The following is a 115,343-nucleotide window of genomic DNA, read 5'->3' as shown; positions in this document are numbered from 1 at the left end:
GCCGTGGCCCGTGACGGCGCGCTGGATGTTCCCGCGCGTGCCCAGGTCGAACACGATGATGGGCAGCTTGTTGTCCATGCACAGCGAGATGGCCGTGGAGTCCATCACGTTGAGGTTCTGCTTGAGGACGTCCATGTACGTGAGCGTCCGGTAGCGCTTCGCGGACGGGTCCTTCTTCGGGTCCGCGTTGTAGACGCCGTCCACCTTGGTGGCCTTGAGGATGACCTGCGCGTTGATCTCCATCGCGCGCAGCGACGCGGCCGTGTCGGTGGTGAAGTACGGGTTGCCCGTGCCCGCGGCGAAGATGACGACGCGGCCCTTCTCCAGGTGCCGCACGGCGCGCCGGCGGATGTACGGCTCGGCGATCTGCTCCATCTTGATGGCGGACTGCACGCGCGTCTTCAGCCCCTGCTTCTCCAGCGCGTCCTGCAGCGCCATGGAGTTGATGCAGGTGGCGAGCATGCCCATGTAGTCCGCGCTCGCGCGGTCCATGCCCTCCGTCGCGCCCGCCACGCCGCGGAAGATGTTGCCGCCGCCGATGACGATCGCGATCTCCAGGCCCGTCCTGGACAGCTCCGCGACCTCCTCCGCGATGCGCGTGAGGGTGGGCGGGTGGATGCCGTACTTCCCCTCGCCCATCAGGGCTTCGCCCGACAGTTTGAGGAGGATGCGCTTGTAGGGAGAGGTGGATTCGGACATACGCGTCCGCTTCTATCCCCCGCCCCGCGCCCAAGCAACGACGGAAGTCGTGACGCGCGCCGCACCGTCCGGTGCCGGGCGGACGGACGCGCGGGACGCGGGTCACGGAATACCAAGGGCCGCGTTCCCGGCGCCCCTCCCGCGAGGGAGAGAGCCCCAGGCGCGCGGCCCCAGGGTGAGGCGGAAGGGACGGAGGCGCTACGCCTGGCCCAGCGTCTTGGCGACCTCGGCGGCCAGGTCGTCCTTCTTCTTCTCGATGCCCTCACCCACCTCGAAGCGGGCGAAGCGGCGCACGGAGACCTTCTCGCCAATCTTGGCGGCGCGCTCGTTGATCATCTCGCCGACCTTCTTCTTGTCGTCCTTCACCCAGAGCTGGTCCACCAGGCAGACGCCCTCGTAGTACTTCTCCATCTTGCCCACGAGGATCTTCTCCAGCATCGCCTCGGGCTTGCCCTGCTGCTTGAGCAGCTCGCGCTGGATCTCCTTCTCCTTCTCCATCGCCTCGGAGGGGACCTCCTCACGGCGGACGTACTTGGGGCTGGCCGCGGCGATCTGCATGGCCACGTCCTTCACCAGCTCCTGGAAGTCCGGGTTGCGGGCGACGAAGTCCGTCTCGCAGTTGACCTCTACCAGCACGCCGATGCGGCCGCCGTGGACGTAGGTGCCGACGATGCCCTCGGCGGCGACGCGGCCTTCCTTGCCCGCGGCCTTGGCGATGCCCTTCTTGCGCAGCCACTCCTCGGCCTTCTCGAAGTCGCCACCGGACTCGGCCAGCGCCTTCTTGCAGTCCATCATGCCGGCGTTGGTGCGCTCGCGGAGGTCCTTCACCATCTGGGCGGTGATTTCAGCCATGTCGTGCCTCTTTCTTCGTCTGCTCCGAGCCTGGCGACGTGCACCGGGGGCGGAGGCCTGAGTTCAAGGGGAAAACCGCTGGAACAAAAACGGAGGCGGCCGGACAGCGGGCCTTGAGAGGTGCCGCCCGGCCGACTCCGGAAGCTGCGTGAGGAAGCGATGAGGCGCTGGCGGTTACTCCGCCGGCGTGGCCTCGCCGCCCTCGGGCGCCTGCTCGGTGGAGGTGGCCGCGCTGCCCTTCATCTCCACGACGGGGCCGCGGCGGTCGCCGCCACGGTCACCACCGCCCCGGCGGTCGTCGCGGCGGTCGCCGCGATCGCCACGGCGCGGGCCCCGGCGGTCATCGCGGCGGTCGCCGCGGTCATCACGACCCTCGCGCTCCTCCTGCTCGTCGCGCTCGGCGGCGCCGGACGCGCGGTAGCGCGCCGCACCCTCAAGGCACGCGTCCGCGATCTTCGACGTGAAGAGCTTGATGGAGCGGATGGCGTCGTCGTTGCCCGGGATGACGAAGTCGATGCCGTCCGGATCGCAGTTGGTGTCCACCAGGCCAATCACCGGGATGCCCAGGCGGGTGGCCTCGTGGATGGCGATGTGCTCCTTCTTCGGGTCGATGACGAAGACGCAGCGGGGCAGCTTCGCCATGTTCTTCACGCCGCCCAGGTTCTTCTCCAGCTTCTCGCGCTCGCGCTCGAGCTGGGCGACCTCCTTCTTGGGCAGCACCTCGAAGGTGCCGTCCTCGGCCATCTTCTCCAGGGTCTTGAGGCGGTCGATGCCCTGCTTGATGGTCTTGAAGTTCGTCAGCGTGCCGCCCAGCCAGCGGCTGGTGACGAAGAACTGACCGGCGCGGCCGGCCTCCTCGTGGATGACGTCCTGGGCCTGCTTCTTGGTGCCGACGAAGAGCACGGACCCGCCGCGCGCCGTGATGTCCGCCACGAAGCGGAAGGCCGCGCGGGCCATGGTCACGGTCTTCTGCAGGTCGATGATGTAGATGCCGTTGCGGGCGCCGAAGATGTAGGGCTTCATCTTCGGGTTCCAGCGCTTGGTCTGGTGCCCGAAGTGGACGCCCGCCTCCAGGAGCTGGCGCATCGTGATGCCGCTGGCGGCGGCCATCGCCTGGGCCTGGGTCTGCGTATCCTGCTGGATATCCATGGTGCGTGTACCTTCCGGTTGTTCCGCCACGCGCGTTGAGACAGCTGCCAGTCCTGGCCCCTCCACCGTGGAGGGGCACCGGAGACCGGTGACACGCGTGTGAGTAGTGGGTGCTTCCGACTGCCCCGGGCGGTGAGGCCCGGCCCCTCTCTATAACGGGGCGCGGCGTCCTTAGCAGAACGCTCCGGAGGGGCGCAAGCTTCGGCACACCCGCTGTCCGCCCGCGCGCGTCCCGGGGCCGCCCCCCTCCCCTCCAGGAAGGCGACCGGCGCGGCCCCCGCTCCCCTGGGACGGGGAGGGCGACCGCGCCGGAGGGCGCTTCCATCAGGGCTTCAAGGGCCTACGGGTTGGCCTCGTTGGCGCCGTGGCACTTCTTGTACTTGCGGCCGCTGCCGCAGGGGCAGGGGTCGTTGCGGCCCACCGCGCGGGGAGCGGCGGCGGCCTCGCGCTGGGCGACCGGGGTGGCGGTGGCCTCCTCGAGCTTCCCCTCGGCGTCCGCGCGGCCCTCGACGGCCTTCTTCTGCTGCTGGGCCAGCTGGCGCTGGATGCGGGCGGTCTCCTCCGCGGCGTTGGAGGCGGAGCGGGCCTGCACGCGCATCATCTGGCTGACGAACTGCGTCTTGATGGCGTCCAGCATCTGCATGAAGCCCGTGTAGCCTTCCTTCTTGTACTCCTGCTTCGGGTCCTTCTGGCCGTAGCCGCGCAGGCCGATGCCCTGGCGCAGGTGGTCCATGGCCAGCAGGTGGTCCTTCCACAGCTGGTCGATGGTGGCCAGGTACCGGTACTGCAGGAAGCGCATGAAGTCTTCGCCGAACTCCTGCTCGCGGGCGGTGAAGACCTTCTCCGCCGCGGTGTAGATCTGCTCCTGGAGCTCGTCGCGGTTGCCGATGCCCTCGAAGGACATCTCCAGGTTGAGCGACTCCTTCACGGAGTTGGACAGCGAGGCGATGTCCCAGGTGTCGGAGCTGCGCGTGGGGGCGTAGGTGTCCGTCAGGGACACGACGACGTCCTCCACCGCGTCCAGCACCATCTCCCGGAAGTCCGCCCAGGAGATGACGCGCTCGGAGCGCGTCTTCACGCGCGTCTTGAGGTCCTCCTCGTACTCCACGAGGGGGATGCCCGCGCCCGACGCGAGCACCTGGCGGCGCAGCTTGTAGATGGTGCGCCGCTGCTGGTTCATCACGTCGTCGTACTCGAGCAGGTTCTTGCGGATGTCGAAGTTGTGGCCCTCGACCCGCTTCTGCGCGCTCTCGATGGCGCGGGAGAGCCACACGTGCTCGATGACCTCGCCCTCCTCCATGCCCAGGCGCTCCATCAGCATCTGGATGCGCTCGGACCCGAAGATGCGCATCAGGTCGTCTTCCAGGGACAGGAAGAAGCGGCTGGCGCCCGGGTCACCCTGGCGGCCGGCGCGGCCACGCAGCTGGTTGTCCACGCGGCGGGACTCGTGGCGCTCGGTGCCGATGATGAAGAGGCCGCCGGCGGCCATGACCTCTTCACGCTCGCGCCGGGTGAGCTCCTCGTTGTTCGCCTTGGTCTCCGCGAAGCGCTTCTCGTAGTCCGCCAGCGCCGCCTGGTAGGCGGTGAGGTCCAGCGGCTGGCCGTCCACCGCCTCCGGCGGCTCCGGCGGCGGCCCCATCTGGCTCTTGGTCATGACCTCCGCGTTGCCGCCCAGGAGGATGTCCGTGCCGCGGCCGGCCATGTTGGTGGAGATGGTGACCGCGCCCTTGCGGCCCGCCTGCGCCACGATGTCCGCCTCGCGCTGGTGCGCCTTGGCGTTGAGGACGCTGTGGGCCACGCCGCGCTTCTTGAGGAAGTTGGACACCACCTCGCTCTTGGCGATGGACACCGTGCCCACGAGCACCGGCTGGCCGGCCTTGTGCAACTCCTCGATCTGCGCGGCGACGGCCTCGAACTTCTCGCGCTCCGTCTTGTAGACCACGTCCTGCTCGTCGCGGCGCTGCGCGGGGCGGTTCGTGGGGATGACGCGCACGTCCAGGTTGTAGATCTTCGCGAACTCTTCGGCCTCCGTGTCCGCGGTGCCCGTCATGCCGGACAGCTTGGAGTACATGCGGAAGTAGTTCTGGAACGAGACCGTGGCGAGCGTCTGGTTCTCGTTCTCGATCTTCACGCCCTCCTTGGCCTCGATGGCCTGGTGGAGGCCGTCGGACCAGCGGCGGCCCGGCATGAGGCGGCCGGTGAACTCGTCGACGATCTGCACCTCGCCGTCCTTCACCACGTAGTCCTTGTCGCGCTTGTAGAGCGTGTGCGCGCGCAGGGCCTGCTCGACGTGGTGGAGGGTCTCGATCTCGCCCGGGTCGTAGAGGTTGCCGACGTTGAGGCGCTTCTGGAGCTTGTCGATGCCGTCGTCGGTGAGGGCCACCGAGCGGTGCTTCTCGTCCAGGGTGTAGTCCTGGTCCGGCACGAGGCCCGGGATGACCTGGTCCACCCGGTAGTACTTGTCGGTGCTGTCCTCGGTGGGGCCGGAGATGATGAGCGGCGTGCGGGCCTCGTCGATGAGGATGGAGTCCACCTCGTCGACGATGGCGTAGTTGAGCTCGCGCTGGACGTAGTCCTGCAGACGGAACTTCATGTTGTCGCGCAGGTAGTCGAAGCCGAACTCGTTGTTCTGCCCGTACGTGATGTCCGAGCGGTACGCCTCCTGGCGCTGCTTGTCGGACAGCTCGTGGAGCACGCAGCCCGTCGTCATGCCCAGGAACTTGTAGACCCGGCCCATCCACTCGGCGTCGCGGCGGGCCAGGTAGTCGTTCACGGTGACGACGTGCACGCCGCGGCCGGACAGGGCGTTGAGGTAGGTGGGCAGCGTCGCGGTGAGGGTCTTGCCTTCACCGGTGCGCATCTCCGCGATGCAGCCCTCGTGCAGGAACATGCCGCCGATGAGCTGCACGTCGTAGTGGCGCTGGCCGATGACCCGGCGCGCCGCTTCACGGGTGAGGGCGAAGGCCTCGAAGAGCAGCTCGTCGAGCGGCCGGCCGTTCGCGATCTCCTGCTTCATCCGGGCGGTTTCGCGCGCGAAGTCCTCGTCCTGGAGGGCCTTCATCTTGCCCTCCAGTTCGTTGATGCGGGCGACCTTCACGCGGGCTTTCTTGAGCTCGCGCTCATTCTTCGTCCCGATGAGCTTCTTTAGCGTCCATTCAATCATGTTGGCTCTCTCGCCGGAGGATCCTCGAAGGAGCGCGGCGAGTGAAGGGAATTCCCAGGAGATGTAAGGGAGAACCAGACGGAAACCACGCGCGCCCCCCGAAACTTCCTCTCGGCTGGCCGCCCGGCGCGCGGTGGCCCAGAGTAAAGCGGAACCGAGTCCACGCAATGTCCCCTAAGCAGAATCACCGTCCCCGCGCCGCGAAGACTTCCTCCGGGCGCTCCTCCCAGGGCCCTCGACGGCCAGGCACTCCCTCCCGGCCCGGCAAGGCCGCGCGCCCCGGGCCTCCCTCCGGCGGCAGGCCCGGCATCAAGCCCGGCCCCCGCGCGGGCGGCAAGCCCGGCCCCCGTCCAGGTGGCAAGCCCACTTCCACACCCCGTGCCGGTGGGCCCGGACGCGCCGCCCCGGCGCCCACCGCCTCGCCCGCGCCGCGCATCCCACCTCGGGCGCGGGTGCCGTCCATGCCCGCACAGACGCTGGCGGCCCAGCCGGGCCGGTGGCTGTGGACGTGCCGGGAGGGCTTCGAGCCACACCTCTTCGAGGAGCTGGCCTGGGCGGACGCGGGCCCGCGCCTGCTGGGGCCCGCCCTGGTGGAGTCCGAGCGCCGGCCGGACGTGCCCCCCGCCTTTGGCCGGGCGGCGGAGAAGGTCATCGCCACGTGGGCGCCCGCGGGTGGGGCGCAGGTGCCGGTGGAGGCCCTCGTGGGCGCGCTGGCGGAGCTGCCCTCGCGCGTGCCCTGGCTCCTGCGCGCCTACACACCGGACAGCGCGAAGGGCAACACGCAGGCGGGCCGCGCGGAGGCGCTGGAGGCGGCGGTGCGGACCGCGCTCCCCCAGGGGCGCACCCTGGAGGACGACCACCGGGCGAAGGAGACGGGGGCCCTGCTGGTGGGCCTGTGCGTCGCGCCGGACGGGGTGCTGATGCTGACCGCGGTGAGCGCCCGCGAGGCCCTGTCGCTCGCGCCGGGCGGGCGGCGGCGGATGAAGCGCGCGGGCGAGTCTCCCTCCCGCGCGGCCATGAAGCTGGAGGAGGCGCTGGACGGGCTGGCGCACGAGCCCGGGCGCGGCGACGTCTGCGTGGACCTGGGCGCGGCGCCGGGCGGCTGGACGCAGCGGCTGGTGGCGCGCGGGGCGCGGGTGGTGGCGGTGGACCCCGCGAAGCTGATGCCGGAGCTGGCGAGGAGCCCGCGCGTCCAGCACGTGCAGGAGAGCGCCTTCGCCTACGCCCCGGAGGAGCCCGCGGACTGGCTCTTCTGCGACATGGCGTGGCGGCCCCTGGAGGTGGCGCAGCTCCTGGCCAAGTGGGGCCGGCGCCGCTGGGCCCGCAACCTGGTGGCCAACATCAAGCTGCCCATGAAGGACAAGAACCCGCTGCTCCTGCGGGTGCGCCAGACGCTCGTGGAGGACGGGGGCTGGGAGGGCCTCACCGTCCGCCAGCTCTACCATGACCGGGACGAGGTGACGGTGACGGCGCACCGCATGCGCTGAAGGAGCGGCCAAGGGGGGCGCCGGGAGCCGCTTTCCTGCGCCCGGGGCCGGTCCGCGCTACACACGCGGACACGATGCCCTACTCGCTCGACGACGCCACCGCCACCGCCCTCGTCGCCCTCCATCCCCGGGCCGCGCGCCCGGGGCATGCCCAGGAGGCGCCGCAGGCCGCCGCCCAGGAGCTCATCGCCGCCGAGCAGCGACGGCGAGGCCAACCGGACGCCACCGGCGCCATGCACGTGCTGGCGCTCACCCAGGGCGCGCTCCTCAAGGAGGAGTTCGACCTGTCCACGCACGCGCACCACGACGGCTGGCGCGTGGGCGCGGTGATGGTGGACGTGAAGGAGATGATCCACTTCAACGCGCGCTTCGGCTTCCCCGCCGGGGACGCCCTGCTCAAGGCCACCGTGGCGTCGCTGGCCGCGCAGTACCCGGGCGCGCGCATCGTGCGCTTCCAGCCGGACGGCTTCGCGGTGCTGCTCCTGCCCACGTCCCAGCTCACCGTGCGCGAGGACAGCGCCGGGACGACGCGCGCGAGGCTGGCGGAGGACCTGCGCCCCGCGCTGCCTCCGGGCGCGGCCGACACCGACGTGCCGGGCTTCACCGTGGCGCTGCTGGAGCTGACGGTGCACCAGCCGTCGCACTGGCAGGTGCTGGGGCCGCTCCTGTGGGCGGAGGTGGAGCGGGCCTACATCATGGAGCGGACCGGGCGGACGCGCGGCCTGCAGCGGCGGCGCCTGCGCCTGGATGCGTTCCTCCCGGAGCCGGAAGGAGCCTGAGCGCGGCCCGACTCCGAGCCGGCGCTACTCTTCGAGGATGAACTTGCGCGGGTTCTGCGGCACGCCGTTCACGCGCACCTCGTAGTGCAGGTGCGGGCCGGTGGAGCGGCCGGTGTTGCCCACGTTCGCGATGGGCGAGCCGCGCTTCACGCGGTCCCCAGCCTTCACGAGGATCTTGGACAGGTGGCCGTAGCGCGTCTTGATGCCGTAGCCGTGGTCGATGACGAGCACATTGCCGTACCCGCCCTCCAGCCCCGCGAACACCACCGTGCCGTCCGACGGCGCGGTGACCTCCTTGCCGTGCGGCGCCGCGATGTCCAGGCCCGCGTGCGTCACGCGGTCCGCCGTGTACGGGTCCAGGCGCTGGCCGAAGTCGCTGGTCACCCAGCCGCGCGCCGGCCACACCGACGGCGTGGAGGCGAGCAGCGACTTCTGGTCCTGGAAGTAGGCCTGCAGGTCCTGGAGGCTCAGCTCCTGACGGGTCGCCTCCGCGGAGAGCCGATCCAGGCGGCTCAGCATCATCTTCGGCGTGTCCGTGGTGGTCAGCTGGGTGAACTGCGTGTCCGAGGTGGGCACCGCGGTGCCGGTCTCCGGCTCCGTGGGGCCCATGGCCAGGTTGCGCTGCGGATCCGACAGCAGCGTCACCGCGCGCAGCTTCTGGTCGAAGCGCTCCACGCGGTCCAGCGTTGAACCGATGTGCTCGATGCGCTCCCGCACCGACTTCAGCTGCGTGCGCAGCGTGAGGTTCTCCTCACGCAGGATGCGGTTCTCCGACGCGTCCGCCGCCACCTGGAGGTAGTGGATGCTCGCACCGACGCCCAGGCCCGCCACCAGCATCAGCCCCATGCCCACCTGCATCAACCAGGAGCGCTGGATGGTGTAGCGCTTCACCGGAGCGTCGTGGTCCGGGATGACCATCAGGGTGAAGGACTTTTTGGCCACGGACCACTCCTGGGGAAACTCTTTCGCAACGTGGGACTTCCGGCGCCAGAAGCTAAGTCGCTCCCCGCGCTCGCAACACCTCCCCCGCCCGCCGCCCCACCCTCACCGTCACCCACTGGTGATTCCAGTGGGCGGAAAGGTTTGGGCAGCTATCATCCGCATTTGAAGAGTGTCAAGGTCAACAGACTCCAGGGCACGCCCCAGCGCGCCTCGGAGTCCGGGGGCCCTACCCGCCCTGCATGCGCACGACGATGACGCTGATGTTGTCGTCGCCGCCGCGCTCGTTGGCCAGGTCGATGAGGTGCTTGGGCACGTCATCCAGGTTGGGGTGGCGCGCGACGGCGTCGTGGATCTCCCGGTCCTCGAGCATGTTCGCGAGGCCGTCCGAGCAGAGCAGGAACACGTCACCGGGCTCCGACACGAGCCCCATCACGTCCACCTGGACCTCCTCCTCGAAGCCCACGGAGCGGGTGATGATGTTCTTGTACCGGGAGTGCTTGGCCTCTTCCGGGGTGATCATCCCGGCCTTGATCTGCTCGTTGACCAGCGAGTGGTCCTCGGAGATCTGCTGGATGAGGTCCCCGCGGATGAGGTACGCGCGGCTGTCGCCCACGTGGGCGAAGAAGGCGTGCTCGTCGCGGACCACCAGGGAGATGACCGTCGTGCCCATGCCGGACAGGCGCGCGTCATCCTGGGCGGTGAGGTAGATGGCCTGACAGGCCTTCTCCACCGCGCTCCGGAGCGCTTCCGGGATGGGGGATTCCTGGAGGTTGGGAACACTGACGAAGGGGTTGTCCCTCCCTTCGCGCGCGCGCCGCAGCTCCTTGTCGATGGTCTCGACGGCGATGCGCGACGCGGTACCACCCCCCGCGTGCCCACCCATGCCGTCCGCCACGACGTAGAGCTGGAGCTCATCGTCAATGAGGAAGCTGTCCTCGTTGTGATTGCGCTTGCGCCCGACGTCCGTCAGGCCAGCGGAGATGACTTTATGGCGGGGGGCCGCGGTCTGCCCTGCGGTGCTGGACACGCGCCGGATGCTATGTGAGCCCATAAGTGGGGGCAAGGACGCGCTCGAAAACTCGCGGTGCGTCATAACCCCTCCCCCTGGGTCCCCCCCACCTTCCGGGCGGCCGGCTCAGGCCGTCCGGCGCAGCCGACCCCGGGGGCTATTGCCTTCCGGGCCGGATTCGCGGCGGGCGCGGGGGGTGGCCCGGTGGGCCGAGCGCACCAGCGCCTCCGCGGCGCCCAGCGCCTCCCGGGTGACCTCCACGCCCGACATCATGCGCGCCAGCTCCTGGGTGCGCTCCGCTCCGGCGGCGAGCGGCAGCACCTGGGACACGGTGCGCTCGCCCTTCACGCGCTTGCGGATGAGCAGGTGCGCGTCCGCGTAGGCCGCCACCTGGGGCAGGTGCGTGATGCACAGCACCTGGCGGTGGGTGCTGACCTCGCGAATCATCCGGCCCACCACGTCCGCGATGGCGCCGCTGACGCCCGCGTCCGCTTCGTCCAGGATGTAGCAGCCGCACGCGTCACTGTCCGCCAGTGCACGCTTGAGCGCGAGCAGCAGGCGGCTCGCCTCACCGCCCGAGGCCACCTTGGCCAGGGGCCGCGCCGGCTCACCCGGGTTGGCGCTGAAGAAGAACTCCACCTCATCCAGGCCGTCCGGACGCAGCGTCTCCCCGGCGGTGACGCGGACCTCGAAGGCGGCCTTGCCCATGGCCAGCCCCCCCAGGCCGTCGCGCACCTGCTGGGAGAAGGCGCCGGCGGACGTCCTTCGCGCGCGGGACAGCGCCAGCGCCGCCTTGCGCGCCCGCTCCTCCACGCGGCGGCGCTCCTGGTTCAGCTCCTCCAGGATTTCGCGCCGGTTCTCCAGCGTGCCCAGCTCCGTCTCCAGCTCGCCGCGCTTCTTGAGGACGCCCTCCAGCGTCGTGCCGTGCTTGCGGCACAGCCGCTTGAGCGCGTCCAGCCGCTCCTCCACCTCGCCCAGCCGCCCGGGGTCGGACTCCAGCCCCTCCACATAGCGGTTGAGCCGGCGCGCGGCCTCCTCCAGCTCCGACAGCGCCGTGCTGAGCGACTGCGCCACCGGCGCGAGCGTCGCGTCGAACTTGACGCCCTCGTGCACGAGCCCCAGCGCGCGCCCCACGATCTCGACCGCGGACGGCGCCTCGCCCGACACCAGCAGCTCGGCCTCCGCGCCCTGACGCTTGAGCTTCTGCGCGCTGCCCAGCCGCCGGCGCTCCGCGTCCAGCTTCACGTCCTCGCCGGCCTCCGGCTCCAGGCGCGTGATTTCGTCCAGTTGGAAGCGCAGGAACTCCGCGCGCTCGCGCACCTTGGCGTCGTCCCCGCCCAGGGCGTCCATGCGGGCGTCCACTTCGCGCAGGTTCGCCCACTCGCGGCCGTAGGCGGCCAGCGCTTCGTCCAGGCCGCCGTACTTGTCCAGGAGCACCCGGTGCAGGCCCGGGTCGAAGAGGCTGACGTGCTCATGCTGGCCGGCGATGTCCACCACACCCCGGGTGAGCTTCCCCAGCACGCCCAGCGTCACCAGCGCGCCGTTGACGTAGACCTTGCCGCGCCCGCTCCGCCCGAGCACGCGGCGCACGAGCACCTCCTCCCCCAGGTCCGGGAGGCCCAGCTCCTCCAGGCGCGCGGCCAGCACCGGCGTCCGGGCGAACACGCCCTCCACCGCCGCGTCCTCGCAGCCCGCACGGATGACGTCCGCATCCGCCCTGCCCCCGAGCAGCAGGCCCAGCGCGTCCACCAGGATGGACTTGCCGGCCCCCGTCTCACCCGTGAGGACGGTGAGGCCCGCGCCGAACGCGACCTCCACCTCCTCAATCACCGCTACGTTCGAAATCCGAAGACCCAGCAGCACGCGCGCCCTCCGCGGCCCGTACGACGGCCCCAACACCTGAACACCCTAGCAGGTCTCGCTGACACTGCACAGATGTTCTGTTCGAGCGCACGGTGGGAGGGCGGGTGGGAGGGCGTGGCCTGTTGGCGCCACAACCTTCCCCCATTCCCGGGTCGCGTCAGATCTCGGTGAACAGCTCCTGGATGTCCTGCTCGGTGAGGGTGCGGCCCATGTCGTCCCCGTCCGCCCCCAGCACGCCGGCGGCGAGGTCGCGCTTGCGGCGCTGGAGGCTGAGGATCTTCTCCTCCACCGTGCCGCGCGTGATGAGCTTGTAGCTGATGACCGCGCGCGTCTGGCCGATGCGGTGCGTGCGGTCCGTGGCCTGGTCCTCGACGGCGGGGTTCCACCACGGGTCGAAGTGGATGACGTAGTCCGCGGCGGTGAGGTTCAGGCCGGTGCCGCCCGCCTTGAGGCTGATGAAGAAGAGCGGCGGGCCGTCAGGGCGGTTGTACTCGTCCACCTTGCCCATGCGGTCCTTGGTGCGGCCGTCCAGGTAGAGGTAGCGCAGGCCGCGCTTCTCCGCCTCCTGCTTCAGCAGCTCCAGCATCTCCGTGAACTGGCTGAAGACGAGGGCGCGGTGGCCCTCCGACACCAGGTCGTCCACCAGCTGCATGAAGCGCTCGAGCTTCGCGCTGGACGGCAGCAGCGTGCCGGGCGGCATCTTGAGCAGGCGCGGATCGCAGCACACCTGACGCAGGCGCATCAGCGCCGCGAGGATGGACACGCGGCTGCGCTTGAAGCCCACCTTCTCGATGGACTCGTTCACCTTGCGGCGGCTCTCCTCCAGCACCTCGCGGTAGAGCGCGGCCTGGCCGGGCTCCATCTCGCACCACGCGACGCTCTCCGTCTTCGGCGGCAGGTCCTTGGCCACCTCCGTCTTGAGGCGGCGCATGATGAAGGGCTGGATGCGGCGGCGCAGGCGGTCCTTGGCGGACGCGTCGTTGGCCACCTGGATGGGCTGCTCGTAGCGGTCGCTGAAGCCCTCCGCGCTGCCCAGGAAGCCGGGCATGAGGAAGTCGAAGATGCTCCAGAGCTCCGACAGCCGGTTCTCCAGCGGCGTGCCGGTGAGCGCGAGGCGCGTCTCGCTGGGCAGCGACTTGCACGCCTGCGCGGTGGCGCTGTCCGCGTTCTTGATGTTCTGCGCCTCGTCCAGGATGACGTAGCGGAAGCCCACCTGGGACAGCTGCTCCAGGTCGCGGCGCACCAGCGCGTACGACGTGAGCACCAGGTCCATGTCCTTCAGGTCCTCGGCGCGCTCGCGGCGGTCCTGCCCGTGCCACACCATGGCCTTGAGGCCCGGCGTGAAGCGCTCCGCCTCGCGCTCCCAGTTGGCGAGCACGCTCGTGGGCGCGACCACCAGCGACGGCTTGCGGCCCTCGTCGTTGGCCACCTTCTGCATCAGGCTCAGGGACTGGATGGTCTTCCCCAGGCCCATGTCGTCCGCGAGGATGCCGGACAGCCCGTGGCGCCGCAGGAACCAGAGCCAGGACAGGCCCGCCTCCTGGTAGTGGCGCAGCGTGGCCTGGAGGCCCTCGGGCACGGCCACCTTCGGCACGCCGGAGGACTCGCGCAGGGAGAGCATGGCCTGACGGGCCTTGGCCTCCACCTCGGTGAACTCGCCCAGGTCCGCGAGCAGGTCCAGGGCCACCGCCTGGTGCAGCGGCAGCCGCGTGCGCGTGCGGCCCGGCATGGCGCCGGCCTCCTCCAGGAGGTCCGCCACGCGCTTGATCTCCGCGACGTCGGCCTCCGCGAAGGAGCCGTCCTTCAGCGGCACGAACTTGCGGCCCGAGTCCAGCCACATGCGCACGGCGCCCAGGTCCACGGCCTGGTCGTCGGTGATGAACTCGGCGTCCAGGTCGAACCACTGCACGCCGCTCATGCCCACGCGGATGCGCGGCTTGAGCTTCGGGCGCAGCCGCACCTTGGGCGCCTGCACGCCGTAGCGCTCCCACTCCGGCGGGAGGCTGGCCAGCCCGCGCGCCCAGAACTCCAGGGCCACGTCGCCGGACGCGTCGAACGCCTGCGCGCCCTGATCGTAGCGAAGGCCCAGGTCGAGCAGCAGCTTGCCCGCGGCGCGCTCCACCTCGTCGCGGCGGCGGTACAGCTTGCGCGCGTCGTCGCCCACGCCGCTGGCGTAGCCCAGGTGCGTGGCCGTGGGGGACACCGCCACCGTCGTCTGGCCGTAGCGCGCGGCCAGCTGCACCTTCACGCGCTCGGCGGCGCCCTCCAGGGTGAGGACGAAGCGCGGCTCCACGCCCTCGTCGACCTCGATGTCGTCCGCCTTCAGCGACATGCGGAAGCGCGGCAGGTGCGCGGCGAAGAACGTCAGCACCCGGTCCAGCTGTCCGGACGGGAAGGACATGGACGGTTCCAGCAGCCACTTGCGCAGGAGGCGCGGCGGGAAGTCCGGCTCCACCGCGTGGAGGTTCTGCGCCTGGATGGCGTAGGTGCGCCGCCCCGCCAGCACGATGACGTCCTTGAGCGGGTAGCCCACGCCGTCCGGGAACAGCAGCTCGATCTGCGCGGTGGCGCCGTCCGGACGCGACTCCAGGTGGATCTGCGGCCGCACGGGCTGGTCCATGTAGACGAGCGGCGTGCCCCGGTAGATGACCCGGCGCTGGCGGAGCAGCTCCAGCACCTCGCAGAGGTCCTCGTCGGAGAGGACGATGCGCGAGTCGTAGCGGTGCTCGTGGCGCGACAGCACCATGAAGATGCGCTCGTCCGCGGGCGCGATGCGGCTGCCCGTCTGGAGCAGGCGCTTCACGTGCACGGGGCCCTTGGTCTGCGCGTCCTGACGGCGCACGTCCACGACCCAGTGGCGGCCGTTGGCGCCGCCCGCGCCGGTGTTGGCGGGGGTGAGCCGGTAGAGGAACTCGTAGTCGGGCAGCGACGACAGGCCCAGCCAGCTCTCCACCTTGGCGAGCGCGGGCAGGCTGACGCCGTCCGGTCCCGACGCGCCGGCGGGGACCTCCACCGCGTCGTCCGGAGCGGCGTCCTCCGGTTCGGGCGGCGGAGGAGGCGGCGGCGCGGCCTTCTGCGGCGGGGGCAGCGGCCGGAAGCGGGCCGCGTAGATGAGCGCCACGGCGACCACGTGCTCGCAATGCGGGCCGGTGGTGTTCCACACCGGGCAGGTGCAGGAGGAAACGACTTTTCCCTCTCCCGGAATCAGGGCCACGTCGTAGCGCTCGCCGGACGGACCCGCGACCTGCGCGCGGATGCGTTCGGGTTCACGCGTGAGGCCGAAGACGCGGCGGCCTTCGGCCACCTCGCGGCCTTTCTTGAACGTGGCGGGCTGGACCTCGGCCTTGAGGGCGCGGAGCCAGAGTCCGTCCTGGGGGGAGAGAGGGTCTCGGGTGTCAGCGGTGGTTTGCACGGCTTGCAAGGCCCCAGACTCCTGGTCGGGGGGAACCGCCTCGCTTAACACAGTGAGGGGCTCCCCGCGCGCGGGAAAAAATACGGCGTCCGCCAGCCGATGCGGCCGGGCGGCGCGAAGCTGTGAGATCATCAACGTCCGCCATGCCCGGCTCCCGTCCCCGTCCGCCCACTCCCCGGCCGTCGCCCCAGGGACTCTCCGTCCGGGGGCCCGCCCGGCCGGCTGTCATCCGGGCCGGGTACCCTGGGGCCCGGGCCCACCCCCAGCGCCGTCCACCGGGCTGAAAACCCCGCCGCCCCCTTCGGAGCCCCACCCCATGTCCCTCGACCCCACGCTCGTCTCCGACCTTCAGGCCACCCTGCGAGATGTGCCGGACTTCCCCAAGCCCGGCATCGTCTTCAAGGACATCACCCCGATGCTGGCCAACCCACGCCTCTACGGCCGGGTGATCAACGCCATGGCCGCTCCCTTCCGGGGCCAGCACATCACCAAGGTGGTGGGCGTGGAGTCCCGCGGCTTCCTCCTGGGCGCGCCCATCGCGCTGGCGCTGGAGGCCGGCTTCGTCCCCGCGCGCAAGCCCGGCAAGCTCCCCCACAAGCGCATCGTGGAGCGCTATTCGCTGGAGTACGGCGCGGACGGCGTGGAGATGCACGAGGACGCCATCCTCAAGGACGAGCGCGTCCTGGTGGTGGATGACGTGCTCGCCACCGGCGGCACCGCCGACGCCACGGCGCGGCTCATCGGCCGGCTGGGTGGGCAGATCGTCGGCTTCAGCTTCCTCATCACGCTCGACTTCCTCGAGGGCGCGAAGCGGCTGGGGCCGGACAAGGTGACCTCCCTCCTCCGCTTCTAGCGCCCCCCGCCCGGCGTCACCGGCCCCACGTCCGGTTGACGTCCGCGCGGGCCCTGTTTATAAGTTGTTCATACAACCTATAAACAAAGCCACGCCATGCCCCGTCCCTCCAACACCGAAGCGCGCCGCGAACAGATTGTCGCCGGGCTGCTCAAGGCCATGGCCGAGCGCGGCTACGAGGGCGCGTCGGTGGCGGAGATCGCCCGCGCGGCGGGCCTGAGCGCGGGGCTGGTGCACTACCACTTCGAGGACAAGCAGGAGATCCTCCTGACGCTGGTGCGCTCGCTGGCGGCGCGCGCCCGGCAGCGCTTCAGCGCGCGGGTGGCGAAGCTCGCGGCGGGCGACGCTCGCGGGCGGGTGGAGGCGTTCGTGGACGCGTTCCTCGCCACCGGGCCGGACGCGGACGTGGCGGCGGTGGCGGGCTGGGTCACCATCAGCGCGGAGGCCATCCGGCAGCCCGAGGTGCGCGTCGCCTACGAGGAGGTGGTGCGCGCGGACCTGGAGCAGTTGGAGGCGCTGGTCGCGGCGGTGGTGGGCAAGCGCCGCGCGCGGCCGCTGGCCGTGGGCCTGTTCGCCGCCATCCAGGGCTACTTCGTGCTCTCCGCGAGCGCGCCCGGCCTGGTGCCTCCGGGCTCCGCGGCGGGCACCGTGAAGCGCATGGCGGCGGGGCTGCTGGACGCGGCGACTTCTTCTCACCCGGCCCCTTGAGGGCCGGGAGGCTTCGTGAGGTGTCGTGATGACCATCGCCATCTACGCAGGCAGCTTCGACCCCGTCACCGCGGGCCACCTGTCGGTGGTGCGACAGGCGGCGCGCCTCTTCAGCCACGTGGTGGTGGTGGTCGCGGTCAACCCGAGCAAGCGCACGCTGCTCACCGCGGAGGAGCGCGTGGCGCTCCTCCGGGAGGCCGTGGCGAAGCACCCCAACGTCTCCGTCACCGCCACCGAAGGGCTCATCGTGGAGCTGGCGCGGGAGATTGGTGCGAGCGTCCTGTTACGCGGCGTGCGCGGCGCCACCGACGCGCAGTTCGAGACGGAGCTGGCGCAGATGAACCGCGCGCTCGCGCCCGAGCTGTCCACCCTCTTCCTTCCCGCGGAGGCGCACCTCGCCGAGGTGTCCAGCAGCGCCCTCAAGGAGCGCCTCACGCGCGGCGAGGACGTGTCCGCCTACTGCCCTCCCGCCGTCGCCGAAATAGTAAAGAGCCGACTCACCTCAACGCAGCGCGGCGCCCACGCATGCCACAGGGGTACCCCCACACCCAGCTAGTCGACCACCAACCCCTCCCATATTCTAAGCACACCTCGCAACCACCAAAACCACCATGACCAAAATCATAACATTCTACAACAACAAGGGCGGGGTATCAAAAACCACAACCCTCTTCAACTTAGCCGTATACCTAACACAAAAAGACAACAAAAGAATACTGATCGCAGACTGCGATCCTCAATGCAATGCAACAGAGCTTTTCTTTGCCTCAAACGAAAGCGCCCAAGACCCCGACAGCGAACTCCCAGGAACATCCATATACGAAGCCTTGCGCCCTAGATTCTCGGGCGAAGTCAGACAAATCGATCCAAAAACAATCACCCTAACCGAATCCTCACTATACAAAAACCTCTGGCTCCTCAAAGGAGACCTTGAATTCTCTCTGGCCGAAAACTATCTCGCTCGCGCAGCGATAGAGGCAATCACCGAAGACATTCACCAGAAGAACACCTACGTCGCCGTATACCAACTACTGCACGGCCTTGGAGACACCCACAGTTTTGATTATATCCTTTGCGACGTTGGACCAAGCACCGGCGCCATAACCAGGGCGGTCGTACTCGCATGTGATGGATATTTCCTGCCACTCACTCCAGATCGTTTTTGCAACCAAGCCGTCCGAGTGCTTGGAAGAGTATTAAATGAATGGATCAGAAAACACTCTGACATCTCCAAGGCATTTTCCCCCTACAAGCTAAAATCTTTCCCCGGAAAACCAAGACTCCTCGGCGCAGTGATGCAGAATTTCAAAATCCACAGCGCCGCAAAGGCAAAAGAATCATACATTAAATGGCAAGACCAGATAAAAGAAACAATCGAGTCGACACTACTGGCCGAATCCAACGTGCCCGTTAGCGAGACTCTTTCACCCAAGCAACCATTCGTGGCAAATATCCGCGATGTAGGAACGCTTGCCCCCGTAGCTCAGATGTTTGGGCGGGCGATCTTTGACGTACGTCGCCAAGATACATCCGAAGCATCCACGACAGGTGAGCCTTACGGTGGTGTTGTCTGGCAAGGCTGGCAAAAACGCATGAAGGAATATCAGAAAGAAATCAAGCACATGGCAGAGGCCCTGCCATGACAAGCGAAACAACATACGTCCACGCCGCACTGCTTGATGTTCTTGGCTATCGGCACCGTCTCTCTCAAGACCGGCAATCCGGGAGTCTCGATTTCAAGGACGCGCTGCAGCGCGCAATGACTGTCCTTAGCAATTTCAACGAAGCGGAATTTAGTTACCAGGCCATATCTGACACGATCATCGTAACATGCGCACGGCGCGACGGTTTTGTCGAACTCCTCAAAGTGCTAAAAAAAGTCGTACTCGGATTTCTTGCTGAGGGACTATTCGTCAGAGGTGGAGTCACCTACTCCCCGCACTTCAAGAGTTCGCACGTCACATACAGTCATGCGTTAGCGGTGGCGCACGAACTGGAGAGCAAGACGGCCATCTACCCAAGAGTCGTCATCGATCACAACATTCTCGAGATGTTCAAGGTCGCCAATGAGACGAAGAGTATAACAGACGCCGAACTAATCTGCGAACGCAATGGAGTTCACTTCCTAAACATCATCGACCCTGACAACTGGGCACAGGCATACAAGTGGGCCCGTGAGATGTTTGCCCGAGAAAAAACATTTCTCCTCCGGAAGGAGCAGGAATTTCTCAAGCACTCCTGGTTTGAAGAGTACCTCTTCAATTCCCCACACCGAAAGCCCGACGTTGAACGCTATATCCCCACGATGACTCTATTGCGTCCTGACCCTCCCCTGCCTTCAGCGCGACCACCTACCACGGAGCCAGTAGCCGCAATGCAAGAGTTCGCCCAGAGAGCCGGAGGACTACGTCCATCCACGCCATTGCCCTCTCGAAAAACCAAGGCAAATTCCCGTAACAAAAAGCGCAAACAGTTACCTTAGCTATTCGTCCGAGAAGGCTGCCCACAAACAAGTAATCAAACTCACAGGCCGCGAAAGCGGTGGGGCAGATTCAATCAATTCCATGAGCCTGTCCTTCATTCCCCTGGGCGTCGGTGATGCCTTCTCCGCGCTCCACTACTCGTCGTGCCTGGCGGTGGAGGCGGAGGAGCAGGTGCTGCTCATCGACTGTCCGCACCCCATCCGCAAGATGATGCGCGAGGCGTCCGGGTCCTCCGGCGCGCACCTGGACGTGGATCGCGTCAGCGCCGTGGCCCTCACGCACCTGCACGCGGACCACGCCTCCGGCCTGGAGGGCCTGGCGTACTTCTCCTTCTTCGTGCTCCAGCGGAAGATGGAGCTGCTCGCGCACCCGAGCGTCACGCGCCGCCTCTGGGAGGGCCACCTCGCCGCGGGCATGGAGTGCCTCATCGAGCAGCACGGCGCCGGGCCGAATCACAAGCGCTTCGAGGACTACTTCACGCACACGCCGCTGTCCCTGGAGAAGGCGGTGCGCCACGGCCCGTTCGAGGTCGAGTGCCGCTTCACCTACCACCACGTGCCCACGACCGCGTTCCGCATCCGCGCCGGGGGCCGGTGCCTGGGCTACAGCGCGGACACCGCGTTCGACGAGGGCCTCATCGCGTGGCTGTCCGAGGCGGACCTGGTCATCCACGAGACGAACCACGGCGTGCACACGCCCTACGAGAAGCTGGCGGCGCTGCCGGAGGCCACTCGCGCGAAGATGCGCCTCATCCACTATCCGGACCTGTTCGACACGAGCGGCAGCGTGATCGAGCCGCTGGTGCAGGGCCGGCGCTACACCGTCTGAAGGGGGAGCGCACGGCGGGCCGGCTGCCCTTCATCCTCCAGGAAGACGGGCTTGCGCGTCGCGACATGTGTAACCGTCCGGCCAACGACGTGCGGTGAGGGATTGCCGGCGTAGCAGGGCCCGGCGGACGCTTCCGGGCATGGCGAAGCAGGTGGAGAAGCCGGAGTGGACGCGGATTGCAGAAGCGTTCGAGGCGAGCGGGCAGACGCAGCGGGAGTTCGCGTTGGCGCAGGGCGTGCGGCTGAGCACGTTGCAGTCGTGGGTGTACCGGCATCGGCGGAGTGCGCCGTCTGGGGCGGAAGCCGTGCGACTGTTGCCGGTGCAGGTGGCGCCGACGCCTGCTTCGATGGAGTCCGTGCTGGAGGTGGTGGCCGCGGGTGGAGCGCGGGTGCGATTCGCCGTGGGCACGGACGTGGCGTACGTGGCCCGGCTCGTCGCGGCGCTGGGGCGGTAGGCCGTGTTCGCCCTGCCTGCGTCGGTGCGCGTGGTGCTGGCGGTGGAGCCGGTGGACATGCGCAAGTCGATTGACGGGCTGAGGGCGCTGGTGCGCACGGCCTGGGGCGAGGACGTCTACGCGGGGCACCTCTTCGCCTTCGTCTCGCGCAAAGGCGACCGCATCAAGGTGCTGACGTGGAGCCGGGGTGGCTTCGTGCTGCTGTACAAGCGGCTGGAGACGGGCCGCTTCCGGCTGCCGCCGGTGGACGCGGGTGCGCAGGCGGTGACGCTGGACGCCATGCAGTTGGCGATGCTGCTGGACGGCATCGACGTGGCCCAGGTGAGGCGCCAGCCCGCCTGGACGCCTCCCGGGCGCACGGGCACCTGACGCACCCGGTCCGGGACGCCGAGCGGCGGTGGCGTGTTGAGGCAGGGTGCCCCGTGAGCTGCCTCAGAATCACTTCTGCCCCTGGCGCGAGGAGGCGGAGGAACTCAAGGAGCGCCTGACGTCGCTGGAGGCGAAGATGGCGACGCTGGAGCGCCACGTCTTCGGCAAGAGGACGGAGAAGCTGCCGACGGTGGCGACGGAGCTGCGCAAGGACGCGGACTCGACGGCGGCCCGGGCCGAGGCCGCGAAAGAGAAGCGGCGCGAGCGGGCCGCCCGCAAGGCCGAGGAGGCTCCGGCGCGCGAGCTTCACCACGCGGTGCCGGCCGAGGAGCGCCACTGCCCGGCGTGCGGCAGCGAGGACTTGAAGCCCCTGGGCCAGGGCCGCACCTCGGTGGTGTACGAGTACATGCCGGCCCGCTTCGAGAAGCAGGTGCACGTGCAGGAAGTCCTCGCGTGCGCGTGCGGCCGGGGCGTCGTCACCGCTCCGCCTCCAGCCCGGGTGGTGGACCGGGGCGAGTACGGCCCCGCCTTCCTTTCCCACGTGGTGACGTCGAAGTGCGCGGACGCCATGCCCCTGCACCGGCTGGCCCAGCGGATGGAGCGCGGTGGGGTGCCCATGAGCCGCAGCACGCTGACGGACCTCTTCCACCAGGCCGCCTCGGTGCTGCTGCCTCTGTCCCAGCACCTCTTGCAATGCATTGCGTCCGCGGACGTGGTGTGGGCCGACGAGACGCCGCTGCGCGTGCTGGACGTGAAGAAGACGAGGCTGGGCTACCTCTGGACTTTCCTCACCCAGAATGAGGCGGGGCAGTGGCTCATCGGCTACCGCTTCAGCATGGGCCGGGCCAGCAAGACGCCCAGGGAAGTCCTGGGCGGCACCACGGGGGCCCTCGTGGTGGACGCGTACACCGGCTACAACGCGGTGACGCTGCCCACGGGGCGAGTGCGCGTCGGGTGCTGGGCCCACGTGCGCAGACGCTTCTTCGACGCGCTGGCCACCGCCCCCGAGGCGCGTGAGGCGCTGGACTTCATCCTCGAGCTCTACCGCGTGGAATCCCAGGCACGAGGCGCGAAGGTGGTGCGCACCGCAGCCCACCGCGAGCTGCGCCAGCAGCACAGCGCCCCCGTCCTCGCGCGACTGCGCGTCTGGCTCGAAACGCAGGCACCGCGCCAACTCCCCAAGAGTCCGCTGGGCCAGGCCATTTCCTACGCGCTGAAGCAGTGGGTGGCCCTCACGCGCTTCGTGGAGAATGAGCGGCTTCCCCTCGACAACAACCGCTCGGAAGCGGCGCTGCGGAAAGCGGCACTGGGCCGCAAAAACTTTCTCTTCGTCGGCCACGAGGCGGCGGGCGAAAACCTCGCGGGCCTCTACGCCCTCGTCGCCACCTGCGAGGCCAATGGCGTCAACCCCGAGGCCTACCTGGCCGACGTCCTGCTCCGCGTCCAGACGCATCCCCACTCGCGCATCGGTGAGCTGCTACCCCACGAGTGGATGCGCCGACGCACCGCCGACCCGCCCGATTCGCCCCTCCAGCCCAGTCCCTGAACTCCTCGCTCCTCGCGGCGCTCGCCGAGCACGGTCCGCGTCTGTCATCAAGCCTCCCGGCACGACGTCCACCGGACGGTTACCGACATGTCCGGTCCGCTCGCCTTCATGCGCCGAGTGCGCTAGGCCGGGACGATGGGTGTTGTGTTTCCCCCCGTTCCCCTCCGCAAGAGAACGACTGTCCGATGATGAAGAAGACCGTGAGCGCCTGGGCGGCGCTGCTGCCGCTCGCGCTGGTGCTGGCCACCCGTTCCGCCGGGGCCGCCGAGCCGACGCCTCCCGCCGACACCGTCCGCCTCACGATCCTCCACCTCAACGACGTCTACCAATTCCAGCCCACCGCCCGGAACCGGGGCGGGCTGTCGCGCGTGGCCACGATCAAGCAGCAGGCGCTGAAGGAGTCGCCGCACGTCCTCACGCTGCTGGCGGGCGACACGATCTCCCCGTCGGTGGAGTCCTCCGCGGAGGTGGAGGGCGAGGCGCTCAAGGGCAGGCAGATGATCGACGCGTGGAACGCGCTCGGACTGGACTACTCCACGGTGGGCAACCACGAGTTCGACTTCGGGGACGACGTGCTGCGCGCGCGCATCCAGCAGTCGCGCTTCCCGTGGCTGGGCGCCAACGTGCTGAGCGTGAAGTCGGGGCAGGTGTTCGAGGGGCTCAAGGCCTGGGACATCCGCGACGTGGGCGGCGTGAAGGTGGGCATCTTCGGCGTGGTGCTGCCGGAGACGCAGAGCTCGTCCAAGCCGGGCAAGGACACGCGCATCACGCCGTACTGCGAGGCGGCGCAGCGCTCCGTGGACGCGCTGCGGGCCGCGGGCGCGCAGTTCGTGATGGGGCTGACGCACCTGTCGGTGGAGCAGGACCGGGAGCTGGCGAAGTGCGTGCGCGTGGACCTCATCATCGGCGGGCACGACCACGACCGCGTGCAGGAGACCGTCGCGGGCACGCCCATCTTCAAGCTGGACGAGGACGCCATCGACCTGGGCCGCGTCACGCTGGACCTGGACGCGAAGACGGGCGCGGTGAAGAAGCTCGCGTGGAAGGTGCTCCCCATCACCGCCAGGACGCCGGCCGACCCGGCGTTCGATGCGCAGATGAAGCCCTACGCGCCGCTGCTGGCCACGCTGGCGGAGCGCATCGGCCGCTCGCCGGTGGCGCTGGATGCGCGCAGCGCGCAGAACCGGGTGGCCGAGACGAACCTGGGCTCGTTCCTGGCGGATGCGTTCCGCGCGGCGACGGGCGCGGACGTGGCGCTCGTGAACGGGGGCGCCATCCGCGCGGACCGGGTGCTGCCCGCGGGGACGATGACCCGGCGCGAGCTGTACTCGCTCATGCCCTACCGCAACGAGCTGGTCGTCCTAGAGGTGACGGGGGCCACACTGCGCGCGGCGCTGGAGAACGGCGTCAGCCAGAGCAGCGTGGACAGCAAGCCGCCCGGTCGCTTCCCGCAGGTGTCCGGCCTGCGCTTCACCTTCGACCTGCGCAAGGCGCCGGGCGCGCGGGTGACAAAGGTGGAGGTGAACGGCAAGCCGCTGGACGACGCGGCGACGTACCGGCTGGCCACCTTCAGCTTCGTGGCGCAGGGCAACGACGGATACACGATGCTCAAGGACCTCCCCGTGCTGCCCGCGAGCAAGGATGCCCCGTCGCCATGGGACGCGCTCGTCACCGCGTTCCGCACCGGCAGGCCCGCGCCCCGCGCGAAGCCCCAGGGCCGCATCACGATCCTCGGCGTGCCTCCGGGCGGGCTGCGCGCGCCGCCGTCGATGAAGTAGCGCACGCACGCCACCACCAACGCGCGGTCCAGCCTCGCAGCCGACGATGAAGTCGCGCGCTCGGAACTATCGTCAGGGCGCGGTCCAGCCCCGCAGCCGGTAGACGACCCGCCCCGCCAGCTCCCGGAGCATGTCCGTGCTCTGGGCGAGCGCCCCCGCTCGCGGCTGCCAGCTCATCTTCGCCGCCGGCAGCGTCGAGGAGCGGAAGTCCACCGCGAGCGTGTCCGCCTTCAGCCCCACCGCCGCGAAGCAGCCGGCCGCGCGGGGCAGGTGCGCGGCGCTCGTCACCAGGAGCAGCGACCTCCAGCCGTGCGCGCGCACCAGCGGCTCCGACTCCAGCGCGTTCTCGCGGGTGTTGCGGCTGCGCCCCTCCTTCACGATGCGCTCGGGCGCGATGCCCCAGTGCTCCAGCTGCGCGGCCAGCACGTCCGCCTCCACCACCGCCTCCGGCCGCGCGTCCAGGTTGCCGGCCGTGATCAGCACCTGCCGCGCCCGGCCGTCGTGCAGCAACTCGAAGGTGCGCATCATCCGCTCCGGCGCGGCGTTGTACTCCGGCTGCCCCGAGCGCTCCGTGGCCGCCGCGTCCAGCCCTCCGCCCAGCAGGATGACCGCGTCGTAGACCGTGTCCGGCCGGTACGTGCTCACCGCGTCCGCTTCCGTCATGCGCGTCAGCAGCGCTCCCGTCGGCTCGATGGAGAACGCGTACAGCACGCCCACCGCCGCCAGCTGCGACGCCACCGCCAGGCGCCTCCACCGGCGCAGCACCACGCCCCCCACGCCCAGGAGCAGCGCCCAGGTGAGCGGCGACAGCAACAGGTCCAACACCTTCGACAGGAAGAGGAACATCGCCGTCCGCCCGGACTACCGCGCCGTCTTCGCGTGGAGGTACTTGCGCGCTTCCGCGGCCGCGAGGCCCTTCGGCCGCAGCTCCAGGTAGCGCTGATACCCCTCACGGGCCATGGCGGCGCGGTCCGTCAGCACGCCCACCCGCCCCAGGCCCAGGTGGCACTCCGCCGCGGACTCCTTCAGCTCCAGGCACTTCCAGAACTTCTCCCCGGCCTGCATCGCGCTGCCCGCCGCGAGCAGCTCCTGCCCCAGCGTATAGACCGCGCCCGCGTCGGGGGACCTCGCCATCCAGTCCGAGGCCTCGCGCGCCTCGCCCCGGGCCATCGTCAACGGGCTCCGCTTGCGCACCGGCGCCTCCGGCGGTGACTCCTTGTCCTTCACCCGCGCGTCCACCACCGGCTCCGGCGGAGGAGGCGGCGGCAGCAGCCGCTCCAGCGTCACCTGCACGCGCTCCGGCACGGCGGCCCGCGACACGGTGGTCGCCCACGGCTGGTAGCCCACGAACCGCAGCTCCAGCCGGTGCGAGCCCTCGCCCGGGGCGACGTTCAGCACCGCCGGCGTCATCCCGACCGGGTCGCCGTCCCAGCGCACCTCCGCGCCCGGAGGCACGGAGACCACCTGGAGCTTGCGAGAGGGCGGCTCCGACAGGTCCGGCATCACCGCCCGCCCCACGAAGAAGACCACCGCCACCGTGACGATGGCCGCCCAGACCCAGCCGGGCACCCCGGCGCCCAGGTCCGCCGAGGGGCCTCCGCCCACCAGCGCCCCGGGCACGTACTCCCCCGGGAACGCCTCGGCGTGCGCGCGGTGCACCGCCGACGCCCGCTCCGGCTCGTCCGACACCAGCGGCCCGCCCTCCCCCGTCCACACCGTCACCTGGCGCAGGAAGGACTCCGGAATCCGGGGCGGCTGGCCCGCGAGCTTCAGCTCCTCCTCGAACAGCCAGCCCATCAGGTGGCGCAGCGTGGACGCGGGGAACAGCGGCGCCCGGTACGCGAGCCACTCCGCCAGCGCGCGCTGGAAGTCCTCCGCGCTCGTGAAGCGGTCGTCCCGCCGCAGCGCCAACGCCCGGGACACCACCGCGCCCAGCGAGGGATCCAGGTCCGGGACATACGTGTGCGGAGGCGTCAGGTCGCCCGTGGCGATGCGCTCCATCACCGCCGCCTGCTCTCCCTCCGCGGGCCTGCGGCCGGTGAGCAGCTCGAAGAGCACCACGCCCGCCGTATACACGTCCGAGCGCGCGTCCAGCGCCTCCGCCCGCGTCTGCTCCGGGGACAGGTAGAGGAACTTGCCGCGCACCACGCCCGCTTCCGTGTCCGGCCGCCCGGACAGCTGCGCCTTCGCGATGCCGAAGTCGGTGAGCTTCACCTCGCCCTCGTAGCTGACGAGGACGTTGTCCGGGGACACGTCGCGGTGCACCAGCCCCAGCGGGCGGCCCTGCTCGTCGCGGCGCGTGTGCGCGTGGTGCAGGCCCTTGCAGACCTCGATCGTCAGCTGCACGGCCAGCGGCGCCGGCAGGTGCGCCATCCCCTTGAGCTTCAGGCGCTTGAGCACCTTGGACAGCGGCTGCCCGTCCACCCACTCCATGGCCAGGAAGTACTCGCCCTCCTCCTGCCCGAAGTCGAAGACCTGGACGATGTTGCCGTGGGACAGCCCCATGGAGATGCGCGCTTCGTTGAGGAACATCTGCACGAAGGCGGGGTCCTGCGCGTACGGGTCCCTCACGCGCTTGATGACCACGGAGCGGGACACCCCCTCCGCCACCGTGTAGCGCGCGCGGTGCACCACGGCCATGCCGCCCGCGCCCAGGCGCTCCTGCAGCTCGTACTTGCCGAAACGCGTCGTGTGCCCACCCGTCGTCACGGGCTGGACGCTACCCCAGCGCTCCCCCCGGAGGGGAGCCCTCCCCCCGGCCCCGGGCGCTCAGCGCTCGCCCCAGTGCAGCTTCTGACGGAGGATGGTGAAGAAGGCCACGCGGGGGTTGCGCACCAGGCCCACGCGGTTGGGCGAGCGCACCACTTCAATGCAGTCCCCGCCCTGGAGCGAGTGGCCCGTCTGTCCGTCCAGCGTGAGGTACGTGTCCGCCGTCTCGCTCTTCAGCGTGACGCGGATGGTGCGGTCCGCCGGCACCACGATGGCCCGCTGGGTCAGCGCGTGCGAGCAGATGGGCGACAGGATGGTGCAGTCCACCGACGGGTGCACGATGGGGCCGCCCGCGGACAGCGAGTACGCCGTGGAGCCCGTGGGCGTGGCCAGGATGACGCCGTCCGACTTGTACGTGGTGATGGGCACCCCGTCGATGGACGTCTCGTGGTCCGCGATGCGCGCGAGCGCGCCCTTGTTGATGACCACGTCGTTGAGGATCTCATCCTCGATGAGGATCTTGCCGCCGCGCAGGAGCCGGCAGGAGAGCTTCATCCGCGAGTCCACCTGGAAGTTCCCCGCCAACACGTCGTCCAGCCGGCTGAAGAGCTCCTCCACGGGCACCTCCGTCATGAAGCCCAGGCTGCCCAGGTTGACGCCGATGATGGGCACGGCGCGCCCGCCCAGCAGGCGCGCCGCATAGATGAGCGTGCCGTCCCCGCCCAGCACCACCACCAGGTCCGCGCGCGCCGCCAGCTCGCGGTCCTCGACGCGCGGCCAGTCGAGCGCGTGCGCCAGGGCGCGGTCCGCCAGCACCGTCAGGTTCGGGTGGCGCTGCCGGATTTCCGCCGCCAGGGCCACGGCCTGCGGGATGTCTCGCTTCGCGACGATGACCAGGGTCTGCACGCCCCCCGGGTTCTAGTCCAGCCGGCCAACCGTCCTCCCCAGGAAAATGCCGCACCTGCCCGGCGCCGGACATCACAAGGGAGCGCGACGGGGCGCCCGGGACGCTAGGTTTGGAGGTCCCATGGACCTCTTCGACCACGCCAGCCAGAAGGAACAGGCCGTCCTGGCGCCGCTCGCCGAGCGCATGCGCCCCACCTCGCTCAGCGAGTACCTGGGCCAGGAGCACCTCACCGGCGAGGGCCGCTTCCTGCGCCGCGCCCTGGAGAGCGACCAGGTGCCCAGCCTCATCCTCTGGGGCCCGCCGGGCACCGGCAAGACGACGCTCGCCCAGCTCATCGCGCGCTCCACCGGCGCCGCCTTCGAGACCATGTCCGCCGTGCTCGCGGGCGTGAAGGACATCCGCGAGACGGTGGCCCGCGCGCAGGACCGCTGGAAGCTGAACCGCCAGCGCACGCTGCTCTTCATCGACGAGATCCACCGCTTCAACAAGTCGCAGCAGGACGCGCTCCTGCCCCACGTGGAGAAGGGCACCGTCACGCTGATTGGCGCCACCACGGAGAACCCGTCGTTCGAGGTGAACGCCGCGCTCCTGTCGCGCTGCCGCGTCGTCACCCTGCGCGGGCTGGAGCAGGAGGAGCTCATCGCCGTCATGCGCCACGCCGTGGCGGACCCGCGCGGCCTGGGCGGCAAGGTGGCCGTGGACGACGCGGCGCTGGAGTTCATCGCGGACGCGGCGGGCGGGGACGCGCGCAAGGCCCTCACCGCGCTGGAGGCCGCGGCCGCGTACGGCGGCAAGGCGGTGGACCGCAAGGTGGCGGAGGAGGCGCTCCAGCAGAAGCTGCTGCTCTACGACAAGGGCGGCGAGGAGCACTACAACGTCGTCAGCGCGTTCATCAAGTCCATGCGCGGCAGCGACGTGGACGCCGCGCTGTACTGGATGACGCGCATGCTGGAGGCGGGCGAGGACCCCGTCTTCATCTTCCGCCGCATGGTCATCTTCGCGTCCGAGGACGTGGGCAACGCGGATCCGCGCGCGCTGGGCGTAGCGGTGGACGCGCTGAGGGCCTTCCAGCTCATGGGCCTGCCGGAGGGCACCCTGCCCCTCACCCAGGCGGTGACGTACCTGGCGCTCGCGCCCAAGTCGAACGCCGTCATCGCCGCGTACGCCGCCGTGCGCGAGGCCGTGACGAAGGAGGGCGCGCTGCCGGTGCCCCTGCACCTGCGCAACGCGCCCACGAAGCTGATGAAGTCGCTGGGCTACGGCGGCGGGTACAAGTACCCGCACAACTTCGAGGGCAACTACGTCCCGGAGGACTACCTGCCGGAGGCCCTGCGCTCGCGCTGCTTCTACACCCCGACGCGCAACGGCTTCGAGGCGGAGCTGTCCGAGCGCTACGAGGCCATCCAGCAGCAGCTCGCCGCGCGGCGCGGCGAGCGAGAGCCCGGGGAGGACGGCTGAGCCGCCCCCCCTCGGGCCCGCGTCAGGACACGGCTTCGAGCGCGGGCACGCCCGGGCCGCTGTCCACCTCCGGGCCCTTGGGCTGGCGCGGCTTCATGCTGCGGCCGGCGACCTCGTACTGCTTGAGCAGGCGGCGGAAGTTGGAGCGGTCCACGCCGGCCGCGCGCGCCGCGCTGGACACGTTGTGGTTGTTCTTCTCCAGGAGCGCGGAGAGGTAGCGGCGCTCGAAGGCGCGCATGGCCAGGCGCTTGGCCTGGGCGTACGGCAGGTGCGCCAGGCTGAACACCTCCACGGCGGAGTCGGCCTGGGGCGCGGCCTGGAAGCCGGGCGGCAGGTCCTCCACGTCGATGGCGTCGTTGGCCGTCAGCACCACCGCGCGCTCGATGACGTTCTCCAGCTCGCGCACGTTGCCCGTCCACCGGTTGCAGGTGAGCGCCTCCATGGCGCGCGGGCTGATGCCGGTGACCTTCTTGTCCGCCTTGGCGGCGTAGACCTTGAGGAAGTGGTGCGCGAGCAGCGGCACGTCCTCCGGGCGGTCGCGCAGGGGCGGCAGGTCGATGGTGATGACGTTGAGGCGGTAGAAGAGGTCCTCGCGGAACTTGCCCTGCTCCTTCGCGCGGGAAAGGTCCACGTGCGTGGCGGCGATGACGCGCACGTCCACCTTCACGGGCTCGTTGGCGCCCACGCGCTTCACCTCGCCCTCCTGGAGGACGCGGAGCAGGCGCACCTGGGTGGCCGGGGGCACGTCGCCGATCTCGTCCAGGAAGATGGTGCCGCCGTCGGCCGCCTCGAAGAGGCCCTTCTTGTTGCCGGTGGCGCCGGTGAAGCTGCCCTTCACGTGGCCGAAGAGCTCGCTCTCCAGCAGCGTCTCCGTCAGCGCGGAGCAGTTGACGGCCACGAAGGGCTTGTCGCGGCGCGCGCTGCGGTAGTGGATGGCGCGCGCGACCAGCTCCTTGCCCGTGCCGCTCTCGCCCTGGATGAGCACCGTGGCGGTGGAGTGGCTGACCGTCTCCACCAGCTTGAACACGGCGCGCATCTGCGCGGACTGGCCGATGAGGTCCTCGAACTGGCTGCGCGCGGTGAGCGCCTCCTCCAGCGCGCGGGTGCGGTCCTTCAGCGCCTTGCGCTCGGCGGCCTTGGCCACCGTGAGGCTCACCTCGTCGATGTTCTCGAAGGGCTTGGTGAGGTAGTCGTACGCGCCCGCCTTCACCGCCTCCACCGCCGTCTCCACGGTGGCGAAGGCCGTCATCATGATGACCTCCACGTCCGGGCGGTCCGCCTTGATGGCGCGCAGCAGGTCCATGCCGGACAGGTGCGGCATCTTGATGTCGAGCACCACCACGTCGATGGACGGGTCCTTCGCCGCCGCGAGCCCCTCCACCGCGTCGTCGATGGCCACCACCGGGTGGCCTTCCCGCTGGAGGATCTGGGTGACGGCCTTGAGGACGACGGAGTCGTCATCCACGACGAGGACCTTGGCGCGCTTGACTTGGTTCACGGCAACCTCTCGAGCTGCAGGGGAATAGGCAGGTAGACGGTGAAGCGGGAGCCCTGGCCCACGTGGGTGTCCACATGGAAGGTGCCCCCGTGGTCCTGGACGATGCGATAGGCGATGGACAGCCCCAGGCCGGTGCCCTCGCCGGGTGGCTTGGTGGTGAAGGACGGCTCGAAGATGCGCGGCAGGTGACGCTCTTCGATGCCCGAGCCGGTGTCCGCCACCGCGAAGAAGGTCCGGTCGCCCTCGCGCCCCGTCTCCAGGGTCAGGCGCCCTTCGGCGCCGGGCAGCGCCTGGAGGCCGTTCTGCAGCAGGTTGAGCACCACCTGCGCGAGCGTGCCGGGGTCGCCGTACACCTTGGGCAGCCCGTCCTTCAGGCCCAGCGTCAGCTCCACCTTGGGCATGGACTTGAGCTGCGCGCGGAAGAGCACCGCGGCGTCCTCCACGCACTTGGACAGGTCAAAGAGGCGGCGGTCCTCCACGCGGCTGTGCCGGCTGAACTTCAGCAGGCTCTCCACGATGCGCTTGCAGCGCAGCGCGCTCTCTTCAATCAGCTTCAGCGACTCCAGGTCGCTGTCGCTGCGGCCCGCGTCGCGGGACATCAACTGCGCGAAGGCGAGGATGCCGCCCAGCGGGTTGTTGATCTCATGCGCCACGCCGCCCGCGAGCTGGCCCACCGCGGCCATCTTCTCCGTCTCGATGAGCCGGCGCGTCATCGCCTGCTCCTCCGTGACGTCGCGGTAGGTGCACACCGCGCGGTCGTCGCCCGCGAACGGGTAGGCCGCCACCACGTAGCTGCGCCCGCCCTGCTGCACCTCGCCGCGCGCGCCCTTGCCCGTCTCCATGGCGGAGGGCAGCGGGCAGCCCTGGCACGGCGTGTCCCGGCCGAAGAGGTACTGGTGGCACGGGACGTCCGAGGGCACCTCCTCGATGGAGCGGCGGGCCACCTGCGCGTAGGCCACGTTGGCCCGGCGCACCGCGAAGTCCCGCGTGCGCACCACCGCGAGCGGCGTCTCCATGCAGTCGAAGGACAGCTCCCACTCGCGCTTGGCGGTGGACAGCAGGCGCGTGCGCAGCGCGACGCGCTCCTCCAGGTCCGCGTTGAGGTGCTTGAGCTCCGCGTTCTGTTCCTGGGTGACGCGGTAGAGCCGGTCGTTCTCCGCGTGGAGCGCGTACTGCTCGAAGGCGCTCTTCACCGTGAGCACCAGGTGGCTGTCGTTCCAGGGCTTGGAGATGAAGCGGAAGATCTCGGAGCGGTTGATGGCCTCCTCGATGGCCTGCTGGTCCGCCTGCCCCGTCAGCATGATGCGCTGGGCGCGCGGCTCCTGGAGCTTCACCTGGGTGAGGAACTCCACCCCGTTCATCCCCGGCATGCGGAAGTCGGAGATGACGACCTCCGGGTGGAAGCGCTCCAGCGTGCGCAGGCCGGCCTCCGCGTCCGTCGCCGTCTCGATGTCCCACTCCCCCCGCCGCAGCACCCGCCGGATGGACTTGAGGATGTTCTCCTCGTCGTCCACGAGCAGCAGCCGGCCGCGGGCGACCGGGTCCTGCGCCTGCGCTTGAGCTCCCAGGGTTCCCATGGACTTTCTGGAGTCCGACATTTGCAATGGCCTTGCCAAACCGGAGATTTGGATAAACCCCGGCAATCACGTCCTTTTTCAGGGACATGACAAAAAGGGGCAAGGTCATTCTAGACCCACCGCACCCAACGGGGTCAAATGAGACCCCGGGTGTTTGACCCCGGGGTCAGCCGGCCCGGGAGGGCGGCGCGGCGAACAGGGGGGCGGGAGGGTGGAGGCAGATGCGGTCGCGGCCCTCGCGCTTGGCGCGGTAGAGGGCCTCGTCGGCGGTGAGCAGCAGCTGCTCGGGGGTGAGGATGGCGCGGTGGGGGAAGCTGGAGACGCCCAGGGACGCGGTGACGCGCAGGGCGCCCTCCGGGCCCGCGTGCAGCTCGTTGATGCCCTTGCGGATTCGCTCCGCGACGGTGAGGGCGCCGGGCAGGTGGGTGCAGGGCAGGAGGATGGCGAACTCCTCGCCGCCGTAGCGCGCCACCAGGTCCGTCTCGCGCACGCTGTGCTGGAGGGAGGCGGCCACCTCTCGCAGGACGCGGTCCCCGGCGCCGTGGCCGTGGGCGTCGTTGATGTTCTTGAAGTGGTCCAGGTCCACCAGGATGAGCGACAGGCTCTCGTCGTAGCGCTGCGAGCGGCGGAACTCCTCGCGCAGCCGCTCCTGGAAGTAGCGGTGGTTGTGCACCTGCGTCAGCCCGTCCGTCACCGCCAGGCGCCGCAGCTCCTCCACCTGGGAGTGAAGCGCCCTCAACCGGGAGTGCGCCTCCAGGCTCCGGTAGAGCCGCAACCGCAGCTCCTCCTCGTCCCATGGGGTCAAAATCACCTCAGCCCCCCGGCGCAAGGCGGCGAGCCGCAGGGCGCGGTCCTCCGCGGGCGCCAGGACCACCACGGCGGGTCGGGGCGCGGGGTGCGGTGGGGTGAGGGGCTCCAGCAGCCCCAGGGCCTGGCGCTCCTCGGGGCCGCCGGAGCAGAGCAGGACGCCGTCCACCTCCTGGGTCAGGCCCAGCGCCTCCTGACCGGAGCGCGCCACGCGCAGGGCGAAGTCCTCGGGGCCGAGCGTGCGCACCAACTGCGGCAGCAGCGCTTGCGAATCATCCACGACCAGGAGCGTGTAGGGCTGGGATTTCACCGTGTCCCCGTAAAATGATGACTACGCGGTACTATAAGGGTTTACCGCGAGAAGGGCCATGGGGTTTGCCACCGGGTGGGGGGTCTGCTAGCGAGCGCGCGTTTCCTTCCTGACGGAACGGCGAACCATGACGACCGCGGCCCAGTCCCCAAGCATCAGCCTCTTCTTCCCCGCCTGGAACGAGGAGGACTACGTGGAGCGCGCCGTGAGCCGCGCCCTGGAGGTCCTGCCCAGGCTCACCGACGACTTCGAGATCATCATCGTCAACGACGCCTCCACGGACCGGACCCAGGAGGTCTGCGACGCGCTGGCCGCGAAGGTGCCTCAGCTGCGGGTCATCACGCACCCGGTGAACCTGAAGCTGGGCGGGGCGATGCGCACGGGGCTGGCGGCGAGCACGAAGGACCTGGTGCTGTACTCGGACATCGACCTGCCGTGGGACATGCGGGAGCTGGAGCGGGCGCTGCACCTGATGGACTACCTGGAGGCGGACATGATCTGCGCCTTCCGGTTCGACCGCACGAGCGAGGGCGCCAAGCGCATCGTGTACTCGTTCGTCTACAACCTGCTCATCCGGGCGCTGTTCGACATCCAGATCAAGGACGTGAACTTCAGCTTCAAGCTGATGCGCCGCCAGGTGCTGGAGTCGATGGAGCTCAAGAGCCAGGGCTCGTTCATCGACGCGGAGCTGGTGGTGAAGGCCATCCGCAAGGGCTTCCGGGTGTTCCAGATGGGCGTGGACTACTTCCCGCGCACGCGCGGCGTCTCCACGCTGGCGTCGCCGTCCGTCATCGTGAAGATGGTGAAGGAGCTGGTGGCGCTGTACCCGGAGACGCGCTCGCCGCCGCCGCCGAGCAAGCCGGTGCGCCTGCCGCCGTCGGTGCAGCCGCTGCGGGCGGTGTCGAGCTCTGCGGGGCGCGGGTAGGACAGCATGGCGGCGCGCACGCGGCTCATCGTCAACGCGGACGACCTGGGGCTGCACCCGTCGCTGGACGCGGGCATCCTCAGGGCGCACCGCGAGGGCATCGTGACCAGCGCGACGCTGCTGGCCATGGGCCCGTCGGCGGCGGAGGCCGTGGGCCGGGCGAAGGCGCAGGGGCTGGCGGTGGGCGTGCACCTGGCGCTGTCCACGCGGCTTCCCTGCGCGGCGCCCCCGGACGCCGTGCGGACGGTGGCGCCGGGCGGGCGGCTGCGCGGCGGCTGGGCGGAGTTCGCGAAGGCGTGGCTGACGGGGCGCGTGCGGCAGGAGGAGCTGGAGCGGGAGCTGTCCGCGCAGCTCGCCCGCGCGCGGGAGCTGGGCGCGGAGGTGGATCACCTGGACGGCCACCAGCACCTGCACCTGCTGCCGGGCGTGCGGTCGGTGGTGGAGGGCCTCGCGGCGCGCGAGGGCCTGCCCCTGCGGTGGCCGGATGCGCTGCCTCGCGCGGCGTGGCTGCGGGCGCCCGGGCCCGCGCTGAAGACGACGGTGCTGGCGGTGCTCGCGCGGACGGCGCCCCGGGCGCGGCCGGGGGTGCGGCGGGTCAGCGCCGGAGGTGTGTTCGAGGCGGGCCGGCTGGATGAGCCGGCGTTGCTCTCGGTGCTGGACGCGCTGCCGGCGGGGGACTTCGAGCTGGGGTGCCACCCCGGGGAAGGCAAGCCGCACGTGCCGGAGGACCCGGCGTGGACCTATGGCTGGGAGGCGGAGCTGGCGGCGCTCACCAGCCCCCGGGTAAAGGCGCGGCTCGGGGAGCGGGGCATCTCGCTCGTGAGCTACGGCGGGCTTCAGCGGGCCTCGGCGTCGTAGAGCAGGTGCGGCGTGGTGTAGCCCTCGCCCAGGCCCACCACCTCGCGCACCTCGAAGCCCGCGTCACGGAGCAGCCGGACCCCGTCCACGCGCGGCTTGAGGACCATGCCGCCGCTGGCCTTGGTGCGGCCCAGCAGCGACACCATCACCCACTCCTGCGCGAGCGCCTTCGCGTGCTTCCAGGAGCGGTCGCCCTCCACCTCCTTCAGGAGGAAGCGGCCTCCGGGCTTGAGCAGGCCGCGCACGGCCTGGAGGAACCCGGGCCACCTCTCCTCGGGCAGCAGGTACAGCACGTCGCAGACCACCACCGCGTCGAGCGTGCTCGGCCGCGTCCTCGCGAGCGCGTCCACGGAGCCCACGTCGAGCGTCACGTTGGGCAGCCCGGACAGGGCCTGTCTGGCCCAGTGCACCTTGCGCTCGTCCAGGTCCACGCCCAGCACCTGCCGCTCCGGCACCGCGAGCGCCAGCACCGCGGACAGGAGGCCGTGCCCGCAGCCGATGTCCGCCACCGTCCCGGAGGGCAGACGCGACGCCACCGCGAGCAGCGGGGCCGAGGACGCCCGCGCGTGCACGTGGAAGCGCTCGCCCGCGGGCAGGTGCGCGTAGCGCTCCAGCGCCTGCGCCATGAGGCCGCTCATGCCGAGGCCTCCGCGCCCTGCTCCGCCGCGAGCGCCCGCGCCCTTCGCGCGGTCATGACACGTACTCCGCCGCGCCGAACGCCACCGTCAGCGCCAGCATCACGCAGGCGCTCGCGGCGAGCACGCCCCACTTCAAGCGCGGACGCTCCCGCAGCAGCAGCGCCAGCGTGAGGAACAGCGGGAAGGCGGCCAGGAGGTAGCGCCCCATGCCCATGAAGTCCTTGCTGGACAGGGCCGGCAAGCCCACGATGGCCAGCGCATACACGCCATAGCCCCACCCCAGCCGCTTCGCCGTGGGCCAGATGAGCGCGAGGGCCCCCAGCGTGACGGCCGCGTGTCCCACCAGCCGGAGGCCGTCCGACAGCGTCATGTCCCGGCTGAAGCCCTGGAGCCAGCGCAGCTTCGCCCACGTGCGCCAGCCCGGCTTCTGGTCCCACCCCGCCGAGGACTGCACCTTCACGAACGCGAACGGCTCACCGAACGCCTTCCACTGGTAGAGCACGTACAGCACGAAGCCCGCCGCCGCGAGCACCGGCAGCAGGTCCAGCAGGCTCCACTTCAGGCCGCGCTCGCGCTTCCACTCCAGCCGCCGCGCGAGCAGCCCCACCACCAGCGCGGGCGCCACCGGCCGCGCCGCCGTGGCCACCGCCGCGAGCAGCACCGCCCACCCCAGCCGCCCCCGCTCCAGCAGCAGGAACGCCCCGATGATGAGCAGGAGGAACAGCGCGTCCGAGTACATGGCCCCGTAGAGGAAGAACGCGAACGGATAGAACGCCAGCAGCAGCCCCGCGCTCCGCGCCGCCTCTTCATCCGCCCGCGTGCGCGCCCACAGCGTGAAGACGTACAGCGCGCCCAGGCCGCACAGCATGGTGACGAGCACGCCCGCGAGGAACGTGTCCAGGTGCATGAGGCCCAGGCCCCGCAGCACCAGCGGGTACAGCGGGAAGAACGCCACCGGGCTCTGCTGGCCGGGCGTGTAGCTGTAGCCCTCCGTCGCGATGCGCGCGTACCAGCCGGCGTCGAAGCGCGCCCAGCCCAACAGGACGGGGGCGCCCGGCCACGTCAGCCGCGCAGGGCTGTAGCCCTGCGGGAACGCGAGCGCGGACGCCGTCACCAGCGCGGTGCACACCGCCAGGGCGGCGAGCCCGGCGAGCAATACGACACGAGGAGCGGAGCGGACCATGCGGGCCATGCCCTTGGTCCAGAACCGCCCCTCGCGTCAAGTCAGGCCCGGAAGCGGGGAGGAGCCCGTGGGAGGCCCCCTCCCCCGCCCCGGTGCGTCATGCGCTCAGGCCTCGTAGAAGCCCTTGCCGGCGCGGACCTTCTCCACCAGCAGCGGCGCGGGCGTGAAGCGCTCGCCGTACTTGTCCTGGTAGTGCTCCAGCTTGCGCAGCAGGTGGGCCGGGCCCACGGCGTCCGCGTACCGGAACGGGCCGCCCAGGAACGGCGGGAAGCCCAGGCCGAAGATGGCGCCCACGTCGCCGTCGCGGGGGCTGCGCAGGATGCCCTCGCCCAGGCAGCGGATGGCCTCGTTCACCATCTGCAGCGCCACGCGCTCGGCCATCTCCGCGGGGTCCAGGGACTTGCGGTCCTTGCCGTGCGGCAGGAGCAGGTAGACGTTGGGGTCCACCTCCTTCTTCTTCCCGCCCTCGTACAGGTAGAAGCCCTTGTTCGTCTTGCGGCCCAGGCGGCCGTCGGACACCACGCCCTCCAGCGCCTTGGGCGCCGCCATGCGCTTGCCGAACGCGGCCTCCATGATGGGCCCCACCTTCTGGGCCACGTCGATGCCCACCTCGTCCAGCAGGGTGATGGGCCCCACGGGGAAGCCGAAGTCCACCAGCGCCTTGTCCAGCTGGACGATGTCCGCGCCCTCCGCCAGCAGGTACGCGGCCTCGTTCATGTACGGCGCGAGGATGCGCGACGTGTAGAAGCCCGGCCCGTCGTTGACGACGATGACCGTCTTGCCCTGCTTCTTGCCCACGTCCACGCAGGTCGCCGTCACCCACTCGGCCGTGCCCGGGTGCGTGATGATCTCCAGGAGCGGCATCTTGTGGACCGGGCTGAAGTAATGCATGCCAATCACCTGCGAGGGGCGCTTGCTGCCCTTCGCCAGCTCGCCAATGGGCAGGCTGGAGGTGTTGGACGCGAAGATGGTGTTCTCGCCGGTGACGGCCTCCACCTCCGCGATGACCTGGTGCTTGAGCTTCAGGTCCTCGAAGACGGCCTCGATGACCAGGTCCACCGACTTGAAGCCGCTGTAGTCCGTGCCCGCGGTGATGTTGGCCAGCTTCGCGTTCGACTCGCGCGGCGTGAGCGAGCGGCGCTTCACGCGCTCATCCAGCACCGTCTGCACCTGCCGGAGCGCGCGGCCCGCGCCCGCGTCGTCCCGGTCCTTCACGCGCACGGGCACGCCCTGGAGCACGCCGGCCACGTAGGCGATGCCGCCGCCCATGAGCCCGCCGCCCAGCACGCCCACCTTCTTCACCTCGCGCGGCTTCAGGTTGGGGTTGGAGGTGCCGTTCTCTTTCTTCAGCGCCGTGGTGGCGAAGAAGATCTCGACGAGGCGCCGCGACACGTCCGTGAACACCAGCTCGCCAAAGGCCCTGGCCTCCGCCTCCAGGCCCGCCTTGCGGCCGGACTCCAGGCCCACGCGGATGACCTGCAGCGCCTTCTCCTGCGCGGGGTACTTGCCGCGCGTCTTCTTGAGGAGCTGCTTCTTCGCCTGGTCGAACATCACCTTGCGGCCGAGCGGGTTGTCCTCCAGCGCCGCCTCCTTCCAGAGGTCCTTGCTGATGAGCCCCTGGAAGATGCCGGCCAGGCCCTTCTTCTTGCCGCTCCGGGCCACGGCCTTGAAGCCCTGGTGCGGGCGCTCCACCTTGAGCGTGCCCGCCGCCAGCTCCGCCGCGCGCTTGAGCGCGAGGTCCTTGAGCATGGGCACGGGCACCACTTCATCCACGAGGCCCAGCTTCTTCGCCTTGGACGGCTTGACGTTCTTGCCGGTGAGGATGAGGTCCAGCGCCGCCTCCGCGCCAATCAGCGCGGGCAGCCGCTGCGTGCCGCCGGCGCCGGGGATGAGGCCCAGCTGCGTCTCCGGCAGGCCCACCACGGACTTGGGGCTGTCCGTGACGATGCGGTAGTGGCACGCGAGCGCCCACTCCAGGCCGCCGCCCAGGCACGCGCCGTGGATGGCCGCGACCACCGGCTTGGAGTAGGCCTCCAGCCGGTCGAACTCCGCGTGCGCGTTGCGGCTGAGGGCCTCCACCTCCGCCGGGGTCTTCAGCGTCTGGAGGAAGTCGATGTTCGCGCCGGCGACGAAGTTGTCCTTCTTGCCGGAGATGAACACCACCGCCCGCACCTCCGGGTCCCGCTCCGCCTGCAGGAGCAGGTCCGAGAAGGCGGCGCCCACGTCCGGGGACAGCGTGTTCACCGGCGCGCCCGGCTGGTCCACGGTGATGACCGCGACGCCGTCCGCGACGTCGTAGCTCAAGCCCTGCTTCGCTTCGACTGCCTCTTGCTTGGTCGCCATCACGCACGCTCCAGGATGACCGCGGCGCCCAGGCCGCCCGCGGCGCAGACGGTGCACAGCACCGTGTTCTTGTTCCGACGCTTCAGCTCGTTCAGGGCCTGCGTGATGATGCGCGCGCCCGTGGCACCGAACGGGTGCCCGATGGAGATGGAGCCGCCCGTCACGTTCAGCCGCGAGCGGTCCACCTCACCGACCGGCGCGTTGAAGCCCGCCTTCTTCGCGAACTCCTTGGACGCGAGCGCCTGGAGGTTGCTCGCCACCTGCGCGGCGAACGCCTCGTGCATCTCCACCAGGTCGATGTCCGCGAGCTTCATCCCCGCGCGCTTGAGCGCCACGGGCGCCGCGTACGCCGGGCCCTGGAGCAGTTGGTCTCCCGGGTCCGTGGCCGCGAACGCGTGCGAGCGCAAGAAGCCCAGCGGCTCGTAGCCCAGCGCCTTCGCCTTCTCCTCGCTCATGAGCAGCAGCGCCGCGGCGCCGTCCGTCAGCGGGGACGCGTTGCCGGCGGTGACGCTGCCATAGCGGCGGTCGAACACGGGCTTCAGCTTGGAGAGCGCCTCCAGGCTGGTGTCCTCGCGCACGATGTTGTCCTTGGTGGCGACCTGCTCGTACTTCGGCGGCACGGTGACGTGCATCACCTCGCCGTCGAAGAGGCCCTCCTTCCACGCGCGGGCCGCGTTCTGGTGCGAGTTGAACGCGATGAGGTCCTGCTCCTCGCGGGTGATGCCGTTCTCCTTGGCCATCTTCTCCGCGCTCTCGCCCATCGTCTCGCCGGTGGAGTACTCGGCGATGGCGGGGGGCACGGGGATGAGGTCCTTGGCCTTGAGCCTCTGGAAGGGCTTGAGCTTGTCCGGCAGGCTCTTGCCCTTGGACGACGCGGCCAGCGCGTGCGCCAGCGGGCGGCTGGTGAAGATGGGCGCGTCGGACAGGGACTCGGTGCCGCCGGCGATGACGACGTCCGCGTCGCCCAGCGCGATGGCGTTGGCGCCCGCCACCATGGACTGGATGGACGTGGCGCAGGCGCGCGCCACCGTGAAGGCGTCAATGCGCTTGGGCAGGCCCGCCGCCAGCACCACCTCGCGCGCGATGGACGGCGCGGTCAGCGTGGGGATGACCTGTCCGAACACGACCTGGTTGATTTCGTTGGGGTCCAGGTCGCTGCGCTGGACCAGCTCCTGGACCACCATCCGGCCCAGGTCCAGCGCCGTCAGGTTCGCGAAGACGGTGCCCGCCTTCGCGAACGGCGTCCGCAGCCCCCGGACGATGGCCACCCGCCGGTGGCCGTTGCGCTTCTCGCTTGCCATGTGTGCCTCACCCTCTGTGAAACGAGTGAGGCGCTTCTAACGGCGGGCAATGCACCGCGTCAACGTCGGATTGATTCTTGAGTCAACTGCTCATCAGCCGGCGGGGTGGGCGCCCGTTCAGCCGAGCGTGCCCTGGCGGAGGGCGGCGCCGTGCTTGTGGACGGCCTCCACGAGGAACTTCGCGGCGTCCGGGTCGGTGGGCGGGAGGATGCCGTGGCCCAGGTTGAAGATGTGCCCGGTGGGTCCGGCGCGGCGGAGGATGTCCTGCACGCGGCCGTCCAGTTCCTCGCGGGGGAGGAAGAGGTGGAGCGGATCCAGGTTGCCCTGGGTGGCGACGTCCGGCCCGAGGATGCGGCGGCCCTCGTCCACGGGGCAGCGCCAGTCCAGGCCGATGACGTCCGCGCCGGTGCGCTTCAGGAGCGGCAGGTGCGGGGTCATGTTGACGCCGAAGAGGATGACGGGGACGCCGGTGGCCTTGAGCTCCGTCACCATGCGGGTGAGGTACGGGAGGCTGAAGCGCTCGAAGTCCCAGGGGGACAGCTCGCCGCCCCAGGAGTCGAAGATCTGGACAATCCTGGCGCCGGCCTCCACCTGCATCTTGAGGTACGGGATGAGGGTGTCGGTGAGCTTCTGGAAGAGGCGGTGGGCGACCTCGGGCTGCTCGAAGAGCAGGCGCTTGATCTGGATGTAGCTCTTGGAGCCGCCGCCCTCGACCATGTACGCGGCGAGGGTGAAGGGCGCGCCCGCGAAGCCGATGACGGGCACGGAGTCATTCAGGGCCTTGCGCGTGCGGCGGATGGCCTCGGCGACGAAGCCGGTGCCTTCCACGGGGTCGGGGACGCCGAGCTTGTCGATGTCCGCGGGCGTGCGCAGCGGGTTGGGGAAGTGGGGGCCCTTGTCGCCCAGCTCCAGGTGGATGCCCATGGCCTCCACGGGGATGAGGATGTCGGAGAAGATGATGGCCGCGTCCACGCCCAGGCGGGTGATGGGCTGGACGGTGACTTCCGCGGCCAGATCCGGGTTCTTGCAGAGGTCCAGGAACGCGATGTTGCCGCGGATGGCTCGGTACTCTGGCAGGTAGCGGCCCGCCTGACGCATCAGCCACACGGGGGTGGTGTCGGTGGGCTGGCGGCGCGCCGCGCGCAGGAGTCGGTCGTTCACGTCGTCACCTTCGGGCGAGAGGGAGGCAGGGGCTTCACGGCCTGCGGTGTACCCCATCTTCATCACCCGGATGAACCGCTACCTTCAGAGCCTGCTCGCGCTCGCATGCGTGGCCCGGGCGGCGGGGCGGACGGCGGCTCCGGTCCGGGAGCCGTGGCCGCAGCCTGGGGAGCTGGTCCGCGGGGAGCGGGTGGCGAAGCCGATGGCGGGCCCGTTGTCGCCCTCCTCGTTCAGCCTCCGAGCGTTCGCGCCAGGTACGGCGCGGTGCGGCTCTCCTTCACCTTCGCCACCTGCTCCGGCGTGCCCTGCGCCACCACGCGGCCCCCGGCGTTGCCCGCGCCGGGCCCCACGTCGATGACGTGGTCGCTGGCGGCGATGACGCGCAGGTCGTGCTCCACGACGATGACCGTGTTGCCGGCGTCCACCAGCCCGTCCAGCTGCGCCATCAGCTTGTCCACGTCCGCCGGGTGCAGGCCGGTGGTGGGCTCGTCCAGCACGTAGAGCGTGTCGCCGTGCTGCGTGCGCTGGAGCTCCGTGGCCAGCTTGATGCGCTGCGCTTCGCCGCCGGACAGCTCCGTCGCGGGCTGCCCCAGCCGCAGGTACCCAAGGCCCACGTCGCGCAGCACCTTGAGCGCGCGGTGGAGCGGCGGCTCGTCCTGGAAGAAGTCGAAGGCGCCGTCCACCGTCATCCCCAGCACGTCCGCGACGTTCTTCTCGCGGTAGCGCACCTCCAGCGTCTTCGCGTTGTAGCGGGTGCCGTGGCACGTGGGGCACGGCGCGTACACGCTGGGCAGGAAGAGCAGCTCCACGCTCACGAAGCCCTCGCCCTCGCACGTGTCGCAGCGGCCTCCCGCCGTGTTGAAGGAGAAGCGCCCCGCGCCGTACTTGCGCGACCTCGACAGCGGCGTCGCCGCGAACAGCTTGCGCACGTGGTCGAACAGGCCCGTGTACGTCGCCAGGTTGGAGCGCGGCGTGCGGCCGATGGGCTTCTGGTCCACCGTCACCAGCCGGCGGATGGCCTCCATCCCCTCCTGGATATGGCCCTCGCTCGCCATCACCGGCTCGCGGTCCAGCGGCTCGCCCTCCTCCTCATCCGGCGCCAGCGCCTGGCCCAGCCTCCCGGCCACCAGCTCCACCAGCGCCTGGCTCACGAGGCTGGACTTGCCGGAGCCGGACACGCCCGTCACCGTGGTGAAGACGCCCAGCGGGAAGTCCACGTCCAGGCCGCGCAGGTTGTTGCGCTTCACGCCCTCCAGGCGCAGCCGCCCCGTGGGCCTGCGAGGCGTGCGGCGGTGCACGCGCGCCTCCTCGAAGAGGTAGCGCCGCGTCCGGGACGCCTCCACCTTCGCCAGCCCCTCCGGCACTCCGCTGTAGAGCACGCGCCCGCCGTGCTCACCGGCGGCGGGGCCCACGTCGACGATCCAGTCCGCGTGGCGGATGACGTCCACCTCGTGCTCCACCACGAACAGCGAGTTGCCCGCCTCCTTCAGCCGGTCCAGCGCCGTGAGCAGCGACTCCGTGTCCGCGGGGTGCAGGCCGGCGGACGGCTCATCCATCACGTACACGACGCCGAAGAGGTTGGAGCGCACCTGCGTGGCCAGCCGCAGCCGCTGCAGCTCTCCCGGCGACAGCGTGGGCGTGCTGCGCTCCAGCGACAGGTAGCCCAGGCCCAGGTCCATCAGCACCTGGATGCGCGCGAGCAGGTCCTGGGTGATGCGCTGGGCGACGATGAGCTTCTCCGGGTGCTCGCGGGCCATGCCCTCCGCGTCCCTCCCCTTCCCTTCCGCCGTGGGCCGGATGAGCGCCGCGACCTGCTCCAGCGGCAGGCGGGACAGGTCGCCGATGTCGAGCCCGGCGAACTTCACCGACAGCGACTCGCGCTTCAGGCGCTTGCCCTCGCACAGCGAGCAGTCGCTGGCGACCATGTACCGGGCGACGCGCTTCTTCATCATCGCGCTCTGGGTCGTCGCGAAGGTGGACATCACGTAGCGCTTCGCGCCCGTGAAGGTGCCCATGTAGCTGGGCGGCTCCTTGCGGGCCATGGCCCGCTTGACCTCTGCGGACGAGAAGCCCGCGTAGACGGGGACGGTGGGCTGCTCGTCCGTGAAGAGGATCCACTGGCGGTCCTTCTTCGGCAGGTCGCGCCAGGGCTTGTCGATGTCGTACCCGAGCGTCACCAGGATGTCGCGCAGGTTCTGGCCATGCCACGCGGGCGGCCACGCGGCGACGGCGCGCTCGCGGATGCTCAAGGAGTCATCCGGCACCATGGAGCGCTCGGTCACCTCGAACACGCGGCCGATGCCGTGGCACTTCGGGCACGCGCCCGCGGGCGTGTTCGGGGAGAAGGCGTCCGAGTCCAGCCGCTCCAGCTTCGGCGGGTACGCGCCCGCGCGCGAGTACAGCATGCGCACGGAGTTCGACAGCGTCGTCACGCTGCCCACCGACGAGCGCGACGTCGGCGCGCCCCGGTGCTGCTGGAGCGCCACCGCCGGGGGCAGCCCTTCGATGGCGTCCACCTCCGGCACGCCCACCTGATCGATCAGCCGCCGGGCATACGGGGCCACGGACTCGAAGTAGCGCCGCTGCGCCTCCGCGTAGAGCGTCCCGAAGGCGAGCGACGACTTGCCGGAGCCGGACACGCCGGTGAAGACCACCAGCGCGTCACGCGGGATGTCCACGTCCACGTGCTTCAGGTTGTGTTCCCGGGCACCCCGGACGCGGACGAAGCCGGAGGGGGCGGGGGTCTTTCGGGTGCGGGGTGCTTTCGGAGTGGCCATGCCAGGGCGCAACCTGCCTACCCGCGCGGGCGCGGTCATCCACGAAGCGCGCCGTCCCGTCAGAATCCCGATGCGGCTCGCGCAACCACCGTCTGGCGGAGGACACGAGGCCGGTGGCTCCGCTGTCGCCCGGCACCTTGGGGCGATCCAGTCCAGGCACCGCCGGCACCACGCACCGCCCGAGAAGAATGAGGAGCAGTGTCGAGCCCCCGTCATTATAGAAGCTGCCGGTGAAGGCCTCCGTGACGCCCGGCGAAGGTGAGACGAAGACGTCCTGTCCCCCGTTACCGCGCGCGACGCGCCCCGTGCCTTCCGAGACGTCGTGCGCCAGCGCAGCGCCCCCCGGCGCTGGACGCTCGCATCCTCGAAGGATTCCACGGCCCAGCCATCGTCGAGCCGGTCCGGGGGCGAGCTTGGCCCCGTGGGCGACCGCTTTCCTCTGTACACCCTGAGGCCTCCCCACGGCAGCACCCTCCGCTGGAGCATCGCCGCACGTGGCATCGCGCCGGCCCTGGACGCGCGGCAGCCCATGTCATGTGGAGACGCCATCGCGGCCTAGCGATTCTTCGCGGCCTGTTCGCGCATGCGCGCTTCCCGCTCGCGCAGCTCGGGCGTGAACTCGGCGCCAAAGTCGTCGTCTTCGTAGACCTGTCGCAGCTCCAGCTCCACGTTGCCGCCCGCGTCGGAGGAGGGCCAGCGCTTGAGCCACTCCAGGGCCTCCTCGCGCGACTTCACCTGGATGAGGGTGAAGCCCGCGATGAGCTCCTTCGTCTCCGTGAAGGGGCCGTCGATGATGGTGGGCTTGCCGTTCGTGAACTTCACGCGCGCGCCCTTGCTGCTGGGATGAAGGCCCTCCCCCTGGAGCATCACGCCCGCCTTCACCATCTCCTCGTTGTAGGCGCCCATGGCGGCGAGCAGCTTCTCGTCGGGGAGGACGCCCGCCTCGGTGTCCTTGTCCGCCCTGCGGATGATCATGAATCGCACGGTCGTGTCTCCTGCCGCGCGCCATCGGGCCGCGGGGGTGTTCTTCGTCCTGCTTTCAGGATGGCAACGAATAGGGCTGGGGAAAATCGACACGGCCTTTTTATTTTCCCGCCGCGTCCTTCAAGTCCTCGCAATCACGGGCCTTTCCATTTCCCGGCCGCGAGTGTGAGAGTGCCCCCATGCGCGCCGGAGCGACCGCCACCGGGACGAAGAGGCCCTTTCCGGCCAGCGGCCTCCTGCACCCCGGGGTGCTCATGGCCGTGGTCCTGCTCGTGCTGAACGACCACGTGTTCAAGGCGCGCTGGCCGTCGTGGTGGACGGGGAAGCTCTCCGACGTCGCCGGGCTCGCCATGTTCCCCGTGGTCCTCCAGGCGCTGTGGGAGCAGGCGTTCCAGCGACGCGCGCGGGACTTCCGCCCATCGTTCCCGGTGCTCGCGGGGGCGGTCGTGCTGACGGGCTTGTGCTTCGCCTCGACGAAGCTTTCACACGACGCCGGGGATGCGTGGCGGTGGGCACTGGGCGGACTGCAGTGGCCCTTCTTCGCGCTGCGTGCGTTGCTCGCGGGTGCGCGCATCCCCGGGGTGCGGCCCACGGTGCACACGGTGGACATCACGGATCTGCTCACGCTGCCTGCGCTGTGTATTCCCTTGTGGCTGGGATGGCGGCGCGCTCGCGCGGCACTCGAGCAGGACGCGCGGATTCCCGCGCATGAGGAGTCTTCGCTCCCTCATTGATTGCTGTGAGCTGCGCGGTGAGTGTTTCACGTCGCTTCGCGGGACGTGTCAGACCCCCAATTACAGTCAGCCCCCGCCACGCATTGAACCGGCAGGGGCCATCATGTCCGCGCGTTCGTCTCAATCCCATACATCCACGCCTTCAAACATCCTGGAGCAGGTGCGGCAGTGCGCCGCGGCCGTCACCCGCTATCCGCTGGACATCCTGACGGAGCATGCGCAGCTCGAGGATGAGCTGGGCATCGACTCCGTGAAGCTCGCGGAGATCGCCGCGGTCATCGCCCGCGAGTTCCACCTGCCGCCGGACCGGATGCCGCGCAGCGGGAAGGCTCGCACGCTCGGCGCCATCGCCGAGGCGGTCTCGGAGGCGCTGCACACGGAGCCCGCGCCGTCACTTCACGTGGCCTCCGTCGGCGCCGTCGTGGAGGCGGAGGGCGGCACCGGTGCTCCGGTCACGCAGGAGCTGCTGCCGCGCGTGCGCGCCGTGTTCGCGCGCGTGACGCGCTATCCGGAGGAGCTGCTCACGCCGCACGCGGACCTGGAGGACGAGCTGGGCATCGACTCCGTGAAGCAGGCGGAGGTGCTGGCCGTGCTGACGAAGGAGCTGGGACTGGGCGAGGCGCCGAAGCCCTCGCAGCGCCTGCGCACGATGGCCGCCATCGCCGACGCGGCCCGCGCGCTGCTGCCGGCCCCGCCGCCCGTCGCGGACGAGGGGGCTCGTGCGCCCGCGCGGTCGGCGCCCGCGCCGGTCGCGTCGCGCAGGGGGCTGCCGTTCGAGGGGAAGGTCGCGCTCGTCACGGGTTCGGGCAAGGGCATCGGCCGGGTCATCGCGACGCGGCTGGCGCGGGCGGGGGCGACGGTGATCGTCAACTCGTTCCACTCGCGCGAGGGCGGCGAGAAGACGGCGCGGGACATCGTGGACGCGGGTGGCAGGGCGGTCCACCTGTGGGGCTCCGTGGCGCAGGAGGAGCACCTGGAGCGGATGTTCGCGATGATCCGCGAGCAGTTGGGCGGGCTGGACCTGCTCGTGTGCAACGCGTCCAACGGGCTCATCGGTCCGTTCGACCGCATCGCGCCCCGGGACTGGGACAAGGCGTTCCGCACCTGCATCACCGGCACCTACGAGTGCGCGATGCGCGCGCGCCCGCTGATGGCCGCGCGTGGAGGCGGGAGCATCGTCACCATGTCCACGTCCATGTCGCAGCGGTACATGCACGACCTGGGCTGCCAGGGCGTGGTGAAGGCGAGCGTGGAGTCCCTCACGCGCTACCTGGCCGCGGAGCTGGCGCCGGATGGCATCCGCACCAACTGCGTGGCCGCGGGGCCCGTGCACGGGGAGCTGCTGGGGATGTTCCCGGATGCCGCGGGGCGCGTCGCGCGCTGGGAGTCCGCGACGCCGGGCGGGCGGCTGTGCACCGCGGACGACGTCGCGGACGTGACCGAGCTGCTGCTGGGGCCCAAGACCCAGCGCGTGAATGGCGCCATCTGGGTGGTGGACGCCGGCCTCTCCGGGACCGTGGACGGCCTGCTGCCGGCCGCTCGCGCGTCCTGACCTCTCGCCTTCTGGAGCCACCACCATGGACTTCTTCGCTGTCCCGTACGACATCCACTTCGACGACACGATGGCCTACGGGAGCCATCACTTCCTCACCAACTTCAAGTTCCAGTGCGCGGGCCGCGAGCACCTGCTCTTCAGCCCGCACGCCTTCGAGACACCCGAGTTCCGGCGCGACTTCGAGCAGGTGCTCCTGCTCACCTACGAGGGCTATTCGCGCAACCTCGCCCCCGCCGCGCTGGGGGACCGGCTGGTGGTGCTGACCTCGCTGGAGGCGCGGGGCGAGGTGTCCCTGCGCTTCTGCTTCCGCACGTTGAAGCGCGACGGCACGCCGGTGGCGTGCGGCTATCAGACCGTGCTCTGCGCGGACCGGCAGGGAGCGCTGCGTGCATTCCCGGAGTCCTTCCAGCGCAGCTTCGAGGCGCTGGCGGCGCTCCATGAGCCAGCGGGCCCGAAGACCTTCCGCGACCTCAGCTTGCAGGGAGGCGCTGGCGTCCAGGCGCTGTTCCCAGAGGCCGTGCGCGGGCTCGCGCGGACCCTGCTGGCGGACACCGCGCCGCGCGGTGTCTCGCGAACGGTGCACCTGCCGGATCCGGCGCCCGTGAAGTCCCCCCAAGAGGCGTCGGCCTCGACGCCGGGGCTCGGCGCGCCTGGCAGCGGAGCCACGTCGAGCGGCCTGCCGCGGACGATGCCTCCTCCCGGGCCGGTGGCCGAGGGGAGCCCCAACATGCCCCAGGCCTCCGCGTCGGAGCCTTACTCGCCTCCTGGAAAGGCTGCTCCAGGCGGTGCCTCAAGGACGAAGCACCTGTCGGATCCGACATCCGAGGAGTCTCTGAATGACGCTCCGGCCTCCACGCCAGCGCTTCAGTTGCCCACGGGCGCCACGGCGTTCCTGTTCGCCGGACAGGGCACGTTCGAGCCTGCTCTCTTCCTCAAACTGAAGGCGCTCCAGCCGGAGCTGCGCGCTGAGCTGGTGTCGGTCTCGGAGGCCTGCCGCACCCAGGGCATCGACGTGGGTCCGCTGCTCGCGGCGGAGGAGGTGAAGCAGGTGCACCGTGCGCTGGACGCGGCGCCGCTGTTGGATCAGCTCGGCATCTTCCTGTCCGGGGTGCTGGGGGCGCGGTGGCTGGAGCGGCAGGGCACGCGGCCGGACGTGTTCGTGGGACATAGCTTCGGGGAGATCGCGGCGATGACCGCGGCCGGAGCCCTGGACCTGCGCGCGGGCGCGGAGGTGGTGTGCCACCGAATCCGGGCGCTCCAGACGGTACCGGATGACCTGGGCACGCTCGCGGCGGTCGCCCTCTCGGCTCCGGAGACGGTCCGAGCCATGAAGGAGGGTGGAGCCCGGAGCCTGGAGGTCGCGGGTCGCAATCATCCGCGGCAGACCGTGGTCGCGGGACCACGTGAGGAGTTGGAGCGGCTGCGCGCGTTCCTGGAGCGGCAGGGCAAGGGCCTCACCTTCATCTCCAGCCGCTACCCCTTCCATCACCCATGCCTGGCGCCCGCGGTCGCCGCGTTCCGCGAGAGCCTCGCGGAACTGGCGGTGCAGCCAGTTCGTGGGCCCATCTATTCGCCCATCGAGCGGCGGGTGTACGCCGGTGGCCGGACGGAGCTGGCGGGAGCGCTCGCGTCCCACCTGGTGCGTCCCTTCGACTTCCCGGGCGCGATCGAGACGCTGGTGGGCGCGGGCTGTACTCGGTTCGTGGACTGCGGCACGGGCGGACGGCTGACGCGGATCGTCCAGCGCATCCTGCCGACGGACACGTCCATCACGCTGACGTCCGTGGACCGGGCGCTGCCCTCGAATCCTCCTGTCGTTCGAGACGCAACGCCAGGGGCCCCGGCGGTCGCGGTGGTGTCCCTGGGCTGCATGCTTCCGGGCGGCGCGAAGGATCCGGAGACGTACTGGCGGAACATCCAGCGCGGCATCAGCGGCATCGCCGATACGGGCCTGAGCCATCCGGACCAGGTCGTGGACTTCGTGGGCCCGGCGGTGACTCCAGACCGTACGTACACGCTGCTCACCGGGCGGGTCCTGGACAGCGACCTCGTCCCTCCGCCGGGAATCGCGCCGGCTCGGTTCCGCCGGTATGGCCGCGAGCAGCAGTTGCTGGCGATCGCGCTCTCACAGGCGATGGAATCCCTGCGGTCCACCGCACCGCGCGCGCCGGGACGCATCCAGTGCCTGCTTGGCTCCACCGCGGATGGCTCGCCCGAGTACGACGACGCGCTGTGCCTGGAAGCCGGTGAAGCGCTCCTGAGCGCGCGGGGAGACACCGATCGGGAGTTCTCCGCGCTGATGCGCGAAGCCCTGGGTGTCAGCGCCGCGTCCTCCGAACTTGCTCCGCATCCCACCCTTCAAGCCGTGGTGACGGACGTGGTGGGCCCGGCGGTGTCCACGGTGCTGCTCGATGCGGCGTGTGCTTCCTCGCTGTACGCCATCGCGCTGGGGATGAAGGCCCTGGAGCGTGGTGACGCCGACCTGGTGCTCGCGGGCGGAGTGTTCTCGCCGGGTCCAGGAAACAGCTGCCTGTTCTCCCAGTTCAAGGGGCTCTCCGCGACGGGGAGCCGGCCGTTCGACGAGCGCGCGGATGGCGTCATCTTCGGCGAGGGCGCGGGAATCGTCGGCCTCATGCGCCTGGAGGATGCCGTCTCCGAGGGGCTGAAGGTCCACGCGGTCATCCGTGGCGCGGGGATCTCCAGCGATGGGCGCAGCAGCTCCGCCAACGTCCCGCGAGCGGACGGACAGGTGGCCGCGATGGAGGCGTGCTACGCGGCGGCGGGCGTTGAGCCCGCGTCCATCCAGTACATCGAGGCGCACGGGACGGCCACGCCCGCCGGCGACACCACCGAGTTGCAGTCGATTGGCCGCGTCTTCGGCGGCAAGCGGAAGGGCCTTCAGCTCGCCAGCGTGAAGGCGCTGATCGGCCACGTCGGGTGGGCCGCGGGGGCGGCTTCGGTCATCAAGCTGTGCAAGGCGCTGGAGCACCGGAGCTTCCCGCCGCAGTCCCACTTCGACCGTCCGGGCGCGGGGCTTCGAGCGCTCGGGCCGGACTTCGAGGTGAGCACGCGGGAGCAGCCGTGGCCGGAGAACGGAGACCAGCCACGCCGCGCGGCCACGAACGGCTTCGGCTTCGGCGGCACGAACGCGCACCTGGTGCTGGAGGAGTACCGGGGAGGCCCGCTCGCGCCACGCGCCAGGGCCGCTCCGTCGACGGAGGGAGCGCTGGTGGTGGTGGCCGCGGAGGGGATGTTCCCGGAGGCGCGTTTCGAGGCCAAGGGATTGCGGCTGCCCGCATCCGTGCGGCTGTTGCCGGACATCACCGAGGACATGGACCTCACGCAGCACCTGGGTCTCATCGTCGCGAGTGACCTCGTGAAGAAGCTCGGGGCCTTTGATTCGCTGCGGATGGGGACGGCCATCGTCCTGGGGCTGGAGGGGAAGACACGCCGGGGCGTGGAGGCCACGCAGCGCGTGCTGGCGGACTCCACGCGGCGCAGGCTGCGAGAGCACCTCCAGCGCACGCCGGACTCCGCGCGGCTCCTGCCGCTGGTGGATCGCCTCCACGCGGCGGTGGGCGTGCTGCGGCCCACGGGGCCCTACACGCTCCAGGGAATGATGCCCAACGTCACGCCAGGGCGGGTGGCGGGGGTACTCGACACCAAGGGTCCGAACTTCGTGGTGGATGCGGGGGCCAGCACCCTGGCCGCGTCGCTGCGGGCCTCGACGGCCCTGCTGGAGAGCGGCTTCGAGTTGGTGCTCGTGGGCAGCGCCCACGTGCGGCGCCCCGGTGACGGTCCCACTGCATCCGCGCCCGAAGAGGGCATGACGATGCTTGCGGTGACCACGGTCGCGAAGGCGGAAGCGCACGGTTTGAAGCCGCTGTGCCACCTGTGGATGGCCGGAGAGGCCGGCGCAGGACCGGGCATCACGTTGCCGCCACACTCGGCGGAGGAAGCCCAGGACGTGCTCAGTGCGGTACGGGCCGCGGCGGAGGGACGGTCCTCCACGCTGCGCTTCCATCCGGATGCCGCGACCGGCGCACGGCTGGTGCTCCAGGTGCGACCTGGACGCAGCGCGCAGTCCGAAGCCTCGGAAGGACAGTCGATGGCGGCAAGGCCCCCGTCCGGCGCGAGCCGCGACCTGGAGCCGTCCGCCGGCCTCTCGGACATGACGCCTGCCCTCAGTGCTGAGAAGCGAGAACCCCGAGGGGACGCCCCACCGACGGGGCACCGCACGAACCTGTCCGACAGTTGGACAGGTTTGGACGACCAGTTCGGGTCCTCCCGCACTGACGCCTGCGCACTGCTGCGCCCCTCCGACCCCACCCCATCACCAGCGAGGGGTGAGACACATCCGCCTCAGCCAGGCTCTGGAAACCTGTCCGACAGCCAGACAGGTCTGGAGAGTCGGGCCGGCCCTTCGGGCGCCAACGAGCGAACACTGACACACGCCTTCGGCCCGGCAGCGTCCCTACCGATGGACAGGACGCGTCCGCCCCCTCGGAGCAGCGGAAACCTGTCGGACAGCCGGACGGGTTGGGAGAACCAGGGCACGGAGGGCCGCCCGCTCCAGCCAGCTCAAGAAAACGTGTCCGACAGTCGGACTGGTTTGGACCTCAGCCAGCCGGCGGAAAGCCCTCAGCCGCCAGGCCACGGGAACTTGTCCGACAGTCGACCCGGTTTGGCTTCTTCCGCCCGGAAGGCACAGTCACCACACCCGAGCAGCAGAAACCTGTCCGACAGTCGGCCCGGTTTGAACCGGACCGGGCCGGAGGGAAGCCCGCTCCAACCGAGCCGAGAGGACCTGTCCGACAGTCGGACCGACTTGAACCGGGCCGGACGAGAGGAATTCTGGCTTCAGTCGAACCACGGAAACCTGTCGGACCGTCGGATTGGTTTGGATCACGCGGGGCTGAAGGGGCTCCCGCTCCAGCCGAGCCGCGAGAACCTGTCCGACAGTCGGACAGGCTTGGACCACGCCGCGCCGGAGGGAAGCCCGCCTCTGCCGGGCCACGGAAACCTGTCGGACCGTCGGACTGGTTTGGGCCACTCAGGGCCGGAGGGGGTGCTGCTCCATCCAAACCACGGGAACTTGTCCGACAGTGGGACTGGTTTGGGCCTCTCCGCACCGGAGGAGAGCCCGCCCAAGCCGAGCCACGGGAACTTGTCCGACAGTCGGACAGGCTTGGAGCATGCCGCGCCGGAGGGGAGACCATTTCCGCCGGGCATTGGAAACCTGTCCGACAGCCGGACTGGTTTGGGCTTCTCAGGGCCGGAGGAGGTGCTGCTCCAGCCAGGCCACGGGAACTTGTCCGACAGTCGGACCGGTTTGGCGAACCGGGTCGGCCGGGAGGCTGCCGGCTTGGAGGTCCGTGGGGCTGGCGCTTCGTTTGCACCCGGAGCCATCGCGACGACTCCCTTGCATTCCGAATCAGCGGCGTCCGCGACGACCGATGCCGTGCAGACACGCGTGGGCGCGGCTCGCATGGGGGATGTCCGTCCGCCGCCGATCTCCTCCGCTCCCCCCCCGGAGACCGCCGACGGCTTCGACCACTCGGCTCCCATCCGCTACCACGCACCGGTGCTCGTTGAACGTCCGGCGGTGGCGACAGGTGCTTCGCGACTTCGTGGCCGGCGGGTGCTGTTCATTGCCCAGGACGAGTCCGTGGCCCGTGAGCTTGCGACCCAGGCACCTGATGTCTGCGGCCCTGAGTTCCGCATCCTCCACGCGGGCAGCTCCGACACGGGAGCGCGGATCCACGGCATCGACCTCACTCGGGAGGAGACCGCGGAGGCCGGCCTGGAAGCGCTCCACTTCGAGCCACAGGTCATCGTCGCGGTCTGCCGGATGTCCTCCCAGGAGACCGAGTCGTCGGTCATCGCGGACACGGCCTTGCGTCACGAGGCGCTGGAGCTGCTCTTCCTGGCCGCTCGCCGCGCCTATGAGCGACTGTCCGCCGGCACGGTGTCGCTGGCGAGCCTGTGCATTGGCGGCGTCGGTGCCCATCGGAGACTGCACCCCGTCACCGGCCTCTTCGCGGGCCTGCTCAAGTCCCTGGGCCGCGAGGTCCCCGCTCGTGGCATCCGCGCCATCGCCACGAGCCCCCTGTCACTCAGCGCGGCGCTCGACCACGTCGGGTCCGAGCTGAGCGCCGGCGATGACTCCGCGCCCGTCGAGGTCTGCTTCGACGGGGCCGTCCGCTGCGTCCGGCTGCTCCAGCCCACGGACCTCCCGGCACGACCCGCCGTCACGCTCGACTCCCGTTCGGTGGTCCTGCTCACGGGCGGTGGACGCGGCGTGACGGCCGTCCTCGCCGGAGCGCTGCTCAAGCGCTACGGCTGCAAGGTCATCCTCCTGGGACGCAGCGACCCGACAGATGCGCCCGAGCGCGTGCTCCAGGCACGCGACGAGGAGCTGGGCGCCGTGGAGCGCGAGTTCTATGCCTCCGAGCTCGCCCGCGACAGCGCCATGCGGATGCCCGCGCTGCGTGCTCGCTTCGAACGCCACCTGGCCGTGCGGGAGCTGCGGGCCACGCTCGACGGACTCACGCGGCTCCCCGGCCAGATGACCTACCGCGCCGCGGACGTCACCCGCCCCGAGGACGTGGACCGCGTGGTGGAGGAGCTGAGCCGCGAGCACGGCCGGCTCGACCTGGTGATCCACGGCGCGGGCACGCAGGTCTCCAAGAAGCTCCAGCGCCGCCGCCTCACGGAGCTGCGAAGCACGCTGGACACCAAGCTGCTGGGGCTGCGCAACCTCCGCGAGTCCTGCGCGCGCCGCCTCCCGGCCCCCGTGCCCTTCCACGTCCTCACCTCCGCGTTCAGCTACATCGGCAATGACGGACAGGCGGACTACGGCGCGGCGAATGAAGCGCTGGACCGGCTCTGTGCCTGGGTCAGCGACGCGCGCCAGGACGTGCAGTGGTGCAGCGTGGGCTGGCTCGCCTGGGACGGCATCGGCATGACGCGCGGCTCGGAGTACCGCGTCCTTGGCGCCAGTCGCCGGCTGCGCGGCATCCGCGCCGAGGAGGGTGAGGCGCTGTTCCTCCAGTTGGTGGAAGGCCAGCCCATCCACCCCATCAACGTCCAGCTCACCGAGAGCGAGCGCGCCTTCTATGGCCTGGAGGTGCTCAGCCCGGCCCCGCGTCCCACGCGCAGCGACCGCACCGAGGACTCGGCCAGCGTCCCCGCCCAGGAGGCGCTCGCCCGGCCCCCGCCCACCCCGGAGCCACCGCGTCCCACGCGCAAGCACCTCACCGTGGACGCGGCGAGCGTCCCCTGCCTGGAGGACCACCTCGTCCGAGGCACGCCCACCCTGCCCGGCGCCTGGGCCCTGGACCTGATGTTCCAGGCCGCCCTGGACGACGCGCGCCCCGAGCTGCGCACCGTCACCATCGAGGACGTGCGCTTCTCCCGCTTCATCCGCGTGAAGCCCGGAGGCCAGCAGCCCCTGCGCGCCGAGTGCACGCCGCTCACCGACGCCCCGGGCCAGCACAGCGTGCAGGTGAAGCTCACCGGCGACGTCGTCCATGCCTCCGGCGTCGTGCTGGAGCGCGACCTCGTCTACGCCGAGGCCCGCTTCACGCTGACGGCGGAGCCCCCCAGGGCCTCGCCGCGACTGGAGGCGGCCCGCGCTTCGGGCCACGGCGTGGCCGCGCATGATCCGCACTGCACCTCGGGCTCGCCCATCGAGCTGCGCCGGATGTTCGACTGCCTGGAGGAGATCCGCCTGGAGCAGGACGCCCGCTTCGCGAGGCTCGGGCTGCCGGAGACACCTCGGGAGGCGGGCCACGGTGTGCCGGCGCTCGTGCTGGACGCGGCCCTGCGCCTGAGCGCGATGCACGTGGAGGGCGTGTCCAATGACGTGTTCGCGCCCGTGGGCGTCCAGCGGGCCACGTTCGACCGGGACCTGGTCGCGCACGGCGCCAGCGCCCCACGCCGCCTCACTTTGAAGGCGCTCGCCCCCCGCGTGGAGGGAGCGTTGCTCCAGTGCGGCACCGCGGCGGCGCATGACGAGACCGGCCGCCTGCGGATGCTCGTCGAAGGCGGCGTCGCCCGCCCCATGGCTTGAACCCCCTTCACGTCAAGGCAACCGCCATGACTGACTCCTCTTCGTCCCTTCCCCTCTCCCCGGATGACGCCAGACGGCTCCGCTCGGAGCTGCGCCGCGTGCTGCCCCCGGAGGCCTTCGAACGACAACCCCTGCGCGGCATCGTCGCGCTCTGCCTCGTGCCGGTGGAGGCGGCGCTCCTCTGGGTGCTGGGCACGTGGACGCTGCCCTCCTGGGCGTGCCTCCTCATCGCCATCGCGCTGGGCCAGCTCATCACCGCCGTGGGGCTCGCCGCGCATGAGGCCCTGCACCACTCGGTGTTCCACAGCCGGCGGTGGGAGACCCTGCTGGGCTGGGTGGGCTTCGCGCCCTTCCTGGTGACGCCGGGCAACTGGCGGGCCTGGCACGTCCAGGCCCACCACGGCGCCGCCAACGTCCTCCTGCGAGACCCGGACATCCTCCCTCGCAGGGCGGACTGGCACACCCAGGGGTTCGCGAAGCTGTTCCACGCCATGTCCCCCGGCTCCGGACACTGGCTGAGCTTCATCAGCTTCAGCGTCTTCTTCACCGCGCAGGGCCAGGCCTTCCTCTGGCACCACTGCCGGCTGCCCGCGTTCCAGCACGTGCACCTCCACCGCGTGCGGGAGCGCGCGCTCACGCTGCTCGTCACCGCGGGCTGGGTGGCGCTCGGGTGGGCCCTGGGCCCCCGGGCCGCGCTCTACGGACTGGTGCTCCCGCTGCTCATCGGGAACGTCACGTTGATGATCTACATCGCCACCAACCACTGGATGCAGCCCGCGTCCGAGGAGACGGACAACCCCTTCGTGAACACCGCCAGCGTGGAGACCCACCCGCTGATGAACTGGCTCCACTTCAACTTCAGCTACCACCAGGAGCACCACATCTTCCCGGCGCAGAGCCCGAAGTACGCCCCGCTCCTGCGCAAGCACCTGCGCGAGCTGAGCCCCCGAGCGTCCATCGTCTATCCCCACCTGCACGCCCTGCGCACGCTGTACCGGCGCCCGGCGCTCTACTCCGCGGATGGTCAGACGCTGATGGGCCGGGACGGCACACCGGCGCTCAGCACCTCGGAGCTGCGCCACCGGCTCGAGTCCCCTTGAGCCGTCAGGTGCGCGACACTGCCCCACGGACGGACGCCCGTGGGGCAGGCGGGCGACAGGGACTGCGCCCACAGGGGGGACTCCCCTGGATGGGAACCTTCCCCACCCTTCTGCCAACGGAGGAGAAGGATGCGCACGGAGTCGGTGACAGGCGGACCCCGGGGGGATGCCCCCTCAAGGGCGGAGTCCCTCCACGCGGCGAAGGTGGAGGCCATCGCCCGGCAGCTGCGGCGACGGAAGGGAAGCGGCCCCGCGTCCTTCAAGAAGAAGTCCCCGCCCCACAGCGTGCCCAAGCGGTTCGATGCCCGGCGGCGCGACGAGAAGGTGGACCTGGGGGACCTGGATCAACTCCTCGACATCGACACCGTGGGGCTGACCTGCACGGCGGAGCCCGCCGTCACCTTCGACGCAGTGGTGCGCGCGACGCTGCCGCACGGGCTCATCCCGTACATCGTCCCCGAGCACAAGACCATCACGCTCGGGGGCGCCATCGCGGGGTGCTCCATCGAGTCCATGTCCTTCCGCCAGGGCGGCTTCCACGACACCTGCTTGGAGTACGAGGTCATCACCGCCAGGGGCGACGTGCTGCGCTGCTCACCGCGCGAGGACCCGCTCCTCTTCCAGATGATGCACGGCTCGTTCGGGACGCTGGGCATCCTGTCGAAGGTCCAGTTCAAGCTCGTCCGCTGCGCGCCCTACGTCCGGGTGACGAACGAGACGCACACCTCCCTGGAGTCCTTCCAGCAGGCCATCTGGCACCACTTCCAGGACCCGGGCGCGGACTACCTGGACGGGCAGATCTTCTCTCCCACGAAGCACGTGCTGTGCGTGGGCCACTTCGTGGACCGGGCACCCTACGTCCACCGCTACGACTGGCTCACGGCGTACTGCGAGAGCATCCCGCGCCGGAGCGAGGACTACCTCACGACGTACGACTACCTCTTCCGCTACAACCGCGGCGTCACGCACGCCAGACCGAGGAACCTGCTGGCGCGGGCGCTGTTCGGAAAGCTCATCCACTCCGACAGCGTGCTGCGGACGGCCAACCGCTTCACCCAGCTGCTGCCGAAGAAGGACCCGCCGGTCATCGTGGACGTGTTCGTCCCCTTCTCGCGCGCGGCGGACTTCATGGACTGGTACCACCGCGAGCTGCGCCACTATCCCCTGTGGTGCGTGCCCTTCCGCCGGACGCGCGACTACGAATGGCTGACGCCCCGGTGGTGGTCCGGCATGAAGGACCCGCTGTTCCTGGACCTCGCGGTGTACGGCATGAAGCAGCCGCCGGGCCGCAACGTCTACAAGGAGCTCGAGGACGAGCTCCAGCGCGTCAACGGCACCAAGACGCTCATCTCCTACAACTACTACGACGAGGAGACCTTCTGGAGCGTCTGGAACAAGGAGACCTACCAGGCCGTGAAGCGGCGCACGGACCCGGACAACCTCTTCCGGGACCTGTACGTGAAGACGTGCAAGGCGGCGCTCGGCCTCTAGTCAGCGCGGGCCGGCCAGGCTTCAGCCGATCTCCGTGCGCAGGCTCAGCGGGCCGGCGGGGACGCCGACGTCGTGGAGGGCGGGGTCGTCCTTCTCCGTCTGCCAGGCGTTCGCCTCCGTCACGGTCTTGCCGGTCGCCTCGTTGGTGATGGACATCTTGCCGTTGTGGCCCGCCGGGGCGATCTGGCTGGTGTCGAAGCCGCTCCAGCCCGTGCCGGAGTTGGCGAACGTGGCCTCGCCCCACGTCTGACCGGAGTTCGCGCCGGGCTTCGCCGAGCCGTCCTTGGACGCGCACCACGCCACGCTGCTGTTGCTGTCGAACGCCACCACCTGCGACTGGCCGGGCTGGAGCGTGAACGTCTTGGGCGTGCTCTTGTCGAAGTTCTGCCCGTCGTTCGGGTTGCCGTTCTCACCCGTCTTGTTCCAGAGCGTGATGGTCTGCGGCTCGTTGGTCTTGTTGGTGAAGGTGTTCGTGTACTTGAACTGGCCCTTCTGGCTCTCGTCGATGAGCTGCATGTTGCTGTTGTAGGGCGAGCCGACGTTGTTCTTCGCGAGCCACGGCGCGTTCGCGGGCGCGGGCTCGGTGGAGCCGGCGGACGGCGGGCCGAAGCCAGGGCCCGCGTCACTGTTGTACGTGGGGTGCGCCGGCGCCGCCGCGCTGGAGGCCGCAGCCGCGCCCTGGGCCGAGGGAGCCGCCGACGCGGACGCCGCCGGAGCCGCCGACGCGGGAGCCTCGAAGGTGGAGGCCGAAGAAGCGGGAGCCGCCTGCTGCGCCGGGGCCGCGCCGCCCACCGCGGAGGCGGCACCCTCGGCGCCCTGGCCCAGGCCCGCGGGCGACTGCGCCTGGAGGACCTGCGCCAGCTGCGTGAGCTGGCTCACGAGCTGCGACAGCTGCTTCTCGAAGTCCCCGGAGGCGCCGCCCAGCCTGCTCGGGCCCGCCTCGAAGGAGTCGGTCATGAGCATCCGGCGCAGGTCGTTCCGGGGCGGCTGTGCCTGGGAACCCACCACACCCTGAGCCGGAGCGTTGGCCGGCTTGAGCTGGGAGATGCTCGAGGAAGGCTGGAAGGAAGACGCGCGGTTCAGGGAGGAGATGGACATGCCGGGACCCAAGAGCACGGCGCGTGCCAGCCCCCCAGCCCCGCCGCTCACGCCCCCAGGCGCCGTGAATTCAGCCACTTGGGCCGCCCATGCCCGTGCCCCTGCCCCTCCCCACGGCGGCCCGGTGCGATGACGGCAATCACCAGCTGATGACCCGAGTCACCAGGCCCGAGGGGGCGCGCCCGGAGGCCGTCCTCCCAGGGGAGCACGCGGTCCCGGTCCCCCTCGCCATTGCCAGGGACCTTCACCGCGTCGCGGACCTGGGGCCCGGTGAGGGGCTCGAGCGGCGGGGCGCTGGCGGGAGACACGGACGGCTGCTTCTCCATGGCTCGCGCTCAATTCCATGCTCCTCCACGGCGAAGTACTGGGTGTCCGGCCTACCCTGCCTCGCAGTGGAGCGGTGCCTCCAGCGCTCGCGCGGAGACGGGTATATGAAGAAGGACCCCATCGCCCACCTGTTCGCGGACACCCGCGTCCTGCGAATCTTCGCCGGCGCGAACGAGGCCCTGAAGGAGCTCGTCGCCCGGTCTCTGTAGCCCCTCCCTTCTCACAAGGAGGCTCCCCGTGAGCCAGGAAGCATTCATCTTCGACGCCGTCCGTACCCCTCGCGGCAAGGGCAAGAAGGGCGCCCTGCACGGCACCAAGCCGGTGTCGCTGCTCGTCGGCCTGGTGGACGCGCTCAAGCGGCGCCACCCGAACCTGGACCCGAAGCGCATCGACGACGTGGTGCTGGGCGTCGTGTCCCCCGTCGGGGATCAGGGCGCGGACATCGCGCGCACGCTGGTGCTGGCCGCGGGCCTGCCGGAGACCACCGGCGGCGTGCAGCTCAACCGCTTCTGCGCCTCCGGCCTGACGGCGGTGAACCTGGCCGCGCAGCAGGTGCGCTCCGGCTGGGAGCACCTGGTCCTCGCGGGCGGCGTGGAGAGCATGTCCCGCGTCCCCATGGGCTCCGACGGCGGCGCGTGGGCCCTGGACCCCGCCACCAACTACGACACCTCCTTCGTGCCCCAGGGCATCTCCGCGGACCTCATCGCGACCATGGAGGGCTTCACCCGCGAGGACGTGGACCGCTACGCCGTGCGCTCGCAGGAGCGCGCCGCCCACGCGTGGAAGAACGGCTACTTCCAGAAGTCCGTCGTCCCCGTGGTGGACCAGAACGGCCTCACCATCCTGGACCGCGACGAGCACATGCGCCCCGACTCCACCGTGGCCTCGCTGGGCCAGCTGAACGCGTCCTTCACCACCATGGGCGAGATGGGCGGCTTCGACGCGGTGGCGCTCCAGAAGTACCACGCGGTGGAGCGCATCCACCACGTCCACACGCCGGGCAACTCCTCCGGCATCGTGGACGGCGCGGCGCTCGTGCTGGTGGGCTCGGAGCAGGTGGGCAAGGCGCTGGGCCTCACGCCGCGCGCGCGCATCGCCGCCGTGGCCACCTCCGGCGCGGAGCCCACCATCATGCTGACCGGCCCGCTGCCGGCCACCCGCAAGCTGCTGGACATCGCCGGGCTGTCGGCGAAGGACATCGACCTCTTCGAGCTCAACGAGGCCTTCGCCTCCGTGGTCCTCAAGTACCAGAAGGACCTGGACATCCCGGACGAGAAGCTCAACGTCAACGGCGGCGCCATCGCCATGGGGCACCCGCTGGGCGCCACCGGCGCCATGATCCTTGGAACCGTGGTGGACGAGCTGGAGCGCCGCAAGGCGCGCCGCGCGGTCGTCACCCTGTGCGTCGGCGGCGGGATGGGCGTGGCCACCCTCGTCGAGCGCGTCTGAACCCTCCCCTCCTCCCAAACACTCTCGAGCGAACCCCATGAGCGAACAGAACACCCTGCGCTGGGAACAGGACGCGGACGGCATCGTCGTCTTGACGATGGACGACCCCAACCAGTCCGCCAACACCATGAACGCCGCCTACGTGAAGTCCATGCGCGCGGCGGTGGACCGGCTGGTGAAGGAGAAGGCCAGCATCACCGGCGTGGTCATCACCTCCGCGAAGAAGACCTTCTTCGCGGGCGGCGACCTGAACGACCTGCGCCGCGTGAAGAAGGACGAGGCGAGGCAGGTCTTCGACCTGGCCCAGGAGATCAAGGCGCAGCTGCGCACGCTGGAGACGTTCGGCAAGCCCGTGGTCGCGGCCATCAACGGCGCGGCGCTGGGCGGCGGGCTGGAGATCGCCCTCGCGTGTCACCGCCGCATCCTGGCGGACGTGAAGGGCGCGCAGGTGGGCCTGCCCGAGGTGACGCTGGGCCTGCTGCCCGGCGGCGGCGGCGTGGTGCGCACGGTGCGCATGCTGGGCATCACGGACGCGCTGATGAAGGTGCTGCTCCAGGGCCAGCGCTACCGCCCGCAGGAGGCGAAGGAGCTGGGGCTGGTGCATGAGGTGGTGCCTTCCGTGGACGCGCTCCTGCCCGCGGCCAAGGCGTGGGTGAAGGCCAACCCGAACGCGCAGCAGCCGTGGGACCAGAAGGGCTACAAGATCCCCGGCGGCACGCCGTCCAATCCGTCGTTCGCGGCGAACCTGCCCGCCTTCCCCGCCAACCTGCGCAAGCAGCTCAAGGGCGCGAACATGCCCGCGCCGCGCGCCATCATGGCGGTGGCGGTGGAGGGCACGCAGGTGGACGTGGACACGGCGTTCACCATCGAGTCGCGCTACTTCACCGAGCTGGTCGTCGGGCAGGTCGCGAAGAACATGATGCAGGCGTTCTTCTTCGACATGCAGCACATCAACTCCGGCGGCGGCCGCCCCAAGGGCTTCCCGCAGCACACCGCGAAGAAGGTGGGCGTGCTGGGCGCGGGCATGATGGGCGCGGGCATCGCCTACGTGTGCGCCAAGGCCGGCATCGACGTGGTGCTCAAGGACGTGAGCCTCGCGGCGGCGGAGAAGGGCAAGGGCTACTCCGTCAAGCTGGTGGAGAAGGCCGTCGCCAAGGGCTCCGTCACGAAGGAGAAGGGCGACGCGCTGCTTTCGCGCATCACCCCGGCGGAGGACCCGGCCGCGCTCGCGGGCTGCGACCTGGTCATCGAGGCCGTGTTCGAGGACGTGAAGCTCAAGCACAAGGTGTTCCAGGAGATCCAGGGCGTGGTGGCCCCGGACGCGGTGCTCGCGTCCAACACCTCCACCCTGCCCATCACCCTGCTCGCGGAGGGCGTGCAGCGGCCGCCGGACTTCGTCGGCATGCACTTCTTCTCCCCCGTGGACAAGATGCCGCTCCTGGAGCTCATCGCCGGCAAGCAGACGAGTGACGCGACGCTGGCGAAGGCCATCGACATCGCGGTGCAGATTGGCAAGACGCCCATCGTCGTCAACGACAGCCGGGGCTTCTTCACCAGCCGCGTGATTGGCACCTTCCTCAACGAGGCCATCGCCATGGTGGGCGAGGGCATCGCGCCCGCGTCCATCGAGCAGGCGGGGCTCCAGGCGGGCTACCCCGCCGCCCCGCTCCAGCTGGTGGACGAGTTGACGCTGACGCTGCCCCGGAAGATCCGCCAGGAGACGAAGGCGGCCGTGGAGGCCGCGGGCCAGCCGTGGACGGAGCACGGCAGCTACGCGGTGGTGGACGCGCTCATCGACCAGCACGGTCGCAAGGGCCGCTCCACGGGCGGCGGGTTCTACGACTACGTGGACGGCAAGCGCACGAACCTGTGGCCTGGGCTCGCGCAGCACTACACCAGGCCCGGGTACACCATCCCGTTCGAGGACATGAAGGAGCGCATGCTCTTCGCGGAGGCCATCGACACGGTGCGCTGCTTCGACGAGGGCGTGCTGCGCTCGACCGCGGACGCGAACGTGGGCTCCATCCTGGGCATCGGCTTCCCGCCGTGGACGGGCGGCGTCGTGCAGTACATCAACGGCTACGAGGGCCCCACCGGGACGGGCCCGCGAGCCTTCGTCGTCCGCGCGCGCCAGCTGGCGGAGCGCTACGGGAAGCACTTCCTGCCTCCGGCGTCGCTCGTCGCCAAGGCGGAGCGGGGAGAGCTGCTCGAGTAGCCCCACGGCGCACATGGGGAGCCGCCCCATGAGGCTCCAGCGGGAGCATGACGTGAAGAGACAGGTCGCAGGACAACGCGCCTGTTTCGGACTCCGCGTCACGCTCCCGCTGCGATGCCAGCAAGAGCAGCCGCGAGCGCTCGAAGCGGCGGCACGCCAGATGAAGAGGCCATCCTGGTCGCCCGCGTGGCGACCTCGCGATGAGCCCGGAGGAGGCCTCCCTCCGGGTGGGTGGCTTCCACATCACCCGGAATCCGGGGGCGCCTCGCATCGAATCAGAGCACGTTGGCCTTCGCCTGGGTCTTGGCGAAGACCTCGCGCAGGCGGGTGGCGACCTTGGGCATCACGTCCTCGAAGGCGAACTCAGCGGACTGCCGCAGCGACTCCTGCCCCCCGGCCGTCCCCCCCCAGCCACGCGGTGGCGGCCTTGCTCTGCCGGGACTCGCCCTCGAACAGGTCGCTCATCCTCCGGGCCCCCCAATCCCTGTCAGGAAAGACCCGGCGGCCTGACAAAATGCGTCTGGTCGCGGCTCCAGGCGGAGGCGCACGTCCGCAGGGCGCGATTCCAGCGCCTCGTCAGGCCAGCCATGGAAGCAAGCCGCTGACGGCCCGGGCTGCCCGCCTCCGCCATCCGAGCCTGGGAGCGTTGGGGCCCCTGGAGGACGGGACAGCCGGGAGGCTGGAGACCCTCGGTCCCCATGCACACCCATTGGGAATGCTGGCCTTTCGACCGTGGGGCTTCGCGTGGCTGTCGTTGTCCATCACCTCGCCGGTGCTGGCGGCCGAGCCCACGGCGTGGGGCGAAGGGATGATGGTGAAGGTCCATCCCGACGGCACCTCCGCCGGCACGACCACCGAGGTGCGGCTCACCGCCGCGCGCAACGAGTTCGTCTCCTTCCAGGTGGCCCTGCACGGCGGCGACACGGGGCTGAAGGCCGTGCACGCCCGCCTGCCCGCGCTGGAGGGGCCGGCGACCCTCACGGGACCGGACGTGACGCTGTATCGGCAGACGTACCTCGTCACGCGACGGGCCACCGTGCCCGGGCAGCCGGTGGGGCGCTGGCCGGACGGGCTGGTGCCGGACACGGACGAGGTCGCCCACGAGCCGCGCAACGCCTTCCCCTTCGACGTGCCCGCGCGCGAGGCCCGGGCCCTCTGGGTGGACGTGCACGTCCCCGAGGACGCGCCCCCCGGCGAGTACGCGGGCACCGTGACGGTGGAGGCCGAGGGCGGCTTCCAGCGGCAGGTGACGGCGCGGCTGACGGTGGTGGACGCGCGGATGCCGAGCACGGCCTCGCTGTCCTCGGCGTTCCCGCTGTCGCCGTCGCAGGTGTGCCTCGCGCACCTGGGCCGGCTGGCCTGCACGTCCGCGGAGCTACAGCCGTTGCTCGTGCGCTACCAGCAGCTCGCGCTGGAGCACCGCCTCACGCTGCCCAGGCTCCTGCCGCGCGGGTCCTGGCCGCCGGTATGGGGCGATTTCGACGCGACGTGGGGCCCCAGCATGGATGGCACCGCGCCCACGCGGCTGACGGGCGCGCGGATGACAAGCCTGGAATACGAAGGCCCCTTCACCCCCGGGGACCTGGCGGACTTCACCGGCCACATGCGGGAGCGCGGCTGGCTGGACCGGGCCCATGCGCGGATTGGCGACGAGCCCCCCTTCGGGACGCCCTTCGAGCAGATCCGCGACACGGGGACATTGGTGCGGCAGGCCGCGCCCGGCCTCCGCACGATGGTGACGACGAACTCCTTCCAACTGAAGTACTACGCCATGGAGCCCCTGGTGGACATCGTGGTGCCGCTGGTGAACCACCTGGACGGCACGGAGGCGCCCTTCGTGGGCGACCAGCGCGCGACGTACGCGGACTTCCTCTCGCGTCCTGGAGCGGAGCTGTGGACGTATCAGAGCTGCATGAGCCACGGCTGCGGGCCCGGGATCCTCGTGCCGGAGAACCGGCCGGGCGCGGGCTGGCCGTCGTACATGGTGGACCGCCCCTCGGCGAAGGCCCGCGCGATGGAGTGGCTGACCTTCCTCTTCGGCGGCACCGGCGAGCTGTACTACGAGACGGCGATGATGCTCCCCACGGCGTGGTCGGACCAGTTCCACTTCAACGGCAACGGGGACGGGACGCTGTTCTACCCGGGCACGCCGCAGGTCATCGGCGGGCAGACGCACGTGCCGGTGGCGTCGATGCGGCTCAAGCTCATCCGCCAGGGCATGCAGGACTACGAGTGGCTCAAGGCGGTGAGCGACGCCGGAGACCCGGCCTTCGCGCGGCAGGTGGCGCGGGAGCTGATCCCCAACGCGTGGCAGGTGCCGGACGACGGCGCCGCGTTCGATGCGGCGCGGCTGCGCCTCGTCCAGCGCTACCAGGAGCTGCTCCAAGGCAACCCGTCCGCGCCGCGCATGGGCGGAGAGCCGGTCCCCATGCCCTTGGAGCCACAGGTTCCAGGCGGCCCGGGGGACTCGGGCGGGCAAGGCGACGCGGGCGGCTGCGGCGCGGCCCCAGGCGTCTCCATGGCGGGAGTCCTGCTGTGGGCGGCCTGGGCGCTGGGCAGGCCACGGGGGCGGCGTTCCGCTCCGCGCGGACTGGACAGCTGAAGCCCCGCCTTCGGTCTAGACTCCAGGCATGAGCCCCGTTCGCGGTATCGCCCTTCTCTCGCTAGCGCTGTCACTGCTCTCCAGCTGCGCGACCCTCGACACGTCGAACATGACGCCGTACTGCCGCGACCAGTACGACGCCTGCCTCAACAGCTGCCAGCCGCGTGGCCGGCCCGCCTCCCGGCAGCCGCCGGACTCCGTGCAGGGCAACGCGGAGCGACTCACCCCCGACACCCAGACGCCGGCCTGTACCGACGCCTGCAAGCAGCAGGCGAAGACCTGCTCCTGAGCCCATGCCCCCGGAGCGCTACGAGACACTGGACGGCTCCACGCCGGAGGTCACCCCGCTGGCGGCGGAGGTCGGCCTCAAGCAACCGCTGAGCGCCTTCACCCTGCTGGAGGGAGGCGACGTCTTCGAGTCGCGCGGAGGTCGGCCTCCCGCGGAAGGCCCCACCCGCGCCCGCGCCTGGGTGAGCGCGAAGCTGGAGCTCAAGCCATACGGCGCCCCCGCGGCCCAGGTGAAGCGGGTGCAGGACGAGGTGGTGCGGCAGCTCGCCGGAAACCTCCAGCTCATCGCCCGGATGGAGGCCGCGCGGCCCCTGACGGTGGAGCTGATTCCCCCCGGGCACACGCTGGTGAAGTACGGCTACCCCCGGGCCGTGTCCCCCCAGGCGGCGGGCCTGTTCTGGGATCACCCGGACTGGCCCCGGGCCCGCGTCGCGCTGAGACAGGACCGGCTGGAGTCGGAGCAGTACCTCGTCTTCCACGAGATGGCGCACGCCATCCAGGGGCTGGCCTTCACCCAGAAGGAGAGCGAGCTCATCTACCGCACGATGCTCCGCACGTACCGCAGCCGCGCGGCGGTGGACGAGGTGTTCGCCATCTACAGCGAGCGCGAGTTCGTCACCGGCGTCTCCGAGCGGGACCTGCGCGCCCCCGGCGTGTACGGCATGGCCCGCCAGCGGTGGAGCGAGGAGCACCTGTTCACCCGCTTCGTGCGCAACCTCTACTTCCCCTACAAACCCCTGGCCGGCGGCACGGCGGGAATGACTTCGTCCAGCTTCGGTTGAGACGGTTTCCGGGCGCCCGGCCACGCCCGGGAGGCGAGGCACCCTCGGATTGAAGCCCGATTCCGCCACATGGTAGGAGGGAGGCCGGCCGGTCGCCTCGACGGAACATCATGGACTCCCCCGGTGCTGGACGGCCTCGTCGACGGTTGACGCGAATCATCGCGGGCGCGTTCCTGCTCCTCCTCGCGACGTTCGTCCTCCTGCTCATCGCGGTCGTGACCGCGCTGCACCACCTGGATCATCCCTGGCTGAAGTCGCACGTCGTCGCCCAGGTGGAGGCGGCCACGAACGTGCGGCTGGACTACCGGACGGCCCGCATCGACGTGCTCTCCGGGCTGCGCCTGGAGGGCCTGGTGGTGCGGACCCCTCCGCCGTTCCAGGACGTCTCGCCCGACTTCCTGCGCGTCGGCACGCTGGAGGCGGCGTGGTCGTTCGGGGCCCTGCTGAAGGGCCCGGTCCGGGTGGCGCGCGTGGCGGTGCGGGACGCGGACATCGTCCTGGTCGCGGATGAGCATGGGACCACGTCGCTCACGAACCTGACCGGCCCCCCGGAGCCCGAACCGGTGGATGAAGCCGCGCCTGGCACCTCCCGGCAGGTCGCGGACCTCTTCTCCGCCCCATTCCCCGTCCGCGGCATCGAGCTGTCGGGCGTGTCCCTGACATACCTCCGCGTGCAGGGAGGCGCGGTGGTGGACCGCTGGTCCCTGCGCGGGCTGGACGCCGGCGTCGAGGCGAAGCCCCAGGACCAGGGCTGGAAGCTGCTCGTGGACCTGGGGCAGGCCGGGAAGCCGCTGGCGCTGACGGTGCACCGTGAGGCCCCCGCCGTCCCCACCGCCGAGGCCCTGCTGGAGCTGGCGCTGTCGGTGGAAGCGAGCGCGGACGCGGCCCGAGTGAGGGTGGACCTGGACGTCGCGCGGCAGGACTTCGCTTCGCGCTTCGCGCTCCGCTCGCTGCTGCACGGCGCGGTGACAGCGAAGTTCGATGCCGAGCAACAACACACCACCGTGGAGCTGGAGCGCACGCGGCTGACCGACAGCGCGGAGGTGCAGGCCCAGGTGGTGCTGCCAGACGCGGCGGAGGTCGCGCCGGTCCTGACGCGAGCCCTCGCGGACGTGGACGTGGGGCGGCTGTTCCAAGTCATCCCCGCGGACCTGCGCCCCTTCACGCTGGAGCGCGGCAAGCTGCACCTGGAGGCCCAGGAGGTCACGCTCAGCGACATGCCCCAGCTGGGAGCCCAGGGCCGGCTCGGGGTGGACCTCGACGTGGCGAAGCTCCTCTTCGTGCAGGAGGCGCTCCGGGTGGAGCTTGGCGATGGACGCCTCTCGCTGAACGCGACCCCGGATGCGCCCCAGGGCCTGGTCGCGAAGCTCGCGTTCACGCTCCAGGGGCTCGACGTCGGGGGCGCCACCCCGCTCCGCGTCCCGAAGGCCTCCGGCGAGCTGACGGGGCGTCAGCTGCGGCCCGACCTCTCCTCGCCCCTGCGCGTCGCGGGAGACGCGGCCCTGTCCGCCAAGGTGGACGCCCTGGACGTCCGCGCGGCCGGGTACCGCGCGATCGCGGAGCGCATGGGCTTCCAGCTCCAGGTGCCCCTGACGGCGAAGCCCCCGTTCGCGCTGAAGGCGGACCTGCCCGTGGAGTCGCTCCGGGTGCTCGCCCCGGAAGACCGCGAGGTGCTGAAGGGGCCCGCGCGCGTGCAGCTGCGCGTGACGGACGCCTTCCCCGAGCTGGAGGAGCCCCGCCTCGGCAAGGCCCGCGCGCGGCTGGAGCTGGACGTGGGCACGCTGCACGCATCGCTGGATGCCACGAAGGGCTCCGACGACGTGGCGTACACGCTGGACGCCCAGACGCCGGACCTCGTCGCCGCGCGGCCCTTCATCCCGGATGACGTCGCCGCCCGGCTCCCCTGGAAGCGGCTCGCCGTGGCCCTGACCTCCCAAGGCAGACTGAGCGCCCTCTTCGCGCCCTCGCCGCGCGTGGAGCACCAGACGGAGCTGCGCCTGGGGAAGCCGGGATGGGACGACGTGTCGGCCGCCAGCGCCGCGCTGGTGCTGAAGTCCCAGGGAGACGCGTGGAAGCACCAGGGCGCCCTGGACCTGAAGCTCGAAGGGCTGCGCATCGGAGAGGCCGACGCGGGCGCGCAACACCAGACGCTGACGTTCGACCTCGACCGCCGCAAGCCTTCGCTGAAGCTGGGGCTCAATGGCCAGACAGGGCTGAAGGTCGCCGCGGAAGCAGCGCTCGCATTCGACCGGAAGGCTCGCGCGCTCCGAGTGGATGTGAAGGGCGACTTCCCGCCCCTGGGGCCCCTGTCGCCGCTCCTGGCGAAGGCGCGGGTGCCGCCGGAGGTGGAGACCTCCAAGCTCGCGATGACCGGCGAGCTGCACGGCACCCTGACCGGCGTCATCACGCACCTCGGCTCGGACGGAACGGTCCGCCTGGCCCCCATGCCTCCGCGAGGCGCCAGCTTCGAGGGCAAGGCACAGGTCGACCTGCGCGGCGTGCGCTGGAAGCACCCGGACCAGAGCATCCACGTCCCCGCGCTGCGCTGGCAGGCCGAGTCCCACGCCGAGGGCTCCAGCCGCACCGTCCGCACGACCCTGGCGGTGGAGAAGCTCACCGTGGCCATGAACGACCGCCGGCTGACCTTCGCGGACCTGTCCAGCGACAGCACCGCCACCTTCACCGACCAGTGGGAGCAGGGCGACATCGAGCTGAAGCAGGTGGTGAAGCTCCGCGCGCTGGAGCAGAAGCCCGCGCTGCCCTACCCCGTCCAGGACGTGGAGGCGTCGGTCTCCGTCCTGCGCAAGCCCACCGGCGTCATCCGCATCCCGGACCTGCGGCTGACCAACGGGGGCACCCAGACGCAGCTGAAGGTCCAGGGGCGGGTCGACCTGAGCAATGATCAGCAGCGCATGGGGATGCGGGGATCGCTGGAGCAGGACCTGGCGCGCCTCGCGCGGCCCGGGCAGCTGGAGAGCAGCGGCAAGGCCACGGTGACCTTCCGGGTGGCGTCCCCCGACCTCACCGTCTTCCGCACCCTCTCCAGCCTCAAGCTGGAGAACGTGAACGTGACCATGCCCGGGTCCGGCGTCGTCGTGGAGGCGCTCAACGGCGACGTGCCGCTGACGGAGAACGTGGAGGTCTCTCCGGACGGGGTGCGGCTGCTCAACGACCTGGACGTCAACCCGTACTCGATGCTGCGCTTCGCGGATCAGCACCCGCTGCTCACGCGCAGCGGCTTCCTGTCGGCGGACCGCATCAGCACGCCGTGGGTGACCATCGCGCCGCTGGCGGGCAACCTGGCCATCAACCAGAACGTGTTCTCCATGAGCCAGCTGGAGATGGGCATCCGCGGAGGACGCGTCACCGGCCAGTGCATGCTGGACTATCAGGGCAGGAACTCCACGCTGGAGGCCCACGTGCGGGCGACGGGCGTGAAGTCCTCGCGGGGCGAGCCCTTCGACGGCAACGCCGCCATGGTCATCTCCGCCAGGGACCGCAGCATCAACGGGCGCGCGGAGATCCTCCGCATCGGCAACCGCCACCTGCTGGACCTGCTCGACCTGGAGGATCCGCGCCACACCGACCCCGCCACCAACCGCGTCCGCTACGCGTTGAGCCTGGGCTATCCGGAGCACGTGCGCGTGAGCTTCAAGCAGGGCTTCGGCAGCCTGCTCATCACCATGGGCGGCCTGGCCCGGTTCGTCAGCATCGATGAGATCCGGGGCATCCCCCTGGGCCCCATCGTCGACCGCGCCATCACCACCATGTCCCCTCCGGAGGCTCTGCCATGAAACACCCTGGGTTGCTGCTCGTGGCCGCCCTCGCCACGTCCGGGTGCATCAGCGCGCCGGAGATCGTCATGGTGGACCGCGCGACGGCGCTCGAGGAGCAGGCCGCGGGTTCGTACCGGGACGTGGAGCAGCGGCTCGCGCGCGCGGGCATGAACCCCACGCCGGTGCCGCTGACGCCCAACCAGCTGGAGGACCTGGGCATCCAGCCTCCGCCGCTGGTGGAGAACCTGGGCAAGACGCAGGCGGACCGCGTGGACGATCTGGTGCGCCGCCACTGCGTGGGCGAGGGCAGGGACGGGCTGCTGGTGGTCACCCGGCGCCAGTGCACGGCCGGGCGCGTGTCGGCGGACGACACCGCCATGGTGGAGCGGATGAACCGGGCCCGGCGCCAGCTGTGGCAGTGGATGCGCACCGTGCGCCCCGGCGTGCCGGAGGACACGCTGCGCCGCAACTGGCGCCAGGCGCACGCGGAAGGCGTCGTCTGCGGCGGCTGGGTGGAGGCCGAGGACGGCACCTGGGGAGAGAAGAAGTGCTGACCTACCGAGGCCCGTGGGTGCTGGCCCTGGTCATGCTCGTCGCGAGCGTCGCCAGGGCCCAGGACGACGAGAACGACGGCGGCATGGTCCTGCCGGAGCGGCTCACCGTGGGCATGGGGGACCAGTTCCTGGGGCAGCTCGCGCCCGACGAGAACCAGCTGCTGTTCGTGTCCAACCGGGACATCGCGACGGAGATCTTCCTCCAGGACCTGGAGAAGGGCCGCGAGCGCCGCCTCTTCGACGAAGGCGCGGACGTGACCTGGCCGCGCATCAGCCCCAATGGCAGACAGCTGCTCTACATCTCGTTCCGCACCCAGGCCGGCGGCCAGCTGTGCGTGAGGGACCTGCCGGAGGCGAAGGAGCGCCGCTGCCTGGAGGAGGAGACCAGCGCGCTCCAGGCCGAGTGGATCGACGACGCGCACATCGCGCTGGTGAGCCGGGCGACCATCCAGGGGGACCTGCGGCTGTCGAAGGTCGCGCTGGAGTCCCGGTGGCGCGTGACGCCGCTGCTCGAGCGCAACCTGACCAGCCCCACCTTCTCTCCGGATGGACGCTGGCTGGTGTACGTCCCGGTCCAGCGCTCCGTGCAGGAGGTGGGGCCGGGCTTCGCCGCGCGAGCATCACCGCACCTGGAGGCCGTCCGGTTGGATGTCCCCGGCGCGGCGCCCGTCCCGCTGACGCTGGACATCCCGGGGAAGACGGGCCAGCCGGTGTTCGCGCGCGACGGACGCTCGCTGTACGTGGTGCAGTTCTTCACCGACTCCAACGGGGACGGGGTGATTGACGCGAGCGACAGCGGGGTGCTGTTCCGCGTGCCCTTCCCCTCCGAGCGCGACGACGCGCCCGCGCAGGCCGCCGCCGCCAGCCCGGACCAGCTCACCAGCCAAGCCTGGAACTGCGAGTACCCCGCCCCCACCGCCGCGTCGCTCGTCACGACCTGCTCCCGGGGCCAGTCGCTGGACGTGTACCGGTTGCCGCTGGATGGCCAGGTGCCGAGCGCCTGGGACGTGCCCCGCCTCAATGAAGAGCTGGGCATGGTGGGCCGGCGCGCGGATCAGCTCATCCTCTACCGCCAGCGGATGCTGCTCGAGAAGCGCCCCAAGCTCCGCCGGCTGTTGCTGATGCGCCTGAGCCAGCTGCACCTGGCCTCCGGAGACTTCGACGCCGCGGACTACTACGCCCGCCACATGTCCACGGTGGAGGATCCCCCCACCGCCGGCCTGTCGGAGCCGCTGCGGCTGCTCATCGCCCACCGGAAGGCCCTGAAGGAGCGGGACCGGGGCCGCATGGTGGACGAGTTGCAGGATGCGGAGCGCCAGCGCATGGCGGCCCTAGACCCGGCCGCCGCGCCCAGCCCCCCCTCCGCCGTCTATCAACACGTCGTGCGCAGCGAGCTGGCGCAGTCGTCCGGTGACTTCACGCTCGCGCGGCAGGAGCTAGAGGCGGCCCAGCTGACGGACACCACGCCCCGCGCGGTGCTGGAGGCCTGGTACGAACAGGCGGACGCGCTGTACCGCGAGCTCGACGACCGGGAGGCGCTGGTCGACGCCGGCCGTCGGCTCTCGCGGAACAAGGTCTTCAAGGAGGACGACCAGCTGGACTTCGCGCGCGGCGCCGTCCGCGCGCTGTACCGGGGGCGCGGCTACGCGGAGGCGGACGCCGCCATGGCCCAGGCGCTCGCGGCGGAGCCTCCGGGGACGCCATATGCGTTCGCCCTGGAGCTGGGCCGCCGCGTCAATGCGTTGCACGAGGAGCGCCCGCCCCGCCCCGTCCGGGACGCCCTGGTCGCCTTCTACCAACAGCAGACGAACCCGCTCCGCCGCCGCGTGGTGGTGCAGGACGCCGCCGAGCGCGCGGCGAGCCTGGGCGCGGACGGCGTGATGGAGGCCCTGGCGACGCTCTACGTCGACGACGCCCCGGCCGGCACCGAGGAGCGGCGCCGGGCGGAGCGGCTGTTCCGGCGCGCGCTGATGGGCCGCGCCTACCGCCGCATGGCGCGGCAGCGGCTGGACGACGCGCGCGCGGACTTCGACCTCGTGACCCGGCGGACGGGCTCCCTGGAGAGCGCCGTCGAATCCATGAGCCTGCGCCTGCGCGCCGGGGTGGTCCCGGAGGTGATCATCCGGGAGGTCACCACCGAGGTCCCGGGCAAGGCCCAGCCGCTCGCGCACTTCGTGAAGGCCTACGTGACGACGCGGCGGCTGTCCAAGCTGGATGACGGCGCCCACGCCCAGGCGGTGAAGGCCGGCATCGCGGAGCTGCGCGCGGCGTGGCAGGAGCTCAAGAACCAGCGCGAGGTGCAGGCCCTCATGGGGGCCATCCACCACGAGGACTTCCTCCGCGGCCGCAACCCCGCCGCCGCCGAGCGCGCCAATCGGCACTACCTGGTCGCCCTGGACCTGGTGCGCAACAACCCGCGCTACCGGGCGATGATCCTCGGCGCGCTGGGCCTGCTGCACACGCAGGTGGGCAACTACCACATCGCGCTGGGCTACCTGGACGAGCGGGACAAGCTGCCCTACACGGACAACGGCGCGGGGCTGTCGGTGTCCCTGGCCCGCGCCCGGGCGCTCCTGCACGTCAACCGCGAGGCGGAGGCCGCGCAGGCGGCGGACAAGGCCCTGGCGGTGGTGGAGGCCACGGAGAAGATGGCGCGGTTCCTCCCGTTGGTGACGGACCGCGCCGCGCTCTACAACCTGGCCGCGGGCCGGTTCGAGCGGGCCCTGGCGCTCTATGACCGCGCGCTGCCCGGCGTCGAAGCGGGCTCCCGCGACGAGGAGGGCCTGCGCAACCGGCTGGCGCTGAGGCTGGCCCGCTGCGCCGCGGCGCTGGGCGCGGATCAGCCCCAGCGGGCGCTGGCGGACCTGGACCAGGTGGACCGGGACCTGGCGACGCCCGCCGTGCAGGCCACGCTGAAGCAGGCGCACGCCACGCCGCAGTTCGTCCAGCGCGCGTATCGCATCATCGCCTCCGGGCTGCGCGCCAACGCGGAGACGCGGCGCGGGCGCATGGACGCCGCCGCCCGCGCGCTGGAGCAGCGACGCGCCCTGTTCCTGGAGCAGTTCGATGAGCTGGATCGCGACGAGGACATCCGCGCGGTGACGCTGGCGGAGCTGCGGCTGGCGGAGAACGCCGTGGACCGACGGGAGCCGGCGCAGGCGGCGAAGTGGCTGGGCAAGGCGCTGGAGCACGCGGACTCGCTGATGGCGCGCACCCACGCGCCGGTCGATGCCGGCCAGTTGGACGTGCTCTGGTTCGCGGCGCAGCTGCAATCCGAGGACAAGACGCGGATGCCCTTCGACGTCCCCCAGCGGATGCGCCAGGCGCGGCGCACCCTCATCGAGCAGCGCGACCCGGCGTGGCGCTCCTATCTGGCGTGGTTCAACATCTACCTGGCGCTCGACGGCGGCACCGAGACCGCCGCTGGCGACGCGCAAGGCCAGACGCAGGAGGTCCGCGCGGCGGCCGAATGACCTGTCTGTCCTGGCGCCAGGACAGACAGGGCCCCCCGCCCGTGGAGAGGGCCGCCTGTCCCCGCCTCGCGGCTCGAAACACATTCAGTAACGTGGGGGACATTTTCGCGGAACATGGCGGGAGCACCTTGCACCGTGTCAGCCCGGAAGCCCGGGTCTGAGCGGCACGGGATGGCGTGGGGGACAAACCCCTCCCATTGGTCCCTCACGGTGTGCCCGTGTCCTCGGTCTCCAGGCTTCCGGGTGCGGTCATCACGCGCAAGCTGGAGGTACCTCACCGTGAAGCGCCAACTGTTCATGCTGGGCCTGCTGTTCGCCGTGCCCACCTTCGCCGGCACCACCACCACCGCCGCGTCCACGACGCAGGATGCACGCCGTCCGCCTCCGTTCGAGCGCAAGTCGCCCGTCCAGGTGCTCGTCGACCACCGCCAGGACCTGGCCCTCACGGACACCCAGGTCGCGAGCCTGGGGAGGATTCAAGCTTCACTCGACGCGAAGAACGCGCCCCTGAAGCAGTCCCTGGAGGCCCTGCGCCCGCCCGCGCCGCCGGACCGCGACACCCAGGGCACGCCGTCCGCCCAGGACCAGGCCAACCACGAGCAGGCCCGCGGCCTCTTCGAGCAGCTCCGCGCCAACGACCTGGCGGCGTACCAGGAGGCAGAGGCGGTGTTGACGGACGCGCAGAAGGCCCAGGCCCGCACGCTCCTGGAGTCGGAGCGGCGCGCCCACGGCCCGGGGCGCGGCGGCCGGGGCGGTCCTCCCCGGGGCGAATGACCCTCCGCCGCCAGTCCGGCCCCCTGCCCGCCAGGGCGGCTGGGAGCCCGGCGGGTTGGAGTGTCGTTTCCTGAAAGTCACGAACTCCCCGTCAGGATGTCAGACGGCCTCCGTATGGTGTCGGGCATGGAGGCGATGATGCAGACGATGTTGGTGTTCGTGCCGGTGGCCCTGCTGGTGGGCGCCGTGGTGATGATTCCCCGCTCCCGTCGCCGCGTGCGGCGGTGGAAGGTGCGGGCCGGGTAGGCGGATCCGCGGTCGCCGGATCCGCACCCTTCCGAGGGGCCTTCGCGGAATGCGCAGGGCCCCGCAAACGTATGCTTGACGGGGGCGGATGGGGACGGTACAAGCCGCCTCACTGAATCACGGCGGGGCCGCGCAGGGGCGGATAGCTCAGCGGTAGAGCGGCGCCCTTACAAGGCGATGGTCACAGGTTCAATCCCTGTTCCGCCCATTGAAAGTTTTGTGGGGAGTTAGTTCAGTTGGTTAGAACGCCGGCCTGTCACGCCGGAGGCCACGGGTTCAAGTCCCGTACTCCTCGCCACTAGAGAGGCCCGGAACCGAAAGGTTCCGGGCCTTTCGCTTTTCAGCGCTGGGCTGGGCGTTCCCCTCCTCCCGGGGAGTATCGGCAGATGAAGACCGTTGCTGAATGGAAGGCCGCGCTGCGTACCGCGATGAAAGACGCGCTGCGCACTCGAAATGCCCCCGCCTCCGCGGTGCTCCGGGAAGCGCTCGCCGCCATCGACAATGCCGAGGCGCCCGACATCAGCATCGCGCCTGCACCGGCCGGCGGTGGCATCGCCGGCAGCACGGCGGGGCTCGGGAGCGGCGAGGTGTCTCGATTGCTCCTGTCTCCGGAGGAGGTAGACGCGCTCATCCAGCGTGAAATCCAGGAGCGTCGCGACGCGGTCGCGCTCTACCTCCAGCTCGGCCGGCACGAAGAGGCCCGCGTGCTGCAAACGCAAGTGGAGGTGCTCCTGGCGCTTTGAGCGCGACGGTCCCCCGCCAGAGGAGAGGACCTCCCGCGGCGGAGCAGGATTCTCCAAGTTCTTCCGCCCCACTCCTGCTAGCCAGCGCGGATGCGCACCACCCTCCTGCACCGCTCGCGCTCCATCGCCGTCGTGGACTGCCGGTGCGACGCGAAGCCGGGCGAACGCCCGTTCGAGGAGCGGCATTCGGCGTTCTCGGTGTCGTATGTCCGGAGGGGGAGCTTCGGCTATCACTCGCGCGGTGCGGCGCACGAGCTCGTGGCCGGAGCGACGCTGGTCGGGTACGCAGGCGACGCCTTCCACTGTACCCACGAGCACCATCTCGCGGGCGATGAGTGCTTGTCATTCCAGCTCTCTGACGCGCTCGTGGATTCGCTCGGCGCCTCGCTGGACGTGTGGCGCGTGGGCGCCCTGCCGCCGGTCCCCGCCGTGGTGATGCTCGGCGAGCTCGCACAGCAGACCGCCGAAGGCCGGACCAGCCTCGGCCTGGACGAGGTGGCGCTCGCGTTCGCGGCGCGCGTCGTGGGGACCGTCACCGGGAATTGAGCCGGGAGCCCGTGTGGTCACCTTCGGCAACGGGATGGTGGTCAGGGAGCCCATCGTGGCCATCGATGACGAGGCACGGCGTCTCGTGTGGGGCGCGGAAGGTGGACCGATGACCCACTACAACGGAGCGGTCCAGGTCCACGCGGAGGGCACGGGGAGCCGGGTCGTCTGGACCGCCGACTTCCTTCCTCACGACGCGAGCACCTTCATCGGACCGATGATCGACCAAGGCCTGGCCGCGATGAAGAAGGCGTTGGATGGGAGCGCGCGGTAGCGCGGCCCCAGGTCCATGCATGGGTGACGGCGCGCCGATACGGTGCGCCGCCACCCGCACACGCGCCTGGGAACGTTCAGAAGTCGGGCGAGGCGCCCTCGGCTCCGGCGGCGCTTGTCCCTTCTCCCGGGGACTGAACCAGGCGCATGAGCTCGACAATGGCTTGCAGTCCTGGGAGTCCCGGCTGGAGCTGCGAGAAGGCATCGAGCGGTCGCTGCACACGGAGCACGCCACGGCGGTACATGCGGATGCCCGAGGGCCCCACCTCGATGCGCCGGGAGCCCATGAACACGAACAGCAACGAGGTTCCAAGAAGGCAGGACGCCATCACGTCCAGTTCGCCTGCTCCCACATCGAGCCACCAGGAAGCGGCGAGGTATGCAAGCGCCAGCACGTCCAACACCAGCAGCCCCGCCCAACTGCGGATGTCTTGATAGACGGCGACGGGGGCTTCGGGAGACGGAACCATTGCCCGGAGCGTATGTGAATGGACGGACTCACACCACGCTCGCGGGCAATGCCATGCGCTTGGACTTCAGGGCGGGCCCCTCCAGGGGGCCCGCGTCGCTGGCGGGACGGAATTCAGAGAGGCGCTGAAGACCGGGGCGCTAGTACGTGCAGCGCAGGACCTGGCGGTAGGTGCCGCACTGGCTGAAGTCCGTCGTGCCCGCCGGCTGCGAGTGGTAGCAGGCGGAGACGGCGGGGTCGCAGGGCGGGCTGGGCCAGACGTCGTAGGCGTCGCCGTCGGTGAGCGCGAACTCCGTCACTCGCGCCACGAGGCGGGCGGTCTTCTGCATCGTCGCGCCGTGGTCACCGCCAGCGCTGAAGGCGAGCGGGACCGTGTGCGGGTCGATGGCCTCGTGCAGCTTCGTGTACGTCCAGTCGAGCTTGTAGTTGGGCCGGCCATAGACGGACGGGATGCCGTCCGGCGCCGTGACGGAGAGCCAGTCGATGTACCCGGAGACCGAGGCGTGGCCCCGGTAGATGAGGTTGTCGTTGCCCTGGACGACATAGCGGGGGGTGACCGCCTCGTCGATCCAGATGCCCGAGTCACCGCGGAAGTCGTAGAAGCGCGGGGCCACCACGATGCGCGCGGTGTACGAGCGCGGCGTGCCGGTGTTGGTGGTGACGCGGACGAAGAGCGGCAGCCCGGAGAGCACCGTGTTGAGCTCGTGCCCCTCGTGGAGGACGATCTCGAACCGACGCTCGCTGATGACGTTCGCGTCCCCGAAGGCGTCGTCCGGAACGAAGCTGAGGACGTCCGACAGGTAGCGGTTCGCGGTGGCGTGGAGGATGAGGGCGCGCACGCCGTCGCGCTGCTCGAAGGTGCCGAGCGTCTCGAAGCTCAGCTCGTTGTTGCCCACCGTGGCGTAGAGGCGGGTCGCCGTCTCCGCCGCGGTGCTGACACCCACCTCCTCCATGGACTCCGAAGGAGCGTCGTCGAGAGGCGCGTTGTCACAGGCCGCGAGCGCGGTGAAACAGGTCAAGGCAAGGGCACGTAGATGCATGGGAAACCTCCAAGTGAGGAATTCCATGTAACACATGCCGGTGACACTCCCACGGCGGGGATTGTGCCGGTCTTGTGACGTCCACCTCGGGGTGGCCATGGAGGTCGGCGTGGCTGGAGGAGCGCTCCGCGTTGGGGGGTGTACGCGGACCGCCGCTTCCGTCACCGCGCTGAGGGGGGTGCCCACCACGGTCACCGTGGCCGTGGCTGCGAATCCTGGGTTCCTCGCAGCGTCACCGGTGAAGGCCAGCGGCAGATGCCGATCTCCGGCGACAGTGAGCAGCGATGACACATCGATGTCTCACGGCGTCTGTGTCACTCATGGTGTATCCACGGTGTGTGTCGTCGCAGACTCACGTCGCATTGCCACCCTGTTTCGTGCCCCCTGCCCTCGTGCGGCTCGCGTGGGGCGGGGCGGCTGCGTAGCATGCTCGCGCCTTGGATGGATTGACGTGGATGACAGCGGGTGGCAGGGCCCGGCGCTGGTGGCCCTGGGTGCTGTTGGCGCTGGGCGTGGGAGCCTGGGTGATCCGGGCCCTGCCGTTCTTCCACCGCGCTGGAGCGCTCGGCTACATCGTGAACTACGACGAGGGTGTCTACGCCGCGGCGTCCGCGCTGCTGTGGGAGGGCGTGCTGCCCTACCGCGACTTCCTCTTCGTGCACCCGCCCGGCTCGCTGCTCCTGGGGGCTCCGGCGGCGGCGGTGGGCGCGTTCGGTGACCCGGCCACGGGCTTCGCGCTGGCGCGCTGGCTCGCCACCGCGATGGGCGCCGTGAGCACCGTGCTCGTGGGCCGGCTGGCGATGCGGGCCTGGGGCCCCGTGGCCGGCGTGGTGGCCGCGCTGGTCTACGCGGTGCACCCGGAGGCCGTCACCATGGAGCGCGGCCCGTTCCTGGATCCGCTGCTCAACCTGTGCGGCCTGGGCCTCGCGAACGCGTGGCTCCTGCCTTCGGGCCGCGCGCCCCTGCCCCGCCGCGCGGGCCTCGCAGGCGCGCTGGCGGGCCTGATGACGTCGGTGAAGGTGCTGGGCGGAATCTGGGGCGCGGCGGCGCTCGTGGCCCGGGCTCCGCAGCTCCGCTGGAGCCTGACGCGGAGGTTCGTGCTGACCGCGTCGCTCACGGTGCTGGCGCTCGTGGGACCGCTGGCCCTGATGGCTCCGGGCGCGTTCGTGCGCGACGCGCTGTGGTTCCAGTCCGCCCGGCCCGAGGACGGCACCGTGTCGCGCTGGGAGCGGCTACTGGAGATGCTCCATGAGCGGCGCCGCCAGGCCCTGCTGCTCGCGGCGGTGGGCCTGGGCGTCGCGCTCTTCCGAGCCGTGCGGCGCGGCACCCGCGCGGAGGCCGCCCCCGAGCGCTTTGTCGCCACCGCGTACCTGCTCACCGTGGCCGCGTACCTCGCCGCGCGCAGCTACTGGTCCAACTACAACGCGCTGCTCGCGGGGCCAGAGGCGCTGCTCGCCGGACTGGGCGCGGCGGCGCTCGTGGGCTTCGCCGCCGCTCGGGCCCGGTCCGTGGGCGCGGTGGCGTTCGGGCTGACGCTGCTGGCGCCGCTGCACTCCCTTCAGGAGACGCTGCGCGGTTCGAGGATCCGCCCTCGCGAGCAGGTCCTCCAGGCGCGCTACGTGCGCGAGCAGGTACCGCCGGGCGCATCCCTGTGCGGCTTCGAGCCGGCCTGGGGGCTCATGGCCGGAAGGCTGCCCCCGGTGCTCCCGGGTCAGGTCGTGCCCGTGGACCCCTACGCGCTCATGCTCCAGGACGCGCTCGCGTCGGGAGGACACTTCCCGGACGCGGCGGCGGCCTTCGCCAGCGCGGGCTCGCAGGAGCGCATGCTCGCGCTCCTGGCGCGGTGTGACTTCGTGCTCCTGGGCGAGCGCGGCCACCGGCAGCTCTCCTCCGACAGCCTCCGCTGGTTCGAGGCGAACTTCACGCGCGCCGTGTCGCCAGACGCCCCCGCCGTCGAGCTGTGGCGCCGCCACGAGCCACCGCCCGGCTCCGCGACCGGCGCGTCCCCTTGAGGGCGCGCCACGCCGCTTGACGCCCTGCCTGAATCAGGAGACGAACCGGCCCATGCCCTACACCCCCATCGTCGCCACGCTGGGCTACGTGATGTCCCCGGACGGCCAGCAGGTGCTCCTCATCCACCGGAACGCGCGCCCGGACGACGCCCACTACGGCAAGTACAACGGCCTGGGCGGCAAGATGGACCGCGACGAGGACATCGCCGCGTGCATGCGCCGGGAGCTCCGCGAGGAGGCCGGCATCGAGTGCACCCGCATGGTCCTGCGCGGCACCCTGTCCTGGCCCGGCTTCGGCAAGCACGGCGAGGACTGGCTGGGCTTCATCTTCCGCATCGACGCCTTCGAGGGCACGCCCCTGGACAAGAACCCCGAGGGCTCGCTGTCCTGGGTCCCCGTGTCCTCCATCCTGTCCCTGTCGCTGTGGGACGGAGACCGGCACTTCCTGCCGCTCGTGTTCGACGCGGACCCGCGCCCCTTCCACGGCGTGATGCCCTACGAGGGCGGTCGCGCGGTGAGCTGGTCCTTCACCCGGCTGTAGGCCGCCGCGGGCGTCCTCCGAGCAACGCTCATGACGGTTTTCCAGCCAGTCCTCCGCCAGGACCGCTACAACCACCACCTCCCACTTGGGACTCACGCGAAGGAGCGCGGCGCATGGACCTCATCGGACAGCTTTCGCAGCAGCTTGGAGTGGATGGCACGCAGGCACAGGGGCTCGCGGGTTCACTCCTGAAGCTGGTGCAGGGCACGGTGCAGGAGAAGGTAGGCCCGGACGCGGCCCAGCAGATGGAGCAGGCCATCCCGGAGATGCAGGGCTGGCAGCAGCAGGCGGCGCAGGCTCCGGCGGGCGATGGCGGCGGCCTCATGGGCGCCCTCGGCGGAATGCTCGGTGGTGGGGGCGGCGGGGGCGGCCTCATGGGCGCCCTGGGTGGCGCGGCCGCCCACGCGGGCGAGGTCGCGGGCGTGGTGGCCGTCCTCCAGCGCTTCAACCTGGACGCGGACAAGGCGACCCTGGTGGCCCCCCTGCTGCTCAACTTCCTCAAGTCCCGCCTGGACCCGGGCCTGGTGGGGAAGATCCTCGCCGTGGTGCCCCTGCTCGCGGGCGGCGCCGGCGGCGGGAGCGCCCCCCAGGGCGGCGGACTGGGCGGAGTGCTCGGCGGACTCCTGGGGAAATAGGGCGCGAGGGCCCCAGGAGCCCACGGCCGCTGGACGCTAGAGCGCCATCGTCCCGGCGATGATCTCCTTCATCACCTCGGACGTGCCGCCGCCAATCGTCAGCATGCGCACGTCGCGCCACGCCCGCGCGACGTGCGACTCCTCCACGTAGCCCATGCCGCCGTAGAACTGCTGGCAGTCATAGGCCACGCGCTGCGCCAGCTCCGTGGAGAGGAGCTTGGCCATGGCGATCTCCTTCACCGGCTTCTGTTTGCGTTTGCGATTGAAGAGCTGCACCGCTTGATAGGTGAGCTGCCGCGCCGCCTCCACGCGGGTGGCGTGGTCCACGAAGGTGTGGCGCCACACCTGGAAGTCCAGCAGGCGCTTCCCGAAAGCCTGACGTTCCCTGCCGTAGCGGATGGCTTCACGGAGCAGGTCGTCCATCACCGCCACCGTGTAGAGCGCCGTCACCAGGCGCTCCGCGTGGAAGCTGTTCATGATGTGGAAGAAGCCATCGTTCTCCCGGCCCAGCACGTAGCGGGCGGGGATGCGGCAGTCCTCGAAGTAGAGGATGGCCATGTCCGACGAGCGGTGCCCCACCTTCTGGAGCTTCTTCGACACGGAGAAGCCCTTCACGTCCGTGGGCAGCGTCACCAGCGAGATGCCCGGCGCGCCCTCCCCGCCCGTGCGCACCGCCAGCACCAGGAAGTCCGCGCGGGCGCCGTTGGAGATCCACGTCTTCGCGCCCTGGATGACGTAGTCGTCGCCGTCCCGCCGCGCTGTCGTGCGCAGCCGCGCCAGGTCCGAGCCCGCGTCCGGCTCGCTCATCGCCAGCGCCGCGATGCGCTCCCCGGCGAGCGCGGGGGCGAGGAACTCGCGCTTCTGCTCGTCGGTGCCCAGCTCGTTGATGACCGGCGTGGCCATCTGCCCCTGCACCAGGAGCGACATCGCCACGCCCCCGTTGCGCGCTCGCGCCAGCTCCTCCGCGAAGACAGCCACATACCAGGCGTCCAGCCCGCTGCCGCCATACGCCGGGTCGTGGCTGATGCCGAAGAAGCCCAGCTCGCCGCAGCGGCGGAACACGTCGCGGGGGAACTCGCCGGCCTGGTCCCACGCCAGCGCGTGCGGGGCCAGCTCCTTCTCGACGAACTGACGCACGGTGCGGCGGAACGCCTCATGCTCCGGGGTGAAGCGCTCATCCATGCCGCGGATGCTGTCAGGGCCCGCCCCGCGCTTTCAAGCCGCGCGGCCCTCAGCGTGCGCGGATGAACGTGAGGGACAGCGGCTGGCCGCCCCTGAGCAGCGAGAGCACCGCGGGGCTGCCCGGCACGCCCAGCTCGCGCCGCCGCGCCTCGCCCGTGTCCAGCACCACCGCCCCGTCGATGGAGCGCACCACGTCCCCCACCTGGAGCCCCACGACGTCCGCGCCCTCCGCGACGGCGCTGATGACGACGTCCCGCCCCGTCATGCCGAAGCTCAACCCCAGCCGCCCCGGCTCCACGCGCTGGGGCCCCAGGCGCCAGTCCCCCAGCGCCTGCGTCCTCCCGGCGGCGAGCGTCACCCGCCGGTCCACCAGCTCCCGTCCCCGACTCCAAGCGGTGAGCCGGTGCGCGCCCGGAGCCAGGTCCTTCAGCTCGAAGCGTCCATCCGCGCCCGTCGTCGGGGACGCGATGCCGTCCGCATCCACATACGCGCCCGCGAGCGGCGCGTTCGTGCGCGCGTCCACCAGCCGACCGGACACGGCCCCTCCCGCGTCCACCACCACCTCCACGACGCCCTCCGCTCCGGACGCCAGCGTCACGTCCGCCTTGCCCGCGCGCCCGTCCGGCAGCGTGGCCGTCACGGTGACGCGCGTGGGGAAGACGTCGTCCACCTGGAACGCGTCCCCGGAGAACTGGCGCTCCACGCTCGACAGGAAGTCGTCCTCGCCGCGCGCCGCGGTGACGGTCAGCGTGAAGCCATGCACCTCCCGGCCTCCCGCCGAACGCACGGTGCCCCTCAGCCGGGCCGCGGGCTTCAGCTGGAGCGTGAGCGCTCTTTGTGAGGCGGACACGCTCGCGGCCTCGCCCTGCCGTCCGCCGTTCGTGGACCAGACGCGCCACGCATCCGAGCCCAGCCCATCCAATGACAGCACCGCCTGGCCCGCCGCGTCCGTCAGCTCCTCCGCCTGGATGTCCGTGCGGCCCGCCTCCGCGGCCATCACCGTCGCGTGGACGCTGGGCGCGCCGTTGGGCTCCAGCACCGTCACGCGCAGCGGCTTCTGGGGCTCGCCCACCACCAGGTCCACGTGCCGCCGACCGCCCGCCTCCAGCTCCACCACCTGCTGCTGGTCGCCGTTCTGGAAGCGCAGCGCGGACAGCCACGCGCTCAACTGGTAGCGCCCCGCGCCCACGCGCATCGACCACGTTCCCTCCGGCGTCGCGGGCACGTCGACGGACTCCGAGGCCGGAGCGCCCACCCGGTGCGCGGTGACCGTCACGGGGCCAGACGGCCGCCCGCCGCCCTCGGTGCGCACGGTGCCCTCCAGCACGCCCTCCCCCGCGAGCGTCAGCCGCGCCGTGGCGGTCCTCCCCGCCTCCACGCGCACCGGCTGGCGCACCTCGTCCTCGCTGTTCGCGCGGCGAGCCGCGACGTACACGGTGCCCTCCGGCACGTCCTCCAACGTGAAGCGCCCCTGCGCGTCCGTCACCGAGGGCAGCGCGTCCGGCAGCGGCTGCCACTTGAGCCGTGCCACCACGGACACGCCCGGGAGCGGCGCCTCCGCGCCATCCACCACCGTGCCCTCGATGCGGCCCGGCGCCGCGAGCTCCAGCACCAGCTCGAAGCGCTGCCCCGCGAGCACGCCCAGCCCCGTGCGCGTGAGCGGCTGGAAGCCCGGCGCGCGCACCCGCACGTCGTAGGCGCCCGGCGCGAGCCCTCGCACCTCGAAGCGCCCGTCCGCCTCCGAGCGCGCTTGAACCAGGTCCGCCCGGTCGCCATTCGCGCGCACGCCCACCGTGGCCCCCGCGATGGCCTCACCCGAGCCCTTGCGCCGCACCACGCCCGCGAGCGACGCCGCGCCCCCCAGGCGGATCCGCACGTCCTCCACCGTCATGCCCGGCCCCACGACGACCGCGCTCCCGACCGCGCCGGTCTCCTCCCGATGGCGGGCCGTCACCTGGAACGACCCGGGCGGCACGTCCAGCGAGAAGCTCCCCGTGTCTCCGGCCTCCACCTCCACGGCGCCGTCCTCGCCCCAGGCGCTCACGCGCGCTCCCGGCGCGGGCGCGCCGTCCGCACGCGTGACGAAGCCCTCGATGAACGCGGAGCCGTCCAGCTCCACGCGCATGTCCGTCCCCGGCACGTGCACGCGCGCGACGCGGCGGGGTGCGTGGCCCGGGGCCCGCGCCTCCAGTTGGTACTCGCCGCGCGCCAGCCCGTGGAACCCGAACGCGCCGCGCGCGTCGCTGAGCGCCTCGTGCCGCGCCTCGTCCGGCACCGACGCGCCCGTCTGGAGGAACACGGGCAGCGCGTCCTCGAAGCCGGTGTGCGGCGTGAGCGTCAGCTCCGCCAGCGGCACCGGCGCGCCGCCCACGCGCTCCACCGTCAGGCCCGTCAGCGACACGCCGGGCTCCAGCACCAGCCGGACCGTGGACAGCGCTTCACCGTGGGGACGCGTCACCTCCGCGCGCGCCAGCGCCAGCCCCTCCGCCCTCGCGGTGACCAGGTAGGGCCCGGGACGCGCGGGCAGCACGAGCGCTCCGGCCGCGTCCGTCCGGCCCTGCCCCGCCACGCGCCACGACGGCAGCCGCGAGCCCGCGGGCGCCGGGCCCCGCAGGTACAGCGTCACCTCCGCGCCCGCGAGCGGCCCCGACGCCGTGGCCGTCTCCACGCGCAGCGCGCCCTCCGCGTCCCGCATGGGCTGCTCCACGGGCGCGGTGGCCGCGCCTCCCTCGGACCGAGAGGTCGGCGCCACGTCGGGGGCGGGAGACGCGACGGGCATCACGGCCGCGCCGCGCGCCGCCACGGCCGGAGCGGAGGCGCGCAGCCAGGCGAAGACGCCGGCCAGCAGGAGCGCCAGCCCGGCAACGACGATGAACACCTTGCGAGACGCCATGCACCCTCCGGGAGAGGTGCGCCCCAAGACACCTCACCCGGTCCCCCGTTTCCAGGGGGGTGCCGCATTTTCCGCCGCCCACCCCTGGGCTTCAGCGGGAGCACCACCACGCGGTGCTACAGGGGCAGGAACGCGATGCGGAGGCCCACGGTGAACAGCGAGTGGAAGCCGTCATCCACGGGCGTGAGCGCCTGGTCGCGGCTGCCCACGCCGGTGATGTCCAGCGCCTGGTGGCCGGTGCGCACCGTGTACTGACCCACGGACGCGGTGATGATGGGCCCCACCGCCAGGGACCGCGACACCCGCACGTCGCCGCCCAGCGTGAGGCGCGCGATGGTGGGCCCCCGGTCCGTGACGTGCGTGTCCACGTGCGTGGGGACGAACACCCCCGGCGCGACCTGGAGCTGCGTGTCCCCCTCCACGTGGCTCTTGAGGATCTCCAGGCCCACACCCAGGCCGATCCACGGATCAAAGCTCGTGCCCGGCCGGATGTGGTAGCGGACCTCCGGCCCGACGCGCCACTGGAAGGTATGGCAGTCGAAGCCCTCCGGGCACGACAGCGCGTTCGTCTTGGTCAGCACCGGCTCCCAGCTCCCCCACGCGCCCACGTAGAACCGCGGCGACACCCGGAAGCCCAGCTCCGCGATGATGGGAAAGGAGATCTTCGCGGAGTCGGTGATCTTCAGGTCCTCCAGCCCGCCCGTCGGGCTCTGGCCGTTCGTGTAGACGTAGCCCAGGCCGAAGCCCACGTTGCCGCTCACCGCGAACTGCGGCCCGATGCGCCCCTCGGGGTGGCGGCCCTCCGACCTCGGCATCTCCTCCGAGCGCATCGTGGTGGTCGTGGTCGTCGTGGACGTCTCCGTCTCCGTCGGGGGCTCCGGCTCCTGGGCCCCCGCCGACGTGACGATTCCCAGCGCGGCGGCGAGCGACAGCGTCCAGCGGAACGGCGCGTTCATCGAGGTCATCCGGTACATCCTCCGTGTTCGAGCTGGATGTGGAAGGAAGCAAGCCGCGAGTGCCGTTAGAAGCCACCCGCCCCCGGCGCGCGCCGCCATTCGACAGACAGCCCCGCTCAGCGACCAGTCGCGGACATCCACCCCACCCCACGGGGAGGCAACCTGGCGGGGTGGATGGGAAGCGCGGTCGCGGGAGGACCCGGGACGCGGGGTGGGCGCCTCGACCGCGATCCTCAATCTAGCAAGGTGGCCCGGAAATCCAACGGGTTGACCCCAAGGGAGCCAACGTTCACCTTGCACGCGCCACGAACGCCCGCGGGCGGAAAGGAAGACATCATGGTCGGCCAGGAGCAGGAGCTGTCGCCCGAGGCGCTCGCGCTCATCGCCGAGGAGGAGGCCCTGCTGTCACGCGTCCAGCAGGCGCTGGCGGAGGCGCGCCGTCAGGCCGCGGAGCGCACGCTGGACACGCAGGGGCTGCTGGCGCAGCTCCAGGTGCTGCGCGACGACGCCACCACGGCGCACGCCGCGGACCTGCCGCACGTCTTCACCCAGATGAACGAGGTGCGCTCCATGCTGGAGCGGCAGGAGACCGTGCCGCTGCCGGACGCGAGCGCGCCCTACTTCGCGCACCTGCGCCTGTCCGGGCCCACCGGCGCGCGCGACTACCTGCTCGGCCGCACCAGCTTCGCCAACCTCGGCGCCGGGGTGCGCGTCATCGACTGGCGCTTCGCCCCCGTGGCCCGCGTCTTCTACAACTACGAGGAGGGCGACGCGTTCGAGGAGTCCTTCGGCGAGCGGCTCTCCGAGGGCGAGGTGGAGGCGCGCCGGCTGGTCATCATCGAGAAGGGCGTCCTCACCCGCATCAGCACCGGCCCGCACCTGCTCCAGCGCGACGCGCAGGGCCGCTGGCACGCGCGCGGGCGCGACGCGGCCTCCGTGCTCGCGGGCGGCAGCGGCACCGCCGCGCGGCCGGGCGTCCTGGGCGTGGGCCGGGGCGCCACCCACGTCGAGGACGCCTTCGGCGTGACGGCGCTCCTGGACGCGGAGCAGTACGCCGCCGTCAGCACCGGCCCGGAGCAGCCGCTGCTGGTGCTGGGCAGCGCGGGCAGCGGCAAGACGACGGTGGCCCTGCACCGGCTGGCCAAGGTCGTCTTCGACGACGCGAAGACGTACCCGCAGGCGCGCACCCAGGTCGTCGTCCCGGAGGCGGGCCTGGCCCGGCTCACGCGCCGGCTGCTCGCGCCGCTGGGCCTGGGCAAGGTGTCCGTGCAGACGCTGGAGGCCTGGTCGCTGGCCACCGCGCGCTCCACCTTCAGCGTGCCGGGCATCAAGCTGTCCCCGGACACGCCCGCGCTCGTCTCGCGCTTCAAGCGCCACCCCGCCCTGCGCCGCGCGCTGGCCGGCCGCGTGCCCGTGTTCAAGGGCAAGGCCCTGCCCCCCACCCTGGACCGGCTGCGCATCAAGCTGGCGGACGCGTACCTGGACCGCGCCTTCCTGGAGGCCGTGGTGGCGGACGCGAAGGGGGAGCTGCCCCTCACCGTGGTGGAGGAGGTGCTGGAGCACACGAAGCAGCAGACCGCCACGCCGCTGTCGCGCCAGTACAAGGGCTTCGACGAGGAGGCCCTCATCACCGTGGACGGGCGCGCCATCGAGGAGGCCACGCCGGACGCGCTCGCGGGCACCCTGGACGCCGACGACCTGCCCGTCCTGATGTTCCTCAAGGCGCAGCGCGGAGGCCTGGGCGCGGACCGCCTGGCCCATGTGGTGCTGGACGAGGCGGAGGACTTCTCCCTCTTCGAGCTCTTCGTCGTCAGCCAGCTGCTCGGCCACGGCCGCAGCTGCACGCTCGCGGGCGACGAGGTGCAGCAGACCACGGCGGGCTTCGCCGGCTGGGACGCCGCGCTGGACGAGCTGGGCATCCGCGACGCCGCCACCTGCCGGCTCCAGGTGTCCTACCGCTGCCCGCGCCCGGTGGTGGAGCTGGCGCAGCACGTGCTGGGCTCGCAGTCCCCCGCCAACGCCGCCCGGGCCGGCCGCGAGGGCGCGCCCGTGGGCTTCCACCACTTCCCCGACGAGGCCCAGGCCTGGCTGTTCCTCGGCGACGCCCTGCGAGACCTGGTGCTGCGCGAGCCGCACGCGTCCGTGGGCGTCATCGCCAGCAGCCGCGAGGCCGCCCAGTCCTTCCACCGCGTCATCCGCGAGATGCCCTGGGCGCGGCTGGTGCTGGAGGGCGACTTCTCCTTCGAGCCCGGCGTGGACGTGACGGACGTGGACAACGTGAAGGGCCTGGAGTTCGACTACGTCATCCTCCCGGACGTCACCGCGCGCGCCTACCCCGCGGACGACGAGGCCCGCCGCCGGCTGCACGTCGCCGTCACCCGCGCCTCCCACCAGCTGTGGGTGGCCTCGTCCGCCGTGCGCTCCCCGCTCATTCGAACCTTCCCCGGCGCGGGCGAGCCCGGCCAGGGCTGACGGCTCAGGGCTGACGGCCTCCGCCGGCCCGCCACTCCTTCTGCCGCTGGGCGTGGGCCTCGCGGCGCGACAGCGCCTCCGCCTCCTGGCGCGGAATCTCCGCCAGGCGCGCGCGGTGCATGTTCACGCTCAGCTCCAAGAGGCCCCGGTGCTCCTCCGGCAGCTTGTCGCCGTAGTCCTCCAGCACCGTGGTGGCGAAGGCGATGGCGTCCTCGGACACCTGGCGGCGGTGGTCGTAGTACTGGTGCACCTCCTCCTCGGTGGCCTCGTTGGACAGCACCTTGCCGTAGAGGGCGTTCCACCTCGCCTTCACGTCCTCACGGCGGCGCATCTCCTCCGGGTCCTTCGTGGGCACGTCCATGTCCCAGTACAGGTTGCCCGGCAGCTTCGCGCGCAGCGCCTCCAGGTCCACCGGGTAGGGGCCGGGGTCCTCCTCCGGCGCCGCCTGCACCTGGGCCGTCGCCGCGCCCACCAGGTCCAGCCCGCCGTCCTTCGCGCGGGGCACGGCCGGCGTGGACGCGAACACGGGCGGCGGCGCGGGGGCCTGTGCCACGGGCGCGGGCGGCGCGGCCGGCGGCGCCGCGTCCTCCGGCGCCGGCCCGCCAAAGACAAGCCACGCCCCCACCGCCAGGACCAGGACTCCCGCCGTGCCCAGGGGCAGCTGCCATCGCGCGCGCGTGCTCATGCCAAGGCCATACCGCGCGCCCCGCGCCCGCCGCAACCCGTGTCACCCCATGCCGGCGACGCACCGCGCAATTGATACATTTAAAACATGACCTCTCGCGTCAATTCTCAGGTCCTGGCTGACGCGCGGGGACAATTCCAGTCCCTCTCGGATGGAATGCTGCACTCCACACAGAATCCATCATTTTCACCGCAAGCGAAGCTTCCCTGCTTACGGCTGATAACCAAAAACGTATCATCCGCGGCCGCAACCCACTCACTCCCCCTCTTGGAGGAAGCCGCATGAGAAGTCTTCTCTGGATGAGCCTTCTGGCCCTCTCCGCCCCCGTGGGCGCCGCGCATGCCGAAGTGCTGGTGGAAGGCATCGTCGACGTGCTGGTGGACGGCGGTAACAACTACGCCTGGCAGAAGGTGACGCTGCCCGGCACCAAGTGCGGCAACGGCTCTCAGTACAAGTTCTTCGTGCACCGCACGAACTCGCCCAACCTGCTGTTCATGATGGAGGGGGGCGGCGCGTGCTGGGACTACGACTCGTGTAGCGGCCGCCTGGGCATCCTGGGCGCGGCGAACCCCAACGGCATCTCCGACGACTACATGACGCAGTTCACGGCGAAGTACGTGTCCCCCATCGTCAACGGGGCGGACCCGGGCCTGCCGTTCCGCAGCCGCAAGGACCTGGTCACGAAGGACTGGAACATCGTCTACCTGCCGTACTGCACGGGCGACGTGCACATCGGCAACAACGCCAAGACGTACGTGGACACCACCGGCGGCCAGGCGCCGCTGACCTGGTACCACAACGGCTACACCAACACGCTGGCCGCGGCGAACTACGCCAAGCAGCAGTTCCCCAACGTGCAGAAGCTGCTGGTGACGGGCTACAGCGCGGGCGGCACGTCCACCTCCGCCGGCTACTACTTCATCCGCAAGGCCATCAACCCGGCCAAGGGGTACATGATCAACGACTCCGGCCCCATCTTCATGGCGCCGAACGCGAACTCCCTGTCGCGCCCGCTGCACGACAAGATCCGCTCGTCGTGGAACCTGGACTCGGTGTTCAACCAGCTGCCGGCCAGCTTCAACATCAACGACATGGGCTCCATCAACAAGATGGTGGCCACGGAGTTCCCCAACGATCAGCTCGCGTACACGGGCTACACGATGGACTACAACTACTCGCGCTACTCGTATGAGCGCTTCAAGACGCCCAACGACGAGGCGTCCGTCCACGCGTACTGGAAGCAGGACCAGGACGCGTTCGTGAACGAGCTGAACAAGTACAACAACTTCAGCTATTTCATCCCGCACCAGCGCGACATCAACGCCAGCCACTGCAGCACCATCATCACCTTCGTGGGCTCGCACGCCTGCCAGAAGATGGAGAAGAAGTACTGGTACGAGTACCTGGACAGCCCGTGGCAGTCCTGGGCCTGCCACGGCGAGATGATCCCCATGGACGTCTTCCTGTCGCGCTTCATCAACAACAACCAGCGCGTCCGCGTCTACGAGCCGGCCAACAACTACAACAAGGAAGACGCCGGCATGAGCATCCTCGCGCCCCTCATCAACGGCGCGATCGGCGGGTAGTCCCACCGTCCACCCCTGAGATGAGAAACGGGAGCGGGTCCACGAAGGGGCCCGCTCCCGTCGTCCTTCCAGGCCCCCGCAGGCCGCTTCAGGTGAGGCCGGGCAGCGTGCCCACGTAGTCCTCATGGCCGAAGCGGTCCACGTTCACGCCGAAGGCCTGGGCGATGGAGGTGAGCAGCTTGTTGTGCTCCACGGCGCCCGGGAGCGGGTTGCCCGGGCCCTTCCACGTGCCCAGCGGGTCCTTGCCGGGGCGCAGGGACAGCATGCGGCCCATGCGGAACTTCCCGCCCGCGCCGCCCGCCAGCACCGTGGGGATGGACACGTTCATGTGGCCGGCGGCGTCCCCCAGCTCGTTCCCCCACAGGATGAGGGTGTTGTCGAGCACCGTGCCGCTGCCCTCCGGGATGGACTTGAGCGTGTCCATCAGCCGCGCCACCTGCTCGGAGTACCAGCGCTGCACCTGCACCATGCGCAGGCGGATCTCGGTGCGCTCCGGCTCGGACTGGGTGTCCGTGCGGTGGGCGATGTCGTTGTGGATGTCCTCGTCGATGCCAATCCACGGCATGGACGGCCCGGGGATGGTCATGGTCACCACGCGCGTCAGGTCACACGCGAACGCGCGGGCGATGAGGTCCATGTGCAGCTCGGTGAGCCCGGGCATGTTGTTGATGTCGCCCAGGTCGCTGAGCGCGTCGGAGGGCGCCTCCGGCCGGGAGCAGTTGAGCGCGCCGGAGTGGGTGAGCCGCCGCTCGATGTCGCGCAGCGCCGCCAGGTGCGTGTCCAGCTTGGTGCCCTCCGCGGCCGCCAGGCGCGACTTCAGCCGCGTGGCGTCCTTGATGAGGTAGTCCAGGAGGCTCTTGCGCCTGGCCAGGATGGCCTGCGCCTCCGCTGCGGAGCCGCCCATGCCGCCGAAGAGGCGCTTGTAGACGTTGGCGGGGTTGAGCTCGAACGGCACGCGCGAGCCGTTCTCCGTGAAGGAGATGCTGTTGTAGACGTGCTGGGCGCCGAACTGCTCGTAGGCGTGCAGCTGCAGCGAGCGGAACTGGGTGGCGCCGCCCACCGCGTTGCCAATCACCTGGTCCAGGGACGGGCCGTTGGGCAGCTCGTCACCGCTGGACACCTCCACCTGGCTGCCGGTGAGGAAGGTGACGGGGCCGCCCTCGTGGCCGGTGCGGCCGTGCTCGTAGAGGACGCGGTAGTCCAGCCCGTCCAGCACCAGCAGCTTGTCGCGGTGCCGCTGGAGCGGCTGGAGGACGGAGTTCTCGAAGTCGATGTCGAAGCCCGTGTCGTTGCCCCGGGGCGTCCAGTACTCCGGCAGGAAGCCGTGGGGCGTGAACAGGGCGATGAAGCGCAGGGGCGCGGCGTCCGCCGCTTCGGCCACGGAGCTGGTGAGCAGGTGCGCGAAGGGCGCCGCCATGGCCGTGCCGGACAGGAGCTTCAGGATGCTGCGTCGGGAGAAGTCGCGGGACATGGAGGTCAGGGCTCAACGGGTGGGCAGGCGCCGCTGGGTGAAGGAAGCCGAGCGCACCAGGCTGACCAGCGCTTCGGTGATTTTCAGGTGGTCCGTGCGGTAGGGGCCCGTGCGCATGGCGTCAAGCAGCTCGGCGTCCGAGGCGTGCTCGTCGCGCCCCATGGCGTAGCGCACGAACTGGAGCGGCACGCAGTTGGCCAGCTCCTCGCTCGTGGTCAGGTAGCGCGCCAGCTCCGCGCCGCCGGTGAAGGTGGCCAGGCTGGTGGTGCCGTCCTTCGCGATCACCGCGCCGCTGGCGTCCACCCGCTTGCCGTTCTCCTCCGTGCGGTGCTGGCCCAGGCCGTCGAAGTCCTCCATGCCGAAGCCCATGGGGTCGATGGTCTTGTGGCAGCTGGCGCAGTTCGGGTTGTTGGTGTGCGCCGCGAAGCGCTCGCGGGTGGTGGCGTTGTCGGACAGGGCCGGCGGAATGGTGGACACGTTGGCCGGCGGCGCCGGCACCGTGCGGCACAGCAGGCGCGTGAGCACGAACTTGCCGCGCTTGATGGGCGAGGACGAGTCGAAGTGGGCGTAGGTGGACATCACGCCCGCCTGCGTGAGGATGCCCTGGCGCTCCGGCGGCAGCGTCACGCGGCCCAGCCCCGTGTCGTCGTTCACGTCCGTGCGCTCCAGGCCGCCGTAGAAGCTGGCCAGCGTCTCGTCCACGAACGAGTACTTCGCCCCCAGCAGCTCCTCCACGGAGCCCGAGTGCTCCTTCACGATGAAGTCGATGAAGGCGTCGCGCTCGCGGACCATGGAGTCGCGGAAGTCCACGCTGTAGTCCGGGTACACGAGGTTGTTCTTGTTCACCTTGGCCAGGCCGCTCAGCCCCAGCCACTCGATGAAGAACTGGCGCAGCTTCGCCTGCGCGGCGTCCGTCTTGAGCAGGCGGCGCGCCTGGGCCTCGCGCTCGTCCGGAGACGACAGCGTGCCGGCCTTGGCGGACGCGAGCAGCGTGGCGTCCGGCGGTCCGCCGGTCACCATGTAGGAGAGCTCGGAGGCGATCTCGTAGGGGGTCAGCTCCACGACCTGCCCCTTGCGCGCGTTCTCCGGCCCCAGCTCCGTGCGGTACAGGAACGACGCGGAGGAGAAGAGCGCCTGGAGCACCAGCTCCGCGCCCGACTCCATGGTCCCGTTCGCCTTGCCCTCGTTGAAGAGGGCCAGCAGGTCCGCCTCCTCGTCCGCCGTCACCGGCCGGCGGAAGGCGTGCTCCCCCACGCGCTGGATGAAGGCGCGCGCGCACTCGTCCTGCGTCTTGCCCTTGGGGCACGCGTAGAGGTCGCTGAGCTGTGACTTGCCCTGCTCCGCCAGCGCCACCGCGGCGGTGTCGATCTGATCCGCCAGGAGCGACGTCACCTGGAGCCGCTCGTGCGTGGAGAAGCCGAGGATGGTGTCCTCGGCCGCGAAGCCCTGGGCGATGTCCACCTCCGTGCCCAGCACCGCGGAGGCGGACTTGTTGTACTCGTCGCGCGTCAGCCGGCGCACCCGCGCGGGTGCCGCCGCGCTTTCAGGCTCCGCGTCCTGCCCGCCGATGTTGCCAGTGCAGGCGGAGGCGGACAGCACGAGAGCGGAGGACAGGTAGAAACGACGCAATGGCATGATGTCTGGCATTCCTCGCACCCGCGCGGCCTGACAGGCGACCGGCGCACAGGCGGCCCGCATTGTACTGGTTGCCCCCCACGCGGATAGCGGGGATTTCGTTTCGGGGCGTTTCCTCGCTTCTCAAGGAAGAAGCCGCGCTCACGGCGCAGGAAGTGCGAATGCACCGGTCAGGTGCGCACACGGTGCAGCGGCGACTCAGGGAGGAACTTCCTCACCTCGCGCCCTCCACCAGTTCTCTCCGTAACTGATGCAGATCTGCTCGCCCGGGTGGATGTCCCGCAGTGCGTGATAACGGAACACATCGCGGTCCTCCGCGCGGCTGTAGGCCGCGTTGGGGTCGCTCGCGTGGTTGTAGATCATCCCATAGCCCATCACGATGGCGACCCAGTCGCCCTCGCGCGGCGCCTCGTGGCGGTGCCAGCGGATCTCGAAGACGTAGTCGTCGAGCGGCTCGCCCTGGCACTGGCGCCGCGGGACCTTGAGGTAGTGGCACTCCTCGATGAGCTCGCCCGCGGCGATGAAGACGTCCGTGAAGACGCCCATGCCCCACTCGCACGGGCGGACCTTCACGCCGGGGTGGAGGAAGAGCGCCGGGCCCTGGTTCATGAGCGCTTCGCTTTCGCCGGTGGTGTCGTCCACGCGGGAGCGAACCATCGCGCAACCGGGCCGGCCTCGGGAAGCGGCGCGGAGACGGCCGGCGTTCCGCGGCCTCCGGCGGAGTTCAGCCCGCCTGCCCGCCGGGCTCGAGCGGGCGGCCAAAGGCGTGGCGCAGGAGGTAGAGGCCGGGCAGCAGGGGCAGCCACAGGGTGAAGCCGCGCAGGAGCAGGGTGCCCGCGAGCGCCGCCTCCACCGGGACGCCGAAGAGGTTGAGCATGCCCACGGACGTGGCCTCGTAGGTGCCCACGCCGCCGGGGATGATGGACACCGTCTCCGCCATGGAGGCCACCATGAAGCTGACGAACACGGTGCTCAGGGGGACGTCCTGTCCCATGGCGCGGAGCATGGCGCCCAGCGTGGCCGCGTCCAGCACGTACACCGCCAGTTGCAGGACGACGCCGCGCGCGAGCAGGCCGGGGTCGAGCAGCATCCCGGGCGGCACCTCCGCGATGGCCTTGAGCATCGCGCCCAGGGACGGGATGCGCCGGGTGAAGCGGCCCGGCTTCCAATCGCGGTGCCGGGTGACCCAGAGGATGGCCATGGGGATGAGCACCGCCAGCACGCCGAAGCCGGTGACGAGGATCTGGATCCAGCTGTTCAGCTCGGACCTGCGCCAGAGGAAGAAGAGGCTGGTGCCCACGCCCAGCGCCTGCGCGATGTAGAAGCACAGCACGGTGAGCAGCACCGCGCCGGCGGCGGTGCCGGGGCTCGCGCCCTCGCGGCGCAGCCCGCGCCCCACGAGCAGCGACCCGCCCACGCCGCCGGTGGGAATCACCTGGTCGAACGCGAGCTTCATCAGCGACAGCCGCGCCAGCGACCAGAGCGACGCCTTGCGCCTCGCCCGGTGCAGGACCACCCACCAGATGGCCGCCACGCACAGGTACGTGCCCACCTGGAACGCGGCGGCCACCAGCAGCCACGCGGGCCGGGCCTGCCGCAGGAGCTCCAGGAACTGCTTCTCCTCCGCGTGCCGCGAGAGGATGAACGCCAGGAGCGCGATGAGCACCAGCACCCCTGGAATCCACCAGCCCCGCCGGCGCTTCGAGGGCAGCCCCTCCAGCGGCTCCTCCAGGGCGGGGATGGGTTCGGCGCGAGTGCCCTCCATGCGTCTCCTTCCGGGGAATGGGATGGCTTGGGAAAGGATGCGCTTCCCGGCCCCGCGGGGCAGGCGCCGGGGCACGGCGGCCCGCCTCCCCTGCAAGCGGGGAGGCAGGGCCTCCGCGTCTCTTCCTGCGGGCGCTCTGGTAGAAGCCCGCGCATGTCCGATGACCTCCTCGTGCTGACGTACTCCGGCTGTGACACCTGCAGGAAGGCGCTGAAGTGGCTGGAGGCGCGCGGCGTCTCCTACAAGACGCGCCCCATCGTGGACCAGCCCCCCACCGTGGCGGAGCTGCGGCAGTGGATCGCCCGGAGCGGCGTGTCCGTGCGCAAGTGGCTCAACACCAGCGGCCAGAGCTACCGCGCGCTCGGCAAGGAGAAGGTCGACGCGGCCTCCGACGCGGAGCTCGTGGAGTGGCTGGCGAAGGACGGGAAGCTGGTGAAGCGGCCCGTGCTCGTCTCGAGGGAGGCCGTCACCGTGGGCTTCAAGCCGGAGGCCTACGAAGCGCTGTTCCCCGCGCACGGGTCGTGAAGGAGGCCCCGCCGCCCTTCACGCGGCTTGAGGGCGGGCGGGCGACCGGGCCCTCGTCCGACCGTCGTCGCGGGCCGGGCGGGTTGCCACGTTGAGTGGGCATGGAGATCGGATCCAGACGCCCGTTGGGGGAGATCCTCCTGGAGCTGGGGGTGGTTGACCGGGGCCAGCTCCGGCTGGGGCTGGTGCACCACCACGAGGTGCATGTCCCCCTGGGCCGCGCCCTGGTGAGCGAGGGCGTGTGCACGGAGGCGGACGTGCTGCGCGGGCTGGCCCTCCAGTTCGACGTGGACGCCGTGGACCTGGACCGGCATCCGCTCGACCGCTCCCTGACGGACTTGGTGCCCGCGCGCATCGCCCGGCAGTACGGCGTCGTGCCGCTGCGGCTGGAGACGCGCGAGGACAAGGAGGTGCTCCACCTGGCCGTGCCCGCGCCGCTGTCGCTGGACGCGGTGGATGACGTGCGGGCGGTGTCCGGCAAGGCGCGGGTGGAGCCGCACCTGGCCTCCGACGGCGCCCTGTCCCGCGCGCTCAGCGCCCTCTATGGCATCCGCGAGACGGCCGAGGCCGCGCCGGAGCCGCGCCGCCCCGCCGTGCCCAGCGCCCCGCTGATGCTCTACGGGTGGCCGCCCGTCACCGCGGTGCTCATCTCCCGCACGCTGGCGCGCAACGGCATCGCGTCGCGCGTGGCCACGCCGCTGGAGGTGCTGCACTCGACGGTGAACGACGTGGTGCTCGCCCCCCTCCAGGCCATGGAGGGGCTGCTCGCGGGCGAGGTCCACATCGAGGGCGCGCTCATCGTCCACGGGACGTCGGACGACGAGGGCTTCGACCGGGCGCGCAAGCTGGACGCGCGCGGCTTCCTGGCCAACCCGCGCGACGAGGAGCTGCTCCTGCGCGCCGTGCGCCGGCTCCGTCCCGACGCGGGCGGCGAGCACTCCTGGCCGCGCCACTCCTGACGCGGGCGGGAGGCTACGGCGGCTCCGGGGGCGCCGGAGCCACGGGGGCCAGGGCCTGCATCGCCGGCCGCGCCGGCGCGGCCTTGGGACGCGAGGTGTGCTGCTCCTCGGGCTCCAGGCCCAGCACGCCCAGCACCTCCGGGTACACCTTGTTCGCGAAGTAGCGCCCGCCGGCCACGGTGAAGTGCACGCCGTCCGTCATGCGCAGGCGCATGGGCTTGCGGAAGCCCTCGACGCGGGCCTGGCTCAGCGCCTTGCCGCGCGCGTCGGTGAAGTAGGGCCGCGTCTCCAGGTGCACGGCGTCCTCGCGCCCGGAGATGACCTCGCGCTGCACGTCGCGGATCACCGCGAGCTTCTGCTCGAAGCGCTGGCGGCCCGTGGCGGGCAGCTCCAACCAGACGATCTTCCGGCCCGGCGCGGAGATGGCGGTGACGAACTCCGTGAGCCGCTGGCGGTACTCGCCCTGCCAGTCCGGCTTGCCCCAGGCCACGGTGGCGTGCCCCTGCCGCGTGTGCAGGGCCTGCCCGTCATTGCCGCCGAGGATGACCACCACCACGTCCGGCTGGTGCTGCTTCACCTCCTGCTGACCGACCTCCAGCCAGTCGAAGAAGTCCGGCCGGGCGAGGCCCGTGGACGACTTCGCGCGGCGCTCACAGCGGATGCGCGGGTGCGCGGCGAGCTGGTTCTGGAGGTACTCCCCGAAGCCCGTGGCGATGAGGCTGTCGCCCAGCAGCAGCACGGTGCGGCGAGGCGCGGGCGCGGGCGTCGCGGCCTGGGCCGGCACGGTGGGCAGCACGGGCGACGCGGCCAGCCCGGGGGCGGTTTCAGGAGCGGCCTGGGCCGCCGTGGACAGGAACGACAGGAGGAGGAGCGCGCGAAGAGGACGGGTCGACATCGTCGGGGGCGAAACTACTTCCCGGCTCCCTGTCCGTACACCCCCCCGACGGGCGGACGGATCCGTCGCCCGGTGCGCGCGCTGTCAAGGCCCCGTGCGGCGTCAGGCCACGGCCCCCTCCTCCGCCTCCAGGGCCGCCGCCAGCCCGGCGAGCCCCGCGGGCGAGAGCGCCTGGAGCCACGGCGTGAGCAGCCGCGCGCACGCGTCCGGGTGCGAGAAATAGGGCACATGTCCCGCGCCGCGCAGCAGGTGCCGGGGCGTGCCTTCCGGCAGCGACGCGGCCAGCCGCTCCAGGGAGGACGGCGGCACCAGCACGTCCCGGTCCCCCTGGATACACAGACACGACACCTTCAACGGCCGCAGGTCCGGCGGCGGCGGCTCCGCGTGGATGGAGAGCGCGCGCCGCAGCGTCGACAGGCGCTCCCGTGTCGTCGTGGGCACCACGTCTGCCACCTGGTGGGAGGGCACCAGCCGCCACGCCGCCAGCGACGCCGCGACGCGTCCAGGGCGCCCCACCACCGCGATGGGGCCCATCATCGCGATGAGCCGCCCGCGAGGCCCCACGTGCGAGGTGCGCGTGAAGGCGCCCAGGAACGCGACGCCGCGAGTCGCACCACCCGCGGCCAGGTGCGCCGCCACCATGCCGCCAAAGGAGCTGGCCACCACCGCGTCCACGTTTCCGGTGACGCGCAGCACCTGCTCCGCCAGCGCCCTCGCGCCGCAGGCCGCGCGCTCGCCTTCCGGGTATTCGACGAGCACGGGACGCGCGACCCCTGTCAGCCGCGACGCGAGCTCGCGAAAGCCCGATCCACGAGCGCCCAGTCCCGGCAACATCAAGACACGAGGCCCTTCGTCATTTCCGCCCAGCTCCGCCAGCTCCACCGTATGGCGCATATCCCCTGCCTTCATCTGAAGCGCGCGGAGAACAACCCGGACGCCCTGGGTCTGCCCAATCCCACCCAGTGGCCCGCACGACCCATGGGCAGGCGCCAACGCCCACGGTGGCTCGCTTGCCAGGACGGGGAGTGATACATGAATCACCCCACCATCCTTTTCCAGCGTCACGCTGCATGGTGCCCGGTGGCCAAGGTTTTTCGCGTCCGGCGTTCTGACATCGAGGGGGCGAAGGGTTAAGAATGGTCACCGTGAATCTGCATGCCTTCGGGGAGTTCGTTCGCAAGCATCGTCCGGCCCTGGAGGTTCGGGCCGCGAGGCTTTGCGCTGGCAGCACCGTGGACTCCACGGAGCTCGTGGGCGAGACGCTGGAGCGCGCGCTGGCCGTCTTCGAGCGGCTCCAGGACCAGGACACCCCCGCGGTGGCGCAGTGGCTGGATGGCGCCATGAACCGCTGCTTCGCGCGCATGGGCGGACAGCTGCCGGACGCGCGCGCCGCGGCGCCGGACCTGCAGCAGACGTTTGACCTGCTGCGCGCGCGCTTCCGCGAGGTGTACGGGCAGCCGACGTTCGGCAAGCGCGCGGACGTCACCGGCGGCTGGAGGATGTAACGAAGCCCCCGGGTGCCCGCGCTCAGGGCGCCGGGCGGTGGCCGGACAGCGTCTCCACGTAGGACGCGGCCACCCGCAGGAAGCGGCCCCCGCGCACGCCGGTGAGGTACTGGCGCTTCATCGCGCGGGTGGCCCCGACGTAGAACATGGCGCGGCGGATGCGTTCGTTCTCACGCTCGTTGCGCTCGCGAGCGCCCGCCATCCACGCCTCGATGGAGTCCAGGGCCTCCAGCCCCGCGAAGAAGACGACGGGGCACTCGTGGCCCTTGCATGAGAACACCGTGGTGGCGCGCACGTGGTCCACGCCGCTCACCCGGAAGTCCGTCACGTCCCGTCCGCCCTTGCCGCCGTAGGCCTCCGCGGGCACGCCCGCCTTGCGCAGCGCGTCCGTGAACGACGCGGGCATCACCGGCGCGACCACCAGGATGTCGCCGGGGTGGACGCCCTCCTCGCGCACGAGCCGGGCCACCTCCCTGGCCACCCAGCGCGCCTCGCCGGTGCTGGAGGCGAAGTCCTTCACCTGGGGCAGCACGCCGCCGCGCTCGGTGGACTGCACGCGGTAGAGGCCCTCCAGCGTCTCCTCCGGCAGCCACAGGAGCCGCTCGCGGGCCAGCTCCCCGGCCTTCATGTATTCGCGCATGCCGGGGTCGGTGACGCGGTGCTGGCGCAAGGGGTCCAGCACCACGTTGAAGGCCACGTCGAGGATGTCGCGCGTGGCGCGGAAGGTCTCCTTGAGCACGCGCGTGCGGCCCCGGAAGGACAGCCCTTCGGGGAGCTGCTCCCTCAGGTGGTCGATGGGCACCTGGCCGTAGACGTTCTGCGAGTCGTCCATGAACAGCTGGAAGCAGCGGGACTCGCGGCCGTCCTCGCCCACGCGCGGGCGCACCAGGGCGTGCAGGGCCGCCAGGCCCCTGGCGTCCATGTCCTGCGCCTCGTCCACGAAGACGGCGTCGAAGGTGTGGGGCTCCAGCCGCCGGAGCGCGCCCACGTGCTTCACCGTCACCTGGGCCTTGAGCGGACGCACCCGCTCCGGGCCCGCGCGCACGGTGAGCGCCTCCACGAGCAGCTTGTCCACGAGCGGCGCGAGCGAGCGGTTGTAGAAGGACACCAGCACCCGGGCGCGCGGGTTCTCCAGGAGGTAGCGCGCGGCCCAGTGCGCCAGCACGTACGTCTTGCCGCTGCCGGCGACGCCGCGCACCAGGTGGTGGCCGTCGTCGAAGCGGCGCTCGAAGAGGGAGACCTGCTCCTGGGTGAAGAGCGGGCCGGTGTCCTTGCCGCCCGCGATCTCGCCGCCCAGCCCCATGGGCACCAGCGGCGGCGGGGGCGGAGGTGGGGGGCGCGGCTGGGCGGCGAGCAGCTCCAGCTTCGGCGGCGTGCCCGCGTGGACGCGCACGCGGGGGAGCAGCGACAGGAAGCGCGCGGGCACGGGCGAGGCGCGGGCCTCCGCGCGCGAGGCGAGCACCAGCAGGTACTCCTTCGCGCGGCTGGCGGCGACGTTGAGGATGGGCACCAGCGTGTGCGGCGGGAAGGGCCGGCCCCCGGCCACGGTGTCCACCATCACCACGTCGTACTGGGTGCCCTGCTGGCGGTGGATGGTGGAGGCGCTGAACATGTCGTGGCGCAGCCCCGCCGCGTTGCCCAGCTTGCGCAGCAGCGCCGCCTGCGCGCGGTAGGGCGTCACGCACAGCACGGTGAGGCCCAGGCGCACGGCCTGGCGGGCCAGCGTCACGGCGAGCTCCGCGGACAGCTCGCGCTGGTAGCCGGAGCCCGTCTCGCCGCGGCCGTGGGTGAGGCGGCGGGTGTCGCGGCTGAGGCCATCCAGCACCAGCCACATGGCGCGGGACGGGAAGGCGGGCACGGGCGGGGGCTTCCGGGCGCGGTCCTTCACGAGGTCGCCGTCCTCCAGCGCGCCGCCGTAGCAGAAGTGGCTCACCACCTTCGCGATGTCCGGGTGCATGCGGTGCTGGGTGCGCAGGAGCAGCACGTCCGGGCGCTCGGCGTCCCTCACCGCGTCCTCCAGGTGGGACAGGGCGCTGGCGCGGAGCCACGTCTGGGTGCCCCTCCCCGCCCCTTCCGCCGCGCGGCTCACGGGGCCGATCTGCTTGGGGTCGCCCGCGAGCGTCACCTGCCTCGCCAGCGGGGCCAGCAGCGCCGTCGCCGCGCGCGTCACCATGCCGGCCTCGTCCACGACGAGCCGCTGGAAGGTCTCCTCGCCCTCCAGTTCCGACACGAGCCGCAGGGCGCGGTGCACGGTGAGCACCATGAGGGGGCTGTCGCCCTTCTCCGCCTCCTTGAGCGTGGGGTCCTTCACGCGGCCGCGCAGCGTGCGCAGCTCCGCCTGCATGCGGGCGAGCTCCGGCGCGGCGCCGCCCCGGGCGCGCTCCAGGGTGAGCTCGCGCTCGCGCTGCTGGATGGTGTTGATGAGCTTGCTGGACTTGTTCTCCTCCAGCGCCACGGTGGGCAGCTTGTGGAGGGCCTCGCTGGCGCCGGTGCCACCCCGGAAGATGCTGCGGGCCAGCGGGCGCAGCGGGATGGGCTCACGCTCCAGCAGGGCGCTGACGCGCAGCACCAGCTCGTCCGCCGCGCGGTTGGTGGGGGCCACCGCGAGGATGCGCTCGTCCGGATAGGCGCGCAGGGCGCGGGCGATGAGGTCCGCGACGGCCGTCGTCTTTCCGGTGCCGGGTGGGCCCCAGATGCTGCCCCACGGCTGGCGCCACAGCCGGTCCACGGGGATGAGCTCCGCGTCCCGGGGAGCTGCCGGGGATGGGAGGAGCTCCCCCTTCGCGCGCGCCAGGGCCTTGTCGAGCGCGGGGACGCGGTCCTCGTAGGCGGCCGCGGCCGCGCACAGGGCTTCCGCGAAGTCATAGGGCCGGTAGCACCAGCGCTCGCAGGAGAGGACGCGGCGGTCCAGGTCCTCGCCGGAGTCCGACGCGGCGAAGACGCGGCCGGACTCGAAGTCCAGGTGGACGATGTTCCCCGCGAACACCAGCTCCTCGCCCAGGAAGCCCAGCAGCGAGCCCCCGGACCAGTCCGGATCCGCGGCGGGGACGGGCACGAGCCCCAGCACGCCGGGCCCGGCCAGCCCCACCTCGCGGGCCTCCTGGAGCCGCTGTGCGCGGTACTGGCTGCGCTCGGCCACCAGCGCGTCGCGCAGGTCTTCCGGCAGGTAGGACGGGGCGACCCACTGCTCCCGGCGGCGCCCGGACGACACGGCGGCCTGCATGGCCTGTCGCTCCGCCGGGGTGGCGTCACCTGACGCGGACACGTCGCGGGTGGGCGACTCCTCCGGCGGGCGCGCGTCGGCGGCATCTTCCACGCGGACCAGCTCCGGCGCGGGCGGCTCCGGCGCGCGGTGTGGCGCCGCACCCGATGCGGCGTCCGCGACGAAGGGCTCGGAGTCCCGCGTGCCCAGCGCCTCGTTGCCCGGCGAACTGGTGGCTTCGTCCCCCCGCGCGGCGGGGCGCGTGGGCACCGCGCGGTTCACGCGGTGGGAGGCCGACATGGAGGCCAGCGCCTCGGAGTCCAGCTCGCGGAAGGTCAGCGTCCTCGCCTTCGCGGACGCCCTGCCCTTCACCTCCGTCGGCTTCGGCGCGGGCTCGGCGTCCTCCTCGCGCGGCGGCCAGGACGGCCGGACCCGCAGCACGGGCGCGGCGTGTCCCGCCTGGACGTCCGTGTCGTACTCCACGCGGAGCGCGGGCATGAGGTCGTCCGGAGCACGCTCGTCCCGCGGCGCCTCCCCCTGACCCGACTCCTCGTCCGTCCTGCGCATCATACGGGGTGCTCGCGGCGGCCCTTCCACAACGCCGGAGAGGGCGGTGCCGGGAGCCGGCCAAGCTAGGGGAGGCGTCGATCTGCGTCAACGCGCGCGAGGGCCCCTCGCACGCCTGCACCGGCGGTGAAGCCCCGCCGCTTCACGCACGACGGCCCGGGCCGCGCACCCTCGCGGACCCGGGCCGTCATCACCGCGAGCACGCCCCTCGCGGGCTACAGCAGCGAGCAGAGCAGCCCGCTGCCCGTGCCCGCCGGGCAGCCCGTGCCCTGGCAGTACGCGGGGCCCACGCCGATGGAGATGAGGCCCTGGAGGCTGGGGACCTTCACCTTGCACGTGCCCGTGGTCGCGTTGCCAGAGGCGTCCTTCACCTCGTAGACCATCGTGTAGACGCGGCCGTTGCCCAGCAGGCTGGACTCCGCGCGCAGCTGCGCGGACTTCCGGTCCGCGGCCAGCTTGATGTCGTCGCACTTGAAGAGGTTCAGGCTGACCAGCGCGTCCTCCGTCTCATCCGACTCCACGCGGAGGATGGTGGCGGACTGCTGGAGGTTCATCGTCCCGCCGCAGTTGTCCGTCGCCGCCTGCGCGCAGTCCGCCAGCGTCACCGTCTTGTAGTCCGCGAACGGCGAGCGCGGCAGCACCAGGTCCCTGCTCGCCCCGGCCACCGGCCCCGTCTGGTCCACCACCGTCACCGTCGCGGAGCACGAAGCCGAGTCCATGCCGTCCGACACCGTGAGCGTCACCGGCGTCGCGCCCACCGTGTAGGGCCCCGCCGGGCTCTGCTGACGGCTCAGCGCCTGCGGGAAGAGGTCCACGTCATACGAGCCGTTGTCGATGGACGCCGGCGCCGAGCAGGCCGCGTCCGCCACCACCGTCACGTTCTCGCACATCGCCACCGGCGCCTGGTTCGCCACACAGCCGCCGTCGGCCGACAGCGTGACCACCGCCGTGTTGTTCGTCTCGTCGTCCTCCGGAAAGAAGTCGAAGGTGTCCGCGACCACGTACAGCCGCTGCGTGCCCTCCGGCACCGTCACCACCTTGGAGAACGGATAGCGCTCCTGGCCCACCAGCCAGGGCACGTCGATGGTGTCGAGCAGCGTGCCCCCTTCCGCCGGGTTCCCCGCGTAGATGCCCGCGATGGACGGGTCGATGCCCGTGGGCGCCGCGTTCTGGATGGCGCCCGTCACCGTCAGCGTGTCGCCCTCACACGTCACCCCCACCTCGGACACCGCCAGGTCGATGCCCGTGTGCAACGCCGACCGGGCCTCGCCCACGACCGCGCCGTCCTCCAGGGTTTCGGTACCGCAGCCGCCCAGCACCAGCAGGGAGGCGAACAGGGACAGCGGACGGCGCAAGGACATGACTCTCTCCAATGAGAAGGGCGGTGCCGGGATGTGGGGAGCGGGCCTGATGCCAGACAATGACAGCCAGGCCCGTGAACAATTCTCTGCCACAAACGGATTTTTCTAGCAATACGGGCAAAGCTGTACCCAGATCCAGGGGCACAGACACCCCATTGGAGCCCCAATGACCCGGTTGTCATTCTTTGCGAGGAGTCGAGAAACGACGCACGCGGTGTCTGGGTTTGGACGACCTGACAGGTCGCCGGCCCCTCGGGGAACAGGCGGGCGGGCGGCCGTCGCAGTGGACAGGGCCCGCCCTGATGGGGTTGGTTGGGCCCTCCCCCCGCTGTTGAGGGGAGCACGCCCATGGCCTCCATCACCCCGCGCTACGCCCACCCGTTCCTCCCCGTCACCCGCGCCGACATGCAGGCCCGGGGGTGGGAGCAGTGCGACATCATCATCGTGAGCGGCGACGCCTACGTGGACCACCCGGCCTTCGGGCCGGTGCTGATCGCGCGCTTCCTGGAGGAGCGGGGCTTCAAGGTGGGGATCATCCCCCAGCCGGACTGGCACTCGGCGGAGCCCTTCAAGGCGCTGGGGGCGCCCCGGCTCTTCTTCGGGGTGGCGGCGGGCAACCTGGACTCGATGCTCAACCGGCTGACGGCCCAGAAGAAGAACCGCTCGGAGGACCAGTACAGCCCGGGCGGGCGGACGAACTGCCGGCCGGACCGGGCCTCCATCGTCTACGCGCAGCGCTGCCGGGAGGCGTACCCTGAGGTGCCCATCGTCCTGGGCGGCATCGAGGCCAGCCTGCGCCGCATCGCGCACTTCGACTACTGGAGCGAGAAGGTGCGCCGCTCCATCCTCTTCGACGCCAAGGCGGACCTGCTGGTGTTCGGCATGGGCGAGCGGCCCATCTGGGAGATCGCCGACCGGCTCAACCGGGGCGAGCGCATCGAGGACCTGAAGGACATCCGGGGCACCGCGCACCTCATCAGCGACGCGGCGATGAAGGCCCTGGAGGCGGACCCGGCGAGGCGCGCGGCGGACTCGAAGGTGGTGGTGCTGCCCTCCTACGAGGAGGTGGTGGCGGACACGCGCGCCTTCGCGGTGATGAGCCGGGACTTCCAGCTGGAGACCAACCCCGGCAACGCGCGCGCCATCGCGCAGCGCCACGGCAACCGCGCCATCTACATGAACCCGCCCGCCCGGCCGCTGGAGGACGGCGCCGGGGACGCGCCCGGGGACACGTCCACGGTGGCCATGGACGAGCTGTATGACCTGAAGTTCAACCGCGTGCCGCACCCCATGTACCGGGAGCCCATCCCCGCGTACGAGACGGTGAAGCACTCGGTGGTGCTGATGCGCGGGTGCTTTGGCGGCTGCACCTTCTGCTCCATCACGGAGCACGAGGGGCGCGTCATCCAGAGCCGCTCCGCCCAGAGCGTGATGCGCGAGGTGCGCGAGCTGCGGCGCATGGGGGACTTCCGGGGGACCATCACGGACCTGGGGGGCCCCACGGCGAACATGTACAAGCTCAAGTGCAAGAGCCCGGACATCGAGAGCCGCTGCCGCAAGCTGTCGTGCGTGCACCCGGGCGTGTGCGAGAACCTCCAGACGGACCACGGGCCGCTCATCTCGCTGATGCGGGAGGTGCGCGAGGAGCCGGGCATCAAGCACGTCTTCATCGCGAGCGGCGTGCGGTACGACCTGGCGGAGCGCTCGCCGGAGTACGTGAAGGAGCTGGCGGCGCACCACGTGGGCGGCCAGCTGTCCGTGGCGCCGGAGCACGTGTCGCCGCGCGTGCTGGAGAAGATGAAGAAGCCCGGCATCGAGAGCTTCGAGCGCTTCCAGCACATGTTCGCGTGCGCCAGCGAGGACGCGGGCAAGGAGCAGTACGACATCGCCTACTTCATCAGCGGCCACCCCGGCTCCACGCTGGAGGACATGGTGATGCTGGCGCAGTGGCTGAAGGAGAAGGGCAAGCGGCCCCGGCAGGTGCAGGACTTCATCCCCACGCCCATGTCGGTGGCCACGGCCATGTATTACACGGGCCTGGACCCGCTGAAGATGGAGCCCGTCTACACGGCGAAGGGCCTGCGCGAGAAGCGGCTCCAGAAGGCGCTGCTCCTGTACTGGAACCCGGAGCACTGGCCGCTGGCGCGCGAGGCGCTGAAGCTGGCCGGGCGCGAGGACCTGATTGGCCGGGGGCCCAAGGCGCTGGTGCCGCCGGAGTCCGCCGCGGAGGCCGCGCGCCTGCGCCGCGCCGCGGAGGGCGCGAGCGCAGAGGAGGGCCTGGCCACGAACGCGTGGCCCCGTCCGGCGCAGCCGCGTCCGTCCGGGCCTCGGGGCGGCGGCCGCACGCCGCGTCCGGGCCCTCGCGGGCGGTAGCGGCCCCCTGGCTTTCGCTCGGGGGGAGGCTCGGGTATAGGGTGCGCCGCCTTTCTTCAAGCGGCCACACCGCCGGAGCCACACAGCCATGCCCAGGACCTCCCAGGAGCAGTCGCAGGAGCGCCACGCGTTCCTGCTCGACCTCTTCCGCCACCAGCCCGACCTGAGCCGCCAGGACGCCCTGGAAACCTTCAAGGACCGCTTCGGCGCGACCATCAACCTGCGCACGTTCAACGAGCTGCGCGACCAGGCGAAGAAGGAGCTGGCCTCGCAGCCGGCCGCGGCGCCGGTCGCCGCCTCCAAGGAGGAGCAGGACGTGGACGTGCAGGACGAGCGCGCCGAGGTGACGGCGGAGGACGCGGGGACGCTGCTGAAGGCCGCGGCGGCTCCGGAGCTGCACGCGGGCGCGGCGCCGGCGAAGAAGCCGAAGGCGAAGGGCCCGGGTTCGCGCAACGTGTTCGTGGACGCGCCGGCGGATCAGCTCCAGTTCCTGGAGCGCGTGGTGCAGCAGCTCCAGGAGGCTGGCGCCGCCAACGTGCGCATCGACCACGCCACGGACCGCTGGATGGTGCTGGTGGTGGATTCCAAGTAGTGGGTTGCTCGTAGTCAGACAGCCAAAGCCAGACACGGGGCCCGCCTCTCCTCCACGGAGAGTGCGGGCCTCGCTGCATCAGGGACAATGAAAAGATACCCACAAAGCAGCAATTCATGACTAATTTGACTAGTCATCCAGGAATGAATATCCATTTGTCTTCGGGAGGCAATGTCTCCCAGAGCACGGTGACCACCATCCCCCATCCTGGCGCGACCGTGTCGTACAACTCCGTCAACGACTCGACGCGTTCGCTCCCGAAGCGAAGTAACGCCCCGTCAGGCTGGCGGGCCCGCCAGGGGCAGTGACACCGTGAAGGTGGCGCCGCCCCCTGGCGTCTCCGACACGCCGACGCTGCCGCCGTGGGCCTCCACCACCTGGAGGACGATCCACAGCCCCAGGCCCAGCCCTCCGAAGTTGCGCACGGGCACCGCGCGCTCGAAGCGCCTCCAGATGCGCTCCCGGTCCTCCGGGCGCACGCCCATGCCGTGGTCCACCACCGTCAGGCGCGCGTCCGGGCCCACCTGCTCCACCCGCACCTCCACCGGCTTGTCCGGCCCGTACTTGCCCGCGTTGGACAGCAGGCCCTGCACCACCTGCGCCACGCGCCCCCGGTCGAACCGGCCCCGCACCGGCCCCGCGAGGCGCAACGCCACCTCGCAACCCTCCCGCGCCAGCTCCTCCCGCGACCGGTCCACCTCCTCCGCCACGACCGCGGCGAGGTCCACGTCCTCCACGTGCAGGTCCACCGGCTCCGAGGACAGCCTGGACACGTCGAGCAGCCGCTCCACCACCGTGGCCAGCCGCTGCACCTGCCTCCGCGTGAGCGCGAGCCGCTCTCCCAACCGGGCGTGCTCCTCCGGCCCCAGGCTCCGCTCGATGAGGTCCAACTGGAGGCGGAAGGACGCCAGCGGCGTCTTCAGCTCGTGGCTCACCACCGACAGGAACTCGTCCCGCGCGCGGACCGCCTCCCGCAACAACGCCTCGCGCGCCGCCAGCTCCGCCACCTCGCGGCGCACCCGCGCCATCTCCAACTGGGTGCGCACCCGCGCCGCCAGCTCGCGCGCGGAGAAGGGCTTCACCAGATAGTCATCCGCGCCCGCCTCCAGGCCCTCCACCGAGGCCTCCTCGCCCGCGCGCGCGGACAGCAGGACGAAGGGGATGGCCCGCAGCCTCGGGTCCGCGCGCAGCTCGCGCAGCAGGCCGAACCCGCCCAGGCGCGGCATCATCACGTCGCTCAGCACCAGGTCGGGCGGGCGCGCGCGGATGGCCTGGAGCGCGGCGAAGCCATCCTCCGCGGTCTCCACCGTCACCGACGCGTCCAGCAACCCCGAGATGTACGCGCGCAGGTCCGCGTTGTCGTCCACCACCAGCACCCTCGCGGACATGGGGGGCAGCAGCGGGACGGCCTTCGCGCCTTCCGGGGCCGCTTGCGCCGGAGCCGTGCCCAGCCATCCGCGAATCTCGTCGACGTAGACGGACGCGCTCTGCGCGCTGGAGCGCGCGGGCCCCGCTCCGTCGGGGGCGAGCTGCTCCGGCGGCAGGTGCCCGTGGCCCAGGGGCACCGCGACACAGAAGGTCGTGCCCTGCCCCAGCGCGCTCTTCACGCCCACCGTGCCCCCGTGCAGCTTCGTCAGCTCCTGCACCAGGCTCAGCCCGATGCCGCTGCCCTCGTGGCTGCGCGAGCGGACGCTCTCCACGCGGTGGAAGCGCTCGAAGATGTGCGGCAGCTCCGCCTCCGGGATGCCGCCGCCGGTGTCCCGGACCGTCAGCCGCGCCTCGCCCTCCTCGGCGTGCAGCCGGACGTGGACGCCGCCCTCGAACGTGAACTTCATCGCGTTGGAGAGCAGGTTGAAGACGATCTTCTCCCACATCTCGCGGTCCACCCAGACGGGCTCCGGCAGGGGCGCCACGTCGAGCGTGAGGGTCAGCTGGGCGCGCTTCGCGATGGACTCGAAGTGGCTCACCAGCGACGCGGTGAAGGCGGACAGGTCCGTGGGCTGGAAGGCCGCGCGCACGCGTCCGGCCTCCGTGCGGGTGAAGTCGAGCAGCGTGTTGACCAGCTTGAGCAGCCGGCCGGCGTTGCGTTGGATCAGGGACAGGCGCTCGGCCTGCCGCGGCCCCAGCGGCTCCCCCGCGTCCGACAGCGCGTCCTCCACGGGCCCGAGCATCAGCGTCAGGGGCGTGCGGAACTCGTGGCTCACGTTGCTGAAGAAGGCCGTCTTGGCCCGGTCCAGGGCCGCCAGCTGCTCCATCCGCGCGCGGGCCTCCTGCTGCGCGCGAGCGCTGGAGACCGCCGTGGCCAGCGCCCCCGCCACCAGCTCGAGGAAGCCCCGGTACTCCCCCTCCAGCCGCAGGGCGGGGCTCAGGCCCGCCACCAGGAAGCCCAGGTCGCGGTCCCCTTCCGCGTGCGGCAGCGGCAGCACCAGGGCGGGCCGGGGCGGCTCCCCGGCGCCCGGCGCTCCGAGCCAGCCGTTCACGTCCTCCACCCGCTGGGCCTGCCGCGCGCGGGCCACCGCGGCCAGGGGGCTCTCGCCCTGCTCCGCGCGCAGGCCCAGGTGCGCGGGCACCTCCGCGCTCCGGGCGCCCATGCCGGTGGAGCCCGCGAGCGTGGCCCGCGCCCCGCCCGCGTCCGTGACGTAGAGCCAGGTGAAGGGCAGGTCGGCGGGGTCCTCGGCCAGGGCCGCCAGTCCCACGCGGCACGCCTCCTCCACGGAGCCCGCGCCGCTGGTGCGCTCGGAGAGCAGGTGCAGCGTGCGCAGGCGCCGCTGCCCGAGCACCTGCCCCGTCGTCTCCAGGGCTGGCGTGTAGAAGCCCACCACCGCGCCGGCGTCATCCAGCACCGGGGCGTAGGACCAGGTGAAGTAGGCCTCCTCGACGGAGTCCGCCCGCTGGATGGGCAGCGACTGGCTCTCCGCCCAGTTCGCCTGCTTCGTGCGCTCCAGCTCCTCGAACATGCGCCCCAGCCGGGGCCACAGCTCCGGGAAGACGTCGCGCAGCGGCCCCAGCGCGTGGTGCGGGTGCTTGGCCCCCATGATGGGGATGCCCGCGTCGTTGTAGAGCTGCACGCGCTCCGGGCCCCAGTAGATGAACATGGGGAAGCGCGTCGTCAGGCACATGCTCACCAGGGTCCGCAGGATGGGCGGCCACGACGTGAGGGGGCCCAGCGGCGTCCCGGACCAGTCCCGCTCCAGGATGAGCCGTCCCATCTCGCTGCCCTCGCGCAGCGTGACGAGCCACCCGGCCAGGGACGGGGTGGCCCCGATGTTCCCCGGCGTGTTCTGGTCGTTCATCGGAGGGATGAGGGGCTTTGGGGTGTGTGCGACGCGTGGGTGAGGGGTCCTGGGGTGGACGTATCGAGCAGCTCCCCCCACTTCAACGCCGAAGTCCGACCGGCCGGCCCCTTCCGTCGCCTACCGAGCAGGACTTCGCCACCCGGTGGAGCGCGGGCCGCCCGTCGCTCTTCCATGGGGGCGGCCATGCGGGCGCCCGGGTCCGCGCCCGTCAAAGGCAGACATCCCCTGTCCACGAGTGCGGTCCCGGTCCATTTCCCACGGGCAATCCCGGCGCGGGCCGGGTGAGATGGCGGGATGACGCGAACCCCCTTCGTCCTCGTCCTCGCGCTGTCCACCGGCTGCGCCAGCAGGCAGCCGCAGCCCTCCCCTCCTCCCGCGCGGGAGTGGGCCACGACGCTGTACCGGGACCACCCGCTGGTGGGGCGCATCTGGGACGTGGCGGCGGGCCGCTTCGTGGACGAGGGCGCCCTGCGCGCGGCGGTGGTGCCCGCGCGCTTCGTCCTCCTGGGTGAACGGCATGACCACCCGGATCATCACCGGCTCCAGGCGGAGCTGGTGCGCGCGCGGACGGCCTCCGGCCAGCACCCCGCGCTCGCCTTCGAGATGCTGGACGTCACGCAGCAGCCCGCCGTGGACGCGGCGTTGAAGGCGCATCCGGAGGACGCGGAGGGACTGGCGAGGGCGGTGGACTGGGCGAGCAGCGGCTGGCCCGCCTTCCGCCTCTACGAACCCGTGTTCTCCGCGGGCCTCCAGGCGCACCTGCCCATTGTCGCCGCCAACCTGCCCCGCGCGCAGGTGCGCGCGCTGGTGATGAAGGGCCCCGAGGCGCTCCCTTCCGAGCTGCGCTCGCGCCTGGGCCTGGACGCCCCCGTCCCGGAAGCGGAGGCGCAGGCCGTGCGCGAGGAGCTGGACCGCTCGCACTGCGGACAGCTCCCGCGGGAGATGCTGGAGCCCATGGCGCTGGCCCAGCGGGCGCGCGACGCGATGATGGCGGACCGGCTGCTGGAGACCGTACCGGCGGACGGCGCGGTGCTCATCACCGGCAACGGCCACATCCGCGAGGACCGCGGCGTCCCCGCGCACCTGGAGCGCCGCGCGAAGGACGCCCCGGTGCTGAGCGTGGCGCTGCTGGAGGTGTCGCCAGAGGCGCTGGAGCCACGGGACTACGCGGCCATCGCGGGCGCCTCCACCCTGCCCTACGACTACGTGTGGTTCACGCCGGCCATGCCGGAAGACGACCCATGCAAGGCCTTGAGGGAACGAAGCCCGAAGCAATAGGTCGCGAGGAGCTTGTTTTCCCACAACCCGGAGCGGCCGCGCCCTGGCGCAGGGCGTGTCAGCCCCCGGTGATAGGTGAACGGGTGGCGGCGCCGGGCGCCAGGACTCACGCCTTGAGATTTCCCCGGCCCGGATCCATCCCAAGCACAATGGATGCAATGGCAACAACAGTCACACCGCGACGTCGGATTTGACTGTCAATCCAATACAGCATCGCGTAATCACCACCCATCCGGGATTCCCGGAGCGGCTGTCTCCCCCCTGACAGCCTCAACCACAATCCAAGAGAATGACAATGACGACTCGAAGCCTCGGGTTTCGTGCGTGGCGTTGGAGTGCCGTGGTGTCCCTGCTGGCGCTGACGGGCTGTGCCGTGGAGCCCCAGCAGGAGGCCGCCGGCCAGGAGGAGCAGGCGGAGGTCCTGCGCCAGCAGGCGCACTCCCTCACCCCACCCACCGGGTGTACCGAGATCACCATGGGCGAGCTGGCGAACGGCGTTCAACTGACGCCCGTGATGTACGGCGGCCAGCCGACCTTCCAGGGCACGTTCAATGGCCTGGGGGACCCGGCGCTGGCGGACGCGGCGTTCGTCCGGCTGGACGTGAACACGGCGCCGGGCGTGCATGACCTGGCGACGGGTGGCGCCAACCTCTTCACCTGCGAGCAGTGCGTCTACGGCTACCAGGACGCGGACACGGCGGGCCAGAAGCTGTTCGTGGCGGACTCCGGTTCGCTGCTGCTGGCGCTGAAGGTGTCGCCGCAGCAGACGGTGGGCGTGCTCTACGACGTGACGCTGCGCGAGTCGGTGAACGCGGCGCCGCTCAACGCGCCCTACCGTGGCAGCGCGGTGGTGCAGGGCGGCGAGTGCAAGTGGATCCGCTACGCGGCCTGGAACACGGTGCGACCCAACGGCTGCGATCCTCGGCAGGGCTCGTGGACGGCGAACGTGCCGGGTCACACCTGCGTGCCGGACAACTACCTGGCGGATGACGGCACGCTGGAGAGGTCGCAGGGCGCCAAGACGCAGGGCGCGACGTGCACCTCCACGCCCGGGGCGGACGCCCACCACCCGGCGACGACGGACTGCGCGGAGGGCTTCGCGTGCACGGACCTGCTCTCGGAGGACCGGCAGTGCCTGAAGACATGCGACCCGATGGCCGCGGTCCCCGGCTGCCCCACGGGCACGGTCTGCGGCGTGTACGGCCTGTGCATCGAGCAGTCCGTGCTGGAGCCCATCGGCTTCGCGTTCGACCCCGCGCTGATTGGTGAGCCGTGCACCCAGAGCTTCGCCGAGTTCTGCGGCACGGAGGGCGCGCGCGGCGCCTGCGTCACCATCAACGGCGAGTCCCTCTGCCGGCGCTACGCGCGCGCCCGGTCGGAGTGCGGCCCGGGCGAGGAGCTGGGCTACATCGGGTATCCGCTGTCCGGTGGCGGCTACGACCGCACCACCGGCTGGTGCTACCCGGACGGGCTGTAGTCCGACGTGGCGGGGCGCCCCCGCCTGGCGGTCCATGGCCCGGCGCCCCCGGGTGGCACTG

83 protein-coding genes and 2 tRNA genes (1 of these 85 running past the window's edge) are annotated in these 115,343 nt (G+C 71.0%); 48 read left to right on the top strand and 37 right to left on the bottom strand.

The window, feature by feature from the left end:
- The 4 genes from pyrH to secA form a co-directional block, all read right to left on the bottom strand.
- Positions 1 to 699 carry the 5' portion of a UMP kinase gene (gene pyrH, locus U8525_RS11725; RefSeq protein WP_374264829.1) on the bottom strand. The gene continues 45 nt to the left of window position 1, outside the view, so 699 of the gene's 744 nt are visible here — the first part of the coding sequence; it begins with the start codon at positions 697 to 699; its stop codon lies off the left edge, out of view.
- Positions 700 to 897: 198 nt separating this feature from the next.
- On the bottom strand, positions 898 to 1,551 hold the full coding sequence (gene tsf / locus U8525_RS11720) for a translation elongation factor Ts (RefSeq protein WP_374264827.1): 654 nt from the start codon (positions 1,549 to 1,551) through the stop codon (positions 898 to 900).
- A gap of 174 nt (positions 1,552 to 1,725) precedes the next feature.
- Positions 1,726 to 2,700 carry a 30S ribosomal protein S2 gene (rpsB, locus tag U8525_RS11715; protein WP_374264825.1) on the bottom strand — a complete coding sequence of 325 codons (975 nt, stop codon included), beginning with the start codon at positions 2,698 to 2,700 and terminating at the stop codon, positions 1,726 to 1,728.
- Positions 2,701 to 3,040: 340 nt separating this feature from the next.
- A complete protein-coding gene (gene secA, locus U8525_RS11710; protein ID WP_374264822.1) occupies positions 3,041 to 5,863 on the bottom strand; it encodes a preprotein translocase subunit SecA in 2,823 nt (940 codons plus the stop codon).
- Positions 5,864 to 6,324: 461 nt separating this feature from the next.
- Between secA and rlmM the strand changes: the two genes are divergently transcribed.
- The gene (gene rlmM, locus U8525_RS11705; protein WP_374264820.1) at positions 6,325 to 7,350 is read left to right on the top strand and encodes a 23S rRNA (cytidine(2498)-2'-O)-methyltransferase RlmM; all 1,026 of its coding nucleotides are present in this window, start codon (positions 6,325 to 6,327) and stop codon (positions 7,348 to 7,350) included.
- Positions 7,351 to 7,424: 74 nt separating this feature from the next.
- Positions 7,425 to 8,129 (top strand): GGDEF domain-containing protein, encoded by a 705-nt coding sequence (locus U8525_RS11700; RefSeq protein WP_374264818.1) that lies wholly within the window; start codon positions 7,425 to 7,427, stop codon positions 8,127 to 8,129.
- Positions 8,130 to 8,153: 24 nt separating this feature from the next.
- On the opposite strand, the gene U8525_RS11695 is transcribed toward U8525_RS11700, so the two are convergent.
- From U8525_RS11695 to U8525_RS11680, 4 genes are all read right to left on the bottom strand, one after another.
- Positions 8,154 to 9,071 carry a M23 family metallopeptidase gene (locus tag U8525_RS11695; RefSeq protein WP_374264816.1) on the bottom strand — a complete coding sequence of 306 codons (918 nt, stop codon included), beginning with the start codon at positions 9,069 to 9,071 and terminating at the stop codon, positions 8,154 to 8,156.
- Between the two features lie 226 nt (positions 9,072 to 9,297).
- Positions 9,298 to 10,098: a Stp1/IreP family PP2C-type Ser/Thr phosphatase gene (locus tag U8525_RS11690; RefSeq protein WP_374264814.1), complete on the bottom strand. Its 801-nt coding sequence runs from the start codon at positions 10,096 to 10,098 to the stop codon at positions 9,298 to 9,300.
- A 108-nt stretch (positions 10,099 to 10,206) separates the two neighbouring features.
- Positions 10,207 to 11,943 carry a DNA repair protein RecN gene (gene recN, locus U8525_RS11685; protein WP_374264812.1) on the bottom strand — a complete coding sequence of 579 codons (1,737 nt, stop codon included), beginning with the start codon at positions 11,941 to 11,943 and terminating at the stop codon, positions 10,207 to 10,209.
- Between the two features lie 157 nt (positions 11,944 to 12,100).
- Positions 12,101 to 15,355, bottom strand: a complete 3,255-nt coding sequence (locus U8525_RS11680) for an SNF2-related protein (protein ID WP_374265042.1) — start codon at positions 15,353 to 15,355, stop codon at positions 12,101 to 12,103.
- Positions 15,356 to 15,671: 316 nt separating this feature from the next.
- Here U8525_RS11680 and U8525_RS11675 point away from each other — a divergent pair, with 316 nt between their 5' ends.
- The 10 genes from U8525_RS11675 (at position 15,672) to U8525_RS11630 (ending at position 24,374) form a co-directional block, all read left to right on the top strand.
- Positions 15,672 to 16,208 carry an adenine phosphoribosyltransferase gene (locus U8525_RS11675; RefSeq protein WP_374264810.1) on the top strand — a complete coding sequence of 179 codons (537 nt, stop codon included), beginning with the start codon at positions 15,672 to 15,674 and terminating at the stop codon, positions 16,206 to 16,208.
- Between the two features lie 96 nt (positions 16,209 to 16,304).
- On the top strand, positions 16,305 to 16,916 hold the full coding sequence (locus U8525_RS11670; protein WP_374264808.1) for a TetR/AcrR family transcriptional regulator: 612 nt from the start codon (positions 16,305 to 16,307) through the stop codon (positions 16,914 to 16,916).
- A gap of 28 nt (positions 16,917 to 16,944) precedes the next feature.
- Positions 16,945 to 17,472, top strand: coding sequence for a pantetheine-phosphate adenylyltransferase (gene coaD, locus U8525_RS11665; protein ID WP_374264806.1), 528 nt, complete (start codon positions 16,945 to 16,947; stop codon positions 17,470 to 17,472).
- A gap of 55 nt (positions 17,473 to 17,527) precedes the next feature.
- Complete coding sequence (locus U8525_RS11660; protein WP_374264804.1) at positions 17,528 to 18,559, top strand: ParA family protein; 1,032 nt, start codon at positions 17,528 to 17,530, stop codon at positions 18,557 to 18,559.
- Positions 18,556 to 19,398 carry a hypothetical protein gene (locus U8525_RS11655; RefSeq protein ID WP_374264802.1) on the top strand — a complete coding sequence of 281 codons (843 nt, stop codon included), beginning with the start codon at positions 18,556 to 18,558 and terminating at the stop codon, positions 19,396 to 19,398. The genes U8525_RS11660 and U8525_RS11655 overlap by 4 nt, the downstream gene beginning before the upstream one ends.
- Before the next feature lie 82 nt (positions 19,399 to 19,480).
- The gene (locus U8525_RS11650) at positions 19,481 to 20,227 is read left to right on the top strand and encodes an MBL fold metallo-hydrolase (RefSeq protein ID WP_374264800.1); all 747 of its coding nucleotides are present in this window, start codon (positions 19,481 to 19,483) and stop codon (positions 20,225 to 20,227) included.
- 139 nt (positions 20,228 to 20,366) lie between these two features.
- Complete coding sequence (locus U8525_RS11645) at positions 20,367 to 20,681, top strand: IS66 family insertion sequence element accessory protein TnpB (RefSeq protein WP_374264798.1); 315 nt, start codon at positions 20,367 to 20,369, stop codon at positions 20,679 to 20,681.
- Positions 20,682 to 20,684: 3 nt separating this feature from the next.
- The gene (tnpB, locus tag U8525_RS11640) at positions 20,685 to 21,050 is read left to right on the top strand and encodes an IS66 family insertion sequence element accessory protein TnpB (RefSeq protein ID WP_374264796.1); all 366 of its coding nucleotides are present in this window, start codon (positions 20,685 to 20,687) and stop codon (positions 21,048 to 21,050) included.
- A 58-nt stretch (positions 21,051 to 21,108) separates the two neighbouring features.
- Positions 21,109 to 22,596, top strand: coding sequence for an IS66 family transposase (locus U8525_RS11635; protein ID WP_374265040.1), 1,488 nt, complete (start codon positions 21,109 to 21,111; stop codon positions 22,594 to 22,596).
- A 185-nt stretch (positions 22,597 to 22,781) separates the two neighbouring features.
- Positions 22,782 to 24,374: a bifunctional UDP-sugar hydrolase/5'-nucleotidase gene (locus U8525_RS11630; RefSeq protein WP_374264793.1), complete on the top strand. Its 1,593-nt coding sequence runs from the start codon at positions 22,782 to 22,784 to the stop codon at positions 24,372 to 24,374.
- A 72-nt stretch (positions 24,375 to 24,446) separates the two neighbouring features.
- Here U8525_RS11630 and U8525_RS11625 read toward each other — a convergent pair whose 3' ends face one another.
- The 3 genes from U8525_RS11625 to U8525_RS11615 are packed head-to-tail and all read right to left on the bottom strand — an operon-like array spanning position 24,447 to position 27,989.
- Positions 24,447 to 25,220, bottom strand: coding sequence for a YdcF family protein (locus U8525_RS11625; protein ID WP_374264791.1), 774 nt, complete (start codon positions 25,218 to 25,220; stop codon positions 24,447 to 24,449).
- Between the two features lie 15 nt (positions 25,221 to 25,235).
- On the bottom strand, positions 25,236 to 27,083 hold the full coding sequence (locus U8525_RS11620; protein ID WP_374264789.1) for a protein kinase: 1,848 nt from the start codon (positions 27,081 to 27,083) through the stop codon (positions 25,236 to 25,238).
- Positions 27,084 to 27,143: 60 nt separating this feature from the next.
- A complete protein-coding gene (locus U8525_RS11615) occupies positions 27,144 to 27,989 on the bottom strand; it encodes an NAD(+)/NADH kinase (RefSeq protein ID WP_374264787.1) in 846 nt (281 codons plus the stop codon).
- Positions 27,990 to 28,110: 121 nt separating this feature from the next.
- Here U8525_RS11615 and U8525_RS11610 point away from each other — a divergent pair, with 121 nt between their 5' ends.
- Positions 28,111 to 29,448: a replication-associated recombination protein A gene (locus tag U8525_RS11610; protein WP_374264785.1), complete on the top strand. Its 1,338-nt coding sequence runs from the start codon at positions 28,111 to 28,113 to the stop codon at positions 29,446 to 29,448.
- Positions 29,449 to 29,470: 22 nt separating this feature from the next.
- Here U8525_RS11610 and U8525_RS11605 read toward each other — a convergent pair whose 3' ends face one another.
- From U8525_RS11605 to U8525_RS11595, 3 genes are all read right to left on the bottom strand, one after another.
- A complete protein-coding gene (locus tag U8525_RS11605; RefSeq protein WP_374264783.1) occupies positions 29,471 to 30,946 on the bottom strand; it encodes a sigma-54-dependent transcriptional regulator in 1,476 nt (491 codons plus the stop codon).
- Positions 30,943 to 32,523 carry an ATP-binding protein gene (locus tag U8525_RS11600; protein ID WP_374264781.1) on the bottom strand — a complete coding sequence of 527 codons (1,581 nt, stop codon included), beginning with the start codon at positions 32,521 to 32,523 and terminating at the stop codon, positions 30,943 to 30,945. Before U8525_RS11600 ends, U8525_RS11605 begins: the two co-directional genes overlap by 4 nt.
- A 166-nt stretch (positions 32,524 to 32,689) precedes the next feature.
- Positions 32,690 to 33,640 (bottom strand): diguanylate cyclase, encoded by a 951-nt coding sequence (locus U8525_RS11595; protein WP_374264779.1) that lies wholly within the window; start codon positions 33,638 to 33,640, stop codon positions 32,690 to 32,692.
- A 127-nt stretch (positions 33,641 to 33,767) separates the two neighbouring features.
- Between U8525_RS11595 and U8525_RS11590 the strand changes: the two genes are divergently transcribed.
- Both U8525_RS11590 and U8525_RS11585 read left to right on the top strand, forming a co-directional pair.
- Positions 33,768 to 34,565, top strand: coding sequence for a glycosyltransferase family 2 protein (locus U8525_RS11590; protein ID WP_374264777.1), 798 nt, complete (start codon positions 33,768 to 33,770; stop codon positions 34,563 to 34,565).
- A 6-nt stretch (positions 34,566 to 34,571) separates the two neighbouring features.
- Positions 34,572 to 35,423, top strand: a complete 852-nt coding sequence (locus U8525_RS11585) for a ChbG/HpnK family deacetylase (RefSeq protein WP_374264775.1) — start codon at positions 34,572 to 34,574, stop codon at positions 35,421 to 35,423.
- Here the strand turns inward: U8525_RS11585 and U8525_RS11580 are convergent.
- The 7 genes from U8525_RS11580 to U8525_RS11550 all read right to left on the bottom strand — a co-directional run bounded on the left by U8525_RS11580 (position 35,402) and on the right by U8525_RS11550 (position 45,810).
- A complete protein-coding gene (locus tag U8525_RS11580) occupies positions 35,402 to 36,061 on the bottom strand; it encodes a class I SAM-dependent methyltransferase (RefSeq protein ID WP_374264773.1) in 660 nt (219 codons plus the stop codon). The genes U8525_RS11585 and U8525_RS11580 overlap by 22 nt on opposite strands.
- 52 nt (positions 36,062 to 36,113) lie before the next feature.
- A complete protein-coding gene (locus U8525_RS11575; RefSeq protein WP_374264771.1) occupies positions 36,114 to 37,253 on the bottom strand; it encodes a mannosyltransferase family protein in 1,140 nt (379 codons plus the stop codon).
- A 96-nt stretch (positions 37,254 to 37,349) separates the two neighbouring features.
- Positions 37,350 to 39,587 (bottom strand): fatty acid oxidation complex subunit alpha FadJ, encoded by a 2,238-nt coding sequence (gene fadJ / locus U8525_RS11570; protein ID WP_374264769.1) that lies wholly within the window; start codon positions 39,585 to 39,587, stop codon positions 37,350 to 37,352.
- The gene (gene fadI / locus U8525_RS11565) at positions 39,587 to 40,888 is read right to left on the bottom strand and encodes an acetyl-CoA C-acyltransferase FadI (RefSeq protein ID WP_374264766.1); all 1,302 of its coding nucleotides are present in this window, start codon (positions 40,886 to 40,888) and stop codon (positions 39,587 to 39,589) included. Before fadI ends, fadJ begins: the two co-directional genes overlap by 1 nt.
- Positions 40,889 to 41,005: 117 nt before the next feature.
- The gene (gene hemE, locus U8525_RS11560) at positions 41,006 to 42,049 is read right to left on the bottom strand and encodes a uroporphyrinogen decarboxylase (protein WP_374264764.1); all 1,044 of its coding nucleotides are present in this window, start codon (positions 42,047 to 42,049) and stop codon (positions 41,006 to 41,008) included.
- A gap of 230 nt (positions 42,050 to 42,279) precedes the next feature.
- A complete protein-coding gene (gene uvrA / locus U8525_RS11555) occupies positions 42,280 to 44,826 on the bottom strand; it encodes an excinuclease ABC subunit UvrA (protein ID WP_374264762.1) in 2,547 nt (848 codons plus the stop codon).
- A 555-nt stretch (positions 44,827 to 45,381) separates the two neighbouring features.
- Positions 45,382 to 45,810: a YciI family protein gene (locus U8525_RS11550; RefSeq protein ID WP_374264760.1), complete on the bottom strand. Its 429-nt coding sequence runs from the start codon at positions 45,808 to 45,810 to the stop codon at positions 45,382 to 45,384.
- A gap of 179 nt (positions 45,811 to 45,989) precedes the next feature.
- Between U8525_RS11550 and U8525_RS11545 the strand changes: the two genes are divergently transcribed.
- The 5 genes from U8525_RS11545 (at position 45,990) to U8525_RS11525 (ending at position 58,764) form a co-directional block, all read left to right on the top strand.
- Entirely contained in the window at positions 45,990 to 46,544 is a 555-nt protein-coding gene (locus tag U8525_RS11545; RefSeq protein WP_374264758.1) for a hypothetical protein, read from the top strand.
- Positions 46,545 to 46,647: 103 nt separating this feature from the next.
- A complete protein-coding gene (locus tag U8525_RS11540) occupies positions 46,648 to 48,096 on the top strand; it encodes an SDR family oxidoreductase (RefSeq protein ID WP_374264756.1) in 1,449 nt (482 codons plus the stop codon).
- 25 nt (positions 48,097 to 48,121) lie between these two features.
- The gene (locus U8525_RS11535; protein WP_374264754.1) at positions 48,122 to 56,173 is read left to right on the top strand and encodes an SDR family NAD(P)-dependent oxidoreductase; all 8,052 of its coding nucleotides are present in this window, start codon (positions 48,122 to 48,124) and stop codon (positions 56,171 to 56,173) included.
- 26 nt (positions 56,174 to 56,199) lie between these two features.
- A complete protein-coding gene (locus tag U8525_RS11530) occupies positions 56,200 to 57,273 on the top strand; it encodes a fatty acid desaturase (protein WP_374264752.1) in 1,074 nt (357 codons plus the stop codon).
- 129 nt (positions 57,274 to 57,402) lie between these two features.
- Positions 57,403 to 58,764 carry an FAD-binding oxidoreductase gene (locus U8525_RS11525; RefSeq protein WP_374264750.1) on the top strand — a complete coding sequence of 454 codons (1,362 nt, stop codon included), beginning with the start codon at positions 57,403 to 57,405 and terminating at the stop codon, positions 58,762 to 58,764.
- A gap of 21 nt (positions 58,765 to 58,785) precedes the next feature.
- On the opposite strand, the gene U8525_RS11520 is transcribed toward U8525_RS11525, so the two are convergent.
- Positions 58,786 to 59,862: a hypothetical protein gene (locus tag U8525_RS11520; RefSeq protein WP_374264748.1), complete on the bottom strand. Its 1,077-nt coding sequence runs from the start codon at positions 59,860 to 59,862 to the stop codon at positions 58,786 to 58,788.
- 89 nt (positions 59,863 to 59,951) lie between these two features.
- Between U8525_RS11520 and U8525_RS11515 the strand changes: the two genes are divergently transcribed.
- The 16 genes from U8525_RS11515 (at position 59,952) to U8525_RS11440 (ending at position 77,911) form a co-directional block, all read left to right on the top strand.
- Positions 59,952 to 60,398: an acyl-CoA dehydrogenase family protein gene (locus U8525_RS11515; protein ID WP_374264746.1), complete on the top strand. Its 447-nt coding sequence runs from the start codon at positions 59,952 to 59,954 to the stop codon at positions 60,396 to 60,398.
- Positions 60,399 to 60,426: 28 nt separating this feature from the next.
- Positions 60,427 to 61,638, top strand: coding sequence for an acetyl-CoA C-acetyltransferase (locus U8525_RS11510; protein ID WP_374264744.1), 1,212 nt, complete (start codon positions 60,427 to 60,429; stop codon positions 61,636 to 61,638).
- 37 nt (positions 61,639 to 61,675) lie between these two features.
- The gene (locus U8525_RS11505; RefSeq protein WP_374264742.1) at positions 61,676 to 63,853 is read left to right on the top strand and encodes a 3-hydroxyacyl-CoA dehydrogenase NAD-binding domain-containing protein; all 2,178 of its coding nucleotides are present in this window, start codon (positions 61,676 to 61,678) and stop codon (positions 63,851 to 63,853) included.
- Positions 63,854 to 64,568: 715 nt separating this feature from the next.
- Positions 64,569 to 66,455 (top strand): glycoside hydrolase domain-containing protein, encoded by a 1,887-nt coding sequence (locus tag U8525_RS11500; RefSeq protein WP_374264740.1) that lies wholly within the window; start codon positions 64,569 to 64,571, stop codon positions 66,453 to 66,455.
- A 28-nt stretch (positions 66,456 to 66,483) separates the two neighbouring features.
- Positions 66,484 to 66,744 (top strand): hypothetical protein, encoded by a 261-nt coding sequence (locus U8525_RS11495; protein ID WP_374264738.1) that lies wholly within the window; start codon positions 66,484 to 66,486, stop codon positions 66,742 to 66,744.
- A 4-nt stretch (positions 66,745 to 66,748) separates the two neighbouring features.
- A complete protein-coding gene (locus U8525_RS11490) occupies positions 66,749 to 67,525 on the top strand; it encodes a hypothetical protein (RefSeq protein ID WP_374264736.1) in 777 nt (258 codons plus the stop codon).
- A gap of 110 nt (positions 67,526 to 67,635) precedes the next feature.
- On the top strand, positions 67,636 to 71,319 hold the full coding sequence (locus U8525_RS11485; RefSeq protein WP_374264734.1) for a hypothetical protein: 3,684 nt from the start codon (positions 67,636 to 67,638) through the stop codon (positions 71,317 to 71,319).
- Complete coding sequence (locus tag U8525_RS11480) at positions 71,316 to 71,855, top strand: DUF1318 domain-containing protein (RefSeq protein ID WP_374264732.1); 540 nt, start codon at positions 71,316 to 71,318, stop codon at positions 71,853 to 71,855. The genes U8525_RS11485 and U8525_RS11480 overlap by 4 nt, the downstream gene beginning before the upstream one ends.
- Positions 71,849 to 75,328 (top strand): hypothetical protein, encoded by a 3,480-nt coding sequence (locus U8525_RS11475; RefSeq protein ID WP_374264730.1) that lies wholly within the window; start codon positions 71,849 to 71,851, stop codon positions 75,326 to 75,328. Before U8525_RS11480 ends, U8525_RS11475 begins: the two co-directional genes overlap by 7 nt.
- Before the next feature lie 279 nt (positions 75,329 to 75,607).
- Complete coding sequence (locus U8525_RS11470) at positions 75,608 to 76,102, top strand: Spy/CpxP family protein refolding chaperone (RefSeq protein ID WP_374264728.1); 495 nt, start codon at positions 75,608 to 75,610, stop codon at positions 76,100 to 76,102.
- Positions 76,103 to 76,198: 96 nt separating this feature from the next.
- Entirely contained in the window at positions 76,199 to 76,348 is a 150-nt protein-coding gene (locus U8525_RS11465; RefSeq protein WP_374264726.1) for a hypothetical protein, read from the top strand.
- 136 nt (positions 76,349 to 76,484) lie between these two features.
- Positions 76,485 to 76,556, top strand: a tRNA-Val gene (locus U8525_RS11460).
- A 13-nt stretch (positions 76,557 to 76,569) separates the two neighbouring features.
- Positions 76,570 to 76,646, top strand: a tRNA-Asp gene (locus tag U8525_RS11455).
- Between the two features lie 88 nt (positions 76,647 to 76,734).
- Positions 76,735 to 77,091, top strand: a complete 357-nt coding sequence (locus tag U8525_RS11450; protein ID WP_374264724.1) for a hypothetical protein — start codon at positions 76,735 to 76,737, stop codon at positions 77,089 to 77,091.
- Positions 77,092 to 77,181: 90 nt separating this feature from the next.
- The gene (locus U8525_RS11445; protein WP_374264722.1) at positions 77,182 to 77,637 is read left to right on the top strand and encodes a hypothetical protein; all 456 of its coding nucleotides are present in this window, start codon (positions 77,182 to 77,184) and stop codon (positions 77,635 to 77,637) included.
- On the top strand, positions 77,633 to 77,911 hold the full coding sequence (locus U8525_RS11440; protein ID WP_374265038.1) for an SRPBCC family protein: 279 nt from the start codon (positions 77,633 to 77,635) through the stop codon (positions 77,909 to 77,911). The genes U8525_RS11445 and U8525_RS11440 overlap by 5 nt, the downstream gene beginning before the upstream one ends.
- Before the next feature lie 76 nt (positions 77,912 to 77,987).
- Here U8525_RS11440 and U8525_RS11435 read toward each other — a convergent pair whose 3' ends face one another.
- Both U8525_RS11435 and U8525_RS11430 read right to left on the bottom strand, forming a co-directional pair.
- Entirely contained in the window at positions 77,988 to 78,380 is a 393-nt protein-coding gene (locus U8525_RS11435) for a hypothetical protein (protein WP_374264720.1), read from the bottom strand.
- A 139-nt stretch (positions 78,381 to 78,519) separates the two neighbouring features.
- Positions 78,520 to 79,398, bottom strand: coding sequence for a hypothetical protein (locus tag U8525_RS11430; RefSeq protein ID WP_374264718.1), 879 nt, complete (start codon positions 79,396 to 79,398; stop codon positions 78,520 to 78,522).
- Positions 79,399 to 79,874: 476 nt separating this feature from the next.
- Here U8525_RS11430 and U8525_RS11425 point away from each other — a divergent pair, with 476 nt between their 5' ends.
- The 3 genes from U8525_RS11425 (at position 79,875) to U8525_RS11415 (ending at position 82,607) form a co-directional block, all read left to right on the top strand.
- Positions 79,875 to 81,431, top strand: a complete 1,557-nt coding sequence (locus U8525_RS11425; protein WP_374264716.1) for a hypothetical protein — start codon at positions 79,875 to 79,877, stop codon at positions 81,429 to 81,431.
- Between the two features lie 52 nt (positions 81,432 to 81,483).
- Positions 81,484 to 81,972, top strand: a complete 489-nt coding sequence (locus U8525_RS11420) for an NUDIX domain-containing protein (RefSeq protein WP_374264714.1) — start codon at positions 81,484 to 81,486, stop codon at positions 81,970 to 81,972.
- Between the two features lie 113 nt (positions 81,973 to 82,085).
- Entirely contained in the window at positions 82,086 to 82,607 is a 522-nt protein-coding gene (locus U8525_RS11415) for a DUF2780 domain-containing protein (protein WP_374264712.1), read from the top strand.
- Between the two features lie 36 nt (positions 82,608 to 82,643).
- Here the strand turns inward: U8525_RS11415 and U8525_RS11410 are convergent, their stop codons facing one another.
- The 3 genes from U8525_RS11410 to U8525_RS11400 form a co-directional block, all read right to left on the bottom strand.
- Positions 82,644 to 83,789: an acyl-CoA dehydrogenase family protein gene (locus U8525_RS11410; RefSeq protein WP_374264710.1), complete on the bottom strand. Its 1,146-nt coding sequence runs from the start codon at positions 83,787 to 83,789 to the stop codon at positions 82,644 to 82,646.
- 49 nt (positions 83,790 to 83,838) lie between these two features.
- Entirely contained in the window at positions 83,839 to 86,682 is a 2,844-nt protein-coding gene (locus U8525_RS11405; RefSeq protein WP_374264708.1) for a carboxypeptidase regulatory-like domain-containing protein, read from the bottom strand.
- Between the two features lie 116 nt (positions 86,683 to 86,798).
- The gene (locus U8525_RS11400) at positions 86,799 to 87,647 is read right to left on the bottom strand and encodes a hypothetical protein (protein WP_374264706.1); all 849 of its coding nucleotides are present in this window, start codon (positions 87,645 to 87,647) and stop codon (positions 86,799 to 86,801) included.
- Between the two features lie 327 nt (positions 87,648 to 87,974).
- Here U8525_RS11400 and U8525_RS11395 point away from each other — a divergent pair, with 327 nt between their 5' ends.
- The gene (locus U8525_RS11395; RefSeq protein ID WP_374264704.1) at positions 87,975 to 90,110 is read left to right on the top strand and encodes an ATP-binding domain-containing protein; all 2,136 of its coding nucleotides are present in this window, start codon (positions 87,975 to 87,977) and stop codon (positions 90,108 to 90,110) included.
- A 4-nt stretch (positions 90,111 to 90,114) separates the two neighbouring features.
- On the opposite strand, the gene U8525_RS11390 is transcribed toward U8525_RS11395, so the two are convergent.
- Entirely contained in the window at positions 90,115 to 90,795 is a 681-nt protein-coding gene (locus U8525_RS11390; RefSeq protein WP_374264702.1) for a hypothetical protein, read from the bottom strand.
- 299 nt (positions 90,796 to 91,094) lie between these two features.
- On the opposite strand from U8525_RS11390, the gene U8525_RS11385 reads away from it, so the two are divergent.
- Positions 91,095 to 92,381, top strand: coding sequence for a pectin acetylesterase-family hydrolase (locus tag U8525_RS11385; RefSeq protein ID WP_374264701.1), 1,287 nt, complete (start codon positions 91,095 to 91,097; stop codon positions 92,379 to 92,381).
- Between the two features lie 88 nt (positions 92,382 to 92,469).
- Here U8525_RS11385 and U8525_RS11380 read toward each other — a convergent pair whose 3' ends face one another.
- The 4 genes from U8525_RS11380 to U8525_RS11365 form a co-directional block, all read right to left on the bottom strand.
- Complete coding sequence (locus U8525_RS11380; RefSeq protein WP_374264699.1) at positions 92,470 to 93,852, bottom strand: DUF1552 domain-containing protein; 1,383 nt, start codon at positions 93,850 to 93,852, stop codon at positions 92,470 to 92,472.
- A gap of 12 nt (positions 93,853 to 93,864) precedes the next feature.
- Positions 93,865 to 95,487 (bottom strand): DUF1592 domain-containing protein, encoded by a 1,623-nt coding sequence (locus tag U8525_RS11375; protein ID WP_374264697.1) that lies wholly within the window; start codon positions 95,485 to 95,487, stop codon positions 93,865 to 93,867.
- Between the two features lie 198 nt (positions 95,488 to 95,685).
- Positions 95,686 to 96,144, bottom strand: a complete 459-nt coding sequence (locus U8525_RS11370; RefSeq protein ID WP_374264695.1) for an SET domain-containing protein-lysine N-methyltransferase — start codon at positions 96,142 to 96,144, stop codon at positions 95,686 to 95,688.
- Positions 96,145 to 96,211: 67 nt separating this feature from the next.
- Positions 96,212 to 97,252 carry a YbhN family protein gene (locus U8525_RS11365; RefSeq protein ID WP_374264693.1) on the bottom strand — a complete coding sequence of 347 codons (1,041 nt, stop codon included), beginning with the start codon at positions 97,250 to 97,252 and terminating at the stop codon, positions 96,212 to 96,214.
- 153 nt (positions 97,253 to 97,405) lie between these two features.
- On the opposite strand from U8525_RS11365, the gene U8525_RS11360 reads away from it, so the two are divergent.
- Positions 97,406 to 97,777 (top strand): arsenate reductase family protein, encoded by a 372-nt coding sequence (locus U8525_RS11360; RefSeq protein ID WP_374264691.1) that lies wholly within the window; start codon positions 97,406 to 97,408, stop codon positions 97,775 to 97,777.
- A gap of 101 nt (positions 97,778 to 97,878) precedes the next feature.
- A complete protein-coding gene (locus U8525_RS11355; RefSeq protein WP_374264689.1) occupies positions 97,879 to 98,736 on the top strand; it encodes a hypothetical protein in 858 nt (285 codons plus the stop codon).
- A 13-nt stretch (positions 98,737 to 98,749) separates the two neighbouring features.
- Here U8525_RS11355 and U8525_RS11350 read toward each other — a convergent pair whose 3' ends face one another.
- Both U8525_RS11350 and U8525_RS11345 read right to left on the bottom strand, forming a co-directional pair.
- Positions 98,750 to 99,631 carry a DUF459 domain-containing protein gene (locus U8525_RS11350; RefSeq protein WP_374264687.1) on the bottom strand — a complete coding sequence of 294 codons (882 nt, stop codon included), beginning with the start codon at positions 99,629 to 99,631 and terminating at the stop codon, positions 98,750 to 98,752.
- 102 nt (positions 99,632 to 99,733) lie between these two features.
- Positions 99,734 to 100,525 (bottom strand): alpha/beta fold hydrolase, encoded by a 792-nt coding sequence (locus tag U8525_RS11345; protein WP_374264685.1) that lies wholly within the window; start codon positions 100,523 to 100,525, stop codon positions 99,734 to 99,736.
- Positions 100,526 to 100,767: 242 nt separating this feature from the next.
- On the opposite strand from U8525_RS11345, the gene U8525_RS11340 reads away from it, so the two are divergent.
- Positions 100,768 to 101,136, top strand: coding sequence for a hypothetical protein (locus tag U8525_RS11340; RefSeq protein ID WP_374264683.1), 369 nt, complete (start codon positions 100,768 to 100,770; stop codon positions 101,134 to 101,136).
- A 22-nt stretch (positions 101,137 to 101,158) separates the two neighbouring features.
- On the opposite strand, the gene U8525_RS11335 is transcribed toward U8525_RS11340, so the two are convergent.
- Positions 101,159 to 104,908, bottom strand: coding sequence for an AAA family ATPase (locus tag U8525_RS11335; protein ID WP_374264681.1), 3,750 nt, complete (start codon positions 104,906 to 104,908; stop codon positions 101,159 to 101,161).
- A 212-nt stretch (positions 104,909 to 105,120) separates the two neighbouring features.
- Positions 105,121 to 106,266, bottom strand: coding sequence for a hypothetical protein (locus tag U8525_RS11330; RefSeq protein ID WP_374264679.1), 1,146 nt, complete (start codon positions 106,264 to 106,266; stop codon positions 105,121 to 105,123).
- A gap of 348 nt (positions 106,267 to 106,614) precedes the next feature.
- Here U8525_RS11330 and U8525_RS11325 point away from each other — a divergent pair, with 348 nt between their 5' ends.
- Together U8525_RS11325 and U8525_RS11320 are read left to right on the top strand one after the other, a co-directional pair.
- Complete coding sequence (locus tag U8525_RS11325) at positions 106,615 to 108,639, top strand: YgiQ family radical SAM protein (RefSeq protein ID WP_374264677.1); 2,025 nt, start codon at positions 106,615 to 106,617, stop codon at positions 108,637 to 108,639.
- Positions 108,640 to 108,727: 88 nt separating this feature from the next.
- Complete coding sequence (locus U8525_RS11320; protein ID WP_374264675.1) at positions 108,728 to 109,231, top strand: hypothetical protein; 504 nt, start codon at positions 108,728 to 108,730, stop codon at positions 109,229 to 109,231.
- Positions 109,232 to 109,509: 278 nt separating this feature from the next.
- On the opposite strand, the gene U8525_RS11315 is transcribed toward U8525_RS11320, so the two are convergent.
- Positions 109,510 to 112,524, bottom strand: coding sequence for an ATP-binding protein (locus U8525_RS11315; RefSeq protein WP_374264673.1), 3,015 nt, complete (start codon positions 112,522 to 112,524; stop codon positions 109,510 to 109,512).
- A 297-nt stretch (positions 112,525 to 112,821) separates the two neighbouring features.
- Here U8525_RS11315 and U8525_RS11310 point away from each other — a divergent pair, with 297 nt between their 5' ends.
- Positions 112,822 to 113,805: a ChaN family lipoprotein gene (locus U8525_RS11310; RefSeq protein ID WP_374264671.1), complete on the top strand. Its 984-nt coding sequence runs from the start codon at positions 112,822 to 112,824 to the stop codon at positions 113,803 to 113,805.
- Between the two features lie 295 nt (positions 113,806 to 114,100).
- A complete protein-coding gene (locus U8525_RS11305; RefSeq protein WP_374264669.1) occupies positions 114,101 to 115,282 on the top strand; it encodes a hypothetical protein in 1,182 nt (393 codons plus the stop codon).
- Positions 115,283 to 115,343 lie beyond the last annotated feature (61 nt).

Source organism: Corallococcus sp. RDP092CA (assembly GCF_041903675.1).
In the GTDB taxonomy this organism is placed as follows: Bacteria; Myxococcota; Myxococcia; order Myxococcales; family Myxococcaceae; genus Corallococcus.
Note: the sequence above shows the minus strand (reverse complement) of the source record. Positions and strands in the feature narration are given on the sequence as shown.

Excerpts from the sequence above, each read along its gene's own strand:
- rlmM (WP_374264820.1), top strand. The coding sequence starts at position 6,325 with ATGCCCGCACAGACGCTGGCGGCCCAGCCGGGCCGGTGGCTGTGGACG.
- U8525_RS11390 (WP_374264702.1), bottom strand. The coding sequence starts at position 90,795 with ATGAGCACGCGCGCGCGATGGCAGCTGCCCCTGGGCACGGCGGGAGTC.
- U8525_RS11380 (WP_374264699.1), bottom strand. The coding sequence starts at position 93,852 with ATGTCCCGCGACTTCTCCCGACGCAGCATCCTGAAGCTCCTGTCCGGC.
- U8525_RS11675 (WP_374264810.1), top strand. The coding sequence starts at position 15,672 with ATGTCCCTCGACCCCACGCTCGTCTCCGACCTTCAGGCCACCCTGCGA.
- U8525_RS11650 (WP_374264800.1), top strand. The coding sequence starts at position 19,481 with ATGAGCCTGTCCTTCATTCCCCTGGGCGTCGGTGATGCCTTCTCCGCG.
- U8525_RS11505 (WP_374264742.1), top strand. The coding sequence starts at position 61,676 with ATGAGCGAACAGAACACCCTGCGCTGGGAACAGGACGCGGACGGCATC.
- U8525_RS11600 (WP_374264781.1), bottom strand. The coding sequence starts at position 32,523 with ATGGGAACCCTGGGAGCTCAAGCGCAGGCGCAGGACCCGGTCGCCCGC.
- U8525_RS11530 (WP_374264752.1), top strand. The coding sequence starts at position 56,200 with ATGACTGACTCCTCTTCGTCCCTTCCCCTCTCCCCGGATGACGCCAGA.
- U8525_RS11625 (WP_374264791.1), bottom strand. The coding sequence starts at position 25,220 with ATGTTCCTCTTCCTGTCGAAGGTGTTGGACCTGTTGCTGTCGCCGCTC.
- U8525_RS11580 (WP_374264773.1), bottom strand. The coding sequence starts at position 36,061 with ATGAGCGGCCTCATGGCGCAGGCGCTGGAGCGCTACGCGCACCTGCCC.
- secA (WP_374264822.1), bottom strand. The coding sequence starts at position 5,863 with ATGATTGAATGGACGCTAAAGAAGCTCATCGGGACGAAGAATGAGCGC.
- U8525_RS11500 (WP_374264740.1), top strand. The coding sequence starts at position 64,569 with ATGCTGGCCTTTCGACCGTGGGGCTTCGCGTGGCTGTCGTTGTCCATC.
- U8525_RS11330 (WP_374264679.1), bottom strand. The coding sequence starts at position 106,266 with ATGTCCTTGCGCCGTCCGCTGTCCCTGTTCGCCTCCCTGCTGGTGCTG.
- U8525_RS11590 (WP_374264777.1), top strand. The coding sequence starts at position 33,768 with ATGACGACCGCGGCCCAGTCCCCAAGCATCAGCCTCTTCTTCCCCGCC.
- U8525_RS11345 (WP_374264685.1), bottom strand. The coding sequence starts at position 100,525 with ATGCGCCATACGGTGGAGCTGGCGGAGCTGGGCGGAAATGACGAAGGG.
- U8525_RS11575 (WP_374264771.1), bottom strand. The coding sequence starts at position 37,253 with ATGGCCCGCATGGTCCGCTCCGCTCCTCGTGTCGTATTGCTCGCCGGG.
- U8525_RS11670 (WP_374264808.1), top strand. The coding sequence starts at position 16,305 with ATGCCCCGTCCCTCCAACACCGAAGCGCGCCGCGAACAGATTGTCGCC.
- fadI (WP_374264766.1), bottom strand. The coding sequence starts at position 40,888 with ATGGCAAGCGAGAAGCGCAACGGCCACCGGCGGGTGGCCATCGTCCGG.
- U8525_RS11520 (WP_374264748.1), bottom strand. The coding sequence starts at position 59,862 with ATGTCCATCTCCTCCCTGAACCGCGCGTCTTCCTTCCAGCCTTCCTCG.
- U8525_RS11480 (WP_374264732.1), top strand. The coding sequence starts at position 71,316 with ATGAAACACCCTGGGTTGCTGCTCGTGGCCGCCCTCGCCACGTCCGGG.
- U8525_RS11405 (WP_374264708.1), bottom strand. The coding sequence starts at position 86,682 with ATGGCGTCTCGCAAGGTGTTCATCGTCGTTGCCGGGCTGGCGCTCCTG.
- U8525_RS11610 (WP_374264785.1), top strand. The coding sequence starts at position 28,111 with ATGGACCTCTTCGACCACGCCAGCCAGAAGGAACAGGCCGTCCTGGCG.
- U8525_RS11385 (WP_374264701.1), top strand. The coding sequence starts at position 91,095 with ATGAGCCTTCTGGCCCTCTCCGCCCCCGTGGGCGCCGCGCATGCCGAA.
- U8525_RS11350 (WP_374264687.1), bottom strand. The coding sequence starts at position 99,631 with ATGTCGACCCGTCCTCTTCGCGCGCTCCTCCTCCTGTCGTTCCTGTCC.
- U8525_RS11320 (WP_374264675.1), top strand. The coding sequence starts at position 108,728 with ATGCCCAGGACCTCCCAGGAGCAGTCGCAGGAGCGCCACGCGTTCCTG.
- U8525_RS11525 (WP_374264750.1), top strand. The coding sequence starts at position 57,403 with ATGCGCACGGAGTCGGTGACAGGCGGACCCCGGGGGGATGCCCCCTCA.
- U8525_RS11410 (WP_374264710.1), bottom strand. The coding sequence starts at position 83,789 with ATGGATGAGCGCTTCACCCCGGAGCATGAGGCGTTCCGCCGCACCGTG.
- U8525_RS11700 (WP_374264818.1), top strand. The coding sequence starts at position 7,425 with ATGCCCTACTCGCTCGACGACGCCACCGCCACCGCCCTCGTCGCCCTC.
- U8525_RS11495 (WP_374264738.1), top strand. The coding sequence starts at position 66,484 with ATGAGCCCCGTTCGCGGTATCGCCCTTCTCTCGCTAGCGCTGTCACTG.
- U8525_RS11425 (WP_374264716.1), top strand. The coding sequence starts at position 79,875 with ATGACAGCGGGTGGCAGGGCCCGGCGCTGGTGGCCCTGGGTGCTGTTG.
- tsf (WP_374264827.1), bottom strand. The coding sequence starts at position 1,551 with ATGGCTGAAATCACCGCCCAGATGGTGAAGGACCTCCGCGAGCGCACC.
- U8525_RS11515 (WP_374264746.1), top strand. The coding sequence starts at position 59,952 with ATGCCCGTGCCCCTGCCCCTCCCCACGGCGGCCCGGTGCGATGACGGC.
- U8525_RS11535 (WP_374264754.1), top strand. The coding sequence starts at position 48,122 with ATGGACTTCTTCGCTGTCCCGTACGACATCCACTTCGACGACACGATG.
- U8525_RS11485 (WP_374264734.1), top strand. The coding sequence starts at position 67,636 with ATGGACTCCCCCGGTGCTGGACGGCCTCGTCGACGGTTGACGCGAATC.
- U8525_RS11305 (WP_374264669.1), top strand. The coding sequence starts at position 114,101 with ATGACGACTCGAAGCCTCGGGTTTCGTGCGTGGCGTTGGAGTGCCGTG.
- U8525_RS11370 (WP_374264695.1), bottom strand. The coding sequence starts at position 96,144 with ATGGTTCGCTCCCGCGTGGACGACACCACCGGCGAAAGCGAAGCGCTC.
- U8525_RS11435 (WP_374264720.1), bottom strand. The coding sequence starts at position 78,380 with ATGGTTCCGTCTCCCGAAGCCCCCGTCGCCGTCTATCAAGACATCCGC.
- U8525_RS11655 (WP_374264802.1), top strand. The coding sequence starts at position 18,556 with ATGACAAGCGAAACAACATACGTCCACGCCGCACTGCTTGATGTTCTT.
- U8525_RS11325 (WP_374264677.1), top strand. The coding sequence starts at position 106,615 with ATGGCCTCCATCACCCCGCGCTACGCCCACCCGTTCCTCCCCGTCACC.
- U8525_RS11645 (WP_374264798.1), top strand. The coding sequence starts at position 20,367 with ATGGCGAAGCAGGTGGAGAAGCCGGAGTGGACGCGGATTGCAGAAGCG.
- U8525_RS11375 (WP_374264697.1), bottom strand. The coding sequence starts at position 95,487 with ATGCCATTGCGTCGTTTCTACCTGTCCTCCGCTCTCGTGCTGTCCGCC.
- U8525_RS11365 (WP_374264693.1), bottom strand. The coding sequence starts at position 97,252 with ATGGAGGGCACTCGCGCCGAACCCATCCCCGCCCTGGAGGAGCCGCTG.
- U8525_RS11660 (WP_374264804.1), top strand. The coding sequence starts at position 17,528 with ATGACCAAAATCATAACATTCTACAACAACAAGGGCGGGGTATCAAAA.
- U8525_RS11310 (WP_374264671.1), top strand. The coding sequence starts at position 112,822 with ATGACGCGAACCCCCTTCGTCCTCGTCCTCGCGCTGTCCACCGGCTGC.
- U8525_RS11585 (WP_374264775.1), top strand. The coding sequence starts at position 34,572 with ATGGCGGCGCGCACGCGGCTCATCGTCAACGCGGACGACCTGGGGCTG.
- U8525_RS11490 (WP_374264736.1), top strand. The coding sequence starts at position 66,749 with ATGCCCCCGGAGCGCTACGAGACACTGGACGGCTCCACGCCGGAGGTC.
- U8525_RS11355 (WP_374264689.1), top strand. The coding sequence starts at position 97,879 with ATGGAGATCGGATCCAGACGCCCGTTGGGGGAGATCCTCCTGGAGCTG.
- U8525_RS11335 (WP_374264681.1), bottom strand. The coding sequence starts at position 104,908 with ATGATGCGCAGGACGGACGAGGAGTCGGGTCAGGGGGAGGCGCCGCGG.
- U8525_RS11360 (WP_374264691.1), top strand. The coding sequence starts at position 97,406 with ATGTCCGATGACCTCCTCGTGCTGACGTACTCCGGCTGTGACACCTGC.
- U8525_RS11545 (WP_374264758.1), top strand. The coding sequence starts at position 45,990 with ATGCGCGCCGGAGCGACCGCCACCGGGACGAAGAGGCCCTTTCCGGCC.
- U8525_RS11420 (WP_374264714.1), top strand. The coding sequence starts at position 81,484 with ATGCCCTACACCCCCATCGTCGCCACGCTGGGCTACGTGATGTCCCCG.
- rpsB (WP_374264825.1), bottom strand. The coding sequence starts at position 2,700 with ATGGATATCCAGCAGGATACGCAGACCCAGGCCCAGGCGATGGCCGCC.
- U8525_RS11630 (WP_374264793.1), top strand. The coding sequence starts at position 22,782 with ATGATGAAGAAGACCGTGAGCGCCTGGGCGGCGCTGCTGCCGCTCGCG.
- U8525_RS11465 (WP_374264726.1), top strand. The coding sequence starts at position 76,199 with ATGTCAGACGGCCTCCGTATGGTGTCGGGCATGGAGGCGATGATGCAG.
- uvrA (WP_374264762.1), bottom strand. The coding sequence starts at position 44,826 with ATGGCCACTCCGAAAGCACCCCGCACCCGAAAGACCCCCGCCCCCTCC.
- U8525_RS11445 (WP_374264722.1), top strand. The coding sequence starts at position 77,182 with ATGCGCACCACCCTCCTGCACCGCTCGCGCTCCATCGCCGTCGTGGAC.
- fadJ (WP_374264769.1), bottom strand. The coding sequence starts at position 39,587 with ATGGCGACCAAGCAAGAGGCAGTCGAAGCGAAGCAGGGCTTGAGCTAC.
- U8525_RS11540 (WP_374264756.1), top strand. The coding sequence starts at position 46,648 with ATGTCCGCGCGTTCGTCTCAATCCCATACATCCACGCCTTCAAACATC.
- U8525_RS11415 (WP_374264712.1), top strand. The coding sequence starts at position 82,086 with ATGGACCTCATCGGACAGCTTTCGCAGCAGCTTGGAGTGGATGGCACG.
- coaD (WP_374264806.1), top strand. The coding sequence starts at position 16,945 with ATGACCATCGCCATCTACGCAGGCAGCTTCGACCCCGTCACCGCGGGC.
- U8525_RS11315 (WP_374264673.1), bottom strand. The coding sequence starts at position 112,524 with ATGAACGACCAGAACACGCCGGGGAACATCGGGGCCACCCCGTCCCTG.
- U8525_RS11395 (WP_374264704.1), top strand. The coding sequence starts at position 87,975 with ATGGTCGGCCAGGAGCAGGAGCTGTCGCCCGAGGCGCTCGCGCTCATC.
- U8525_RS11450 (WP_374264724.1), top strand. The coding sequence starts at position 76,735 with ATGAAGACCGTTGCTGAATGGAAGGCCGCGCTGCGTACCGCGATGAAA.
- U8525_RS11400 (WP_374264706.1), bottom strand. The coding sequence starts at position 87,647 with ATGACCTCGATGAACGCGCCGTTCCGCTGGACGCTGTCGCTCGCCGCC.
- U8525_RS11340 (WP_374264683.1), top strand. The coding sequence starts at position 100,768 with ATGGTCACCGTGAATCTGCATGCCTTCGGGGAGTTCGTTCGCAAGCAT.